General features: G+C 40.4%; 71 protein-coding genes and 4 pseudogenes (1 of these 75 only partly in view). 38 read left to right on the forward strand and 37 right to left on the reverse strand.

Features of this window, described 5'->3' with window-relative positions; translation table 11 throughout:
• On the reverse strand, positions 1 to 32 hold the 5' portion of the coding sequence (locus tag RMY00_RS20130) for a methyltransferase domain-containing protein (RefSeq protein ID WP_322649232.1). Its footprint begins 745 nt before the window's first position; the window shows 32 of its 777 coding nt (coding positions 1-32); the start codon lies at positions 30 to 32; the stop codon falls past the left edge of the window.
• 134 nt (positions 33 to 166) lie between these two features.
• Between RMY00_RS20130 and RMY00_RS20135 the strand changes: the two genes are divergently transcribed.
• Positions 167 to 1,054 (forward strand): LysR family transcriptional regulator, encoded by an 888-nt coding sequence (locus RMY00_RS20135; RefSeq protein WP_322649233.1) that lies wholly within the window; start codon positions 167 to 169, stop codon positions 1,052 to 1,054.
• A gap of 80 nt (positions 1,055 to 1,134) precedes the next feature.
• Here the strand turns inward: RMY00_RS20135 and RMY00_RS20140 are convergent, their stop codons facing one another.
• Positions 1,135 to 3,807: a U32 family peptidase gene (locus RMY00_RS20140; protein ID WP_322649234.1), complete on the reverse strand. Its 2,673-nt coding sequence runs from the start codon at positions 3,805 to 3,807 to the stop codon at positions 1,135 to 1,137.
• 210 nt (positions 3,808 to 4,017) lie between these two features.
• Here RMY00_RS20140 and RMY00_RS20145 point away from each other — a divergent pair, with 210 nt between their 5' ends.
• Entirely contained in the window at positions 4,018 to 4,302 is a 285-nt protein-coding gene (locus tag RMY00_RS20145; RefSeq protein ID WP_229496161.1) for a DUF1778 domain-containing protein, read from the forward strand.
• Positions 4,292 to 4,813 carry a GNAT family N-acetyltransferase gene (locus tag RMY00_RS20150; RefSeq protein ID WP_322649235.1) on the forward strand — a complete coding sequence of 174 codons (522 nt, stop codon included), beginning with the start codon at positions 4,292 to 4,294 and terminating at the stop codon, positions 4,811 to 4,813. Before RMY00_RS20145 ends, RMY00_RS20150 begins: the two co-directional genes overlap by 11 nt.
• Positions 4,814 to 4,945: 132 nt before the next feature.
• Here RMY00_RS20150 and RMY00_RS20155 read toward each other — a convergent pair whose 3' ends face one another.
• The 3 genes from RMY00_RS20155 to RMY00_RS20165 all read right to left on the reverse strand — a co-directional run bounded on the left by RMY00_RS20155 (position 4,946) and on the right by RMY00_RS20165 (position 9,050).
• The gene (locus tag RMY00_RS20155; protein ID WP_322649236.1) at positions 4,946 to 6,289 is read right to left on the reverse strand and encodes a deoxyguanosinetriphosphate triphosphohydrolase; all 1,344 of its coding nucleotides are present in this window, start codon (positions 6,287 to 6,289) and stop codon (positions 4,946 to 4,948) included.
• Between the two features lie 172 nt (positions 6,290 to 6,461).
• The gene (locus RMY00_RS20160) at positions 6,462 to 7,079 is read right to left on the reverse strand and encodes a Uma2 family endonuclease (protein ID WP_322649237.1); all 618 of its coding nucleotides are present in this window, start codon (positions 7,077 to 7,079) and stop codon (positions 6,462 to 6,464) included.
• Between the two features lie 165 nt (positions 7,080 to 7,244).
• Positions 7,245 to 9,050 carry an ABC transporter ATP-binding protein gene (locus tag RMY00_RS20165; protein ID WP_322649300.1) on the reverse strand — a complete coding sequence of 602 codons (1,806 nt, stop codon included), beginning with the start codon at positions 9,048 to 9,050 and terminating at the stop codon, positions 7,245 to 7,247.
• 386 nt (positions 9,051 to 9,436) lie between these two features.
• Here RMY00_RS20165 and RMY00_RS20170 point away from each other — a divergent pair, with 386 nt between their 5' ends.
• A complete protein-coding gene (locus RMY00_RS20170; protein ID WP_322649238.1) occupies positions 9,437 to 10,168 on the forward strand; it encodes a DUF1995 family protein in 732 nt (243 codons plus the stop codon).
• A gap of 59 nt (positions 10,169 to 10,227) precedes the next feature.
• Here RMY00_RS20170 and RMY00_RS36215 read toward each other — a convergent pair whose 3' ends face one another.
• Genes RMY00_RS36215 through RMY00_RS20180 form a run of 3 tightly spaced genes read right to left on the reverse strand, consistent with a single transcriptional unit; the run spans position 10,228 to position 13,497 of the window.
• Positions 10,228 to 10,317, reverse strand: a complete 90-nt coding sequence (locus RMY00_RS36215) for an element excision factor XisI family protein (RefSeq protein ID WP_416212084.1) — start codon at positions 10,315 to 10,317, stop codon at positions 10,228 to 10,230.
• 32 nt (positions 10,318 to 10,349) lie between these two features.
• Entirely contained in the window at positions 10,350 to 10,511 is a 162-nt protein-coding gene (locus tag RMY00_RS20175; RefSeq protein ID WP_322649239.1) for an element excision factor XisI family protein, read from the reverse strand.
• Positions 10,489 to 13,497 carry a zinc-dependent metalloprotease gene (locus RMY00_RS20180; RefSeq protein WP_322649240.1) on the reverse strand — a complete coding sequence of 1,003 codons (3,009 nt, stop codon included), beginning with the start codon at positions 13,495 to 13,497 and terminating at the stop codon, positions 10,489 to 10,491. The genes RMY00_RS20175 and RMY00_RS20180 overlap by 23 nt, the downstream gene beginning before the upstream one ends.
• Positions 13,498 to 14,033: 536 nt before the next feature.
• Between RMY00_RS20180 and RMY00_RS20185 the strand changes: the two genes are divergently transcribed.
• From RMY00_RS20185 to RMY00_RS20205, 5 genes are all read left to right on the forward strand, one after another.
• A complete protein-coding gene (locus RMY00_RS20185) occupies positions 14,034 to 15,803 on the forward strand; it encodes a pentapeptide repeat-containing protein (RefSeq protein ID WP_322649241.1) in 1,770 nt (589 codons plus the stop codon).
• 211 nt (positions 15,804 to 16,014) lie between these two features.
• Positions 16,015 to 17,085 carry a TIGR00730 family Rossman fold protein gene (locus RMY00_RS20190; protein WP_322649242.1) on the forward strand — a complete coding sequence of 357 codons (1,071 nt, stop codon included), beginning with the start codon at positions 16,015 to 16,017 and terminating at the stop codon, positions 17,083 to 17,085.
• Positions 17,086 to 17,714: 629 nt separating this feature from the next.
• Positions 17,715 to 19,037, forward strand: a complete 1,323-nt coding sequence (locus RMY00_RS20195; RefSeq protein ID WP_322649243.1) for a D-alanyl-D-alanine carboxypeptidase — start codon at positions 17,715 to 17,717, stop codon at positions 19,035 to 19,037.
• 288 nt (positions 19,038 to 19,325) lie between these two features.
• Positions 19,326 to 20,543 (forward strand): HhoA/HhoB/HtrA family serine endopeptidase, encoded by a 1,218-nt coding sequence (locus RMY00_RS20200; RefSeq protein ID WP_322649244.1) that lies wholly within the window; start codon positions 19,326 to 19,328, stop codon positions 20,541 to 20,543.
• 217 nt (positions 20,544 to 20,760) lie between these two features.
• Positions 20,761 to 21,405, forward strand: coding sequence for an HAD-IB family phosphatase (locus RMY00_RS20205; RefSeq protein WP_322649245.1), 645 nt, complete (start codon positions 20,761 to 20,763; stop codon positions 21,403 to 21,405).
• A gap of 49 nt (positions 21,406 to 21,454) precedes the next feature.
• Here RMY00_RS20205 and RMY00_RS20210 read toward each other — a convergent pair whose 3' ends face one another.
• The 5 genes from RMY00_RS20210 to RMY00_RS20230 all read right to left on the reverse strand — a co-directional run bounded on the left by RMY00_RS20210 (position 21,455) and on the right by RMY00_RS20230 (position 26,260).
• Positions 21,455 to 22,357 carry an MBL fold metallo-hydrolase gene (locus tag RMY00_RS20210; RefSeq protein WP_322649246.1) on the reverse strand — a complete coding sequence of 301 codons (903 nt, stop codon included), beginning with the start codon at positions 22,355 to 22,357 and terminating at the stop codon, positions 21,455 to 21,457.
• 11 nt (positions 22,358 to 22,368) lie between these two features.
• The gene (gene panD / locus RMY00_RS20215; RefSeq protein ID WP_322649247.1) at positions 22,369 to 22,752 is read right to left on the reverse strand and encodes an aspartate 1-decarboxylase; all 384 of its coding nucleotides are present in this window, start codon (positions 22,750 to 22,752) and stop codon (positions 22,369 to 22,371) included.
• Positions 22,753 to 23,004: 252 nt separating this feature from the next.
• The gene (locus RMY00_RS20220; RefSeq protein WP_100901064.1) at positions 23,005 to 23,517 is read right to left on the reverse strand and encodes an inorganic diphosphatase; all 513 of its coding nucleotides are present in this window, start codon (positions 23,515 to 23,517) and stop codon (positions 23,005 to 23,007) included.
• Positions 23,518 to 24,141: 624 nt separating this feature from the next.
• Positions 24,142 to 24,327, reverse strand: coding sequence for a hypothetical protein (locus RMY00_RS20225; RefSeq protein WP_322649248.1), 186 nt, complete (start codon positions 24,325 to 24,327; stop codon positions 24,142 to 24,144).
• A gap of 961 nt (positions 24,328 to 25,288) precedes the next feature.
• On the reverse strand, positions 25,289 to 26,260 hold the full coding sequence (locus tag RMY00_RS20230) for a DUF362 domain-containing protein (RefSeq protein WP_322649249.1): 972 nt from the start codon (positions 26,258 to 26,260) through the stop codon (positions 25,289 to 25,291).
• Positions 26,261 to 26,422: 162 nt separating this feature from the next.
• Between RMY00_RS20230 and RMY00_RS36220 the strand changes: the two are divergent.
• Positions 26,423 to 26,559, forward strand: a pseudogene (locus RMY00_RS36220) (cation transporting ATPase C-terminal domain-containing protein); the annotation flags it as partial.
• 184 nt (positions 26,560 to 26,743) lie between these two features.
• Here RMY00_RS36220 and RMY00_RS20235 read toward each other — a convergent pair.
• Positions 26,744 to 28,180 carry an aspartate ammonia-lyase gene (locus tag RMY00_RS20235; protein ID WP_322649250.1) on the reverse strand — a complete coding sequence of 479 codons (1,437 nt, stop codon included), beginning with the start codon at positions 28,178 to 28,180 and terminating at the stop codon, positions 26,744 to 26,746.
• Between the two features lie 144 nt (positions 28,181 to 28,324).
• Between RMY00_RS20235 and pgsA the strand changes: the two genes are divergently transcribed.
• The 3 genes from pgsA to RMY00_RS20250 all read left to right on the forward strand — a co-directional run bounded on the left by pgsA (position 28,325) and on the right by RMY00_RS20250 (position 30,310).
• Entirely contained in the window at positions 28,325 to 28,843 is a 519-nt protein-coding gene (gene pgsA, locus RMY00_RS20240) for a CDP-diacylglycerol--glycerol-3-phosphate 3-phosphatidyltransferase (RefSeq protein WP_322649251.1), read from the forward strand.
• Between the two features lie 179 nt (positions 28,844 to 29,022).
• The gene (locus tag RMY00_RS20245; protein ID WP_322649252.1) at positions 29,023 to 29,259 is read left to right on the forward strand and encodes a type II toxin-antitoxin system HicB family antitoxin; all 237 of its coding nucleotides are present in this window, start codon (positions 29,023 to 29,025) and stop codon (positions 29,257 to 29,259) included.
• Between the two features lie 136 nt (positions 29,260 to 29,395).
• Positions 29,396 to 30,310: an LD-carboxypeptidase gene (locus RMY00_RS20250; protein ID WP_322649253.1), complete on the forward strand. Its 915-nt coding sequence runs from the start codon at positions 29,396 to 29,398 to the stop codon at positions 30,308 to 30,310.
• A 28-nt stretch (positions 30,311 to 30,338) separates the two neighbouring features.
• Here the strand turns inward: RMY00_RS20250 and RMY00_RS20255 are convergent, their stop codons facing one another.
• Both RMY00_RS20255 and RMY00_RS20260 read right to left on the reverse strand, forming a co-directional pair.
• The gene (locus tag RMY00_RS20255) at positions 30,339 to 31,406 is read right to left on the reverse strand and encodes a glycosyltransferase family 4 protein (protein WP_322649254.1); all 1,068 of its coding nucleotides are present in this window, start codon (positions 31,404 to 31,406) and stop codon (positions 30,339 to 30,341) included.
• Positions 31,407 to 31,506: 100 nt separating this feature from the next.
• Positions 31,507 to 32,250, reverse strand: coding sequence for a class I SAM-dependent methyltransferase (locus RMY00_RS20260; RefSeq protein ID WP_322649255.1), 744 nt, complete (start codon positions 32,248 to 32,250; stop codon positions 31,507 to 31,509).
• 252 nt (positions 32,251 to 32,502) lie between these two features.
• Here RMY00_RS20260 and RMY00_RS20265 point away from each other — a divergent pair, with 252 nt between their 5' ends.
• Positions 32,503 to 33,822 carry an ABC transporter substrate-binding protein gene (locus RMY00_RS20265; RefSeq protein WP_322649256.1) on the forward strand — a complete coding sequence of 440 codons (1,320 nt, stop codon included), beginning with the start codon at positions 32,503 to 32,505 and terminating at the stop codon, positions 33,820 to 33,822.
• 40 nt (positions 33,823 to 33,862) lie between these two features.
• Here the strand turns inward: RMY00_RS20265 and RMY00_RS20270 are convergent, their stop codons facing one another.
• Positions 33,863 to 34,609, reverse strand: a complete 747-nt coding sequence (locus tag RMY00_RS20270) for a hypothetical protein (RefSeq protein WP_322649257.1) — start codon at positions 34,607 to 34,609, stop codon at positions 33,863 to 33,865.
• A 249-nt stretch (positions 34,610 to 34,858) separates the two neighbouring features.
• Between RMY00_RS20270 and hemE the strand changes: the two genes are divergently transcribed.
• The 3 genes from hemE to RMY00_RS20285 all read left to right on the forward strand — a co-directional run bounded on the left by hemE (position 34,859) and on the right by RMY00_RS20285 (position 38,884).
• Positions 34,859 to 35,920 carry a uroporphyrinogen decarboxylase gene (gene hemE, locus RMY00_RS20275; protein ID WP_322649258.1) on the forward strand — a complete coding sequence of 354 codons (1,062 nt, stop codon included), beginning with the start codon at positions 34,859 to 34,861 and terminating at the stop codon, positions 35,918 to 35,920.
• Positions 35,921 to 36,093: 173 nt separating this feature from the next.
• Positions 36,094 to 37,050: an NAD(P)-dependent oxidoreductase gene (locus RMY00_RS20280; protein ID WP_322649259.1), complete on the forward strand. Its 957-nt coding sequence runs from the start codon at positions 36,094 to 36,096 to the stop codon at positions 37,048 to 37,050.
• A gap of 235 nt (positions 37,051 to 37,285) precedes the next feature.
• Complete coding sequence (locus RMY00_RS20285; RefSeq protein ID WP_322649260.1) at positions 37,286 to 38,884, forward strand: B12-binding domain-containing radical SAM protein; 1,599 nt, start codon at positions 37,286 to 37,288, stop codon at positions 38,882 to 38,884.
• A gap of 253 nt (positions 38,885 to 39,137) precedes the next feature.
• Here the strand turns inward: RMY00_RS20285 and RMY00_RS20290 are convergent, their stop codons facing one another.
• Complete coding sequence (locus RMY00_RS20290; RefSeq protein ID WP_322649261.1) at positions 39,138 to 40,406, reverse strand: tetratricopeptide repeat protein; 1,269 nt, start codon at positions 40,404 to 40,406, stop codon at positions 39,138 to 39,140.
• A gap of 110 nt (positions 40,407 to 40,516) precedes the next feature.
• Between RMY00_RS20290 and RMY00_RS20295 the strand changes: the two are divergent.
• Positions 40,517 to 40,802 (forward strand): annotated as a pseudogene (locus tag RMY00_RS20295) (DUF711 family protein); the annotation flags it as partial.
• A 2-nt stretch (positions 40,803 to 40,804) separates the two neighbouring features.
• Here RMY00_RS20295 and RMY00_RS20300 read toward each other — a convergent pair.
• Positions 40,805 to 41,473, reverse strand: coding sequence for a 2OG-Fe dioxygenase family protein (locus tag RMY00_RS20300; RefSeq protein WP_322649262.1), 669 nt, complete (start codon positions 41,471 to 41,473; stop codon positions 40,805 to 40,807).
• Positions 41,474 to 41,716: 243 nt separating this feature from the next.
• Between RMY00_RS20300 and sfsA the strand changes: the two genes are divergently transcribed.
• On the forward strand, positions 41,717 to 42,442 hold the full coding sequence (gene sfsA, locus RMY00_RS20305) for a DNA/RNA nuclease SfsA (protein WP_322649263.1): 726 nt from the start codon (positions 41,717 to 41,719) through the stop codon (positions 42,440 to 42,442).
• Positions 42,443 to 42,612: 170 nt separating this feature from the next.
• Here the strand turns inward: sfsA and RMY00_RS20310 are convergent, their stop codons facing one another.
• Both RMY00_RS20310 and RMY00_RS20315 read right to left on the reverse strand, forming a co-directional pair.
• A complete protein-coding gene (locus RMY00_RS20310) occupies positions 42,613 to 43,014 on the reverse strand; it encodes a fasciclin domain-containing protein (protein ID WP_322649264.1) in 402 nt (133 codons plus the stop codon).
• 608 nt (positions 43,015 to 43,622) lie between these two features.
• Positions 43,623 to 43,820, reverse strand: coding sequence for a hypothetical protein (locus RMY00_RS20315; RefSeq protein ID WP_322649265.1), 198 nt, complete (start codon positions 43,818 to 43,820; stop codon positions 43,623 to 43,625).
• On the opposite strand from RMY00_RS20315, the gene modA reads away from it, so the two are divergent.
• The 4 genes from modA (at position 43,819) to RMY00_RS20335 (ending at position 47,028) form a co-directional block, all read left to right on the forward strand.
• A complete protein-coding gene (gene modA, locus RMY00_RS20320; RefSeq protein ID WP_322649266.1) occupies positions 43,819 to 44,625 on the forward strand; it encodes a molybdate ABC transporter substrate-binding protein in 807 nt (268 codons plus the stop codon). The genes RMY00_RS20315 and modA overlap by 2 nt on opposite strands.
• 66 nt (positions 44,626 to 44,691) lie before the next feature.
• Complete coding sequence (locus RMY00_RS20325) at positions 44,692 to 45,444, forward strand: DUF642 domain-containing protein (RefSeq protein ID WP_322649267.1); 753 nt, start codon at positions 44,692 to 44,694, stop codon at positions 45,442 to 45,444.
• Between the two features lie 246 nt (positions 45,445 to 45,690).
• Entirely contained in the window at positions 45,691 to 46,350 is a 660-nt protein-coding gene (locus RMY00_RS20330) for a hypothetical protein (protein WP_322649268.1), read from the forward strand.
• A 267-nt stretch (positions 46,351 to 46,617) separates the two neighbouring features.
• Entirely contained in the window at positions 46,618 to 47,028 is a 411-nt protein-coding gene (locus tag RMY00_RS20335; protein ID WP_322649269.1) for a 2TM domain-containing protein, read from the forward strand.
• A 446-nt stretch (positions 47,029 to 47,474) separates the two neighbouring features.
• On the opposite strand, the pseudogene RMY00_RS20340 reads toward RMY00_RS20335, so the two are convergent.
• Positions 47,475 to 47,678, reverse strand: a pseudogene (locus RMY00_RS20340) (TIGR03792 family protein); the annotation flags it as partial.
• Between the two features lie 163 nt (positions 47,679 to 47,841).
• Here RMY00_RS20340 and RMY00_RS20345 point away from each other — a divergent pair.
• Both RMY00_RS20345 and RMY00_RS20350 read left to right on the forward strand, forming a co-directional pair.
• On the forward strand, positions 47,842 to 48,165 hold the full coding sequence (locus RMY00_RS20345) for a phasin family protein (protein ID WP_322649270.1): 324 nt from the start codon (positions 47,842 to 47,844) through the stop codon (positions 48,163 to 48,165).
• A gap of 78 nt (positions 48,166 to 48,243) precedes the next feature.
• Positions 48,244 to 48,765, forward strand: coding sequence for an FKBP-type peptidyl-prolyl cis-trans isomerase (locus RMY00_RS20350; protein ID WP_322649271.1), 522 nt, complete (start codon positions 48,244 to 48,246; stop codon positions 48,763 to 48,765).
• A gap of 157 nt (positions 48,766 to 48,922) precedes the next feature.
• Here the strand turns inward: RMY00_RS20350 and dnaB are convergent, their stop codons facing one another.
• From dnaB to gloB, 3 genes are all read right to left on the reverse strand, one after another.
• Positions 48,923 to 51,520, reverse strand: coding sequence for a replicative DNA helicase (dnaB, locus tag RMY00_RS20355; protein ID WP_322649272.1), 2,598 nt, complete (start codon positions 51,518 to 51,520; stop codon positions 48,923 to 48,925).
• A gap of 136 nt (positions 51,521 to 51,656) precedes the next feature.
• A complete protein-coding gene (gene rplI / locus RMY00_RS20360; RefSeq protein ID WP_229488332.1) occupies positions 51,657 to 52,115 on the reverse strand; it encodes a 50S ribosomal protein L9 in 459 nt (152 codons plus the stop codon).
• Between the two features lie 287 nt (positions 52,116 to 52,402).
• Positions 52,403 to 53,176, reverse strand: coding sequence for a hydroxyacylglutathione hydrolase (gene gloB / locus RMY00_RS20365; RefSeq protein ID WP_322649273.1), 774 nt, complete (start codon positions 53,174 to 53,176; stop codon positions 52,403 to 52,405).
• A 539-nt stretch (positions 53,177 to 53,715) separates the two neighbouring features.
• Here gloB and RMY00_RS20370 point away from each other — a divergent pair.
• The 9 genes from RMY00_RS20370 (at position 53,716) to RMY00_RS20410 (ending at position 64,375) form a co-directional block, all read left to right on the forward strand.
• Positions 53,716 to 54,639 carry an alpha-1,2-fucosyltransferase gene (locus RMY00_RS20370; protein WP_322649274.1) on the forward strand — a complete coding sequence of 308 codons (924 nt, stop codon included), beginning with the start codon at positions 53,716 to 53,718 and terminating at the stop codon, positions 54,637 to 54,639.
• 45 nt (positions 54,640 to 54,684) lie between these two features.
• A complete protein-coding gene (locus RMY00_RS20375) occupies positions 54,685 to 55,527 on the forward strand; it encodes a hypothetical protein (protein ID WP_322649275.1) in 843 nt (280 codons plus the stop codon).
• A 104-nt stretch (positions 55,528 to 55,631) separates the two neighbouring features.
• Positions 55,632 to 56,783: a glycosyltransferase family 4 protein gene (locus tag RMY00_RS20380; protein WP_322649276.1), complete on the forward strand. Its 1,152-nt coding sequence runs from the start codon at positions 55,632 to 55,634 to the stop codon at positions 56,781 to 56,783.
• Positions 56,784 to 56,877: 94 nt separating this feature from the next.
• Positions 56,878 to 59,199: an ATP-binding cassette domain-containing protein gene (locus RMY00_RS20385; protein WP_322649277.1), complete on the forward strand. Its 2,322-nt coding sequence runs from the start codon at positions 56,878 to 56,880 to the stop codon at positions 59,197 to 59,199.
• A 4-nt stretch (positions 59,200 to 59,203) separates the two neighbouring features.
• Entirely contained in the window at positions 59,204 to 60,439 is a 1,236-nt protein-coding gene (locus tag RMY00_RS20390; RefSeq protein ID WP_322649278.1) for a glycosyltransferase, read from the forward strand.
• A 38-nt stretch (positions 60,440 to 60,477) separates the two neighbouring features.
• Complete coding sequence (locus RMY00_RS20395) at positions 60,478 to 61,437, forward strand: glycosyltransferase family 10 domain-containing protein (protein ID WP_322649279.1); 960 nt, start codon at positions 60,478 to 60,480, stop codon at positions 61,435 to 61,437.
• A 3-nt stretch (positions 61,438 to 61,440) separates the two neighbouring features.
• On the forward strand, positions 61,441 to 62,424 hold the full coding sequence (locus RMY00_RS20400; protein ID WP_322649280.1) for an Npun_R2821/Npun_R2822 family protein: 984 nt from the start codon (positions 61,441 to 61,443) through the stop codon (positions 62,422 to 62,424).
• A gap of 3 nt (positions 62,425 to 62,427) precedes the next feature.
• Entirely contained in the window at positions 62,428 to 63,318 is an 891-nt protein-coding gene (locus RMY00_RS20405) for an Npun_R2821/Npun_R2822 family protein (RefSeq protein WP_322649281.1), read from the forward strand.
• 16 nt (positions 63,319 to 63,334) lie between these two features.
• A complete protein-coding gene (locus RMY00_RS20410) occupies positions 63,335 to 64,375 on the forward strand; it encodes an Npun_R2821/Npun_R2822 family protein (protein ID WP_322649282.1) in 1,041 nt (346 codons plus the stop codon).
• Positions 64,376 to 64,414: 39 nt separating this feature from the next.
• Here RMY00_RS20410 and RMY00_RS20415 read toward each other — a convergent pair whose 3' ends face one another.
• From RMY00_RS20415 to RMY00_RS20430, 4 genes are all read right to left on the reverse strand, one after another.
• Positions 64,415 to 65,296, reverse strand: a complete 882-nt coding sequence (locus RMY00_RS20415) for a hypothetical protein (protein WP_322649283.1) — start codon at positions 65,294 to 65,296, stop codon at positions 64,415 to 64,417.
• Positions 65,297 to 65,577: 281 nt separating this feature from the next.
• Positions 65,578 to 65,952 (reverse strand): hypothetical protein, encoded by a 375-nt coding sequence (locus RMY00_RS20420; protein ID WP_322649284.1) that lies wholly within the window; start codon positions 65,950 to 65,952, stop codon positions 65,578 to 65,580.
• Positions 65,953 to 65,980: 28 nt separating this feature from the next.
• On the reverse strand, positions 65,981 to 67,705 hold the full coding sequence (locus tag RMY00_RS20425) for an AarF/ABC1/UbiB kinase family protein (RefSeq protein ID WP_322649285.1): 1,725 nt from the start codon (positions 67,703 to 67,705) through the stop codon (positions 65,981 to 65,983).
• A 1,003-nt stretch (positions 67,706 to 68,708) separates the two neighbouring features.
• Positions 68,709 to 71,351 carry a M1 family metallopeptidase gene (locus RMY00_RS20430; RefSeq protein WP_322649286.1) on the reverse strand — a complete coding sequence of 881 codons (2,643 nt, stop codon included), beginning with the start codon at positions 71,349 to 71,351 and terminating at the stop codon, positions 68,709 to 68,711.
• A 651-nt stretch (positions 71,352 to 72,002) separates the two neighbouring features.
• On the opposite strand from RMY00_RS20430, the gene RMY00_RS20435 reads away from it, so the two are divergent.
• Positions 72,003 to 73,682, forward strand: coding sequence for a DUF3352 domain-containing protein (locus RMY00_RS20435; RefSeq protein WP_322649287.1), 1,680 nt, complete (start codon positions 72,003 to 72,005; stop codon positions 73,680 to 73,682).
• Between the two features lie 190 nt (positions 73,683 to 73,872).
• On the opposite strand, the gene mscL is transcribed toward RMY00_RS20435, so the two are convergent.
• Positions 73,873 to 74,304, reverse strand: a complete 432-nt coding sequence (gene mscL / locus RMY00_RS20440) for a large conductance mechanosensitive channel protein MscL (protein WP_322649288.1) — start codon at positions 74,302 to 74,304, stop codon at positions 73,873 to 73,875.
• Positions 74,305 to 74,628: 324 nt separating this feature from the next.
• Between mscL and RMY00_RS20445 the strand changes: the two genes are divergently transcribed.
• Genes RMY00_RS20445 through RMY00_RS20455 form a run of 3 tightly spaced genes read left to right on the forward strand, consistent with a single transcriptional unit; the run spans position 74,629 to position 77,124 of the window.
• Positions 74,629 to 75,549: a class I SAM-dependent methyltransferase gene (locus RMY00_RS20445; RefSeq protein WP_322649289.1), complete on the forward strand. Its 921-nt coding sequence runs from the start codon at positions 74,629 to 74,631 to the stop codon at positions 75,547 to 75,549.
• On the forward strand, positions 75,542 to 76,534 hold the full coding sequence (locus RMY00_RS20450; RefSeq protein WP_322649290.1) for a PrsW family intramembrane metalloprotease: 993 nt from the start codon (positions 75,542 to 75,544) through the stop codon (positions 76,532 to 76,534). The genes RMY00_RS20445 and RMY00_RS20450 overlap by 8 nt, the downstream gene beginning before the upstream one ends.
• 32 nt (positions 76,535 to 76,566) lie before the next feature.
• Complete coding sequence (locus tag RMY00_RS20455) at positions 76,567 to 77,124, forward strand: Uma2 family endonuclease (RefSeq protein ID WP_322649291.1); 558 nt, start codon at positions 76,567 to 76,569, stop codon at positions 77,122 to 77,124.
• Positions 77,125 to 77,235: 111 nt separating this feature from the next.
• Here RMY00_RS20455 and RMY00_RS20460 read toward each other — a convergent pair whose 3' ends face one another.
• The 7 genes and pseudogenes from RMY00_RS20460 to RMY00_RS20490 form a co-directional block, all read right to left on the reverse strand.
• A complete protein-coding gene (locus RMY00_RS20460; protein WP_322649292.1) occupies positions 77,236 to 78,108 on the reverse strand; it encodes a 6-carboxytetrahydropterin synthase in 873 nt (290 codons plus the stop codon).
• A gap of 135 nt (positions 78,109 to 78,243) precedes the next feature.
• Positions 78,244 to 78,945, reverse strand: coding sequence for a J domain-containing protein (locus tag RMY00_RS20465; RefSeq protein ID WP_322649293.1), 702 nt, complete (start codon positions 78,943 to 78,945; stop codon positions 78,244 to 78,246).
• A 15-nt stretch (positions 78,946 to 78,960) separates the two neighbouring features.
• Positions 78,961 to 79,923, reverse strand: a complete 963-nt coding sequence (cysK, locus tag RMY00_RS20470; protein WP_322649294.1) for a cysteine synthase A — start codon at positions 79,921 to 79,923, stop codon at positions 78,961 to 78,963.
• Positions 79,924 to 80,460: 537 nt separating this feature from the next.
• Positions 80,461 to 82,191 (reverse strand): iron uptake porin, encoded by a 1,731-nt coding sequence (locus RMY00_RS20475; RefSeq protein WP_322649295.1) that lies wholly within the window; start codon positions 82,189 to 82,191, stop codon positions 80,461 to 80,463.
• A 427-nt stretch (positions 82,192 to 82,618) separates the two neighbouring features.
• Positions 82,619 to 82,762 carry a hypothetical protein gene (locus RMY00_RS20480; RefSeq protein ID WP_322649296.1) on the reverse strand — a complete coding sequence of 48 codons (144 nt, stop codon included), beginning with the start codon at positions 82,760 to 82,762 and terminating at the stop codon, positions 82,619 to 82,621.
• A 69-nt stretch (positions 82,763 to 82,831) separates the two neighbouring features.
• Positions 82,832 to 83,113 (reverse strand): 4a-hydroxytetrahydrobiopterin dehydratase, encoded by a 282-nt coding sequence (locus RMY00_RS20485; protein ID WP_322649297.1) that lies wholly within the window; start codon positions 83,111 to 83,113, stop codon positions 82,832 to 82,834.
• Between the two features lie 704 nt (positions 83,114 to 83,817).
• A pseudogene (locus tag RMY00_RS20490) lies at positions 83,818 to 83,900 on the reverse strand (photosystem II protein D2); the annotation flags it as partial.

Here is an 83,900-nt window from a genome sequence, read left to right on the forward strand (position 1 = left end):
CAAGAATTTTTAGGTATTGAAAGATTATTCATAAGTAGTGAAATTACAGTGTGTTGATTTGTCGATTGATGACCGCCTGATCATCACAATAAAAAAGATTTTTAATTATGTCCAATATATATTTTCACCTTAACTAATATTTTAAAGATATGAGTTTAGGTAACAGATGGAATTACGACACTTGCGCTACTTTATCACTTTGGCCGAAGAATTGCACTTTGGACGGGCGGCGGAACGATTACACATTGCCCAGCCTCCCCTAAGTCAACAAATTCGCCAGCTAGAAGGGGAATTGGGTTTTGAACTCTTTCACCGCACGAAACGAAATGTGCAGCTAACAGAAGCGGGGCAAGTGTTTCTGGATGAGGTTCAGCTAATTATGAGGCAATTACAACAGGCAATCGAAGTCGGACGGAAAACCAGCAGGGGCGAAATTGGACAGTTGGTGGTCGGCTTTGTTAGCTCTGCGGCGTATAATATTTTGCCAACTATTCTGCGAACCTTTCGTAGTTGCGTTCCTGGTGTGAGCATCGAGTTGCATGAACTGACTACAGATCAGCAGTTAGAGTGGTTACGAGAAGGTAGAATGGATGTAGGATTATTGCGTCCACCTGTTGAAGAAAATAGATTTAGCTGCGAAACAATTTTTCAAGAGTCGCTGATGGTGGCACTACCTGAAGCACATTGGCTAGCGAGTAAATCTAATGTATGTTTGACATCCCTTGCCAATGAACCGTTTATTTTATTTCCCAGAATATTAGCACCAGGACTTTACGACTTAATTATTAGTCTTTGTCAGCAAGCAGGGTTTAGTCCCAAGGTTGCCCAAGAAGCTATCCAGATGCAAACCATTGTCAGCCTAGTAGCAGCCGAGATGGGTGTGGCGATCGTTCCAGCATCTTTGCAAAATTTGCAACGGATTGGGGTAGTTTATAAAACTGTACAAGAACCTACTCCAAAAGTAGCCATTGCGATGATTTGGCGAAACAATGAGACATCCCCAACCGTGTTGAGGCTTGTGGAAATAGTTAAACAAGCTGCCCAGCATTGGTGAATAGAGGCAGGGGGAGGGAAAGTCGTAGTGAAGTCCAGAAATTGGATAATTTATTTTTTGGAGTTCCCTCGCAATAATTATTATCGCAATGCAGACACCCCCATAGGGCCACGAGTTACGCCCAATTGATTTTGCAGTTTCAACTCGCGCCAGAGTTGGGAACCTGTAATCTCGCCTTGCAGTAGTTGGCTGTAGCAATGTATTGTTTTACTCACTTGTTCTGGTGTCTCATTGACAAACTCAATGCGAAACTGACGTAATCCCAGTTCTATGAGGCGCTGCACGTACTCGGCTCCGGTTTGGGCAGTGCCGTTAAATACAGTATTACGACAACCTACATCGGCTTTGAGGACATGTTCGCTACCAACGCGATCGCGCAATTTCACTTCCTGCTTTTCACAAGGTCGTCCACAGTTAGTGTAGTCTGTACCTGTCGATAGAAAGGCACAAAATACACAATATTCCATGTGAAACATCGGCATGTGTTGATGGATTGTCACTTCAAACCACTGGGGTGGGCAACTGGTGAGTAGGTCTTGCAGTTGGCTAATATTTAGGTCGTAGGATGCCGTCAGCCTTTCTAAACCAAAGTTTTTCTGAAAGTAGTCTGCTGTTAAAGGATTAGCAACATTGAGTGAGAAATCTCCAATACAACGGTCTTGACCAAAGAATTGCAATTGGTCATAGTTGCGTATTAAATAGCCATCTGCTTCACAGGCACGTACTTGTTGCAAAATCCAATTTTCCCCCGGTTTGGTAATTCGGGGAGGTGCAACCCAAATTGTAGGGAGTGGGGAGTTAGGAGAGACGCGATGAATCGCGTCTGTACAAAAAGGAGTTGGGGGTGAAGAATTGTCTGCTTTATTTTTTTGCTGTTGTTGGCGTACCATTTGCACCGCTTCTCGGTAGGCGCGGGGGTCTTCAAATTCACAGTACAGTGTTTCAATACCAGCTTTCAGGGCAGCTTGGAGTTGCTTTAGGTTTCGTACTAAGACGATGAGTGAGGGAGATATAGCTTTAGCTTCTTGCAGGGAGAGAGATGAGGGAGATGAGGAGGGTAGTAGGTCATGGAAAGAGATATCAGAACGTAATTGCCAACGTTTGGGTTGACTTCGCAATTCTTCTAACTGTGCTACGATTTCCCGCCGCATCCGGTTCAATTCACTGACTGGTAGCATAAAAGTACCACTGAGGTGGTTGGTTAAGGTTCCCAAACGAAAAGGGGTGTTACCGAGACGACCGAATTGTTCTTGTAAACGTTCTGTATCTAAGGGTTTGGTGTGCGCTTCCACCAGGGAAATTGCAGACTCTACTTGGACAATGTTACCAAATTGATCGCGGGCGATCGCAATCAACGCCTGACCCACTTCTCCATAAATCTCCAAGTCAATCGGACGCTGAAATTGAGGATTCTCGCCTGCAAAACTCTGCCGTAGTTGCTTATCGAGTTCTGGATCGCTGGTTTTCCAAATGCGATCGCCTATATGCACTCGGCGCAGGTTCAAGTCATTTCGCCCAAATGTCAGCATGGTTTCTTTACCTTTGGACACCACAGCATAAACCCGACCACCTTCTTCCTTCACCTCTGGATGACCGCAGTCAAATACAATTCCATCTCCAGGTTTTACAGGCGCTTCCAGTTTGACTGTTACCTGTTCGTTGTGAATGCGGCTGACTTCACCCAAATAAACCCCACGTTTTTTACCAAAGCGGGCGTGAACTAGTTCTTGATTATTAATCCCACCAAACCAACCCGTGTAGAGTCCGCGAGAAAATGCCATTTCTAGGTTGTAGTGTTCTTGATCTGTTGCACATTGTTGATTAAGCGGAAGATCCCCCCAACCCTCCTTTTGAAGGGGGGCTATGTTCTCACCTTTTGAAGGGGGTTTAGAGGGGATCTCATCCATCACCCGATCTAAAGCTTGCCGATAAACACGGGTGACATTGGCAACATACTCTGGGGCTTTCAAACGACCTTCAATCTTGAGACAAGTTACTCCTGATTTGACCAAATCTGGCAGAACATCTAACCCTGCTAAGTCTTGAGGACTAAGTAAATATTTGCGTTCTTTTAAATTCACAACTTCGCCATCAGCAATTAAATCGTAGGGCATCCGACAAGCTTGGGCACATTCGCCTCGGTTAGCAGAACGTCCGCCTAAAGCTTCGCTAGTCAAACACTGACCGGAATATGCCACGCACAAAGCACCGTGAACAAAAACTTCCAAGGGCAGCGAAGTATCTTGTAGGGCAATCTGCTGCTGAATTTTATTGATTTCCTGAAGAGAACATTCACGCGCCAACACCACCAATTGACAGCCGAGGGATTTGGCAAATTCCACCCCAGCCGCACTAGTGATGGTCATTTGGGTGGAAGCGTGGATCGGAAAATCGGGCGACAGGTGACGGATGAGACGGCATATACCCACATCCTGGACAATCACCGCATCCACACCTGCGGCAATAATTGTGCGGAGATATTGCTGTGCTTCTGCTAGTTCTTTGGGAAATATTAATGTATTGACAGTGACATAACCTTTTACACCACGACGGTGCAGAAATGTCATTAATTGGGGTAAGTCTGCCTCAGTAAAATTTTCTGCCCGCATTCTGGCGTTGAAGCGATCCAAACCGAAGTAAATTGCATCTGCCCCATTTTCTACAGCAGCTTTAGCACATTCCCAGTTACCTGCTGGCGCGAGTAGTTCAGGGCGTTGAAGAGAAGAAGGTGGAGAGAGACGATCGCTTTTCATCAGATTTAGGGAAGGTTAACTAGCACCATAGTGATTTTATCGAAGTTATTGGGGGATGGTGGGGAAGGGGCGATCGCTATCTCCACGCTAATGTTTTAATTCATCTGGAGGTGATGAAAAAATAATCCTGTTTCCAAACATTGTGTGTACATTGTCCACTAATATTAGTTATGCTGTAAATAGAGACTCAGCTAAAGGTGGAAATTAGCCATGTCAGAAACATCATCTGCAAAAGATTGTCGCATCGATTTACGAGTTACCCAAGAGCAAAAAGAACTATTAGAAAGGGCTGCGAGTCTCAAAGGAATTTCTTTGAGTGCTTATACACTTTTTCATGTTTTGCCAGTCGCCAAGCAAGATATAGATGCAAATGAAAGGCTGGTACTGTCTAATCTTGATAGAGATTTGTTTATGTCAGTAATGGAAAATCCACCAGAACTGAAGGGAAAACTTAAATCTGCTATTCACAAATATAGACAGAAGTATGACAAGTGATAGCGAGGCAAGATGGAATTTTGTACCAATTGATAAAAAGCATCAAAGAGATTCTTTTGATTGCGGTTATGCAATTTTGAATGATTATCTCAAGAAATATGCACGCCAAAATCATAAAAAAGGAATTGCTAAAACATTTGTAGCAATTCCGGCATCAGGAAGCTTGAAGATTGATGGCTATTATACTGTCAGTGCTAGCGTTATTGAGTATGAATCGTTACCGGAATCTTATCATCGTGGAATGCCTGCTTATCCGATTCCAGCAATGCTAATTGGGAGATTAGCTGTAGATAACTCGATTAAAGGGCAAGGTTTGGGAGGTGAATTGTTAGCTGATGCTCTCTATCGTGCTGTTCGTGCTTCTCAAGAAATTGGTATGTACGCCGTGAGAGTTGATGCTATCGATTTGCAAGCAAAGGAATTTTATCTTAAGTATGAGTTTATTCCTTTTCAAGACAATGAACTCTCACTATTTCTGCCGATGGCAACGATAGTTAGAGAATTTGGTTAATTTAATTAGGGAAATATCAAAAGGGACAAAAACGAGGGTGATCGCTTTTCATCAAATTTAGGGTTAAGTAGCACCATAGTGATTTTATCGAAGTTGGTGGGGGATGGTGGGGAGAGGGCGATCACTGTCACTTTATCCCAAAGAAATACCGCTAAATTGTTGAAATAAACTGGTAGCGTAAGAATCAGTCATACCGGAGATATAGTCTGTAACTCTAAGAATTTTATTATAGGTATCTTCGTCTGAATTCGGATTGTTATATTCTTTGGGAAGCATATGATAAACCAAATTGCCTTTCTTGCTATTGTGCAGGACGGCATTAACAAATTCAGCAAATAGTTTCCCTAAAACTTCATACCCGGCAATCTGGATACTAACAACATCAGAATGTTGGAAAACAGCCGCGCGAGTTTCCTTTCCAATTTCTTCTAGGTGGTTTACATAAGTGCTTAGAGATAACAAGTCTTTATCAAACTCTCCAAAAAGTATATCTTCTTCATGTTTTAGGAAAATATCACTTGCCTCATTTATGAGTTTATTGATAGCTAAAGCCCGCAATCGCTTAACTATTTCTGTATTGCTTTCACCATGTCCTTGAATATCTTTATTTGCAATATTTGCAACTACATTCAGTAATTCCTTAGTTTTGTCAAATGGGATGTAACCCATACGATGGCCATCTTCTACATCAACAATTGAGTAACAAATGTCATCAGCTGCTTCAACAAGAAAAGCAAGCGGATGTCGAGACCACCATGCTGCATTATCATGACGGCGAATTAGACCAACCGTTTCTGCTACTTCAGCAAATAAATCTTTTTCTCCCTGGAAGAAACCATATTTTTTAACACTTTTACCTGAGTAACCGTTAAAAATAGATTTTGGTAGAGAAGATTCTCTAGGGTACTTTGTGAAAGCAGCTAAAGTTGGGCAGGTTAGTTGCATTCCGCCTTTTCTAGGGGGCATTTCAAGCTTGGTTAGAATACGAAAGCCTTGTGCATTACCCTCAAATGAATCAAAGTCAGCTTTTTGAGACTTGCTGAGAAGTTCTTCTCCTACATGGTTAACAGTGTTGTACCACGATTCAAATCCTGTACGAATAGCGTCCTCTCCAGAATGACCAAAGGGTGGATTTCCAATATCATGAGCTAGACAAGCAGCAGATACGATATCACCAAAGTCTGAAGCACGTAACCCATCCTGATTAAACTCATATTTTTTTACAATTGCCTCACCCACTATTCTGCCAAGGGAACGACCGACGCAAGACACTTCAAGGCTATGAATGAGACGAGTACGAATGTAATCATTTGTGGACAAAGAAAAAACCTGAGTTTTATCTTTGAGACGACGAAAAGGTGAGGAAAACACTAGGCGATCATAGTCTCTCTGAAAGGGAGTACGATCAAACTGAAGATTTTCTACCTCAGTTTTGCCAAGTCTTTTTGGTGTCAGGAGTTTCTTCCAATCCATCATTGCTGTGTTATGTCAAAGTAGGTTATACAATGCCTATTAGCTAGAAGCAATCGGCAATGCCACACTGTAACCCTACTTATTCAAAAGTAAAATTTATTATATATTATTAAATTAATTTAAGTAATAACCACATTTCTCATTACTCTAATCAAATCAAATCAAGCGATCGCACTTACCCCAATTCCTCAATATCAGCACTTTCCCCTTCGGACTCAACAGGCTCAAACTTAACTTTGTTATATAAATCCTGTAGTGAAATCTCAAAGGGTACGGTTACAAGTGCGATCGCTTCATCTTCTTCATCATATTCACGAAGCGTCCATTGCTTTTTCCCAATTTTGGAAAATTGATCTACATGAATCCGAGTTTGATCAATTAATAGATATTCTTGGAAAGTAGAAATAGTTCGGTAAGCCTGAAATTTATCTTCGCGATCATAGTTTTTAGTAGATTTAGACAAAACCTCAACAATAACTTGGGGATTTGTAATAATATCTGTACGGTTGTTGAAAAATTCTGGTTCACCGATTATTACTGTCACATCTGGATACGTGTAGATACGCTTTTGGTGTATCCAAAGACGCATATCGCTGTTAAACACTTCGTATTCTTCTTGTCTGAAGGCAAAGTTTAACACAGCATAGAAATTACCAGCTATCCGATTATGATTTACTGTTCCACCCGCCATAGGAATTATTTGCCCATCAATATATTCACTTTTGTAGTCAGCAGCTTCTTCTAACTCTAAATATTCCTCTGGGGTATAGTATCGCTGTTTTGTTATTTGCATAGTTTTATCAGGTAGCAATGTTTAACGATACGGAGCGTCTAGTGACCCATATTTACTGAACAGTTTAACGTGGTTAGATAGAGATGTTATGTACTTTGTACAAAGTGAGCGTAGGCGTAGCCCAACCTAGACATCGCTATCTCACTTCACAAAATAGCTCACATACTATTGATAACCGGCTGCTTGTAACAGAAACAACTTGGCATAACGTCCTCTTAGCTGTAACAATTCTTCGTGAGTTCCTTGTTCTATAACTTCGCCGTTTTCTATTACTAGAATTTTGTCAGCCATTCGTACTGTTGAGAAGCGATGGGAAATCAAAAGTACCATCTGATTTTTAGTAATAGCGCGAAAATGATTGAAAATCTCAAACTCAGCTTGGGCATCTATTGCTGATGTTGGTTCATCTAACACTAAGATATCTGCTTGCGATCGCATAAAAGCACGAGACAAAGCAATTTTCTGCCACTGTCCCCCAGAAAGTTCCTGTCCTCCCTTAAACCAACGACCAAGTTGAGTCTGAAAGCTTTGGGGTAATTGGTCAATAAAAGATTGCGCCATGCCTTTTTCAGCAGCAGTTTGCCAACGGTTTTTGTTTTCGAGATGTTCTACATCACCGATGCCAATATTCTCGCCCACAGTAAACTGGTAGCGGACAAAGTTCTGAAAAATCACACCAATCCGACGCCGCAGCACATCCACATCCCATTCTTGCAAATCCAAGCCATCTAAGAAAATTCGCCCAGAGTCAGGGGTGTAGAGTCGGGTAAGTAGTTTGATTAAGGTAGTTTTACCGGAACCGTTTTCACCTACAATTGCTAGCTTCTCTCTGGGTTTGAGATGCAGCGAAATGTTTCTCAATGCTGGCTTAGAACTTCCCGGATAAGTAAATGATACGTTTTCAAAACGGATACCATCTTGAGGATTTAAACCAATAGTTGCCTTACCCCAAGATTTTGGTACTTCTTCTTCCAGAAAATCATAGAGATTTGATAGATATAGGTTGTCTTCATACATCCCTCCAATAGAAGTGAGGGCATTGGAAAAAGTAGACTGTCCTTGGCGAAACACAGTGAGATACATTGTCATATCTCCCAAGGAAATCTTACTTTGCACTGTTTCCAGTACAATCCAAGCATAAGCTAGGTAAAAAGCACCAGTACTGACTAAACTTAGGAGATACCCCCAAAATCCTCGCCGGAGAGTTAAATCGCGGTCTTCGCCATAGAGTTGATCGAACAGGTTGCGGTAACGCCCTAGCAACATCTCTCCCAGTTGGTAAAGTTTGACTTCTGTGACAAAATCTTCTCTTGCTAGCAGATTTTCTAAGTAGTGCTGTTGACGAGTTTCTGCCGCACGCCAACTAAACAAGCGAAAGCCTTCTCCAGCAAACTTTGTTTCGGAAATAAATACAGGCATAGCTGCCAAAATTAGCACCACTACCGCCCAACCTGAGAAATTTACTAATAAAATACCGTAAGTGAAAAGGGAAAGAGCATTTTGCACTAACCCAAAGGTGCGGTTTACTAAAGAAAGGGGACGAACTGATGCTTCTCGTCGCGCATTGGTCAATTTGTCATAAAATTCTGAGTCTTCAAACTGCCTAAGATCGAGTGTCAGCGCCTTTTCTAAGATGAGTACATTCACTCGCTGACCCATTAGCGCCCGCAATAATGACTGACAAATGGTGATTCCCCGTTGACTACCTGCTAGTAAAATTACAGCGATCGCTTCTAATCCTACATAAGATAGGGAAGGATAAATATTGACAAAACCATTGTGTGAGTTAGATTGAGATGCAACTACCACTCCATCCACAATTAACTTACTGATGTATGATATCGCCGCCGGTAAAAGACCAGCAACTATTGTTAAACTTGCCAGAAGAATAGTAAGCGATCGGCTAGTAGTCCATACTAAACTTACAGCCCGTCCACTGTACCGGAAAACTGTCAGCGATTGGGGCAGGATATTTCTTTTTTTTTAATCTTCATCTTTATTGCCGCGAGATACCCTAGCTTGGGCGGATCTTCCTGACTCTATTAAATCTTTATTAATTTTACATTTTTCTAAGAATGTTCGCTGAAAACTCCAAAGTTAAAACCTAAAAACTTGTTGGGGTCTTGATTTGGGATAGTCATACCATTTCACCAAAGGATTGATACAAATCACTTTTCTTACCTTCTCCTCAACCCCAAGATGGTTTCATACAAAGAAAGAAAAAACTTTATCGAGTTGGTTCGAGAGGGCACGTTGTGCTTGAGGGATATATCCTAGAGTTGATTGTCATCGTCTGCCTACTCAATAAGAGCTAATACTGGAACAATGGGAGTAATGCTAAACCCACATAATAAACCATGAGTGAACTTCCCAATACTCTTGAAGATGCGATCGCTCAATCTCGTGTAGCTGTCCAAGCTGCGCTTGCAGATGGTTGTACTCGCATACAAGTTGAGTTCCTGTTCCCAGAACTCAAGTTTATGCCGGTAGCGGAACAATTTCTGCCACTGTTTACAGAATATGGTTCCCGTTTGAAGATTTTCTTTGCTGACGCTGGTGCTGCGGCTTTAGCCCGACGCGATTGGGGTGATGCACCATTTCAAATTTTGGATATTGGTACGGGAAGGACTGCTTCTTTGCAAACAAAAATTCAGCCAGAGGATGAAATTTTCTTATTCATCGCGCCCACTTCTGTAGAAGTACCGCAGTTGGAAAAGTTATGTGAAGTCATAGGCGATCGCCCTTTAGTCTTGTTAAATCCCCGCTTAGAAGATGCTGGAACTGTAGGTATTGGTTATACAGCAAGAAAAATCCGCGATCGTTTTCTCAGTACTATTGAATCTGCCTATTACCTTCGCCCTGTAGACGATGAAACCGCCGTGTATCGCTCCTACCCAGGACAATGGGAAGTTTGGCTAGAAACCGACGGCGAATATAAAAGAATTGCCGAATTACCCAAAAGGCCATCGGGTGATGAGTTGGATCTTATCCTTTTAAAGGGACAACCGCAAACAACAGATGGGACACCTGCGAGAAAGCCTAATGTGTTTAAAAGTTTGCAACGGTTTTTAAAAGCGTTGAGTAGTTAGGATAATGCAGAGGTAGCAGGAGAAAAGTTTCTCTTCTGCTGCCTCATTTTGAGTGGTCATTAACTTACAGCATAATCCGTATACTGCTGGATGTAAGGTGGGTGAAATCCAACTACAATATCGTGTTTGGTACTCCCATAGCCACTAATTGCTTACCGATATCCTCTTCTGTACCATTCCACTAAATCCAAATCTTGCCGTTTTTGATATCAAAACGCATTACAGGGCCAAAAACCCTCTGTCTATTTTGCCAGCCAATGTATATTAATTGGTAATGATCTTGCCAAAGAGACGCGATTAATGGCGTCTCTACAACTTTTTTAATTCGCTTGCAACGGCGCATTTAAGACTTTCTCAATGCGATCGCGCGTTTCTAGTAAGTGCGCTTTGGTATATTCATCATCTGAATTAACTCCTTTGAGTTTCTCATCTAGTTGTTTAAGTTTATACCACGCCAAAGTCCGGGCGTCTTCTGGGACATATTCTTTTCGCAATACCATACCCGTCAAAATATCTAGGTATTGCCGTTGCAAGCCTCGCCGCAAACTAGCAATCTTCATTGGTTTACCTTTTGGTTTGATTACTTCTGTCCAGATATCTGATTGCAAAGTGTCAAATAGTTCAGGCAAAGTTAGTGCATTTTCTGGCTTTGTTTTCAGTTCAATATCCTTGAGGCGAGAGAGGCGATCGCCTGAGAGTAAATCTCGCAACACAGAACCTTGCATGAACAACACTAAGTCATGAATTGGAAAATCCAAACGACCAACTTGCGGAGTACTACCCCAATGCCGCCAACGGGAAGGTGCTAATTTATTCAGTAGTTCTGGTGAAAAGCTGAGGGCATCTTCTGCAAATACATACTTTTGCAGTGTTTCTAAAGCCTGTCGTTGTTTTTCAACTGGTACTGGTTCAAATGGTAATCGATGTTGGCTTACTCCAGAGGGTATTTCGCTGGGGTGGATGCGATAGAAAGACTGTCCGCCAATGTATTTTGTAGTGTAATATATCTGCTGAAAATAGTTACCCAATACTGTACTAAAACGTTCGCTCACATCGCTGTAACTATCACCAGCCATAGGGTAACGTTTATCAAGGCGTTCCCACATCACCCGCGAATTATTCAATTGCCACTGCGAATAAAGCAGGACATTGCCACTGTTATCCCAAGCATCAACTGTTGGGTCAAGGTCATACATATCTTCATCTGTAGAATAACTCAACTCTGGCTTATAGGATTGTGCAGCAATTTCTGACAAAATTGGCTTTTCTGCTATGGGAGTTGATGTTTGAATTGGGATGTAGCCATACTTAATCGCCCATTCATCATAAGGCCCCACCATACTGGGAAAATAATCTCCCTGTTTTGTACCTTGAGGGGCAATATTGGGCGGAATATAATCCATCACCGAAGTTGTCAAACCTTTAGTTTTGGTAATTTCCGTATTATTCATCTCGTCGGGTGGTAACATTGTACTACCACGGAAGTTATGACGTAAACCAAGAGTATGTCCAACTTCGTGAGCGATAATCAAACGTAAATATTGATTGATATATTCTTTCACATGGTCTGGAGTGGCCATGGTATCTGGCAGCAGTGACATTGCCAGTGAACCATAGGCAAACTGGTTAGCAGCTTCCATCCCGTAGCATAAATCGTACTCGCCTGCCATTTTCGATAAACGATTTAACAACCCCTGTTGTGTTTGCGTCTGCTGGGGCTTACCATTATCTTTCGCATCTAAACCATTGCTACAAAGTAGACGATTTTGCATCAAAGCTGATAAAGTAGTGCGATTTTCAGTTTGGCTAGGTTGGACGATTTTGTGATACTCACTCTTAAGTTCCCGCACAAAGCTGGCATCTACGAGAATATCCGCATCCAGAATTTCCCCAGTTAATGGGTTAACGCGAGATGGGCCTAATGCAAAATAACCATCGACTGTGTTGATCCAGCGAATGGTGTTGTAGCGAATATCTGCTGGATCCCATGTGGCATCATCTGGCATTTGGCGGACTTCAATTGCATCCTTAAATCCAGCATTGAGAAAGGCTTTGTTCCACATTAAAACGCCTTCTTTGATAGCATCGCGGTACTCTAAGGGAACAGCGTTATCAATCCAAAAGACAATCGGTTTTTTGGGTGGAGAAATTGCTGCTTTCGGGTCTTGTTTTTCCAAATTCCAGCGATTGATGTAGCGGACAAAAGAATCGCCGCGATCGTCTTTGGATAAATCTTGGTAGGCGGTGATGAAATAACCGATGCGATCGTCAGCAAGGCGCGGGCGATAATCTTTATCAGGTAGTTGCGAAAGACTATAGTGAACGCGCAAGGTATAACCACGGTTGTCAGCTAACGATGCAAAGCTTGCTACTTCACTGTCATGATCGCTGCTACCGGAGAAATTTAAAACTGACTCAATTTCTAAGTTTTGGGGAAAAGCTTTAGCAGTACCAAAATAAGATTGATCTGTTGTTGCTGGAACTCCTAAACTTGCAGATAATCCACCTAAATCTGTCAGTAGCAAATCTCCCAAGTCGATAAGAAGAGTTTTGCGTTGTGGATGAATACTTTTAAGGGAAATGCTGTAGAGAACAGAATCACTAAAAGACCGGGTTAGCGATCGCACTTGGGGATCTCCCTCACGAGTGCGAAAATTAACATTGCGGATCACAAAGTTTAATTTATCATCTACCCGTTGGAAATAAAACAAAAAATCTTGTAGAGGCATACCACTGTAAATACCCCGTTCGCCAATACCTGATTCCAGGGTTGCTGTAGCTAGGTAATTTTTATTGAGTTGCTCTGGCTTAATTTCTAAATAAATTTTATTCTTTTCTTTATTACGATATAAAGTAAACAATCCCCCTGACTTTTGAGTGTCTTTGATGACTTCATCAAATGGCTCTAAATCATCCTTTGCTGTTGGGGTTTTGCTAGGTTTAGGCTTTTCTGCGGGTTTTGCAACTTGCAATAATGGTTGCTGTCCTGCTTTTTTAAGGTCTTTCACCACCCAAATAAATGGTTGAGGCTGTGCATGTTTATTTTGATTAACTACCCAAACTTGCCCTGACGGTAGCCTCTTTTCCTGAGCAATATTGATGTTATTTAGCGATAATGCTGAGGTTTTAGTTGAAGGAGTCTCTATTGTTAAGTGACTATTAGATTTCTCTCCACTTCTGGTTGTAACTAAGGTTTCTACAACCCGCACAGCTTTATGATTGCCTGACAATGTATCAATCTTAACAGACGGTGACTTAGCACTAGCCGTTGCTATTCCTAAAAACAAACTATGTAACAAAATAATATAAAAAGTTAAGCTGTTCTTCATCCCCTGTATCCCCGATAGTTATTTCGTAGTTAATTTTTAACTTTTGCAAAGCTATGTAGCCTGCTTTTTGTCGATTCTCTTAGATGCTTTAGATTAAGCTGTTAAGTTAGACTTCAATTTTAGTTGCTCTTTTTACGCAATGTTCATGCTGTTGTACAGTAGAATTTTTCCTAACAATTGCAACTCTCACAAACAGTAAGTATTATTTTTACATCAGACTTGTAAATATTGTGGGAAAAAAGCATAGCAAATTAGCCAAAGGTAGAAAATTACTTGATTTTTGAAATAATTTTTCTGATGATACTTTATTTCATCAGGAGAAGAGGCTTGAGATTACTACGTGTTACTGAGAAGCCGCCTTCCAGGAACACCACGAAGTTGGTGTAAACCATTAGAGAAATTGCCAACCTATAAGATTTTTCGTGTAGTATTTATTGATACTATTAATTTTTGACAATGGCAAGGAAACTAGCATAGATAAATTTTTAATTCAGAATTATCAAAACAGTAATTTAAATGTAACAACGGACACAGAAATGTCAACATATTTATCTCAAGTTTGGCAACTGCTGAGAAATTATGTGAGGGATATAAGGTTAGAAGAGATGCCAAAGACTACATCTGTAAAAACCGAAGCAGTTTTACCTCAAGGAAAAAGTATTAAAGAACCTTATAAAAACGTTAAATTTGCTCAAGATAATTTACAGGAAGATTTATGGTTTCAAAGACTGCAAGAAAGCTTAGAAAAATGGGCAATAACAAAGAGCGGTTTGACTTATAAAATCGGCGATGGGGCATTAGACACATTATCTTCTGGGTTCTGCTTTAGAGTGTGCGATCGCCAGATGCATGAAGAGATTTATGATTTACTGGGCAATGGAGCTTTAAAACCAGAAAGAGTCAACCAACTAATGGAATCGGCTGTTAATGGTCAAAAAATTCGCCCAGAACTGCTTTTTTGGCGGCTAGAAGATTTTTATCATCGCTGGTGTCAGGGAAAATTCATCGATGAGACACCAGATGATAACCTACCTCAGAAAACAATGTTAAAGTTAGCGGCGCAAAATATTGCGATCGGGCTGAGACAGGTTGACATCTATGCAGGGCTAAACGTACTAATTTTACTGTTAGAGTTACACCGCTACGCCCAAGAGCGAGATGAACTCAAACAAAAAATTACTTTCTATGCATCTGCTCAACCAGACACAGACAATTTTTTCACATCCCAGCTGCTACGGATCATCAACTATAGCGATGCCTTGGAAATCGGCAATTTTAGCAGTATAGTCGGGCAATTTCTCAGAGGCGGCAACTTTAAAAGTGCTTATCTAGGCGATGCCAACCTAACTGGTGCAGACTTTAGAGGCGCTGACCTCAGCCTTGCTTATCTTGGCGATGCCAACTTAACTGGCGTAAACTTCAGTGGTGCCAATCTTAGCGGCGCTAACCTCGGCGATGCCAACCTGAGTGGTGCAAACCTAAGCGGTGCAAACCTCACTGGTGCCGACCTCAGCAGCACTAACCTGAGTGGTGCAAACCTTAGTTGTGCCAACCTGAGCCGCGCCGACCTCAACCGCGCCGACCTTAGCAGCACCAACCTCAACCGCGCCGACCTCAACCGCGCCGACCTCAACCGCGCCGACCTCAGCAGCACTAACTTTAGCCATGCCGACTTAAGTAACGCTATCCTTTTCGGTGCAAATCTGAGTGAAGCCAACCTCCGCAGTACTAACCTTAACCATGCTGACCTCTGTCGTGCCGACCTCAGTGGTGCTGATTTGAGTCACGCCATCCTTAACGGTACTAACCTTAGCGACACAATTCTTTTCAGTACCAACCTTAGTGATGCTATCCTCATCGCTGCTGACCTCAGCTATGCCAAACTTAACGGTGCCAAGCTTAACGACGCTAGACTCAACGGTGCAATGTTCTTAGGAGCAGACCTTAGTGGTGTAGACCTGAGTCGGGTAATCCTCAACGAAGCCGATCTTAGTGGGGTGATTCTTAGCGAAGCCGACCTCAGTGGTGCTGACCTCACCGACGCTATCCTGTTCGGTACAGACTTCAGCTATGCCAACCTTAACAATGCTAACCTCAGTGGCAGTAACCTCAGTGGTGCTATCCTCAATGGTGCGGATCTTAGCCACAGTAATCTAAGTTATGCCATTCTCGGTGGGGCTGACCTCAGCGATGCCAACATGGAAAAAATGACCTGGGGTAAAAAGCAGCAGTGGGAAGGTGTGCGGGGATTAGAGACAGCAGTTAATGTGCCGGAGGCGTTGAAGGAAGAACTGGGATTGAATTGAGATGAGAGAGATGAGGGAGAAAGTAAAACCCAAGCTTGAAAACGAACTTCCGAGTTCTAATGTGAAAAGATGGGCATCTCAGCTTGAGTAATGACCAATACTACATCAAAATCAGTTCTAAGTATGCTAAATGTACATCAGAAGCCTATTCCCGCTTGCTAGAGTGTGAGTAGTTCACGTAAAATATAGTGCCATTGTTGCAGCAGTTCTCATGACCTCATCTGCGTCTTTTGACACATTAGAGTCTTTACAGGCGGATATCGCTGAATTGATCGTTCGCTTACCGACATTAAAAAACCGGCAATTTATTCAGCAAGCACTTGCTACTATTGTTCGTCTAGCTGATACCGAAATTGAACGTCTCGATTGGAAAATCTTGTCGGCTGCCTTAGCAGATATGGAACGCGGTTTTCAGCTTTTCTATGATTACCGACACGTTCGCAAAGTCACTATCTTTGGTTCCGCGCGTCTAGCGCCAGATACACCAGAATACGAAATGGCCGTTGAATTTGGTCGTGCTGTTTCTCAATTAGGATTTATGGTGATGACCGGCGGTGGCGGTGGAATCATGCAGGCGGGTCATGAAGGGGCTGGGCGAGAAAATTCTTTTGGATTAAATATTCAGTTACCCTTTGAACAGGAAGCGAACCCTTTTATAGAAGGTGATCCTAAGCTAGTTCACTTCAAATATTTCTTTACCCGCAAGCTGTTTCTCCTTAAAGAAAGTGATGCTGTAGCCTTGTTTCCGGGAGGCTTTGGCACTCAAGATGAAGCTTTTGAATGCATGACATTAAGCCAGACTGGCAAATTTGGCCCTGTACCTCTAGTTTTAATTGATCGCCCTGGTGGTGATTACTGGCGGTCTTGGAGCGAATATGTTGATAAGCAACTAGTGCAAAATGGTCTTGTCAGTCCTGAAGACCCCAGTCTTTACACGGTGACAGATAACGTGGATGTGGCTTGTGATGCCGTTACACGTTTTTACCAGGTTTATCACTCTTCTCGATATGTTGGTGGAAAGTTAGTCATCCGCTTGAAGACAGATATATCAGATGCTCAGGTAGAGCAACTCAATGCTAATTTCAGCGACATTATTATTCAAGGACGGATTGAAAAAAGTCAGGCATTACCTCAAGAAGCACAAGATGAAACTGTTGAACTACCTCGACTCATTTTGTACTTCAATCAACGTGACTTGGGGCGCTTGTATCAGATGATTGCCACAATTAACCGGATGGGTACTCCTTCACCAGAGGATGCAGCACATCCAGAAAGAAAGTAAATATTAATTAATTCGTAATTCGTAATTCGTAATTCGTAATTATATTTGCGGACTTATTCTCTCCAAAACGCTAAGAGCGAACGTTCTGCGCTAACGTAATTTTCGGATTTGAGTCCCGTACTAAATTCTAAAATCGTTGGTCTATAATTAGTCGGGGTATGAATCCTTAACTAATTCAATTACGGGCGTTACTGAATTCAGATATGAAAATGATTTTGGATGATTTCAAAACTTTTGTAGAGACTAGCAATTGCAACCTCTATACACCCAGATTCATACATTTAATCAGCAATGCCCAATTACGAATTACGTTATCGAGTATTCCAGCGTCATTACGAATTACGAATTATTTTTATGAGATGCGATCGCTTTATACCTATCCATAAAATTTTCTTATAACTAAACTAATTCATATCATTGCCTCAGCTAGAGATTTTTTATTTACATGCGGCTATCTTTATGAGGAATGGGCATTTTGGCATTGTTAAAGGAGCCGCGAAAACAATACGATTCACCCCACTTACAGATGAGAGAAACAGCAGTTATTATGACTCAATACTGATTCTTGCAAAAAAGCTTGTATATTAGCACAGTAAACACTGTGTCACATCTTAACAGAGGAATAAAATATGCTGGAATTATTGGGTTCAGGTTTGGTGTCGCTCTGGCTAGAGATGGCCGGGGTACAAATCAAACCTCTAGATGCCTTAGACGCTTTGACTTGGCAAAGTAGCCCTGGCTTAGTTCTTGCCCCCGATCCTAATCCAACTGGGGCTACTACGGTGCAGGAATATCTGAAACAGCTAATAACATCGAAACTGATAGCGCAAAATCTGGCCCAAAGTCAGGGAATTTGGATGCAGTCGGGGCCGATGCTGATGGCAAATCACCAAGGTACAACACCTCTGCCAGCTGCCTCTTTAACCAAAATTGCTACTTCATTAGTTGCTTTGAAAACCTGGGGGCCAGATTACCAATTTGATACCTTAATCAGTGCCACTGGCCCAGTGGTAAATGGGGTTGTGCAAGGCGATTTGGTGATTACTGGTGGTGGCGATCCGATGTTTGTTTGGGAAGAAGCGATCGCTCTTGGTAATACTCTCAATAAAATGGGCATCAAGCAGGTAAAAGGAAATTTGATTATTAATGGCAGGTTTGCCATGAATTTCCAACGTCAGCCGATGTTAGCAGGTTTGATGCTCAAGCAAACACTAAATCGTGCGACTTGGGGCCGCCCCGCTATCTATATACACTCAATCATGCCCAAGGGAACGCCCAAGCCTCAAGTTGTTATTGCTGGTGCGGTGAAGGTTGAGGCGCAACCAAACCCCCGACAGATTTTGTTACTGCGTCATCGTTCATTGCCTTTGAAGCAACTGCTCAAGGAAATGAATATTTACAGTAACAACGATATGGCAGAGATGCTGGCAGACTCAGTAGGAGGAGCAGCTGTAGTACAGTCAACTGCTGCTAACCTTGCTAGAGTGCCACAAGTGGAAATTCAGTTAATCAATGGTTCTGGACTAGGGCCGGAAAATCGCATTTCCCCTAGAGCTGTTTGTGCCATGCTAATGGCTATTCAAGTTGAGGCATCGGCTCATCAATTGAATCTCGCTGACTTATTTCCTATGTCTGGATTTGATCATCGGGGGACAGTACACTCCAGACACATTCCTCTTGCTACTGTGATCAAAACTGGTACTCTCCGGGATGTGAGCGCCTTAGCGGGAGTGATGCCTACACGCGATCGCGGTTTGGTTTGGTTTGCTATTATCAACCGGGGGACAAATGTCTGGGGTTTGCGGACTGGACAAGATCAACTGTTGCAAAGTGTTGTAAAACAATTACAACTACCTCTAACCGTTCCTGTTGCCCTTACTCCTCATTCAGCCATCAACTCTTTACCCCAGCTAGGCGCAGATAGTCGCAATGAAATTTTATTCAAAAGTTAGTTCATCTATACTTTACCGTTAAAACAGAGAGTAAGCCTGTCTGATTCGCAATCCAAAAGTTTTATTGATGGGTAAAAACCGAACTTGTAAAGGGTAAATGTCCATAATAGCTTTTGGGTTAAATTTTCTATTAAGTTGAGTACAGGTAGTTCGCAAAATGCCCTAACCCCATTATTGGGGAGAGCAGGCGAAACCTGAAGTAAAAGCCAACGTCAATTTTGTAAAAATAACTGTAAATAGATTTGTCACGACTAAGCAACAATTAAGCTTATAAATCAGGTTGTGATTATGCGATTTCTCAAATTACCCAGGTCTTTACGCCAACTCAGTACTCATGTTTTAGCGATCGCGCTAGGAGTTCTGCTAACCGTTAGCACATTGCAAGTGTTGCCTTCCCAAGCCGAACCAGCACCTATAGTAACTACTGGAGATACTTCACAACTGATTGCCCAACGGCAATCACCAGCCACTGGTGTGATCGGTAGCAGTAGCTTTGTCACAGCAGCAGTGAATCGTGTAGGTTCAGCAGTTGTTCGGATTGATACTGAGCGGACAATTACTCGTCGGGTTGATCCATTTATGGAAGACCCTTTTTTCCGTCGTTTTTTTGGTGACGGTTTCTCCCAACAGGTTCCTTCTGAGCAGTTACGCGGATTAGGTTCAGGTTTCATTATTGACAAGAGCGGGTTAGTTATGACTAATGCTCATGTGGTCGATAAGGCTGATAAAGTAACAGTCCGACTCAAAGATGGTCGCACTTTTGAAGGGAAAGTTCAAGGTATTGATGAAGTCACAGATTTGGCAGTAGTCAAAATTAATGCTGGTAGCGATTTACCAGTCGCGCCCTTGGGTTCTTCTAATAATGTCCAAGTAGGAGACTGGGCGATCGCAGTTGGTAATCCTTTGGGATTTGATAATACCGTTACTTTAGGAATTGTCAGTACTCTGAAACGTTCCAGCGCCCAAGTTGGCATTAGTGACAAACGCTTAGATTTCATTCAGACAGACGCTGCCATTAACCCTGGTAACTCTGGTGGGCCGTTATTGAATGGCCAAGGTGAAGTGATTGGCATTAACACAGCCATTCGCCCTGATGCGATGGGTATTGGGTTTGCGATTCCTATTGATAAAGCTAAAGCGATCGCAGGACAATTGCAACGTGATGGGAAAGTTGCTCACCCCTATCTGGGCGTGCAAATGCTAACTTTGACACCTGATATTGCCAAGCAAAATAACACCGATCCCAATTCTCCTATTCAAATACCAGAAATTAATGGTGTTTTTGTAATGCGAGTTGTCCCCAATTCTCCAGCTGCATCTGCGGGTATCCGGCGCGGGGATGTAATTCTTCAAGTTGATGGTAAAGCTATTACCAGTGCTGAACAATTGCAGAATGTTGTGGAAGACAGTCGTCTTGGTCAAGTATTACAGGTGAAAGTGCAACGAGGTAATCAGACACAGCAACTTTCAGTCCGCACAGCCGAGTTGCAAAATGCTTCTTCTTAGAAGGGCAATATAGCCGATTTTAATAGTGTGGAATAGTAGGGGCACAGCAATGCTGTGCCCAAAGCGCGTGTAGTCTATAAAGGTTTTTAACCCACGGAGGTGGGTAAAGTCTCGTGTAGCCGCAAATTCCAGTAGCCAAGGCGAGTAACAATTTAGACTTTTCAAACATCCTCTTTGAATAGAAACCTGGCAGAGAAGCAATTATTGAGGATTCTGAGTGAAGCGAATTGTTTTCTGTGATTTTGATGGCACGATTACGGTCGAAGAAACGTTCGTCGCAATGCTGAAGCAGTTTACACCAGAAGTTGCTGCTCAGGTACTGCCAGAAATTTATGCAAGACGAGTGACGCTTCGTCATGGAGTACGTCAGATGCTTGAATCAGTCCCATCCTCTAGCTATCCAGCGATCATCGAATTTACACGCTCACAGCCCATTCGCTCCGGATTTTCAGAATTTTTAGATTTTTTGGCTACCGAGCAAATCCCGCTTGTTGTCGTTTCTGGGGGATTGCAAGGTATGGTTGAAGCAGTTCTTGAACCTTTTGGTACTCGAATCAGCGCCATTCATGCTATCGATGTCAAGACAGCAGGTTCCTTTTTATCTGTGAATTCACGTTATGAAGGTGGATCGGAAATGGTTGCTAAAGCCCAAATTATGGCAACTTATGATGTAGATGAGTCAATTGCGATCGGCGACTCCATCACAGATTGGAGTCTTGCCCTTGCAGCATCACTCGTCTTTGCTCGTCCACCGCTCACACAGTATTTAGAAGAACATCAGAAGTTTTATCTGGTTTGGGATGATTTCGTTGATGTACGTAACCAACTTGCAGAATGGTTGATAAACAAGAGAAAAGGCTAAATTTTGAACAGAATCAGGAGCGTGGCGATAGCGCTACAACTACTCTAAATCACTTACCAACAGCTAATACTAGACCTTCACGAGCTAGTATTCCTTGAGGAAAAGCAGATTTAACATCGACTTGAACCTGATCAAGAAAATCATCATGATCATCTGGGTGATGATGAGAAATGGCTAGCCGTTTAACGCCAGCATTCAGAGCTGCATTCACCGCAGTTTGCCAAAGCAAATCAGCAGAGTCATGGTTGTCAGATGTAGGCGGAGTGTAAGTAGCATTGGCAATTAGCAAATCAACGCCTTGAATGAACTGTAAAATCCGCTTTCGCTCGACTTGATCGGCATTCTGGTGCAAATCTGTGACATAGGCAACGCTATACTCTTGCCAAGTGACTCGGTAGCCAACTGACCTCTGAGTTTGATTAATTAATGCAGTTGTAATAGTGACATCATCTAGCTTCACGTCAATGTCTGGAGTGAGATTGTAAAACTGCAATTCCGACTGCATTACCTGTAAAGGATAAGGAAAGTGTGGCTGGAGCATCTGATCATACAGACATTGTTTAATTGAGGCTCCATTTGATGCAGCTGTGCCGTAAATATGGAAACAATTTTCCCCAATAAATGCTGGAGCAAAAAAGGGAAACCCTTGAATTCTATTTGATTGGCAATTGGTAAAAAATAAATGGGCTTCTAATGGCTGTTGCATTTCTTGCCAAGTTTTACCCAGTATGCGTAAGCCAGTACCGCCATCAAAAATCAAGCGTTTCCTGGCTACATGCATTTCTACACAAGCGGTATTACCACCATAACGACTGGTATTGCTACTTGGAGTGGGAATCAAACCTCTTACACCCCAAAATTGCACGATAAATTCACCTGCTGGGCTACTCGGCAGGGTTGATGACTTTTCAGGTGCGTAGCTCTGGGAATCCGACAACTCAAAATTTGACATTTTCCTTGAAATTAGACCTTACTGAGCAGATCATCGTAGTGCCGCACTTCTAACAGCCTGTTTTTTTCGTCCACAATCACTACCTTAGGAGAGTAACTTTTTAACTCTTCTGGAGTAAACTGCCCGTAAGTCATTATAATCAAGCGATCGCCAATAATGCCTAGACGTGCCGCACCCCCATTTAGCTCAATTATTCCTGAATGGGCTGGAGCCGGGATTGCATAAGTGATAAAGCGCTGACCATTGGCATTATTAACTATTTGCACCTGCTCATAGGGTAAGATGCCAGCTTTTTCCAAAAGCATTTCATCAATGCTGATACTACCCACATAGTTGATATTTGCTCCCGTGAGGGTGCAGTTATGAATTTTTGCCAAAAGGAGAGTGCGCTGCATTTGGGTTTGAGTTAGTGACAGATTTTACAATCCGTAACAAGTGAAAGTTCTTAAAGTGAGGAGTGATAAGTTAGGAGTGAGGAGTGAGAAATAAAAATTCATAACTCTTAACTTTTAACGAACTTTGGGAGTTTAAGTTCCCTGCCTAATGACGGCAGCCCGTTTTGGTTCGGGGTCTAAATCTCCGTTGCAAAACGTAATTGCAAATTGCGAATTGTTTTAACTCTTAACTCTTAACTCCTAACTCCTCTATTATCCTCTATAAGCTTTGACGGACTTTTCTACTAAAGCTGCAACTTTGTCCACATCTTGCCAACCGAGAATTTCAGTCACCTTTTTTTCCAAATTTTTATAACTACGGAAAAATTCGGCAATTTCATCTAAGCGGTGTGGCGCTAAGTCATTCAGGGATTTGACCTGAGTGTAGCGCGGATCTTTGTCAGGAACACAAAGGATTTTTTCATCGCGATCGCCACCGTCAATCATTTCCAAAAAGCCAATGGGCCGTGCGGCAATCACACAGCCTGGAAAGGTTGGTTCATCAATTATGACCATACCATCAAGGGGATCGCCATCATCAGCCAAAGTATTGGGTACAAAGCCATAGTCATAGGGATATTGTACTGAGGAATAAAGTACTCGGTCTAGAGCAAAAGCTTCTAATTCCTTGTCGTATTCGTATTTATTTTTACTTTTGCCAGTAATTTCAATCAGAACGTTGATTAGACCTGGTTTCGGTTGGGCAGGAATACGAGATAAGTCCACAAAAAACTCCTCTGATAACAATAAATCACGGGGACACTCAGTCAGTTTCTCTCCCCGTGTAGAATTTTAGGGCAATATGGATCTCTTCCCAACGTATTCATTTCACGAGATTGGGCATTGGAAAGAGGGAGAGGGGCGGGGAGTAGGAAGCAGGGGAGGCAGGGGAGCCAAGAGGTATATGTTCTTCAGCCATTCTTATCTCCTCCTGACGGTTCAGATAAGCTTTTTTCTTCCCCCCCTGCTCCCCCTGCTTGCCTCAACGGATAAATTTCTTAACCCAAGCGTATTGCCCCCTGCAACCCTATCCTGCCTCAACCAAGAAATTCTTTAACCGAACAGTATTGCCTTATCTCTGCCATTCCTAATTGAAATGGAAAAAGCGTTGTGAAGTTTCTTCACAACGCTTTTTCCAAGAGGGTATTATTCTGTTACATCTTTAAAATTGCTGTTGGAGGGATTTATTTCTGCCCGTACTCTGTCAAGACAACTAAAATCCGAAGTCACACAATAAAGATTTCAGCTTATTCTTGATGAACTACATTTAAATCTAGAGAGATTGTCTCAAAATTAGTTTTCTCCTTTTTTGTAGCTTTTTTGCTGGTGAAATGCTACTGAAAAGCTTTATCAATCTTGATTTCCTTTAAAATCTTGAACCAGTGGCTGCTGGTTATTTTGAACATCAGTTGAAGAATAGTGGGCGATGACAAATACGGGTAGAATGAGAGTTAATAGAGCGATCGCAGTTCCCACAATGTCTGCCAAACGTTGGGAATATGTGTCGGTATTGGCAGACTGGCTATTTGAATTCATACAAAATTGAAGTTGTTCGTAACACTGTATAGGTCTACTCTCTGATTGAGAGTCTTAATTGCTATGTTAGCTATTTTTAAACTGTAGAATGTGTAGCATCTTACAATCTAAACCAGTTCTATAACTGTCATAATAGTCTTTTTATACATGGAGTTCTTAATACAAAATTAAAATTAAACAAATCATGTTTTATTTTGCAATTAATATTTTTAGATGTTTCCCTGTATGGTGTAATGGTTCGCATTCGCAAAGCCAACGTTGACAGCATCATAAATTACATTTTTTCGCTGTTTGAAGATTAATTAGCAAAACATATTTGTCCGATACTTCATCATTATAACATCTTAAAATGCCTTTGATAAGGTCATTGTACTGGAATTGCTAATTTGTGATACAGGACACAAAACAGCAATTGCACTGAGAAATATTCAATGCTTTTGATTGTTATACAGTAGTTATACACAAAAAATTTGATGCTAGACAAGAAATAGATAGGAGTAATTTTCGTAACCAAGAATAGTTACCGAATAAATACAGATGCATCAATTGCGTGTGCAGAATGGATTCAGTGATACTACTAAACAGATATTTTATAATTTCAATTTTTGAATAAATAATATTACAGCAATTTTGTCAATCTATATATAGATAGATATAAAAATATTTTAGAAGGTGGCGTAGAGGTCTAGGAGTTATCGGCAAACTTTGCTCATGTCTGAACAAAATACCTAATCCCAATTTACAAATTATAAATCCGTATAAGTTTTTGAATAACAAATTAATCAACTAAAAAAACCGCCACTAAATATCATAGGGCGGTCTGGTTAAGCAATCGGAGGGTAATTACAGATTACTCTGCTAATAAATCAAATTGCTGTAACGAAGTTTGCATTAAATTGGGGATTGGGCATTGGGGATTGGACAATAATTAATAGTTCTTCTCCCTCTGCTCCCCCACTCCCTACTCCCTTCCATAAACACTCATTGGTTCCTTGATAAATCGAGTGTAAAGATGCTTAAACGTAGATTTAATTACGCGGGGCATACCAAAATCGATGGGCATTAACTTCTCTGGTAGCCGCCAATCTTCTATTTTTAATAAGTCAGGATTTAAATATGGAAACTCTATATCAGCTAGTTTTGGACAAACTCCTAGCCTTTGGGAAGCTGCAACTGTGGGCACTTGTTCAGGAGGAACATTAAGGATTTCTATCATTGCCCGATCTAAGGCAAATATATCTGATGCGGCTGCTAAAATTCCCAGTTGGCGAGGTTCACCATTACTGGGGCCATTTCCTTCATGACCGATAATGCCATCTAATATGGTTAAGTTAGGGTTAATTGCTCTGGCAGTTTCTACTAACATTTCACCAAATCTATTCGCATCTTTTCCAGCTTCCATGTGCCACCAAGCTTTCATTTTGCCGGGGACGCAACCAAATAAATTTTTTACACCCAGTGTTAATGTCAATTGCATGTGTGATTTTACTTTAGGTAAGTTAATCACTACATCTGCTTCCATTGCTTCTTTAGACAGCCGCAGATGATTAAAATTGTCACTAACAGTTTGGTAACGCTGACCATGAAAATCGATGATGGGAAGATTGAGTTCTTCTAAAATAGGCAGATAGCCATTTGCTACTGCGACGCCTTTGGCACTGCCAAAAGCAGGGCTATCGCCCAAAAATGGCTTACCGCCAACTTCAATTACCATCTGGGCAACTTCGTAAACTAGTTCGGCACGGGTGATACACTCTTTACCAGGACGCGATCCTGTAAGTAGATTCGGTTTGAGTAAAACGCGATCGCTTTTTTTCACAAATGTTGCCATTCCTCCAAAAGGTTCCAGCAGTGTAACTAAAGATTCTCGTAAAGCTTCTCGTTCATAAGATGTAGCCCGAATGAGACTGACAGATGATTTTTGAGTCTGCATGGATAATAAATTACCAGTAATGAAGATATTCTTTTATCTTCCTATTTATACCAATTCTCTAAAATCTCGCGTACTAGTACAGCATTTTATATCTTGCACCAGGCCACTAGAAGTCGCGGCTACACAGACAAAACCTGCCTCCGCAGGTTGAAAAGCCTTGGTTTTGCTCATGTGCCATTAATTAATGAAGTTTTTGAAACAGCACCATTAACTTGCAACAGTGGTTATTTTGTTTAGCAGTTGGTTCACCAATGATTTTGTGGGCTACAGTAGTAAATCGTTTTGATCCGCCAAATTAAATCCAGCCAAAAATGAACCGCAGAGAACGCAGAGTCATGAAAGGCTTTTTGCTCAGTTTTTTCTCTCTGTGTACTCTGCGCCTCTGTGGTAGCCTGCGGCAAGCCGTTGACGCTCCTTCTCTGCGAGACGCTACGCGAACGTCGCTACCGCTTCGCTAATGCGTCTACGTTAAAAGAATCGACACTAATCGATCTGCTTTGATTCTCGACTCAGAGGTAAGATAGCACTCATCTGTTCTAGATTTAGCACTGTGGCTAATTCTGCCTCATTCATCAATCCGCGTTCTAAGACAATCTGCCGTAAAGATTTACCAGTTTCTAAAGATTCTTTGGCGACAGATGCGGCGTTTAAATAACCGATGTGGGTATTTAGTGCGGTTACTAAGGCTAAACTACCTTCGGCATAAGCTAAACAACGTTCTTGGTTTGCTGTGATTCCCTCAATACAGCGTTCAGTGAGTGCAGCGATGGTATTACCCAGAATTTCGATGCTGTGAATCAAGTTATAAGCAATCAACGGCATCATCACATTCAATTCTAATTGTCCGGCTTGTGCGGCTAATGCGATCGCACTATCGTAACCCATCACCTGAAAGCACACCATTGATGTCATCTCTGCCATGACTGGGTTATATTTCCCTGGCATAATTGAGGAACCGGGTTGCACTGGGGGGAGTTGAATTTCTTTCAAACCAGTTTTTGGCCCCGAATCCATCAGTCGCAAATCATGAGATATTTTGACTAAATCCTGTGCTAAGTTGCGTAAAGCACCGGAAACATTTACAAATGGGGCCATACTTTGCATGGCTGCCATAAGATGGGGCGCAGGTTCTAAAGGAGTATCAATCAATTCTGAAAGAACTTCTACCACACGGGCGCGATACAAAGGATGAGTATTTAACCCTGTTCCGGCTGCACTACCTCCCAAACCCAGCACCATCAAATCACCAGAGGCGGTGTAAATCCGGTTTTGATGTTCTGTAAGAATTTGCGCCCAAGCCCGAAAATTTTCGCCCAAACGCACGGGTACTGCGTCTTGTAAGTGGGTTCTGCCAGATTTGACGATATCTTGAAATTCTACAGCTTTGTTTTCTAAGGCAGCGATCGCACCATCTATTGCTGGGTGTAATGTCTTGGATAATGCCAATAATCCACCAATGCGAATTGCGGTAGGAATCACATCATTGGTAGACTGCCCATAATTAACGTGATCATTGGGACTAACACGTTTATAATTACCCTTTTCTTCACCCAGAATTTCTAAGGCGCGATTTGCTAAAACTTCGTTGACATTCATGTGGTGGGATGTTCCAGCACCCGCCTGATAAACATCCACGACAAATTGATCCCGGAATTTCCCAGCCAGGATTTCATCAGTTGCTTGGATAATTGCCTGACTAATATCTTGGGGAATGCAATTTAGTTCCCCATTTACAATCGCTGTAGCTTTTTTAATAATTAATCCAGCATCTACGTAAGTAGGTAAAGGCTTGATGCCGCTAATAGGAAAGTTTTCGATAGCCCGCAGTGTTTGAATGCCGTAATAAAGGCTACTAGCGATTTGGCGATCGCCCATCGAATCGCGTTCGATGCGGAATTGAGAGTCTGTGTGTTCAGTCATAGTATTGTTTTAAAAGAGCTACAGAAAACAGATTTTCCCACGCAGCTACACCCAGATACACTAATCTGCATAGATTTTGCATATTTGCTTGGCTGCTTGTTGCTTTACAATAGTTAATTTTGAAGTTTGATTTTTAAATTCCCTATGACCATACCCAACTGGATTACCTTCTCTCGTCTATTAGGGATACCATTTCTGCTTTACGGTTTATATAATCCCACACCTCAAGCTCAGTGGATATGTTTGGCGATTTTTCTTATTGCTGCATTGACTGATTGGCTAGACGGCTATTTGGCGCGAAAACTCAACCAAATTAGTGAGTTGGGTAAGTTTCTTGATCCTTTAGTGGATAAACTTCTGGTACTTGCGCCGTTGCTGGTTTTTATTGAATTAGGAAAAGTACCAGCTTGGGGAGTGTTTTTGATTTTAGCGCGAGAATTAGCGATCGCTGGTTGGCGGGTGAATCAAACGACAATTACCGGAGCGAATATTTGGGGTAAACTCAAAACTGTTAGTCAAATAGTTGCGATTGCACTTTTGATTGCGCCTCTGGGTGAAGTGTGGCAAACTCCCTCTGTAATTGCCTTTTGGATTTCTGTCGCCCTGACTTTAATATCTGGGGGTATTTATCTTGTACCGCAAAAAGCTAGCACTGCTAATTGAAAATATCTACTATATCGTCCCCGTATATCTAAGATTATTCCAGATAATCATGACAAAATATTTGTAGCTACGTCAGAAGGCAAAGACGGAGCAGATGCAGATCGTTACCAGGAAAAAGATGTTAGAAATGCGCTCAGAGAAATAAAACAAATGGAGGAAGAAGATAAAGGAGAACAGGAATGAAACCACAATATAGTATTCTAATTCAGTGGTCGATGGAAGATAAAAAGTACATTGTCAGCTTACCTGAGTTCGGCCCCTATGCACACACTCATGGAAATACCTACGCGGATGCTCTTAATAATGGTGAGGAAGTATTGGAACTTTTGATTGAAGATTACCAAGCACAAGGAAAACCGCTACCAGAGCCTTTGACTGCAAACGTTTCCTTTCGGTTTGTACAATCCTCACACTAATTATAGAAGTACCCGGTAATTTCAAAAATGATTCAAAAAATTTTATAAGAGTTATGAGGTATAGTCTTAACTTCAAACTCTTAACCCCATGTACAGAGGCGATTTATCGCGTCTCTCCTCACCCCTAACTTTTTTCATGCCATCCAAAATCTTACCACCGCCCCTAAAACCTGGAGACTTACTACGAGTAATTACCCCTAGTGGTGCTTTGCGAGAATTTGAGGCATTAGAACGAAGTGTAGAAATTTGGCGATCGCGTGGTTATCGAGTAGAAATCAGCCCTCAGATAGATGACAAATGGGGTTATCTTGCAGGCACAGACGAAACCCGCCGTCACCAATTAGCAGCAGCATGGCAAGATCCTGATTGTCGTGGTATCCTTTGCGCCAGAGGCGGTTTTGGCAGCACCCGTATCTTAGAAGATTGGAATTGGCCAAACTTAGCGGTTCCCAAGTGGTTGATTGGCTTTTCTGATGTCACAGCTTTATTATGGAGCCTTTATACAGCAGGCATTTCCGGTGTTCACGGCCCCGTGCTGACGACTTTGGTAGATGAGCCAGATTGGTCAATTGAGAGATTATTTGATTCGGTAGAAGGTCGTCCTCTCGCCCCTCTTAAAGGTTGCGGCTGGGGTCATGGTGTGGTTACTGGCACTTTACTACCTGGTAATCTTACGGTAGCTACTCATATTTTGGGTACACCAATCTTGCCACATCTGAATGGTGTAATTCTAGCGTTGGAGGATGTTACGGAAGCACCTTATCGCATTGATAGGATGCTGACGCAGTGGCGTTTGAGTGGTGCTTTGTCTCAAGTTTGCGGTATTGCTTTGGGGGGTTTTACTCGCTGTGAAGCGCCGCCAACTATATCTAGCTTTAGGGTAGAAGAAGTATTGCGCGATCGCTTGGGTGATTTGGGGATTCCGATTGTTTCTGATTTACCTTTTGGTCATGATAGCCCCAATGCAGCATTACCAGTGGGTGTAGAGGTAATTTTAGATGGGGATGCGGGAATATTAACAATGCCTACGGCGGCAAGCTACGCGCCATAGTTGGGCGCAAATGTTGATTAGTACTATATCAGTTTCTCAGAATTTTTTGAAACCACTCTTCGGTGCGATCGCCCATAGCTTCTAAAGAGTATAAAGTCTCTGCTTGCTGGCGACAAGCTTGGCGGTCAATTTCATCCAAATGCTTAATCGCTTCTACTAAACCTTGAACACTATCAGGTTCCACCAAAAAGCCAGTTTTGCCTTCTTGGACAATTTCTGTTAAACCACCCCGACGATAAGCAATTAAAGGTACTCCACAAGCAAGTGCCTCTATTGCTACATTTCCAAATGCTTCTATCCAACGAGGAGTTACTAAAAGAGATCGACATTTACCTAACTCTTTTTGTAGCTCAACTGTTGGTAAAAACCCTACATATTCTATGGGAGCATTAGGGTATTCTTGGCAAACTTTTTCCCAGTAAGATATGTCCTGTTTAAACCCAAATATTTTTAGCGTAATACCAGTAATTTCTGCTGCTGCTACTGCATCTTCTAGCCCTTTCTCAGGTGCTATTCTACCTACCCACGCCAAGCTCTGAGTTGGTTTTGGGCAAAATTGATAAATAGATAAATCCAACCCGTTTAACAGACAAATACATCGTTCTGGAAATGTGAAAGTAGCCGCTTGTGTTTGACTGTGAACACCGATAGTATTCGGAAAATTAATTGCTACTTGTTCAATAATTTGATCCATAACATCTGTTAAAGAACCCATGCTGATCAGATGTGCGATCGGACGGTTAAAAAATGGTGTTAAATACAGTGGCAGCCAATCATAAGCAAAATTCACAATTAAATCATAATCTGCTTGCACTTGACGAGCATAATCCCACATATTCGCCAGAACTGAATTTGTATGGAGCAAAATCGGATCACTACGACTCTGATTTTGCGCGGGTATCTGTATTAGTTCTCCAGGAATTTCTTTAATAGGTAAGGAATTGCTGATAGAGCCAAGGGGTGCAACAATTTCTAATTTATGTCCTCGCCGGAGCATCTCTGTAGCAATATTAGATAGGGTTAACTCTACTCCACCTCCCAATCCTGAACCTATAGCACCCATTGGGGTAGACATAAATAATAATTTATGGTACATTTGCAATCGTTAATATATTTTTATAAACATAATTTTTTCACTTAAATAACGTACTTATTGGATTTCGCAATGGCTCCACCCAAAAAGCATTAAGTCGAATTCAACTCTGCTTCTGATAGCAACGGGTTGTAATCAGGTAAGGGTGAAAAACCTCTAAAAAGTGACTCTGGAGTGTATGGAAAAATGCTTCTACTACTTTAGGATCATCTAAATGAAAAGGGTATTCTTGATTAAAACCTTTAAAGAAATACCAATTTACTATCATTTTACCATCAGAGTTCAAAGCTTGATAAAATTGCAATAACTGCTGGCTAGGATCTAACAAATGCTCTAAAACATCAAAGCATAAAATCGTATCAAATTTCTCTTTTTCAGGCATTTCAAGAGCAAAAACTATTTTTTTGCCCAGTCCCATTTTCTCACATCGATACTTAACAAAATCACGATTTATCGGATTAATATCATAATAAATTACTTGCTCAACTTGTGGACAAAGAGCAGCACCAAGAGCATGAGTTCCTATTCCACCACCAAAATCTAAGACTCGACCTTGGGCAGAATCTGCAATCAACCGCAACATATCTCCAATATACTCATGACTTGACAGATGCCAAGCCCCCAATTCAAATAAGTAAAGTTCTCCTACTTTGTCACGATAGAAAGCACTTGCTTCTTGCCAATTAAAATCTTTATGCCCTAAGTTTTTTATTTCTTCTTTTTCTGCTGCTAACTTTGTTTTTACGGTTTCTGAATCTAAATTTAAAAAATCTTGTAGATGATCTTTGAAGTTGAATGAATTTTCTAAAAAGCTACTTAAAAAATAAGGCGTAGTAGAGCTTACCATAAAATTTGTGCTGCCGTAGAATAGACGTATTATAGTCTACAATAGATATTTAAAATTTTATTTAACTTAATTAGCATTCGTGAAGATTGAGATAAAATGTAGTATTTTATATCAAAGCTTTTCTAAAATAGAGATAAAAGAGATTTTTGAACGTTTGAGAATAGAGCAACTTAATCTTCAAAAAAATGACTACACGGCGGTGGGGTTTAAGAAGGGTGAAATGATAGATACCCAAAAAATCTAAAAATTAATATGAAAGTTATCCTTTTGCAATACCAAATTCAAAAAATTTCCCCCAAGTTTACCAATTCTGCTTGGCGGCTTTCGCTGATGGGAATTATTCTGAGTATATTTTTCATATTCTTATATGGTTGTCAAGGGACAGTGCAGAAGAATGACGGAGTGATTCATCTGAGTCTATGGCAATCAATTAATCCCCCTGTTAATCGGGATGTGTTTAATAAACTAGTAGATAAATTTAATCAGACTCATACTGATGTGAAGGTGAAATCTATCTTTATAGGTGAACCACAATTGCCAAAAATATTAACAGCAGTTGTGGGCAATGCGTCTCCAGATATTCTGTCATTCGATCCTCAATTGACCGGTCAGTTTATGGAACTAGGGGCAATTCGTCCTTTAGATAACTGGCTAGACAAATTTCCATTGAAGTCGGAAATTAGCCCCAACTTATGGGAGGAATTAAAATTAGATAGTCATCTTTGGTCAATCCCACTTTCTACAAGCAATGTAGGTATTTTTTACCGACCTAAACTTTTCCAAATTGCGGGAATTACGCAAATTCCTAAGACTTGGGAAGAGTTGAGGGAAGTTGCCAAAAAATTGACCATAGATAAGAATGGTGATCATCGACCTGAACAATACGGAATGCTATTGCCTTTAGGAAAGGGAGAATGGACTGTTTTTAGTTGGTTTCCCTTTTTATTGAGCGCTGGCGGAGAAATTGTAACAAATAACCATCCAAATTTGACTAATCCAGGTGCGATCGCAGCGTTACAATTTTGGCAAGACCTATTAAAAGATGGTTCAGCAATCCTTTCTTCGCCAGAACGAGGTTATGAAGAAGATGCTTTTATGGCGGGTCGCGTTGCAATGCAGATCACAGGGCCTTGGAGTTATATCATGAAGTCTAATGTTGACTTTAAAGTATTTCCCATACCTGCAAATGTGAAACCTGCTACAGTGACAGCCACTGGAAATATGTATTTAATGAAGACTACACCAGAAAGAGAGCAAGCAGCACTCAAATTTTTAGAGTATGTTTTAAGCGAAGAATTTCAAACAGAATGGAGTATAGGAACGGGTTTTTTACCAGTTAACATTAAATCTGCCCAAAGTCAGGCTTATCAAAAATTTCTCCAGCAAAAACCTGTTTTGAAAGTTTTTATTGACCAAATGCCTGTGTCAGGTTCTCGACCAATCATTCCTGGCTATAGTCGTTTGTCTGACAGTTTAGGTCGAGCCATTGAAGCCACCATGTTAGGGGCATCTCCAGAAACAGCACTCAAACAAGCTCAAGTAAACCTCGATTCAATTTGGGATTCCCTATAATTTAGATGGAATCTAAAATCCATAAATAGCTTAATTTTAATTAACCAGAAATTCCATTCCGGCGATGTGAATTTCTTTTCAAGGTACATAAGCCAATTGCTGGTACAATTCCCAAAATTAGTGCTGTAAATCCTTGTCCACTCCAATACAGTATAAAATTACGGTTGGCTTCTGGAATCAAATTTTGTACAACAAAAATCAACCAAATCAAAATAGTGATCAAGAAAAAAGAGATTGAGGGTAAAAAGTTCCACCACCAAATGCCTGTTGTGTATCGCCTCAATACCAGCCACTGACAAAGCCCTAGCCAAACACCAGAAATAATATATGCGATCGCAGACAGAAATCCAAAAATAAAAGTCTGCTCAGGAGATATTTCATTTAACGATATGGCAATACTTGAAAGATAGTTAATCCAGGCTGTAGAAACGCCGTTAGCAATCAACCAACCTACACTAGTAGCAAATAGCCACTGCCAACCTGATAAATATCGGTAAAGAACAAGGCTCTGATCGGCAGCAAAAATCAAAGCAAATATAACATTGCTGAGACTTCTGACCAAAATACCCCATATTTGTGGTTGGATTGCAGTGCTAGGTGAGGTTTGGAGAATAATTTTCTCTAAGGCGATACTGGCAACGCCACCCACAACCCATCCAATCAGGGTCATTAAGGTAAACTGAATAAAGAACCTCTGTCGCTGCGATCGCGGAATCAAAAACTTTCCTGGGTTAGGCTCATTATTAGCAGATGCAACATCATCGGAACTGTTAGAGTCAGTTTGCATAGGGAGTTAGGGGAGTGGGGAGTGGCGAGTGGGGATGAGGGAGTAGAGGAAGAACTATTGATTATTAACCAATGCCCCATGTTCAATTCCCAATCCTCAGTTCAATATTGATTCTTGTTTTATCCTATTTCTCACTCCTTAGTCCCCACTCCCCATTCCCCTTTTACTCCAAACCTGCTGAAAAAGCGTAATCCCTGAATGATAAGCTAAACAGTGGCATAAAATTTGTGACTTAGGATGAAGTGATAAATGGGTGTTTATTCAACGACTCCTCATCTCTTACGGGCTGCTCGTGGTGAAGTAGTAGATCGTCCCCCTGTATGGATGATGCGACAAGCGGGACGATATATGAAAGCATATCGAGACCTAAGAGAGAAGTATCCTTCGTTTCGCGATCGCTCCGAAATTCCAGAAGTAGCAATTGAAGTTTCCTTGCAACCCTGGAGAGCTTTCCAACCAGACGGAGTAATTTTATTTTCTGATATTGTCACCCCATTACCTGCTTTGGGTATTGACATGGATATTGCCGAAGGTAAAGGGCCAATCATTCACTCGCCCCTCCGCACTCAAGAACAAATCAATGCTCTGCATCCTTTAGAACCAGAAGCAGCTCTACCATTTATCAAAACAATTTTGCAGGCTTTGCGTTCGGAAGTAGGCGATAAATCAACGGTGTTGGGCTTTGTGGGTGCGCCGTGGACATTAGCAGCTTATGCAGTTGAAGGAAAAGGTTCTAAAACCTATTCCATCATCAAAAACATGGCATTTTCAGATCCAACGATATTGCATCAACTGTTAGCTAAATTAGCAGATGCGATCGCCATTTATGCCCGCTACCAAATTGACTCTGGCGCTCAAGTTGTACAAATGTTCGATTCTTGGGCGGGTCAATTGAGTCCTCAAGATTATGACACTTTTGCTCTCCCCTATCAGAAGCGAGTTTTCCAGCAAGTCAAGCAAACCCACCCCGATACACCTTTGATTTTACTAGTTAGCGGTAGTGCAGGTGTGTTGGAAAGAATGGGACAATCTGGCGCTGATATTGTCACTGTAGATTGGGCAGTAGATATGGCAGACGCACGAGCCAGATTGGGTAAGCATGTCAAAGTTCAAGGAAATCTTGACCCAGGCGTGTTATTCGGCTCTAAAGAATTTATCCGCGATCGCATTTTTGATACCGTTCGCAAAGCTGGTAATTGGGGTCACATTCTCAATCTCGGTCATGGTGTCTTACCAGAAACTCCCGAAGAAAATGTTGCTTTCTTCTTTGAAACAGCAAAGGAACTTAATCTTGCAGGAGTTAAGGGTTAAGAGCCATTCAATTTTAGATTTTAGATTTTAGATTTTAGATTTTTCTTTTAATCCAAAATCCAAAATTCAAAATCTAAAATTTTCAGAGTAATAAGTTATCAGTTGGGATTCGGAACTTTTAACTTTATTCTTAACTCTTTAGTTTTAACTCCTAAATTTTGATAAATTCTTTTATGAGCCAGAAACGGATTTTAGTGACTGGTGCAAGTGGTTGTGTAGGTCATTATTTAACAGAAGCCTTAATTAAGGAAACAGATCACGAACTGTATCTGCTAGTTAGGAACCCAAGCAAACTGCAAGTTGATATTAAGGCACGTTCGGGTATCAATGTTTTGCAAGGTGATATGCAAAATATTCGCCAATTTGCCGATTTGCTATCCACAATTGATACGGCGGTACTCACAGCCACAGCTTGGGGTGGTGATGCGACATTTGATATTAACGTCGTTAAGACTATAGAGTTGCTGGAACTGCTAGATCCAGAACGTTGCCAGCAAGTAATTTATTTTTCGACAGCTAGCGTTTTAGATCGGCACAATCAACCATTAAAAGAAGCCGGGGAAATTGGTACAGATTACATCCGTTCCAAATATGACTGCTTACAGAAAAAAGAAAAATTAGCGATCGCACCCAAAATTACCACAGTATTTCCGACTGTAGTATTGGGCGGTGATGCGAATAAACCTTATTCTGCTGTCACATCTGGTATTACAGAAGTGACGAAATATATTAATGTGATTCGTTTTTTGGAAGCAGATGGCAGTTTTCACTTTATCCACGCACAAGATATTGCCACTGTGGTGCTATATTTAATCGATCATCCTGTCGAAAACGATCAACCACGTCGGCTGGTTTTAGGTCAAGCACCTTTAACTGCTAATCAAGCAGTGAAACAAGTTTGTGCTTATCTGGGCAAAAAGATTTACTTTCGCATTCCCATATCTATAGCATTGGCTAATTTGATTATTATTCTGTTCCGCATTCGGATGGCTGCTTGGGATCGGTTTTGCATGAACTATCGGCATTTTACTTATGAAAAATTTATCAATCCCGATAGTTTCGGCTTGCCAAATTATTGTGCAACCATGAGTGATGTTTTAAAAATTAGTGGCGTTAAAGGTGTTAAGTAGGTATTTGACACTCTTAACATTGAGTTAAAAACATCTCATACCAAATCAATAATATTTAAGAAATTAGCAAAATCTTGCGTAACTATAGCATGTCAGTAGAAAAAATCAGGCAATATTTCTATGAGCATGTATAAATTAACCAGAATGTTAAGATAGAACAACTTTAATAAAAAGTCAATAGGTCTTTATTTTCGTTAGAGTGGGATAACAATCAAAGTGTGAGGATTGATACTACATGCGAATCTTGTTAGTGTATCCAATATTTCCCAAAACCTTTTGGTCTTATGAAAAAATCTTGGAGTTAGTCGATCGCAAAGTTTTATTACCACCTCTGGGTTTAGTAACAGTAGCGGCGATTTTACCCCAAGAATGGGAATTCAAGCTGGTTGATCGCAACATCCGCGCCGCAACAGAAGCAGAATGGGCATGGGCAGATATAGTAATTTTCTCTGCGATGATTGTCCAGAAACAAGATTTACTTGACCAAATCCAGGAAGCAAAAAAACGTGGCAAGCTAGTCGCAGTTGGCGGCCCCTACCCCACCTCTGTACCTCACGAAGTTGAAAATGTTGGTGCAGATTTTCTGATTCTGGATGAAGGCGAAATCACGTTGCCCATGTTTATTGAGGCAGTCAAACGGGGAGACACATCTGGCACTTTCCGCGCCACCGAGAAGCCAGATGTGACAAGCACACCAATACCCCGCTTTGATTTATTAGAATTGGATGCTTATGACATGATGTCGGTGCAGTTTTCGCGTGGATGTCCTTTCCAATGCGAATTTTGCGACATTATTGTTCTCTACGGACGCAAACCGCGTACCAAAACCCCAGCCCAACTTTTAGCAGAGTTAGATTACCTCTATGAATTGGGTTGGCGGCGGGGTGTGTTCATGGTAGATGACAACTTTATTGGCAACAAACGAAATGTGAAATTGTTGCTCAAAGAGTTAAAAGTCTGGATGGCAGAACACAAGTATCCCTTCCGATTTGACACTGAAGCTTCAATTGACTTGGCACAAGATGCAGAAATGTTGGAGTTAATGGTTGAGTCCGGTTTCTCGGCGGTGTTTTTGGGAATCGAAACGCCGGATGAGGATAGTTTGCAAATGACTAAGAAGTTTCAAAATACTCGCAGTTCTCTAACCGAGGCAGTGGAAACCATCATCAAAGCCGGATTGCGCCCAATGGCTGGGTTTATTATCGGGTTTGATGGCGAAAAACCAGGCGCAGGCGATCGCATTGTCCGCTTTGCAGAACAAGCAGCGATTCCCTCTACTACCTTTGCTATGTTACAAGCGTTACCTAACACCGCGCTTTGGCATCGCCTGAAAAAAGAAGGACGGCTCCGGGAAAACCAGGATGGCAACATCAACCAAACAACATTGATGAACTTCCTGCCCACCCGCCCCCTAGAAGAACTGGCACGAGAATATATTGAAGCGTTTTGTACTTTATACGACCCAGTAAAGTATTTGGATCGTACCTATCGCTGTTTCTTGATGATGGGTTTGCCAAGTTGGAAAGCGCCAGCGAAAATGCCAGAGTGGGTAGTTATTAAAGCGCTACTAATTGTAATTTGGCGACAAGGAATTAAACGAGAAACCCGTTGGAAGTTCTGGCATCATTTGTTCAGTATTCTCAAGCGTAACCCTGGAGTTATTGAGCATTACATCGCCGCTTGCGCCCACAACGAGCATTTTCTAGAGTATCGCCAAATTGTGCGCGATCAAATTGAAAGTCAGCTAGCTGAATATCTTGCACAAGGTGCAGAAACGCCTTATGTGCTAGTGAAGGAAAAAGCGGAGGAAAAAGCTAAAGCAGTAGTCAGTTAGTTTCATTGGAAAATAACAAGTGATATCATATCCGCTTGATTACTTTTAGCTTTTCCTAATCAAATGAGATACATCATACTCCCCTCCTCGCTTGCGGGGAGGGGGTGAAGTTCTTTTCTTATGGGTAATTTGGCGGACATGATATTATCTACCGCAATACTGCTCGCTTTGTGCATTTTTAACTCGGAATTGGGTTTTGGGAAAAGGTTAAAGGTTTTTTCTTTCCCCTTTTCCCCTTAACCGACAAGTATTGTTATCTACCGTGATCGCGTTCTAAGTCATCAATCACTTTTTGCAAATACCAGTCGTCTGACATCCCAGGATGATAATATTGCTTCTGCTGAATTAATCTTTCGGCAATTTCCCAATATCCGCCAACCATTCGCAAAAGTCGCTGACGTAGTAAGTTATATTTTTGCTTTTTTGACTCTGGACTAAATTTTTGAATTTTTTCTAAACTACTTAAGACTTGTTGATAATTTCCCCAGTCTTCTTGTTCACAAAAAATACTCGCCGCCCGTTGATAATCTTCCAGGGCATTTTGCATTTCTTCTGTGCAAGTATAGGCAATGCCGCGATTATAGTAAGCTTGAGCATCATTAGGATTTATTTTTAGTGCATAGCTGTAATCTTGAATTGCACCAAGATAATTACCCATTGCTCGATAAGCATTTGCTCTGGCAATATAGACTAAAGGATCTTCGGGTTGCATCTGGAGTGCTTGATTCAGATCCGCGATCGCACCTTGATGATCGCCCAATATAGAACGCGCTTTACCTCGGTTGCGATAGACAATGGCATCTTGAAAATCTAATCGCAATGCTTGATTAAAATCTGCGATCGCTTCTCGATAATTCCCCATTTTGCAACGCACAACCCCACGACAGCAGTAAGCTTGGGCATCTTGGGGATCAGCTTTTAATACCCAGTTTAAATCGGCGAATGCCTCTTGGGTATCTCCCTTTTCAGCTTTTTCTAATAATTGCCTGAAATATTCATTTGTGGATAAAATGGGCGCATTTTGAGAACGTGATTGTTGTACAACAGGTAATTCTTGGGGTTGTAGCTGTTTAATTTGTTCCAGACACAGACGACAATTGTCTTTATCCTGTTGTTCTAGATATAATTGTGCAGCTTTTTTAAAGCTAGCGATCGCATCTTGAATATTACCCTGTTTGCGCCGCACTATCCCCCGTAGATTATAAGCATAAGCATAATTGAAATTGAGACGGATAGCGCGTTCAACATCATCTAGCGCCCCCGGTAAATTTTTCAGCGCCACCCTAGCCAATCCACGACAATAATATGCCTCTACACTCTCAGGATTCAACTTTAGGGCTTCGGTATAATCTGAAACAGCCTTAAGGATTGCTCCTGAGTCATAATATGCCAAACCCCGTTGCAAGTAAGCTTCGGCAAAGTAAGGAGTCAGTTGTAAAGCATGATTAAATTCCTCAATTGCTCCAGCGTAGTCTTTTCGCCTAGCCTTTTCCAATCCTCTATTGTAGAATTCGTCATTCATGGCATTTATTTGGTTGATTCAGTTAGTTGAATTCCAGCACGCTTGTTTTGTAGCCTCACCTATACACTCACCTTTAATATTTTAAGTATTCAGCGTGTCTTTATTATTGTGTATTAAAAAATGTATCAATAAGAATCTATGGTTACTCTGGATTTATGCTTCCAGTTTGTAAAGATGTTGGATTAGCTAACAGGCAAACATAATATTACAAATTCATTATTATATTCAGTATTTTGTAGATGTGAACTGGATACAGTACCGATTACAAACGATATAAATATAGAAAAAATTGCAATTAGTTACAATTATTTCTAATTATAAATAAAAAAAACTGGGGAAATGACTACATTCAATTCCCCATATCTCGTAGATTATAAAATATTTACAGTTAACTAGAATTATTCTGAAAGTAAGCTAGGAGAACTCAGCACAAAAACATCTCTACTTCCCTGAGCATCAATCTGTGGTTTTATAGGAGTGGTAAAGTGGAAAAAATCATGATCATTTACTAATAAAAGTTCTCCTGGATTTAGAACTTTGCTAAATACAGGCTTTTCTTTTTTTGCACTATACAAATGTGTTTCTCCTCCTTGAATATTCTCTCTATCAACTGAGAATATGCCAATAAAATCACTACCATCTTGATGGATACCTTCAGGCGCTGGATTACCCAAATTATCTGGTGAGCAAATAGTCCTAATTTGATGAACTCCGATTTCAGCCTCAGGATGAAGTTTACAAGAATCACTAAATGCTAAGACAAGATTTCTAAAAATATCAAGTTTTATGAGTGTATCATCTAATTCTGCAAACTCTCTTTTTATGTCACCTACTAATGGATTGTAATTTTTACTTTGGAAGAGGTAGCCATGAGGTAATTTGGTTAACTCATTTCCCGAAACTGTGAACCGAGATAATCTCCTTGAACGATAGTTGCCTTTTATATAAGGGTCAAGAGGCATATTACTAAAAAATGGCTTGAAACCTTCTGGATTTATCGAATTTATTTTTCTTAGAGTAAAGAGAAAAGCATATTCTAATTCCCTTGATACTTGCACTTCTTGCATAGGATTTACCTCCTTGCACGTTGTAATTTTCCCGGATTTTTCTTTATGGGAGGCTTATAACATCTAGTATATGCTACTTTATATTAACATGTTGTTAATTTGACTACAAAAATTGACATTTTATGATATATACAGTTACTCAATTTCTGTTATAAAGCAAAGTAGCTGCTGAAAAAATTTACTGTTGACAGGTAGGTGGGTAAGGAATCGACGTATATTTACTAGCAGCAACAAGGTTTTATAATGATAGATTGGCTTTACCGTTACCCACCTTTATATCCCGGTATTTTACTTAAGCGTTACAAGCGGTTTTTTGCTGACGTTCAACTTACTTCTGGCGAAATAGTGACAGCACATTGTCCCAATACAGGGCCAATGACTGGAGTATCAACTCCCCACAGTGCGGTACAGCTTTCCAAAAGTGATAATCTGAACCGCAAATTGGCTTACACTTTAGAACTAATTCAGGTACATGACAACGAGCCGACTTGGGTAGGCATAAATACTTTTTTGCCCAATCGGGTGGTAAAGCTAGCTTTGGCGAAATATCTTTTCCCAGAATTGGGCGACTATAGCCAAATCAAGGGTGAGGTGGTTTATGGGCTTGATAAAAAAAGTCGAGTGGATTTTTTCTTAACGGGGAGTGATGAGGAACGCCCGATTTATTTAGAAGTGAAAAATACAACTTTGTCTGAGGGGAGACTAGCTTTATTTCCTGACACGGAAACTACAAGAGGACAAAAGCATTTGCGAGAACTAATGGCTCTACTACCTATAACTCGTGCAGTGATGCTTTACTTTATCAATCGCGGTGATTGTACTGAGTTTTCGCCTGGCGATCGCACAGATCCTATATATGGTAAATTATTACGCGATGCGATCGCTCTCGGTTTAGAAGTCTTACCTTGCCGTTTTGATATTTCCCCCGAAGGTATCCGTTATTTGGGTTTGGCAAAACTAAAAATTTGATTACACCTAATTAAATTTAAACGCATGAAACAACAAATCCATCTAGATACTGTCTAGATGGATTTATTGGTAGTTGGTGTTTACTAAAAAACATTCAACCAGACTGTCATAGAGAAATGACTACAGGTAGCCGTCGCCCTAGAAATAGCATTAGCTATTGTGACGTTTGCTTATGCAGGAATCAAAACTGTGTCAATTACGTGGATAACACCGTTATCAGCATCAACATCTGCTGCTGCAACAGTTGCATCATTGATTTTAACGCCATTAGAAGCGTCGATTTTTACATCTGAACCTTCAACTGTTGTAGCTGTCTTTAGCTTAACTACATCAGCAGCTAGTACCTTGCCTGAGACTACATGATAGGTCAAGATTTTGGTGAGCTTAGGAATATCTTGAAGTAATGCGTCTACTGTACCTGCTGGAAGTTTATTAAACGCTTCATCAGTAGGTGCGAAGACGGTAAATGGGCCAGGGCCTTTCAGTGTATCTACTAAACCAGCTGCTTGGATTGCTGCAACTAGTGTGTTGAAAGAACCATTATTAGCGGCGGTGTCAACTATATTGGCCATGTGCTTTACCTAGTTCTGTGTAACTTGTTACAAATCTAAACTATTTATTTAATAAAATCTATCTATCGTTAGAGGTATACCGAATAAAAATTTTTATCGATATCATAAATAATTGTCTATATTTTTATAAATAGACATATACATTGTCTGGGCGGATGAGTTACTAGCACTTCTAGGATGCGTAGTTTACCACCGTAGGCATAGCTCCTTTTTTTTACAGAGGCAGGAGCGATCGCTGTTTACTAGTATCAACACAGCACTTGCTTTACCAAAAAAGTTAGTTAAATAGATACTCAAAAGTATTTAGTTGGTATAAATAGGGTTTTAGCTATTCTAAGAGCTATATGGGATTTTCTAGTAAAACCTTTACTGTATATGTAATTTCGAGCTTTTTAATAACTTTGATGCGCCTGCCATAGCTATTTGTCATGATTTATTAACCAAAAATGTTGGTATTGTGCATATTTAACTGATATTATTTCATCACTAAATACATTTCACTTGCTGTTTGTATTAACTCTAGTTGGAAATAATAAATGGTCTATCACACTAATCCTTGTAGTAATTGTGATTGGCTGTTTATTTGCAGAATTTATTATGCGTAGGACTTACGTATAAACCTTCTCTAACTCCCATCTATCCATATCCTCTACCTCTGCATCTATGTAGGTAGTTGGTTTTTTGGTTGCCTGTGCGTAAGCCAGGTATGTCAACAATGAGACTTTTAGGTAATAATTTCCCCAAACTATGACTTTCATCAACAGAAGAAGACTTATTGCTTGGATGGCTACAGCAGTTACCAGCATGATGCTAGTAATAGGCTGGCAGTTTGTCAATTTTTCACCAGCACAATCTGTAACCACACTTAATGTGTATGCGGCTGTCAGCTTAACAAACGCGCTAAATGCTATTAAGACTCAGTACCAAAATGCTAACCCAAGCGTCAATATTGTTTATACGTTTGGTGCTTCTGGTACCTTGTTAAGCCAAATACAAGCAGGAGCACCAGCAGATATTTTCATTTCTGCCGCTACCGACCAAATAAATGTCTTGCAGAATTCAAGCCCAAGTAGATTGGTAGCAGGTAGCCGTAAAAACGTTGTTAAAAACAGTTTAGTTTTAATTAAACCTACGACATCTCCTGTTAGTGCTGGTAGTGCTGGTCTCACTAGTATCAATGGTTTGACCAACGCCAACATTACTGGCATTGCTATAGGTGACTACACAGGTACTCCTCCAGTTGTGCCAGCAGGTAATTATGCCAAACAAGTTCTCACTACGCGAGGTATTTTCACTGCTACAAGTCCCAAATTATACCGTGGTAGCAATGTGCGTACCGTCTTAACTGCTGTTGAAAATAAAACTCTTCAAGTCAACGGTGTAAATAAAACTATTGATGCAGGTTTTGTTTATAAAACTGATGCTCTGATTTCTAACAAGGTAAAAATCGTAGAAACCGCTTTACCATCAGAGAGCAATCCGATTGTCTACCCACTAGCTATCCTCACCAGAACTACAGTTCTCTCGGCGGCACAGAGTTTTTCTAGCTACTTAAGTGGTACTACAGCCCAGGCTATCTTCAAAAATAATTATGGCTTTGCCCTGCCTTAATCACCACAAAGTAAATCAATTCAGTACTCGTTGTCGTGAATTTTGAACTATTTGGAGTAATGTTTCGTGAAGTTCACTAAAAAACTCTCAATTATTGTTTGTAGTTTGACCACCGCCTTCCTTCAGACTGCTGTGATTACCAATACTTATAAATCGGCAGCACAAGCCCAAGGACAAGAGCTAATTATCAATGGGGGATTTGAAAACGATTCTCTCGTAGATCCCAATGATCCCAACACTCCAAATCCTAATATTATTGGATGGACTAAATCTGGTGAACCGCTCGATACATCAGGTATTAGAATTAGTAATTTTCCTAATACTGGTAATCAAGGTTTATCACTTGGTGCATTTTCAAAGATTAGCTACATATCACAGACTATCCATACAGTTCCTGGAAAACACTACCAACTTACTTACTATTTAGCATCAACAGAGGAAGCACCTGACCTGAAGAATAAATTTAAGGTTTTTATAGGTGGAAAGAATGTTGATGTTAAAACTAATACTTCTTTTCAGCCCTACACAAAATACACGTTAGGTTTTAAAGCAAAAGGAAGATCCACAGAGATAAAGTTTGGTTCCAAAGCCAAGTATGCGTTTTTATATTTGGATGATGTGAGTGTGAGAGCTACACCTAAAAATCAAGGAGAAAATTATGGAGATTCAGGGGTAAAGGATTCCCAAAAAATAAATTATCCATCTTGTGGGGTGGGCATCTTGTCCGCCCTCAATCTGGGACATGTAGGGACACTCATCCCACAAGAAAGTTTGGGATGTTTTTTTATTCAGAAGTTCTTAGATGATGGTGATGAATAAATCACGGGTAGTAGTCTGTCAAGTTTAAATTGATAGTTAAGCAAGTTCGTAGTAAGAACTAAAATTCTTGTTTGATAAGCACTTTAGTGCTTACTACAAACTCTCCAAACTAGCTGGACAAAGTAGTAAAAACCCAAACAATGTCTGTCTCAGTAAGTTCTATTGACAAGTACTTAGAGCCAGCATGGATGTAACTATCAACTTGTTTTAATAGTCAGAATTTGGAATTATTTGGAGTCAAGTTTCATGAAGTTAACTAAAAAACTCTCAATTATTGTTTTTAGTGTTACCACTACTTTAATTAGCACTGCTGTAATTACCAATACTTATAATGCAGCAGCACAAGCGGCAGAACTTGTTAAAAACGGAAGCTTTGAACTTGACCCCCTCGTAGATCCTAATAATCCCAACACTCGAAATCCTAATATTACAGACTGGATTAAATCTGGTGATCCGATGGATACATCAGGGATTAGAATTGACAATTTTCCTCAGCATGATAATGGTAATCAAGGTTTATCGATAGGTTCATTTATAAATCCTGCTTACATATCCCAGAATTTGGCTACAACTATCGGTAGTACCTATAATCTCAGTTTCTTTTTAGGAACAGACGAAGGTGGCAGTGACGTTAATAACATATTTCATACATTTGTCGATGGAAATAAAGTTTTCGAGAAAATAAATACTATCAATACTGCTGGAGTTCCCTTCACACAGTATGACTTTAATTTTGTCGCCACAAAATCATCTACAGAGTTAAAGTTGGGTGGTAAAGCTCGCTATGGTTTTTTATACTTAGATGCTGTGAGTGTAACACCTGTGCCTGAGCCATCAAGTATTGGAGAAATAACAATTGCTGGGTTAGTGGGAATATGGCTGAAAAAAAAGAAGGCAATTAGCTAGAAATAGATGAACTAGAATTCAACTTTCACATAATTTTTGGTTTAATGCCGTAATAGCGATCGCTGTTACGGCATTTTTATAAAGCAATATAGAGGTATTGACAAATACAGTAGCTCTAAATCAACTATGAGAAAATAATAATTGTGTAAATTTAACTAAGTATTGGGTGCAAAATGTGGAGAAATTCACTAACTTAATTGAACAAAACTATCGAAAAATTAGTGAAATCAAAGGTGCATTTACACACCAACTTATAAGGTAATTAAAATGACTTACGATTCAGAAGATGTCCAAAAAATCCTTCAAATAGCACTAGCTCGTAGACAGGAAGGTGGATTTTCAAGAGAACAGCTTATAGAAATGGCATCTGACTTAGGTATTTCTTCTGATATTTTGAAAGTAACTGAAAACAAGTGGTTAGCTCAAGAAGAAGAGGAACGTTTGCAACGCACATTTAATACTTTCCGACGCAGAGCCTTTAGGGCACATTTGGTTAGCTTCATAGTGGTGAATTTATTCCTTATTATTTTGAATTTAATAACTAGCCCTAGTTACTTTTGGGCTATCTTCCCAGTATTAGGATGGGGGTTAGGACTGTTTTTTCATTGGTGGGGTGTTTATCAGAGTAAATCAGAAGACTACGAGATAGCCTTTCAGAGTTGGCGTACAAAAATCTAAGCTTCTCCCTACTTTGAAAAATGGAGATTTCAAGAAGATGCTTTAAGTCTTAAAAGCAATTGAGTTTATCTAAACTCTAACTTATTTTATGATACTAGAATTCGATTTAATTTCTGAAAAGCCAAGCTGACTGAAAGCTTGTCAAATTAAGTTTTGTTTCTGAGTATATTTCGCAAAACTCAAATATAATCGGTAGGAATTTCATACCTTCAAGAAGGGGAATTACCGCCGATTTATTTATTAGCCATAATGACTAATGACGAAATTGGATTCCTATAATTTTTTGAGGCGATCGCTTCACTAATCATGATGGTGGAAGTTTGCTTCTTTTTAAGCCTCTTCTCTATAAGTTAAGAGTAATCTTTCACCTAGAAATGGGGAAATTTCCGTACTTGATACTTTGCTGATTTCGCTATTGGATAAGATTCTCTGAGTGATTAGATGAATTAATCCTTAATAGTCTGCAAATCTGCTTGGGGTATAGCTTTCCACTGCTCCAGCGTTACCAAACAAATGATCGGGATAACTGCTGTGTGGTTATTCAGGCTCATCCAAACCTCTTTAGCGAGAAATCTAAGATATTCAGCCAGCCCTATTGTCCAAATTTGTACATCTTTCTGAATAAAATTTTCCCTTAAATTTGGGGCAACCTTAAACTTGAGTCATTCTCTAAGCACATTCTGTGATCTCTGTGTTTGCTAATTTGCCAAAATAGAGATGTAGGCTAGAATAACCACGCTTTTAGCATAGCTTGATTGCTTACACTCAGGAGCAATGATCGGCTGGTTTGAAATAATTTAAGAGGAAGGGAGTATGGACAGCAACAACTGGTTGCAACAGCTTATGATGGTGGGTCTTGGCACAACATCTTTAGTAGCAGAAAAATTACGCCAAGTCAGCGATGATTTAGTTAAAGACGGTAAGCTCAATCCAGAGCAAGCCAAAGCAGTTATAGATGATATTGCCCAGCAGTTAAAGTCGGAGCAGGGAAACTTAGATGTTCAAATGCAACGGCAAATGCGAAATATGATGCAAGATTTGGGGGTAGCTCGCCAGTCTGAAGTAGACGAACTGCGCGGTAGAATTGACCGTTTAGAGCGTCAATTGCGCGATTTAGAAAATAAGCTTTGGCGTTAGGATGTCCTTTCTGATTTAAACTAATTGTGTCCTGTTGGTAATGTTTTTGCCAGGATACCTAAGTAAGGAGAACTGATTTTGAAACCAATTTTCCTCAGCGTGGCGTTCATGCTGGTGTGTGTTGTACTTTTGACTGTAGGGCAAGTAGGCAGTAAACAGAATACTGCCATTGCTGCCGAGTTAACCCAAACGCCGCCAGCGCCACCAACTGTAACTGAAAATAATACTCTAATTGCGAGCAATACTATGTCTGATGCTAATACCGTAACCACCCCCTCTGGATTAAAGTATGTCGAGTTAAAAGAGGGGACTGGGGCGACTCCTAAATCTGGACAAACGGTTGAAGTTCACTATGTCGGCACTTTAGAAGATGGTACTAAGTTTGATAGTTCACGCGATCGCGGCCAACCCTTCAGCTTTAAAATCGGTGCTGGACAGGTAATCAAAGGTTGGGATGAAGGACTTAGCACTATGAAGGTAGGCGGTAAGCGTAAGTTAATCATCCCATCTGAATTAGGTTATGGCGCTCGTGGTGCAGGTGGTGTGATTCCACCCAACGCCACTCTCATTTTTGAAGTGGAATTGCTCGGAGTTAAGTAGAAACTAGGGCATTAGGAATTGGGGAGCCACTGCGGTCTTGAGGTCTCCCCAAGTGGAGGAGGCAGTGCGGTCTTGAGGTTTCCCCAAGTGGAGCAACTGCCGTCAAGTGGCGTCATTGGGCATTTGTTTCTCCCAATCCCAGTCCCCAATTCAATAGCTAAATTTTTAAATTTTGAAACTTTGTAAACTGTGGATTGAACAAAAGTTTTGCCGTACCAGTAGGCCCGTTGCGATGTTTAGCTATAATTACTTCTGCAATGCCGCGATCGGGAGTATCGGGAGAGTAATATTCATCACGGTATAACATTATTACTAAATCCGCATCCTGTTCAATTGAGCCACTTTCGCGTAAATCCGACAACATCGGACGCTTATTGGTACGTGCTTCCACCCCTCGGCTCAACTGAGATAAAGCAATAACTGGTACAGATAATTCCCGCGCTAAACCTTTGAGTTGACGCGTAATTTTTGATAATTCTTGTACGCGATTATCGCCGGCTCCTTCCATCAATTGCAAGTAATCTATTACAATTAATCCTAATTCAGTTCCAACTTCAGCTTGCAGTCTTCTTGACTGACTACGCATTTGTGTAACTGTAATATTTGGCGTGTCATCAATATAAATTGGCATTTCAGAAAGAATACCAATAGCACGGCTTAAAGGTTCCCACTGTGTTTGGCTTAGGCGACCAGTTCGCAAATAACTACTTTCAATTTGCGCTTCACTAGCTAATAAACGTTGCGTCAATTGCTCTTTTGACATTTCCAAGCTGAAGAAAGCAACTGGCAATTTATAAGAAGCGGCGATATTATGAGCTAGATTCAGACAGAACGCGGTATTGTGAACACAGATATCATTGGCGACAAAATTGTGTGTTTCTGGGATTGTTAAGTCATAAACTTGTTTGCATCCCATCGATTCAATCGAAACTATTTCATCCCAGTACACATCACTCGCTGCTAACTGTTGAAGTGGCGAATCTTCTAAAGTACTTGCTAATATCCAAAGCCTTTCTCGTGTTAAAGTACGTTTCCCAACATGGATATTTGAATACCCTTGAATTCCGGCACGTTGAGCTAAAAGAGTCCAAGGTTCATTACCTTTAGCTGTTGTTATCTGTTCCCAAATTTCTATTGGAATGAGGTCACGATTTGTTTGATATCTCTTTTTAGCTATTGCATCTGCGACCTTAGTTAATGCCTCTTCTTTGCCAAAAATACCAATTTCTGAGATAAAATTTTTGATACTCTGAGCATCAGTAATATCTAATTGCCAAGCTTGTCTACGAGTGTCTTTATATTTCATAGAGCGTTTTTTCAGACTGGCAATAATTCCAAATCGCAATAACAAATGTTGTATTTGTCTAGCTAATTTTTCGCTGACAGTACAGTAGCCTAACTGCGATTGACCGCTTGTAAGTACTGTAGCCCATCCATCGGTTGCAAATAAACGATTGAGGAATAAGGAAACTTGCGATCGCTCCAATTTAAAAATAGCTTGCGGAATGATTTTGGCATCAGCTTTTTTGCCCCATAATCCTATGTTTTCCAACCATGTTGTTAAAAGATTCTTTTGCCCTTGAGACATAGCTGCATAGAGTATTGGGGTGCGTTCACTCCTAATTTCTATCCTAACTTTCAACTTGGGTGAAAAGCTGGTAACAGCGTATGTGAAATCATTTTGGATGCGAGAGTTAACATTAGTAAATTCTGGTGTTGAATCTGTTAAGCAACCATCACCTATGAAATATGCCAATAATTTAACTTCACACTCGCGGATAGTTTCTGTACCAAATACATTAAGTTTACGAGCTACAGCAATTTTATCCCCTACTCTTAATTCTGAAAGTTGTCGCCATCCATTGATGGTTAAATAAGGATGGGTGATAGTACTTTCAATATATCGTCCTAAGCGAGTAGTAACACTAAAAACTGGTTTAATACCGTCATTAACAAAGGCTGAAGCTTGAGTTAAATGAAACTTCCAATCATTTCCTAAAGTTATTAACTCAGCTTGCCGACGATGGTATATTTCTTTAATAGTTGAGATACTCCCGTCACTCAAAAGTATTTCCACATTTTCATGCAAACATTTCCCCATTGATGGGCGGCCCGCGACAATAATCAAATCAGAACGTTGAAAGCCGCTAGTCATCGCATCTAAATCGTAAAATCCGCAGGGAATACCAGGTAAGGCGATGCCTTGATTTCGATCTTCAATATCCTGGAAATTATTAATTAAAGTATCAGAAATGTGAATTAAACCTGATTGGGGACGTTCTTGAGTAACGCTAAAAACTTTCTGTTCTGCTTGATCTAAAACCTGTGGTAATTCGGTTTCTGTCTCGTAACCAAGATGTACAATTTCATTGCCAGCTTTAATTAACTGTCGCCGCAGGTATTTGTCCATCACCAACCCTGCTAGGGCATCGATGTTGACGGCTGACACTGTGCGGTCTACCAGAGTTGCTAATTTATTTCTACCACCAATGCGAGTAAGCATTTCATGGTCAGTCAGCCAACTTGTGACTGAAAGTAAGTCTGTGGGTTTACCTTGAGTATGGAGCCTCACAGCTGCTTGATAAATATCTTTGTGAGCGCTAATGTAAAAAGCTTCACTGAGGAGGCGATCGCTAACTCGACTAATCGCTTCTGGATCTAGTAAAATACCCCCCAAAATCGCTTCTTCCGCCTCAATGTTTTGTGGTGGGAGGCGATCGCTACCATCGCCTTGAAAACTAAGTGCTTCAGCCATAAACGATTTTAGTTTTGAGATGAAAGCTATTTGAGAGTAGGGAGTAGGGAGGGGTAAGTGGGGGTTAGGAGTTATCAGTCAGCCTTACTTCCCTTGCTCTTATCTTCCTTATCCCCTTCCTCTCCTCCCGCGTAACTTAGCTAGCGACTACTTGAATATCGACTTGTGCCGCTACTTCAGAATACAACTTGATTTCAGCTTGATAAGTACCAAGGTGGTTAATATCGGGAATGGTAATTCCACGCCGATCGATTTCTTGACCGGTTGCTGCCTTAATTGCATCTGCAACATCTTGAGTGGTGATAGTACCGAAAATTGCTTCGTTTTCACCAACTTGTTTAGCAATTGTCAAGCTGCCAACTTTTTCTAAAGATTCTTTTTGCTCAAGAGCTTGTTGTCTGAGTTCTAATTGCCGTTGACGCTCTTGCTCACGACGGCGTTCTACTTGCTTGAGAATACCAGGAGTGGCGTTGGTTGCCAATTTTTGGGGAATCAGATAATTACGAGCGTAGCCAGGAGCTACTTCCACTAAATCGCCAGATTTTCCCAGCTTACTGATATCTTGATTTAAAACTAACTGCACGCGCTTCGCCATCGTTTTTCGTTTTTCCTGTAAAATCTGATTAATTTGGGTTTGGGCTGCATAGCTCACAATGTCAGTGTTGTATTCCAAGCTTGTGTGCCTATACCCTAAAGCTTACAGATCCTAGCGAAAGGAAGGGTGCGATCGCAACTATTAGAGAAAATTGAATGAATTGGGGAGTGGGGAGATAAAGGAGCAGAGGAGGCAGGGGGAGCAGGGGAGCAGAGGGGACAAGGGGACAAAAGTTTAGAACTTCCAACAAGTCTTTCTCCTTGTCCCCAAGTCCTCTTTCCCATGCCCTAAAAATTATTTCTCATTTCCCGTATCCGCGCAAAGGTTTGCACTGCATCGCTACTCTTAACAGTTGATTGTAATGATTGCTGATCCCAACGTAAAAAGGGATTGGTGCGCTTCTCCACTCCCAGCAGCGAGGGGATGGTAGCTTCTCCTCGGCTACGGTAAGCTTTTACTTCATTGAAGCGTCTTTGTAAGTCGGCATTGCCGCCATCCAAAGTTAGGGCAAATTGCAGATTTTTTAAAGTGTATTCGTGGGCACACCAGATGCGTGTATCATCGGGCAGAGAGCGCAGTTTACTTAAAGAGTCCACCATTTGGCTCGGTGTGCCTTCAAACAAGCGACCGCAACCGCCAGAAAACAAGGTATCGCCGCAAAATAAGTCGCCTGTCTCACCAGCTTTTTCTGGGGGAAAGTAGTAAACGATGTGAGCGCGAGTATGTCCGGGAACAAAGATAACTTCAGCTATGCGGTCTGCAAACTTGACGCGATCGCCTTCTTGCAAAAACACCTGCTGTCCGGGAATTCTACCACGATCCTCCGCTCCTCCATAAACTATAAGTTGCGGGAATTGTTCTATTAGTTGCTTATTACCACCCACATGATCGTTATGGTGGTGCGTGTTAAAAATTGCTACTAATTCAGCTTTTAATTCTGCCAGTTTCTCTAATACTGGTAGAGACTCCGCCGGGTCAACAACGGCGGCAATATTTTGTTTATGGTCGTGTAGCAAGAATATGTAGTTGTCTGAGAGTGCTTCCAAACGGATTACGTGCATTACCTTTGCCTCCCTTACAACATAGATGTTTGGTATTGAGTAAGCTTTTGTGCTTACAAGTTGCACAATTAAATTTTTGGTGAAAAACTTCAAACCCTCACCCCTGCTCCTCTGCTCCTCTGCCCCCTTGCAGTCTCAACAAGCAAATTAAGTGATTATTAGCCTAGCAATCCTAAGTCTAAGCAAGTAACTAAGCTAATTGCATAAATTGTTTCAAGCATTTATACGCAAGTTAGCACAAATGTAATACGTTATTAACAGTTATGATAATATACAACCGTAGTTATACCGTCAACATACCACAAAAAAGCAAAATTCATCTGGATTTATCAGTGAATTTTCTCTGGAAATACCTGCAAATACAAAGTTAGATTTATTTAATTATTTCCTGTTTTAAGGATACCAAAAATCCATTCAATCGTAGTGGATATTTCCTTTCAATTATCAGGTTTAATAAATTGAAATTCTAATATGTATATACATTGGTATGTTAAAGCTTAAGCAAATATTAGTAATATTGGTCTTGAAAGTTTTTATACATGTTAGTAATCTCTGCAAAATCTGGACAACTAGGTAACAGATTATTATTATCTGCTCATTTTATGGCATTTGCAATTGAAAAGAATTTTACAGTTTTAAACCCAGCATTTGAAGAGTACGCTGATTTTTTTGAGTCAACATCTCAAGATTTTTTATGCCGCTATCCTTCTAACCAATTTTCAATTTCAGGAAACAAACTGCTACGCAAATATTACTATAAAGTAAATCGTTATTTAGCTGAAAGTGGGCTTTTTAACACAATTGATATTAAGCGTAATCAGCCCTTTAACTGGAGTAATTCAAACATTACAAAAGAGTTAAAAGCAGAGAGTATAAACTTTTTTCAAGGATGGATCTTTCGTGATGGATGGTTTATAAATGATATCTCAAATTTACAAAAACATGGTCAAAAAATTCGTGCTTACTTTCAACCTTTAAAGAATTATCAGTTAAATGTAGCAAAACTCATATCCAATATTCGTAGCCAGACTGATGTACTCATTGGAGTCCATATCCGTCATGGAGATTATCAACAACATCAAAATGGCAGATATTTTTATTTAGTTGAAGATTATTTAAAAGTTATGGAATCAGCACAAATGCTATTTCCTAATAAAAAAGTAACATTTTTGATTTGCTCAAATCAAAAGCAAAATGACAAATATTTTCAACATTTATCTTATGCCTATGCCAATAATCATATAATTGAAGACATGTATTCTTTAGCTAAATGTGATTATATTATTGGCCCTCCTAGTAGTTATACTATGTGGGCATCATTTTACGGTGAGCGACCTCTCTACATGATTAGGGATGTAAATAAAACGTTAAAAATTGAAGATTTTGTTCACTTCTACCAATGGCAAGGAGTTTTTTATTATAACGAAGACTGGAGTAAAAATTTTTGGGAATGGACACATTAAATTAAATTGACAAATGAGGATGAAAAATAATTATTTAACTGAGTTATGAAACAAGAAACTAGAGGATTTATTACAATTTTAACTGGACTTTACCCTTTTCAAGATTGCATTCACTTTTTAGCAGCAGTTAGAAAGTTTCACCAAGAACCAATAATCATTTTAATTGATCAAGTTCCGAAAATTCTCTATCCTTTTTTAAAGGCTTTCAAAAATGTAATTTTAAAGCCTGCGCCTGCAAATGAAAATACTGTTTTAGCATCACGGCAAGCAAAACTGGCTCTATATGCAGCTTCTGAATTTGATAAAACTATTTACTTAGATTCTGATATTTGCTTACTTTCCGATCTCAACGATGTATTTGAGTATTTGGATGAATATGATTTGCTATTAACCGAAGATGTTCAACCTTCTATTATTAAAGCTACAAATTTGCTCCGGGGCAAGCAAGAAGACATTTTGCCGAATGTTTTGCAAATTCTGCAATCTACCGGATTACCTTTGCAAGCAGATAGTGTGCAATATAATAGTGGTTTGATAGCTTTTAGGAAAACAGAAGTCAACAAGGTATTTTTTGATAAATTTCAAAGTTATTTTGAAATTGTCAAAAATAATCAAGATAAATTACTTTTAAAAGACCAAGGGGCTTTTGCTTCTGCGATCGCATCTGTAAGCCCTAACATGAAAATACTACCACCTACCTATAATTATCTCAGTAAATGGGAGGAGGCTTATAATATTCAGGATAGTATTAAAGTTCTTCACTGTACCTATCCTTATCGACCTCAATACGCTAAAAATATTACCCGTTCTTTGTACACAAGGGTATTTGACAGATTTGCTAAAGTATTTTTACCTAATCAAGTTACAAATCCCTGGCGCAAGAAGTGACATCTTTTTATGAATATATGCACAAGCCTTTTTCCTGTATTAAAGAATAATTCTAAATATTTATCAATATTTAAACTGCGAATTTCCAGGAGGAAACATCAAAATTGAAAGTTTCATTAATTGTTGGTGATTTATCTGGAGGCGGTAGTATTCGAGCCTTTTTACTAGCTCAAGTCCTGCAAAGCCTCAATTATCAAGTAGAGATTGTTGGTTTTATTTATGGTAAAGAACTGTATGCTATTCCCCCATCTGGCATTTCAGTTGTTTCTCTCCCAGGTACAAATTATCCAGAATTTCTGATATCTGCTCGTCAACTATTGCAAAAAATAGATGGAGATATTATTTATGCTGTAAAACCTAAGTTTACAAGTTTTGGCTTATCACTACTAAAAAAATTTATTGGTCGTCGTCCTTTAATTTTAGATATGGATGACTGGGAACTCAGTTGGCACGGAGGTGATGAGTGGAAATATCGTCCTAGTCTTAAGCAATTCTATCGTGACATTTTCAAGAAAAATGGCGCATTAAAATTTCCAGATCATCCACTGTATCTCAAGTGGATGGAAAACTTAGTAGCAAAGGCAGATGCAGTAACGATAGATACTGACTTTCTGCAAAAACGCTTTGGTGGTGTTTACGTACCTAATGGTAAAGATACCGCAATGTTTGACCCCCAGAAGTATGATTCTGAGACTAGCAGAACGGATTACGGTCTTTCTGAGTATCGAATTCTCATGTTTCCTGGGGCACCACGACCTCACAAGGGGGTTGAAGACATTCTAATGGCACTCGATTTGCTAGATGAGCCAGATTTGAGATTAGTGATTGTGGGTGGTAGCCCTTACGATGATTATGACGATAAATTGATTCAAAAGTGGGGACGTTGGATTATTAAATTACCCAGGTGCTCCGTAGAATTAATGCCTAAAATTGTAGCATCCGCCCACATTGTAGTTGTTCCCCAGCGAGATACTTTGACTGCTCGCGCTCAGTTTCCCCTAAAGTTGACAGATGGAATGGCAATGGCTAAACCTGTATTATCTACACACGTTGGAGATATTCCCAAAATTTTAGGTAATACTGGTTATTTAGTCGAGCCTGCTTGTCCCGAACAGCTTGCGAAACAAATACAATTGATTTTTCAGGATTTCGAGTCAGCAGAGCAGAAAGGTATCAAGGCAAGAGAAAGATGTGTGGAACTCTATAGTATAGAGACTATGGCTTCTGTGCTCAAGTCGGTAATTTCTCGATTGTAAATCTTGATGGAGGTTTAATTTATTTGATGATTAGTAAATTTGGCAAGTATAGTGTGAATAATATTAATAAATTAAAGTTGCATAAAAATAGCCAATGTCTACCAGAAAACTACTACTAAGATTTGCTAAACCCTATCCAGGTTTGATTCTGCTGACAATATTGTTAGGATTTTCTGGAGCCTTATTTAATGGAATTAGCACAGCTTTAATTGTGCCAGTAATTTTAAAAATTGTCGGACAAGAAGTAGATTTAAGTTCTGCTCCTCCCATCCTTAAAAGGTTGATATCTCCCTTTGATAATGCTCCAGAATCTTACCGGATAGTAATAATGGCCGGAACGATTCTCTTGACAATTTTTTTAAAAAACTTAGCTACTTATGCCAGCTCATTAGCATCGAGTTCTTTAACTCGAAAGCTAACATCAGATATGCGCGAAACTGGGTTAAAACTATTATTAGAAGTTGATATAGATTATTATGCAAAAACAAAGGTTGGTGATTTAATCAACCGTCTGGGTGGAGAAATTGGTCGGGCTGCAAGTGCGATAGGTAGTACAGTCAAGATAGTTATCCTGGGAATAACAATTTTAGTTTTTGTCGGTTTATTACTGTCAATATCTTGGCAGTTGACAATTGCTTCTACGCTTTTGCTGTTATTGGTGACGTTAATAAATCAGTATGCCATCTCTCAGTCGAGAACTTTTGGTAAGCAGTTGAGTGAAATGTCTAGAGCATATTCAATCTCTGTGCTGGAGACTTTAAACGGAATCCGACTGGTAAAAGCAACGGGAAATGAAGAAAAAGAATATCAACGGATTCAAAAATTAATTCGCGATCGCGAGTTAGCAGATTTCCAATCTCAGGTTAATTCGGAAGCGATTACACCTTTGAGTGAGGTGATGGGTATTACAGCTTTACTGCTAATTGTACTTTTGAGCAAAACCTTCTTTGCTGGTCAGGTTTCCTCTCTTTCCACCGTACTTTTAACATATCTATTAGTGCTGCTGCGAGTGCTGCCATTAATTTCTCAGTTAAATACTATTCGCAGTAACTTTGCCAGTACCGCCGCCAGTGTAGATGTGGCAAATGAATTTTTAAGCCTTCATGATAAGCCGTTCATGGATAAGGGTAAGCTTCCCTATACAAAATTAGAAAAGGGCATATCTTTTAATTCTCTTCGCTTTGCCTATCCTGGTCATGAAAAAATGGTACTCAAAGATGTAAGTTTATTTTTACCACATGGCACGACCTTAGCATTAGTAGGCAGTTCTGGTGCTGGTAAATCCACTTTAGCAGACCTTTTACCTAGATTCTATGACCCAATAGCTGGCAGTATTACCATTGACGGTACTGATTTGCGGGAGTTCGATGTTGTATCCCTGCGAAAGCGAATGGGGATTGTTAGTCAAGATACTTTTCTTTTTAATGACTCGGTGCGAAACAATATTGCTTATGGGCGAGAAGAGGCTACAGACGATGAAATTCTGACAGCAGCCAAGCGAGCAAATGCTTATGAGTTTATTAGCAAATTGCCTCAAGGATTTGACACCTTAATTGGCGATCGCGGCGTGATGTTATCTGGTGGACAAAGGCAAAGATTAGCAATCGCCCGCGCCTTGCTCCAAAATCCAGAAATTCTGATTTTAGATGAAGCCACCAGCGCTTTAGATACCGTTTCCGAGCGTTTAGTACAATCTGCACTAGATGAATTGAGTCGCGATCGCACAACCCTTGTAATTGCTCACCGCCTTTCCACAGTCCAAAAAGCCGATCAAATTGCCGTATTAGATCAAGGAAAGGTGGTAGAAGTAGGAACCCATGATGAACTGTTACCAAAAGGTGGTTACTACTCACGTTTGTACTCAATGCAATTTAGCGAGCAGCCTAAGAAAGACTTAATTCAGACAAAAATTTTTAAGGCAATGCGCCTAAACTCAAAGAAATTTGTTGAACATCCTGAAGCCGCTATTAAACATAAACAAAGCTTGCTCCGCATTTCTCACGAAATTCGGACACAGTTGAACTCAATGATTGGGTTTCTGCACTTGTTACTTGACGAGCTAGTAGACAATTCCCAAGAACAGCAGCAATTAATTGAAGATTCTTACAAATCAGCTTGGAGAATTCTCAACACCATAGATGTTTTTGAAGATGTTATCAACTTGCAAATAAAGGGAGAATTTATCTCAATTTCTGAAGAAAATCAAGATATTATACGCACCTATTGTCAGACATTTAATTATCTCTCCAGTGAGTTTCGGACTACTATCAATCTTATACTTGGCTCTCTCCGTTCTCTAACTGATAATTTGATATATACCCCAGAAGAACAAAAGGGATTAATTACTGAAAGTTATGAATCTGCTATATCTTTGCTCGACAATTTAGAAAAATTTGAAAATAGTATTAATATCTAAATTTATGAAAAATTCTGCTTTACAAAAACACTATATTTTTTTCATTGGTGAAGAGTTGCCGCAGCCAGAGGCTCACCTAGTGCAGTCTACAAATGCAGCTAACGGCGCTGCAAACTTGGGATACTCAACAGTTTTGGTATATCTTGAAAAAGGAGCAAAAGCTATTAATCCAGCTAATTTAGCTCGTCCTTTTCAACCCAGAGAAACACCAACAGAACTGATCAAATATTACAACCTCCATGACAAGTTAAAAGTTGCTCCTTTACCTATGCCTTGGCCAATTGACCATTTTCGGAGCAAATTTACTGACTCTAACACGATTGCCAGCAAGTATTATTTACCATTTCACATACTTCCAACTACTAAACTTGTCCACAGTCGCAACTGGAATTTTGTCAAAGCTGCCATCAAAAATGGCGTTCCGGCAATTTATGAACACCACCACCACGAAGACAAACCATTTGAGCCAGAAATTGTTAAAAATCCGCTATTGCAAATTGCTGTCACCGTTATAGACACCATCCGCGAAAGCATGATTAAAAATGGTATGCCACCAGAAAAAGTGATTACAATGCACAATGGTTTTAATCGCTTATTTATGGATAGACAACCAGAAAAAGCAACCGAATGGCGTCAAAAACTATTGCAAGATGAAAGTCAAAAATTGGTAGTTTATGCGGGAGCTTTACAGCAATTTAAGGGTATCGATGTATTAATTGATGTAGCTCAAGAAATGCCTAATGTGCAATTTGCTTGTGCTGGTGGTAAGCCAAAAGATGTCGAATATTATCAGCAATTGGTAAAAGAAAAACAAGTTCATAATATTAAATTTTTGGGCTATATATTACATAATGATTTAGCATCTTTGCTACAAGCAGCTGATGTTTTAGCTCACCCTCATTGTTCAGGAAAAGCGGCAACTTTCACATCTCCATTAAAGCTCTTTGACTACTTCGCCTCAGGGACTCCCATTGTAGCAACAAAAATTCCATCATTAGTTGAATTTCAAAATACTCAAGCGTTCACCGGAGGTGTTGGCGAAGCCATCGCTGCTTGGTGTGAGCCAGATAACCCTAGTCAATTTGCTGAATGCCTAAAGCGGGTTTTAGAAACTCATCCCAGAAAAATAGAAGGTTATCCAGATAGTATCAATTTTGTTAAGCAGTTCTCTTGGGAAAATAGAGCGGCAAAGATTCTGAGTTATGTTGATGAATCTCTGTTACCCCAACTTGTTGTATAAGGAAAATAACTAATGATAATAACTAACTAATAAATAAAATGAATATCAAAACTGTAGGCATGATTAGCAGCTATCGAGGTTTAGAAACTAGAGCCGATTGGCTGTGGCAACAAACTCCAAATCAATTTGGAGCTTGGGGCAATATCCAAATGCAAGCACTGGCAGCAAAACCAGATTTTCTGCTGATGTATCAATTTGATTTTCCTCAAGCAGCGCCAAAAACATCTTGGTTCGATAGTTTTCGTAAACGGCAGCAAAAATCAATAATAAGTGTTGATTCTTTACTGCGTGATGTTAGTAAAGAACGGATTATTTATTTACTAAGAGAACCGCCTTTAGATGAAATTGTAGAAATCACTAATCATAATTACCAAGAAGCCAAAAAGTATTGCGGTTACATTTCTGGCCCAGATGATTTTGCCCCCACTCCTGACTACATGCCTGCTATTTGGTATCATTCAAATTCATTTCAAGATTTAAATGAAATGCTACCTCCTGAAAAGGTTGCTCTATGTAGTTGGATTACTTCAGGAATTAGCCGCACTGTCAACCATCGCCAGCGTTTAGACTTTTTGCAGTCTCTACAATCTAGTGGTATTAAATTTGATTTGTATGGACGCAACTTACCACAATGGGCGAAAAAGTCAGGAGAACTGGGTAATAAGTGGTATGGGATGGCACCATATTATTACAATCTAGCAATCGAAAATTATGCTGATAATAATTGGTATGTGAGTGAGAAACTTTGGGATAGTTTACTTGCTTGGTGTCTACCAATTTACTATGGCGGCCCGGCTGCTGATAAATTATTGCCACCTGGTAGTTTCTTGCGATTACCCAGTTTAGATGAAAAAGGCATTGCCTACATCCAAGAAGTGACAGCTACACCTGATGCTTGGTATGCTGCCAAAGATGTGATCGCAGAAGCACGTCAAATCATTTTACACAAATTAAATCTGCTTAACTGGTTGTCAAACTTTGTTGATCAACACTCATAAATTATGAATGGTATTTGTACTCTTGGCAATGATTATGTTTTCGATCAATTGGTGGCTCTGCTTAACAGTATTGATGCGATCTTGGGCCCAGAAACGCCTGTTTGTATCTATCCTTTCGATGATCAGACACAGCGAATTGCTGATGAAATAGCTAAACGACCTAATGTATTTCTTTACGATAATCAAGAATCAATTAATCGCTGGGATGAATTTATGCTTTCAGCAGCGCCAGAACGATTGAATCGTAGTAAATTCCGCTTATATGGCGCTCACCGTCGTTTTTGTGCTTTTGATGGGCCATTTGATAAGTTTATCTATTTAGATGCAGACACCTTAGTAATGAACTCTCTGGCGGCGGTGTTTGAAAAATTAGATAGTTATGATTTTGTTGTCTATGATTTTCAATTTAAAGATGTCACTAAAGTATACAATGTTAATTCGCCTAAATTACTAAAAGTTTTCGAGCAAAAACGCATTGATTCCGAAATATTTTGCTCAGGCTTCTATGGTTCAAAACAGGGCATATTTAATACAGAGCAAAGAGATTTTTTAATATCCCATCTACAAAAAAATGGGGAAGCGGAAATTTTGTATGAAGGTGCTGGTGAACAACCACTGATCAACTACATGGTTATGAGGTCTAATCTTTCTCTTTATAACTTTGCTCAACAATTACCAGATAATCAAAAAACTGGATGTTCTGCCACATCTAAGCACTTTGAAGAACGAGAACATATTCTCTATGACAAAGACAATCGACTAACTTATATTCATTATATTGGTGTTCCTCCTAATATTAATCAAGCAGTATGTGCTGGAGAAAATATTGAGTTTCCTTATCGAGATTTATTTCTCTATTATCGTTATTTACACGAGCCAGAAAAGCGTCCAGTCTTTACAGATCCTCCTAAAAATTATGATGACGCTCCAATACCAAATTTACTTACAAGAGCTTTGCGAAAACTTAGGTTGATTAACCAAGGATAATTTATGACTAGGGGCATTTATATTGTTGCCAATGACCGGGTTATTGATAATGCGATCGCTTTACTTAATAGCATTCGTTACTATGACCCAGAAGTTACCGTTTATCTCATACCTTTTAATGAAAATTATCATAAGGTAGCAGAGCAGCTTACTACCTTACATAAAGTAGAAATTTTTCCAGATTTAGAACTTATTGATAAATTTACCAAACGCATCGGAGAAATTTTTGATCGAGATTTCCTGGCTTTACCCAACAAGATGCGTAAACTAGTGGCGTGGTTTGGCCCTTTAGATGAGTTTATTTATATTGATACTGATATTGTCGTTTTTGAAAAAATCGTTGACAATTTAGACAAACTTTCAGAAGTTGATTTTTTCTGTTGCGATTACCATCATGCTAATGACAAGCTGCGAAATATATTTTCCCCATTTGTGAAAGAGCAGCAAATTTTTTCAGATGCCCAACTTGAAGACGTTTTCAATAGCGGTTTTTGGGCTTCTAGAAAAGGAACTATTACCGAACAACAAATGGACGAAGCTTTGCGCGAATGTGCTGCACATCGAGAATATTTCGATTTTTCTGAAGGAGTTACAGACCAACCTATTTTAAATTATCTTGTTCTTAAACTAATTGCCAAACGTGGTAATCTCGTCAAAATTCCAGGAGGCGGGCCTGGTAGTTGGGCCGGTTCGCAAAATTTCCAACAGCAAGACTACGCCCTCTATGACCGAGGACAACGACTAAAATATCTCCATTGGGCTGGTACACGGATGAAAGTTGGTAGTCCCTATTGGCAATTGTGGGAACATTATCGCTATCTCCATGAAGGTAAATTCGCCTTCATCCCTAAACTGACTCGCCGTTTATTTCCCTTTGTTACTGCCCGTACTTAATATTAGGAGTATCCCAATGACTGATGGCATTTATATCCTAGCCAATGATGTCGTCTATGACCAATTAGTTGCATTGCTCAATAGTATAGAAGCTAATGCCGGCAGGAAAATTCCTATTTGTATACTTCCATATAATGAGCAGTTAGACAAAGTAAAGGCAGAAATTGCCTCTAGAGATAATGTCAGCTTATTTGAAGATTATGATTCCATAGCTTACTGGGATGACTTTGCTACTCAGATATGGAAAAATTATCCTAGAGCACAGAAAACTTGGCGAGGGTGGGGCTTTCCAGAACTCTATCGGCTACCAATGCACCGCAAATTGTGTGCTGTGGACGGCCCCTTTGATAGATTTATTTATTTTGATGCAGATACTTTGTTAATGGGGCCTGTAGATTATGTATATGAAAAATTAGATGCCTATGATTGGGTAGTCAATGATTTTCAATATAAGTCTGATTTAAAATTTGTTTTTGATGGTTTACCAGAGCAAATGCAGCAAGTTTTTAATTTAGATAACTTGCAATCTAAGATATTTTGTGCTGGTTGGTTTGCCACTAAGAAAAACATTTTTTCTCCAGCTATAAGAGCCGACTTTCTCGACAAATTAATAGCAGGCGAAGCCGAAGTCATGTGTTGTTTAGGCCCTGACCAATCTTTATTTAACTATATGGTATTGAAAAGCGGAATTCCATATTATAACTTTGCTTTTCATGACTGCAAACAGTCAACAGGTAATCACTGGAGTTCTCGATTTGATGTAGTTGATAACGTCCTTTACGACCAAGGGCGGCAGCTGACATATCTGCACTATATGAGTATAAGTTCATCAAACTTTACTCAACTTTGCGCTGGTGAAGATATTAATATTCCATATCGAGATGTGTTTTTGTATTATAGATATTTAAAGTCGCCAGAACAAAAACCCACAAGCTTGAAGCGTCAGAGTCCACTACTACGTTTGCAAAAGACTAGTACAAGTTTTTTCAATCAAAAAATCAACAATATCAAGCTAAACTATCGTAATTTCAAGGATAGAATTACTAATCAAACTTGACTTAAAGGTTGTGTAGTTTTTAGCTTATCTATTGCTTAATTATCGGTAATAAAAATCAAAGTCTTTCAAAGTTAAAATTCTTAAACGCAGTAAATTATATAAATACTTAATAATTTTATTGCTTTTAACTATAATTTTCTGTCCAATGAAGCGTTCGGGGTATTCTAACTTTGTTTGTTGCTCAAAATATATTGCCATATCCTCCATTTTCGATTCTCCCTTTTTGATTCTGACAAATTCGATTCTATTCTTAAAGAAAGAGATACCCTCCATTGCACTCCATCTAACTGGTAAACCTGCTTTAGCGGCTGCTAAACCTATTGCATTTCCTTCGCAATCATACAGTCCATTTAACTCACAATAAGATGCTAGAATTTCCCATTGTTTAAGAAATTCCATTTCCTTTCCAGAGTCTTTTGTAACTGTAAATAAATATTCATAAACAAAGTTAATATTTTCATTTTCTAGTTCTAAATTTAACTTTGAAGCGGCCTTTTTAGCCACTTTAAACTCTTTCAGAAGTCTGGGGTCGGGATTGCCAGTTAGAACTCTAGCATACTTTTTTGTCATGTTTTCACAACCTCTTGCCGTTATTCCTGGCATTGAAATGCATTTCAGATTTTGTGGAACTGGCGCTAATATTCGCATATCTGCATCAATGAATATGCATGAATTAAATAGAGATAAACTCTTGGCTATTGCAAATCTTTTGTCATGATAAAACTTAACGCTTTGTTGTCTATGCTTAAATGCCAAAACGTTAGGTTGTTGGCTAAAGTCGCTAGGAAAATCAGTTAAAATAACAAAAGATGTGTTAGGCGAATATTTTTCGATATCTTTTGCTAATAACAATGCAAGATTGCGATAGTTCTTGCCACATGCTAAAGTACAAAAACAAAATGCCTTTTTGTCTTGATTCATAGCTTTTTACGCTCCTTCTAATTAAATAAAAATCTGCAACGCCAAAATTCTAAACAAAGTCGAGTATACTTTGAGTCATACTTGTTATCTTTTTAACAGAGACACTGCGGATGCAAATTTCAGTATTTGTACGTAATCTTAACGCAATGAAATCTTATATTTATAAAATTTTAATACAAAATAGGTATTCACCACTAGCTAATGATCTCATTTGTAGCGAAATATCATTGCTGGCGGTGATAATTTAGGGTAATTTGGATGTTAATGAAGCGTTATACTATCTAAGAAAAAGAATCTAAATCTAAAGATTGCATACCTTCGCGTTCTATAAAGGTCATCATACTTCCCAGTTGTAACCAAACTAATAAACAAGTAAACAGACTAATTGGTAAACCGACTCCTAAAGCCAAGGAAGTAGGAAAACCAAATATTGCTAACCCTGAAGACAGAAATAGACTAGTACCGCCAGTTATACCGATAAATGGCACAAATAATTGTTTGAGTGAGGAACGCGGTTTAGTATTTTCTGTTCGTTCGCTTGGCCATTTTTGTACAATTACTTTCAAAGTGCCAGATAATGCTAAACCAGATGTTAATGCTGTTAGAAAGCCAACAAGTAACAGAAAATAAGGCGGTTGTAGAGGAAAATAGTACATCAAAACTCCTGATTATATTAAAGATTTTTTAGTTTTTGTTTGTTGACTGATTCCCAGCAAAAAGCGCAAGGGATGTAGCCTTTGGTAGGATAGCAGCTGCGCCTTCTCTGGATAAGTCTGTTAAAATTCCGATCGCTACATTTAATAAACGATCTGGTTTTATGTCATCTTTAACCAGGTTCCACAGGCGTTGGACATCTTCGGTGTGGAGGCGGTCATCTTCAGTAAGAGCAAGCACTAGCTGCCGCCGCAGAAATTTCCCTTCTTCTGAAATTAAAAATTGGAACCCCATCTGGGCTGTGGGTAACACATCAAAGTTATTATCAGTCCGAGCGATCGCAATCAAATTCTCTAATCGCTGCCACTGAAATTTACCATCTTTGAACAACACATTCAATAATCGCCGCCGTAATTCTGGCGATTCCCCTGTCAGCAAGCGCCGTGCTATATAGGGATAACCCACCTCAACAATTTTGAAATTCGGGTTGAGGCTAAGGGCAATACCTTCTTGAGTCACCAAAGAACGAATAATCAAAGCAAACTTCGCCGGGACTCGGAAAGGATATTCATACATCAGTTCCGAGAATTCATCGGTAATAGTTTTGAAGTTAAAATCCTTGACATTTTTGCCAATTGCATTTCCTAGCACCGCTTCCAAGGCTGGCACAATCGGGCAAATATTCGTGTCTGGAGTCAAAAATCCTAATTTTACAAAATCTTCAGCTAAGTCGGTGTAGTCTTTATTCACCAAATGCACTAGCGCATCCACTAGTGTTTCTTTGGTGCTTTCCTCCAACTGATCCATCATGCCGAAGTCAATATAAGCCATCCGACCATCGAGCACAGCAAACAAATTGCCAGGATGAGGGTCAGCGTGAAAGAAGCCGTGTTCTAAAAGCTGTTGCAACCCTGATGTAACGCCAATTTGGATAATCGCTTCTGGATCTAAACCTGCTTCCTTGATGCGTTTAGTATCTGTCAACTTAAAGCCGTCAATCCATTCCAGGGTTAAAACGTGGGTATTTGTATAACGCCAGTAAATGCCTGGAACTTTTACTTGCGGGTCGTTGCGGAAGTTGCTAGCAAATTTTTCGGCGTTGCGGCCTTCATTTATGTAGTCGATTTCTTCAAATAACTTCGTGCCGAACTCGTCCACGATTAAAGTTAGGTCGTGACCGAGATTAAGGGGCAACCAGGGAGCTACCCAACTCGCCCCCCACCGCAATAAATAGAGGTCACGCGTGAGAATCGGGCGTAAGTTGGGGCGTTGCACCTTCACTGCGACTTCTTCGCCACTGATCAGACGACCACGATATACTTGACCCAAGCTAGCAGCAGCTACTGGGCTAGGCGACAGTTCGCTAAAGCTTTCGTGAATGGGACGTTCTAGTTCACTTTCGATAATTTTGTAAGCGATCGCATTATCGAAAGGTGGTAACTGATCTTGTAACTTGATCAGTTCTTCTAAAAAGTCCTTACGGATTAGGTCAGGCCGGGTAGAGAGGGCTTGACCAACTTTGATAAAAGTTGGGCCAAGGCGGGTGAGCAGTTCTCGCAACTGGATAGCTCGTTTACCCTTGTTCTGCTCAACTTTATCTTGCCATTCGTCCCACTTGAGACTGAGTATAAATCCCGCAAAAGAGAAGATAATTCTCAGGAGTCGCCCCCATGCTAACCAGGGACGGTAACTATAGTAGCGAGCGATCGCCTCTGGATTATAGAGTTTTAGCAGAGCAGGTTGATACTGACCCACGCCTTTATTTGCCTCTTCAACTGAAAAATTTACAATGATTGTTTTTCTCCTAACCCACAAATTACTTGCAAGTTCAGGATAGCGGTAGTCTTTTATCTAAAACAACTAGAACTCTACCCCTTTGGGATACGGTTCGCCGTGATTTTAGCTTGTGTTACTGCCTAAGATTTGTTTATCTTTTTCTTAATTATACTTTATAAAACTACAACTACTTATCCCACTTTTAGATGATTTTATTTTTTCTTAACCATTATTTATAAAAATATAAATATCTACCTGTGTCTGATTATGCAAATTTAAATCAACTGCGATCGTAAGTAACTTTATTTACTAACATTTATATGAAGTAGTAGTACTATTACTGTCTTGGATTTAATCTTTGTTACCATTCTCGCCTCGGAATAAATTCCAAGGTTAATAGCTTACATTCCTCTCAGGAGGATTAAACCAATTCGCAATAGGCAACTCTTGGAGACCCTAAAAGCGAACGCCCCGCTACGAAGAGAGCAATTACGTTTTGTAACAGGGATTTAGATTTAGGCGTTCAATTCGCGCTGCTTGATAGAAGCAGGAGACTTAAACCCCTGAACCTCGTTAAATACAAAATTTTCAGCCATGTAGAAGGCTATCTTATAGCGCTCTGAGTTAAGTAGGTATAGAACCCAGAGCAAGCTCCTGGCTTCCTCTGATGTACCTCATTTAATTAGGAAAAGCTTGGAAAATTTCAGTCCACTTGAGTGGACTTTAGCTATGAACCGCAGAACTTAAGTTCTGGGCGGGATATCGGATGAGCGCGACACTTTAACTATTATAAGAATATGGATAATGATAATAGTATTTACATCGTGCTGTACTAGCCCTAGAATTGTATAGTTTAGGTAGAAGAATCAACCCCAAACTTATAACAGAATTATTATTTATAAGTATTATAAATTTGGTAATTGGTAGTGATTTAGCCACACTTACCAATTACCAATTAGCTACTTTTAACCATCGTGCAATGCTATTTAGATTTAGCCTCCAAGTTTTCTAAACGGCTTCTCAATTCCTGATTTTGCTGTTTGAGTTGGTCAAAATCCTCACGCAATTGACGCAGGGTTTTTTCTGAACCAATATTCTTTTGCACCTTAGAAATTTCTTCTTCAGCGTAGCGACGCACACGCCCATCAGCTGTTTGTTCAGCTAGCGATCGCAAAATCCCCACTGCTTTAGGTGTTTCCATTTGTCCTAATGCTGCTGCTACCGCAACTTGCGTTAAAAAGAAGGTTTCTTTCGCTAGTTCTGTTAATTTTTCTAAAATCCGTTCTAAATTAACCGGACTTTGACCTACAGAAATCTTTCCTAAAGCGCGAATTGTGGCTAAACGTAGCGGTTGTGGTACACCGAGTTTGGTATATTCGATTAGCAAATTTAAAGCTGCTTCCGAGGTTTTGAATTCAGCTAAACCGGTAACTGCACCACTCCGAATCACTTCATTCCAACCCGCCTTTTCTTCTAAAACGGATTTTAGCAGCTTTAATACCTTGTCTTCCTTGGGTTTATCTTCCAAGTTTGCAGATGCAATCGCCCCGATCACACGAGAAGCTGCTGCTTCCACGTAGTAGCTAGGATCGCCCTTTTGCACTAACCCTCTGACTGCTTTATAGCTTTCAGCAGTTTTGATTTGAGCAAGTGCTTCCACTACAGCTCGTCGTACGTAAGCATTTTTATCTTTTAACCCAAGAACTAAACCATCAAAGGCTTGGTCTAAATTGATTTGCGCTAGTTGTTTCGCCGCCTCCACACGCACACCCCACAATGGGTCATTTTTTAGCGATGTAGATAGTGCAATAATAGCTTCTAATCCACCTTTTTTTGCCAAAGCTGCTGCTGCGTAAATACGTGAAATGGGGTCGTGATCAAATTCTAACTGTGCTTTTAACTCTGATATTGGATACTCTAACGCTACTGTTTTCAGATAATTATTCTCAACATCAAAGCTGATAAATTGGGGCTTATTTTCTAGGGGAAAGTAAAAGCTTTGTTCACGTTCATTTACTCGCACTACAAAAGTTTTTAGTTGTGAGTTAGGAGTTTGGAGTTTGGAATTATTTTTAACTCCTAACTCCTCACTCCTAACTTCTCCTTGTTGGGTATAGCCAAAACCAATAGGTATTTTTAAATCAAACAAATCCTTACTACCATTTTGACCTTCAGCAGCTTGGGTTTGAGTTACCGTGATTTTTGCTAATTTAGCATCCCCATCCCAAGAGTAAGCTACTTTAAAATCAGGATGACCACCACGAAAAACATATTGGTCAAAGAGGAATAAAAGATTATGTCCGGTAGCCTTTTCAATCGACCTGAGTAAGTCTACTGTTTCTACGGTTTTGTGGGCATTATCTTGAACAAATGTTTGGATAGCCTGCCAAAACAACTCATCTCCTAATTGGGCCCGAATCATGTGATAAACACAAGACCCTTTTTCGTAAATGTGGCGATCGTAAAGCTCAATAGCTTCCCGGTATACATGTGTTACCATCGGGCGACGATAGCGACTGCTATCTTCACTTAAGTAACGACGAGCTTCTAATAAACGATAGTAAGCTGCTTCTTCTAAACTATATTCCTGTTCTGTCCACATCACCTCAGAATAAGAAGCCATCCCTTCCTTAATCCAAGCATGAGACCAATGCTTAATCACCACCAAATCACCAAACCACTGGTGCGCGAGTTCATGGACGACTAAACTTTCAGTATTACGGTTATCTAAAGCGGCGCGTTCATCCAGCAAGCATCTATCCGTTAATAGTGTTGTGGAGGTGTTTTCCATCCCGCCAAAGATGAAATCATCGACGCAAACCTGGGCGTATTTCGGGAAAGCATAAGGATAGCCATACTTTTGGCTCAGAAATTCGATCATGCGGGGAGTTTTGCCCATGCTGCGTTTAGCATCTTCCTCCCGTCCCTTTTCTACATAGTAGGTAACTGGTTTCCCATTCCACTCATCTTGAATTTCGGCAAAGTCACCTACTGCTAAAGTCATCAAGTAGGTAGGATGAACTTGTTGCTGTGACCAATGATAGATTTTGTAATCACCATCTTCTGTGGTGTTAATCAATTCGCCGTTAGAAATTGCTACGAGAGGGTTGGGGACACGAACGCGAATTTCGGAAGTGGACAGTTGTCCTGGATAATCAAAGCAGGGGAACCAAAAGCGAGAGTCTTCGTCTTCTCCTTGAGTCCAAACTTGAGTTGGCTTGTTTGGGTAGTGCTTGTCTGGTTGAATAAAGTAAAGACCGCGTTGCGGTTTTGTTACTGAATAGGCGATCGCAATTAGCAAGCGTTTACCACTTTGAGTCGCCTCAGCAAGTTGGATAGAAAGCTGTTCCCCGTCGTAGTCAAAATTTTGTGGCACTTTGTCCACCTGTACAGACTCGATATTCAGGTTGACAGCATCCAAAGTCAAACGATCAATGCCATTACGGATTGGTAAGAGGCGAATGCTACAATTGCCCTGGTAGCTTTGCTTGGGTATATCCAAGCTGAGATCCAGAAAAATATGCTCTACCTGTCCGGGGCGATCGGGGCTGTAGTGTGGTCTTGCTCCCGGTAACTCAAAAGGTTTGTGTACGTTATTATCTGTATCAAAATAAAACTTCGACATTGATCCTTACTGACCTTGTAATCCTGAAAAGTCTGGCTTGGCTGGATGTTGTTAAGTAAAATAGCGGTGTCTAAATATATTTCCCAAATTAATAGGGCATTATGGAGGTGAGAATTCCCTTTTGGGGGGGATTAAAATTAATCTCACCGGAATTTCCGAAGATTAGCTGGCGATCCTTGGACTTTTTTCCATATCCCTCCCGCATTTACTACTGATGTTTTGCACTTTTTTGGCATCAAGTCAAGAGTCTCTTGCACCTCGATAACTTTTAATTAAGTACAAACACTCCTAATTATTCTTATATAGGACTCCGATTCGATTTTTGAAAACATACTGAGACTGAAAAGCTCGTTTATCAGGGTTTTATCTGAAATTTTCCTTACAAATCAGACAGGAGTCCTATAACTTAGGATAGCTTGCCACTGTTGAGCAGGCTATTTTGTTTGAAATGAACAGCATATCATTTGCCGATTCGCTCCCCATCTCGTGAAAGTATTTTTTAGAGTAATTATTTTAGACTGCTAACTTACAGGACTACTAATTTTATCAGTAAATACCGATCAATGAGCGGAAATTATTAATAAATCCGAAAACTCTACAGTGACACTTGTATAAATCTCGGTGACAATCTGAGCAAAAGAGGATAACAAAATGCCTGAAAGTAAATCTAAGTTTCTCATTCCTGCTGTTGGTGCTGCTGTACTTGTCGCAGGAGGTATAGCAGCTTATACGTATTTTAAAGCCCCATCAGGAGCTAGCTCAGACGCTCTAGGCAGCGCTAAACTCGTACCTTCAACAGCATTGATGGCAACTTATATTACTACTGACTCTCAAGCCTGGGCAAAGTTACAGCAGTTTGGCACTCCAGAAGCACAAAAATTAGTGGCAAAAGGTCTGGAAAATTTCAATCAGCAAGTGTTCAGTGACAGTAACGTTTCTTATGAAAAAGATATAAAGCCTTGGGCTGGTGGTGTCATGATTGCTGTATTGCCACCTAATCCTGTTAAATCGGCGCAGTTGAAAGCATCTTTTCAAACACCTAATGCGCCAATCAATGTACAGCAGGAATCAAATATCTTGATCGTAGTGGGAATCAAGGACAAACTCAACGCCTTGAATTTTGCTAACAAATTAAAGTCACAAAAAGGAGTTAAATTTCAAGAATCTGACTATAAAGGTCAAAAAATTATAGAAACTACAGAAAATAGCAAGCCAACATATAGCGTAGTTTTAAATAATAGTCACTTAGTATTAGCACCCGAAAAGCAAGCTGTAGAAAAAGCAATTGACACCTTTAAAGGAGAGTCTTCTTTTGCCAGTAAAGAAGATGCAAGCAGCATCCTTAATAAAAGAGTGGATGTCAAAAACAGCCTCGCCCAAATTTATATACCAGATTATGCAGGCATGGTACAGCAATTAGCAGCCGGAAGCCGGCAGGCAAAGCAGTTACCTCCACAAGCGCTGACGCAACTTAAGCAGATAAAATCTGTGGTGGCGGGTGTTGGTGTTGATGATGCGGGAGTGCGGGTAAAAGCGATCGCTAATTTAGATCCGCAACTAAATAAATTTCAGTATCAATCAAGTCCGGGAAATATAGTCGGGCAATTTCCCACTGGTACTTTTGCTCTGATTAGTGGAAATGGTATCAGCCGTGGCTGGGAAACGCTAGTAGAAGAGTCAAAAAATTATCCAGAAATGAAACAAGGTCTTGAACAGGTGCGAGGACAATTGAAATTTGTCAATATTGACCTGGATAAAGATATTTTTGGCTGGATGAATGGGGAATTTGCCTTTGGTGCGATTCCATCCAATCAAGGCGTGTTAGCAAATGTTGGTTTTGGAGGTGCTTTAGTATTTGATACTAGCGATCGCAAAACTGCCGAAGCCACCTTCACGAAATTGGATACCCTTGCCAAAACCCAACAAATCAACGTTGCCAACAGAAATATTGGTGGGAAAGACGTAACTGAATGGCAAATCCCCAGACAGGGAGCTTTATTGTCACATGGTTGGCTAGATCAAGATACTGTATTTGTAGCTCTTGGTGGCCCAGTTGCTGAAGCAATCGGCGATCGCAAAAATCCATCTCTTGACAATAGCGATACCTTCAAAGCCGTTACGGGTTCTTTGCAAAAGCCCAACGGCGGCTATTTCTACCTAGATATGGACAAAACTCAAACTGTGCCTTTGATCAAGAGTTTAATCTCATCTGACGCTAATGCTATCACCATCTTGAGTTCCATTCGTGGTCTTGGTTTTACCGCTAATAGCCCTGATAAATCTACCAGTGAATTGGAGATGTTGTTAGCTCTTAAGCCTAGTACAAAGTAGGGCATGGGACAAAACAGTTATTTAGCGGATAGCTAGGGTTTAGCCTGTCTTGAGTTCCGTGTAAATAAGTGAGATTCTTAACTCAGCACTGGCTCAAGTCCGACTACTACTAACAGCGCTATTGAGGGGGATTGGTGATTAATTATGCTCCTCTGCCGCCTCATCCTCTCACTCCTAATCCCTTTACTACTCACAAAACTTGATTATTCCGAGTTTCCAAGGTTTGGTTGAGTCTATCCAAAGCGCCAGTCAATCTTTCTTGGGCTACAAGATTAGGATCTGGCAAGGGTTCATCGGCTACTTCTTCTTGTCTCTTGAATTTTTGTAAGGCTCGAATTGCCACAAATAAAACTAAGGCAATAATTACAAAGTCAACTATTGCGCCAAGAAAGTGACCAATCTTGATTCCCGGGCCAATGGCGATTGTTCTCCAGTCTTTGCCAGCAAAACTAACCAGGGGATTAATCAATGGCATGATCACATCTTCAACAAAGGAAGTGACAATTTTGCCAAAAGCACCACCAATGATCACAGCGATCGCCAAGTCAACTACATTGCCTTTTAGGGCAAATTCTTGAAAATCTTTTAAAAAGCCAGTTGCTCTTCTTCTTGCTCTGCCCATATTTGACTCCAATCAGCTGAACTTACTGTACTTTTCTTTATAAATGACACTCAGTTTTTTGCCATTCTTGTTGAGAGAAATGTTGCTAAGTATCAAAATTTTACCAGTCTTGAATAAAATTCTCTGATAAATACAAAATGTAAACCAGTATGATTTAAATCTTCTCAGAAGTTTGCTGCTCTGCAAATGTCAACTTTCTATAATATTTGTTGCTTGGGGCAAGTCAAAGGAGACAGACTGCCGTTATACAATTCAATTCATTTCTAGACTGCTGTCTAGCAAGTATGTCATAAGTAAAAAAGGCTGTTGAACGCAAATTAATTTATGACCACTACTGTAAACACTAATCCTGGTTTAGCTTCCCGTTTGGTAAATGGCGTACTGGCAATCAAACCTTTAGCCAACCTAGCCAAACACCAAGCTAGACAAATGATGATTAAACGTGCCGAAAGAATTGGCGTGCCTTGGACACAAGAAGTCAAAACTCTACAGGCGCGTGATTGGAAGGCTGATCTAGCTCAAGTAGAAAATCCTCAGCTTTCCTACCCAGAATACTATTTGCGGTCATTCCATGCCTATGAAGGTGGAAACCTAAGTTGGAAAGCCGCTTGTGAGCTAGAAGTCGCTGCCCGTACTGTCCATGCTGGAATTTGGCAAGATGCTGGAGCGGAAGGAGATGCTAAACTGCGCCAAAGTTACCACGATATCCTCAAAGTGCAAATCCCCAATCAACCCCAAGACATCCTCGATGTAGCTTGTGGTGTGGGTTTGAGTACATTTACCATGCAAGAAATTTATCCCCATGCCAAAATCACAGGCTTAGATTTATCTCCCTACTTCTTAGCCGTTGCTAATTACCGCGCTGGGCAACGTCAAGCTAAAATAAACTGGCTTCATGCCCAAGCGGAATCTACCGGGCTACCTAATGCCTCTTTTGATTTAGTTTCCATTTTCCTGATGTGCCACGAATTACCCCAATCGCCAACTCGACAGATTTTAGCTGAAATGCGGCGCTTGCTGCGTCCGGGTGGCTACTTGGCAATCATGGACATGAATCCAAAATCTGAAGTTTACCAAAAAATGCCAGCCTATATTTTGACTTTGCTCAAAAGTACAGAACCGTATTTAGATGAATATTTCGGTTTAGATATTGAGCAAGCTATTGTTGAGGCAGGTTTCCAAACTCCCACTATCACTAACAATACCCACCGTCACCGCACAGTACTTGCTCAGGTGAGTGGTTGATTTTTCTTTACTGCTCTGGGCAGCAATACCACCTTTGCTGCTGCTAGGCTACTACTACTGTAGAGTGCCATTTGCCCCACCTTTTTTAAAGTTGCTGATGTTTTTTATCATCGGCGCAATATCTGGTATCTTAGCCCTTAGCCTCGAATGGATTTTTGAAATTGTAGTCAACAGGGTTGTAGACTGGCATCAGATCAAGCTATGTCTGCCGACAAGTCGCTGCGCTACACTTTCTGGAATAGCCTTGCGGCAGCTTGTGGAAGTAGGCCCAATTGAAGAAGGTTGCAAGTTTGTAGCGGTTGTTGTCCCAATCTACTATTTGCAACGCAAGTATCGATTATTTGCATCTACCGTTTTCCTCTTCACCATAGCCGTTGCCCTTGGATTCACTGCCGAAGAAAATTGGATTTACCTTTTCCACGATACAGCCTCAATTCTAGACCGTATAATCGGTATGCCAGTCCACGCCATGTTCTCTGCACCTTGGGGATATGCTTTAGGAATCTATATTTCCTCGAACATTCGGTTAAATCAAGACAAAACGTTCATTTTTAGGGCTTGGCTAAATTCTGTAATCTGTCATGCCCTAGTTAATGTTTTATCAAGTGCTTGGCGTTACTCACTGCCTTTAGGTTTCCTGAGTTATGGTTTATTCCCATTTCTCTTGTGGATGTTTTGGCGACTAGAACAATTACTGCGAAAAGTGCAAGGCAAACCCGCCATTACCCTGATTTCAGGCCATACACCCCAACACCGTTACTGGCAGAGGAGTTTAGTGCTGTTTGCCCTCATAATGGGTGGAAATGCTGTTTTTGGGCTGTTTCTTTTAGTCAGGATTCTTAGTCCCTTGAGTCCGTCAAAGCTTTTTGATGTTGATATTTTGTGGTTTATAATTAGTCGCTTTTCACTAAATCTCTTTTTCGGAGTTTTAGCTTGGGGCATTTATCGGTATTTGCGACATTCCGCTCGTCGTCGGTATTTTTAAAATATGATTTAGAAAAATGCTAGGGGGTTTCTATGCAAACAACTCCAGTGCGTTGGACGACTGCTGATCTAGAACTATTTGCTGGCGATCGCAGAAATCGCTATGAGATTATTGATGGAGAACTATTTGTGACCAAATCACCTAGTTGGGATCATCAATCAAGTTGTGGTAATATTGTTACAGTTCTTAACAATTGGTCAGATCAAACTAGTTTAGGTAAAGCTGCGATCGCACCTGGAATTATTTTCTCAGATTCTGACAATGTGATCCCTGATGTGGTGTGGGCAAGTCATGAACGCTTAAAAAACTTACTAGATGAAGCTGGACATCTCACAGGCGCACCGGAGTTAGTTGTAGAGATTTTATCCCCCGGTGAAAAAAACCAAAAACGCGACAAAGAAACAAAGCTAAAGCTGTATTCAGTCCAAGGTGTTCAAGAATATTGGATTTGTGATTCTATACAAAAGAAAGTTGAGGTTTATCGCCGTGAACAGGCTGCATTAAAGTTGGCAGCTACTTTATTCGGTCAAGATGAGTTAACAAGTCCTTTGCTACCTGGTTTCAACTGTTTAGTAAGTAAACTTTTTTAGGTGGGCATTGGGGAGCCAGTGCGTTGGGCGGCTCTGCCGACTTGAAGCAACTGGCGTCATTGGGATGATATCAGTTCCCTATGTCCTATGCCTAACTAAATTTTCAATTACCTAAACGCTTGCTAATACTGGCTGATTCGCAGTTGCGCTGACTGAATTTGATTCAGATTCAGTACAGTAGATTTCACAGGAGTTATTGGGACTTTCAATCAGTTTCACTTTGTAAAGTTTAGCTCCTAATTCTTGAATAGGCGATCGCAGTAAATTACTAATGTAAAGAGCGATATTCTCAGCAGTGGGAACAACTTCAGCAAAGTAGGGAATGTCTTTGTTTAAAAAGGTGTGATCGAATGGCTCAACCACATAATCTTCTATTACTTGGTTCAAAGCACCTAAGTCAACAATCATCCCTGTCCGTGGGTCAATTTCCCCTTTCACAGTGACTTCTAAATGATAATTGTGTCCGTGACCGTGGGGACGAGCGCACTTACCATAAATCTCAGTGTTTTCTTCGTTACTGAGGTTAGGATGAGCTAGCCGATGGGCGGCGCTAAAGTGAGTACTGATATTGAGGTAGGCTTCCATTGCGTTTCCCGTATAATCTGCCCAAAGTTCAGGATGTTCAAATAACTGCACACGGACTAAAGGCAAGTGTGGTGCTAGTCGTTGCCAAATAATCCGTGCAATATTCTCAGTGGTGGGCAGAGTTTCTTGAAATTCTGCCCACGCATCGTTGAGATAAGAGAAGTCCAATTGACTCGTAACTTCCCGTTTAATTACGTGTTTCACATCAGACAAGTTCAGCACCATGCCATATTCATCCAATTCCCCAGCTAAGGAGATGAATAAGACATAATTATGTCCGTGTCCCGGAAATCTAGAGCAAGCACCAAATTTCTCAATATTCTCAGCTTCACTCAGTTCTGGTAGCCAATAACGATGACTTGCCGAAAACTGGGCGCGGCGGTTAACAATACATTGCATGAGTACACTATGAGCAGAATTTAAAATTTCTTAATCTTTCTCTGTTTCCAGCATAAACTAATTCTTAAGTTATGTGTTACTAGTCATTAGTCCTTTGGCATCCAGCGAAATTTACCCATGCCCAATTCCTAATGACTATGTAACAGATGCTTGTGCCTCGCAGTGTAATCTTGTAGCTATACGGAATAGTTCATGACCTGTGTGTAAATAACGCTCATCGTAGTTCAAAGGAAAGTAACCTAATTCATCGAGTCCATCTCCTACTTGATCGAGGCTGTAGTAAAGGTGAGCGGCTGTTCTTGCTAAACTAGGCGGATTCGGTAGGGAGCGAAAAGTAGTTTGTGCCTGCTTGAGGTCATCTCGACAGGTTTTTAAGTATTCCTGAAATTCATCTAACAACTCATCATCAAAAGGATCAGCAGCTAATTGCTCCATTTGTTCTTCTAAGGAATAAAGAATGGTACAAAGCAAGCGATTTACTGGTTGGTAAACTTGGCGCAGCCATTCCTCAACTTGCTCGTCAACATCGCGTCCAGTTTTTCGTGTTGTCTGGTAATGCTTTTGCGCTGATGCTGTACGCTGTTGGCGATCGCTATTTAATTTTTGAGAGTCATCTTGCAGTTGTTGGTCATAATCGCGGCGATTTTGGTTGTCGCCTAAGACTTCATAAGCTGCATTGATGCGAATTATCTGCTCTCGATCGGCACTTTCCTGATTGCTGTCAGGATGAAATAACTTAACCAAGCGGCGATAGGCTTGCTTAATCTCCGCAAGGCTTGCACTTGGACTAACTTTGAGAGTTTCGTAATGGTTAGAAACGTGCTTAGAATTGACCATTAATTCAATTTATCGTTAGCTGATGCTAGCGGCTAACCTTGTTTCCAGGTCTTGGAACAACGGTGTACTCAAATACCTCTCACCAAAACTAGGCTGAATCATCACAATTAAACGTCCCTTATTTTCTTGGCGTTGGGCGACGCGAATTGCTGCACATAAAGCTGCTCCACTGGAAATACCAGATAGTAGCCCTTCTTCTTTTGCCAAACGCCGACTATAAGCGATCGCTTCTTCATCGGTGACAGTAATCACTTCATCAATCAATTTTATCTTAAGAACTTGGGGAATAAACCCAGCCCCAATCCCTTGAATTTTATGTGGCCCTGGTCGTCCCCCAGATAAAACTGGGCTATTGGATGGTTCAACTGCGATCGCCTTAAAACTAGGCTTGCGTGCTTTAATCACTTCTGCTACACCAGTGATCGTACCACCTGTGCCCACCCCTGCTACGATCATATCTACTTGTCCATCGGTATCTTCCCAAATTTCTTCTGCTGTAGTTTCCCGATGCACTTTTGCATTGGCTGGATTGCGAAACTGCTGCAACATATAAGTATCAGGCATCGTATTAACCATTTGTTGCGCCCGCCCAATTGCCCCACTCATGCCTTCCATCCCTGGCGTTAGTTCCAGTTCTGCTCCATAAGCCCGCAACATTGCCCGTCGCTCCGCACTCATTGTTTCTGGCATCGTCAAAATTAACCGATAACCCTTAGCTGCGGCTGCCATTGCTAGAGCAATTCCTGTGTTTCCAGAAGTAGGTTCTACTAATATTGTTTTCCCAGGAGTAATCAGCCCCTCTTCTTCGGCGGCGTTAATCATACTCACCCCAATCCGATCTTTGACTGATGCCGATGGGTTCATACTTTCCAATTTCACTACAATTTCGGCAACACATCCTTCTGTTTGGGGAATGCGGTTCAATTGCACTAGGGGTGTACGACCAACCAGTTCTGTAATGTTACGAGCAATTCGCATAATCTAGCCCTTAGTTATTAGTCAAAAGTCATTTATTATTAATCCTGTTCGGTTTTATCGTTCCCGTTAGATGTTTTATTTAATCCCTTCGGGAGACGTTCGTACCTTGCTCTAAGCGTTCGTGTAGCGTCTTGTAGAGAAGCCATGCCGTTGGCAAAGCCTCTCTAAGAGTTGGCTTTACGTTGCCCTAATAGCAGTCGCTCATAGGGAAAAACCCCAGACGCTCGATAACTTGCTAACGCTGCGCTATCGCCCTTGGCGTCTCCCCTTGAGAGAAGACCGCGCTGCTTTACCAAAATTCAAAATTCCTCTTGAAAAGTTCTGTTCACTAAAAAGCGACGCTTAGACTTTTCCCAAAATTAAAACTGCCAGAGTTAGAAATTTTTAATTCTTAACTTAGAACTTTTAACTCACCACTCCTAACTTTTATAGTATACTCCGGTTAACTACTGGGGTTTCTTGCTACTACTAACAACAAAAAGCCCCGCCTAATGGCGGGGAACAATAAAGTTAAATTATTGCCAGATTGTCAATACTCTAGAAGGTGAAAGTTGTTCTAAGCGTACCGATAATTGCATCATCGTTATCACTGTTTTGACCAGGAGAAGTCAAGTAAATTACACCAGGAGTAATTGAGACGTTATCTGACACGCGATACTTATAAAAGCCTTCAAAGTGATAGGGTATATCATTGTTACCACCAAAACCTGGCCGGTTAAACGAATAAGGTTCTGCACCAGCAAAAAGACCTAAGACGTTACCCTTTTTACCAAAATCAGGTAATGCTACCCCTAAACCGTAGCTCCAAGCTTGATAATCATCATTTGCACCAAAGCCGGTGACATCGTGGTAAGAGACAAAGCCACTAACTGACAGCTTGTCACTAGGTCTAAACGCAGCCTCCACACCATAGGAATTGCTCACACCTGCGTTTTGTAGAGTGTTAGCTTGATTAGTACCTACTGCAACAGAAGATCCAAAAGCGTTGTTTACGTTTGATGAAGTACCGGAGTTAAACAAGAAATTGCCTGCGGTATTATATCCGTGGACGTAGGTAGCCGCTAAAGCCAAGCGATTACCAACACTAAAGTTCAACTGTCCAAGAGCTGCGTAATCGCCGTTGGTTAGACCTGAACTCAGACCAGGATTATTAGCATTAGATGCCAAGTAACCCGCAGTGATTGAGCTATTTCCTAGAATACCCTGACCTTTACCAAGGGGTAGATTCAGCGCTATACCTGCACCACCACCAATCCGATAGATGGGGCTTTCAGAAGCCAAGGTAGATAAAGCGCCGTTACCACCATCAGTTTGATCGAAAAAGTAAGGATTATTGACGGATGCATAATGGCTGTGTCGTCCGCCAGCAGCTGCTAAGTAAACGTTGGCTGGACCTATAGGAACTTCATAAGTCAAACGATCTATATTGACACTGTTGTTACCATTGTTATTGCCAACTTGAAACGTTTGTGTACCTTCAGCAGTCCTGATCTGATTCCCACCGTTATCAAGTTGTGTAAAAGCTGTTGCATTACCTGCTGCCAGACGTGTATGTAAAATGTCTCTACCAGTGAAGCTGGTTTGCAAGTCTAAACGTACCCGATCTTGGAAGACAGTGTTGTTATTGTCGCCACTGTTACCTCCAAACACATCACTAACGCCAAAAATTGCTTCACCAACTAGTTTAGTGGTAGTGGAGAACTGATTAGCTTCCAATTCAGCAGTCCGCGCTTCTAAGGAATCTACACGACCACGTAGGGTTGCTAATTCTGCCGAAAATTCTTCTTGCAACCGTTGTAAAGTAGCTAAATCTTGTTTGGTAACTAGGTCAGCTGTTGCTGTGGCAATCAATTCGTTAACCCGATCCAAACAGGCGTTCAAACCTGCGGCAAATTCATAACGGGTCAAAGCACGATTACCGCGATAAGTAGCATTTGGGTAACCTGCAATACAACCATACCGCTCAACCAAGGACTGCAATGCTTGGAATGCCCAGTCAGTGGGTTGTACATCAGAAAATTGAGAAACCGATGTTACTTGAGACTGAGAATTATTTTGGTTGCCTTCGTTGCTGTAGCGATTAACTTCATCAATGGTTGTTTGAGCCAATGTTTCTGGCTGTTGGGTAACTTCAGTTACACCTGGTTGTGCAGCTGGTGATACTTCAGTGGTCTTGTTTGGAGCCGCCATTGCGGTTGCCGAAACTAACAATGTTGCTCCCAAAACTGCTGGGCTAACCACTAAGGATTTCCACAATATACTAGACATCTTTTCTTAACTCCTCACACCTTGTTTAGATAATTGGTTTCGTTACACCTAATTCTCAAAAATGCGACATCTGATTGAAACCTGTGGATGAGGCATAGTTGCCACTACTACAATTTTAGTTTTTGCAAAGCTAAATAAACGATTAACTTAGGGTTAAAAACTTATCTGATTAACTTATGCAAAAACATATCTTTATATCATAACATTATAAAACATCGGATCTAGATGACAAGATTAGAGTGATCGCCTTAAGAACTGTCACATATAATTATCTAAATATCTCAACAGAGAGTAGGCTTTAGGGCATTCACTGGCTACGCAGGCTAAATTGGCCAAAGCTTAGACACTTAGCAGATTGTGAGTAAACATTCCTTCTTGCACTTAGACCTACTGAAATTTGCATAGAAATAAAAACATACTGACTCAGCTATACAAATTTAGGCAAAGTCTTTATGCGAGGTAGTTTATCTGCTATTGCGATCGCAAACACCAGCAGCTTATGAATCAAAAGTTTTGAAACCAGCGCACTCCAAACCAAAACCTGTACTTCTAATCTTAAAGCTTCATACATTCTGCGTCTGCCGTCGCTGTGACTTCCAGTTAAGTATTTAAAGATGTCAGAATAATCAGAATAAATTACTTAGTTAATTTGGGAAATCGCCTGTGCTAAATCAAAGTCAGCCTGCGTCAGCCCACCTGCATCATGTGTTGTGAGTGCAATCTTCACTTTGTTGTAGGAAATTTCTAAATCTGGATGATGTCCTACCGACTCCGCAGGCTCCACCAGCTTATTAACAAACTCAATTGCTTGGATAAAATCCTTGAATGTGCGGGTAATCTCTAAGTTGGAGCCTTTAACAGTCCAACCGGACAGAACCTTTGCACTTTCTTGAATTTCTGCCTCAGTTAGTAGTTGTGCCATATCAAAAAAGCCACATTACATCTTTAACGTTAGATAAAATTCCTTTTGTTCTCCATAGAAAAACGATGCGAGGAGCAACTAGAGCATAAGACATGTATCTATATTTAAATTAGACTTAATGAATAGACTCTATTGCTTACATCTAGTTAGAACCCAAGGTTTAATGCAAAATATTTTTATTTTTAATCTAAAGTTAAAAAAGTTACCCACAAAAGACTATCCGCTCTGAGTTAGATCAGATAATCTATCTCAGAGCGGTCTAGCGGGTCTTCAGGTTGCAACCAGACTGCCGGAAGGAACTCCGAGCTTGCCTAGCTAATTGAGCTAACTTAGTATCTCAAAGATAACTAAGGCTAACTTTTAGAGAACAGCCCCGGCACACAGCCGGCTAACTGCAACCTGATGACCCATGCATTTACTACTTTCTATCATGGGCATCACCTCCTTGTTGCCTAAGCGGTCTTAGTCTCAAAAGGGCAGAGCATTTGCTCCGGGTTTATAACCTTCATATAAGATAACACATAAATTTATAGATATTAACGATATATAAAAAATAAAAAAATCCCCCACCAAAAGGCAGGAGATGACTGGAGAATGGGGAATATTGACACTTTATTGGCTTATGCAAAAGAGATTATTTAATCTAGTTAGTGTCAATTTTCGGCAACCACAACCATGACTTGAGTCATGATCAGCTTTCAATATTAGAGAGCGTTACCGCGAGGTAGAACTTCCTCAGGGAATACAAATTGTTCGTGGGGTTGATCTTGAGGAGCCATCCAAGCGC

It is taken from the genome of Nostoc sp. ChiVER01 (genome assembly GCF_034531155.1).
In the GTDB taxonomy this organism is placed as follows: Bacteria; Cyanobacteriota; Cyanobacteriia; order Cyanobacteriales; family Nostocaceae; genus Nostoc.

What these genes read in the sequence shown, in the direction of transcription:
- RMY00_RS20245 (WP_322649252.1), top strand. Translation starts at nt 29,023, where the DNA reads ATGAAACCACAATATAGTATTCTAATTCAGTGGTCGATGGAAGATAAA.
- RMY00_RS20235 (WP_322649250.1), bottom strand. Translation starts at nt 28,180, where the DNA reads ATGACTGAACACACAGACTCTCAATTCCGCATCGAACGCGATTCGATG.
- RMY00_RS20260 (WP_322649255.1), bottom strand. Translation starts at nt 32,250, where the DNA reads ATGGTAAGCTCTACTACGCCTTATTTTTTAAGTAGCTTTTTAGAAAAT.
- RMY00_RS20410 (WP_322649282.1), top strand. Translation starts at nt 63,335, where the DNA reads ATGACTGATGGCATTTATATCCTAGCCAATGATGTCGTCTATGACCAA.
- RMY00_RS20255 (WP_322649254.1), bottom strand. Translation starts at nt 31,406, where the DNA reads ATGTACCATAAATTATTATTTATGTCTACCCCAATGGGTGCTATAGGT.
- RMY00_RS20475 (WP_322649295.1), bottom strand. Translation starts at nt 82,191, where the DNA reads ATGTCTAGTATATTGTGGAAATCCTTAGTGGTTAGCCCAGCAGTTTTG.
- RMY00_RS20330 (WP_322649268.1), top strand. Translation starts at nt 45,691, where the DNA reads ATGAAGTTAACTAAAAAACTCTCAATTATTGTTTTTAGTGTTACCACT.
- pgsA (WP_322649251.1), top strand. Translation starts at nt 28,325, where the DNA reads ATGACCATACCCAACTGGATTACCTTCTCTCGTCTATTAGGGATACCA.
- RMY00_RS20395 (WP_322649279.1), top strand. Translation starts at nt 60,478, where the DNA reads ATGAATATCAAAACTGTAGGCATGATTAGCAGCTATCGAGGTTTAGAA.
- gloB (WP_322649273.1), bottom strand. Translation starts at nt 53,176, where the DNA reads ATGCACGTAATCCGTTTGGAAGCACTCTCAGACAACTACATATTCTTG.
- RMY00_RS20140 (WP_322649234.1), bottom strand. Translation starts at nt 3,807, where the DNA reads ATGAAAAGCGATCGTCTCTCTCCACCTTCTTCTCTTCAACGCCCTGAA.
- RMY00_RS20460 (WP_322649292.1), bottom strand. Translation starts at nt 78,108, where the DNA reads ATGCAATGTATTGTTAACCGCCGCGCCCAGTTTTCGGCAAGTCATCGT.
- RMY00_RS20285 (WP_322649260.1), top strand. Translation starts at nt 37,286, where the DNA reads ATGCGAATCTTGTTAGTGTATCCAATATTTCCCAAAACCTTTTGGTCT.
- RMY00_RS20230 (WP_322649249.1), bottom strand. Translation starts at nt 26,260, where the DNA reads ATGCAGACTCAAAAATCATCTGTCAGTCTCATTCGGGCTACATCTTAT.
- RMY00_RS20185 (WP_322649241.1), top strand. Translation starts at nt 14,034, where the DNA reads ATGTCAACATATTTATCTCAAGTTTGGCAACTGCTGAGAAATTATGTG.
- RMY00_RS20435 (WP_322649287.1), top strand. Translation starts at nt 72,003, where the DNA reads ATGCCTGAAAGTAAATCTAAGTTTCTCATTCCTGCTGTTGGTGCTGCT.
- RMY00_RS20375 (WP_322649275.1), top strand. Translation starts at nt 54,685, where the DNA reads ATGAAACAAGAAACTAGAGGATTTATTACAATTTTAACTGGACTTTAC.
- RMY00_RS20430 (WP_322649286.1), bottom strand. Translation starts at nt 71,351, where the DNA reads ATGTCGAAGTTTTATTTTGATACAGATAATAACGTACACAAACCTTTT.
- RMY00_RS20420 (WP_322649284.1), bottom strand. Translation starts at nt 65,952, where the DNA reads ATGTACTATTTTCCTCTACAACCGCCTTATTTTCTGTTACTTGTTGGC.
- sfsA (WP_322649263.1), top strand. Translation starts at nt 41,717, where the DNA reads ATGATAGATTGGCTTTACCGTTACCCACCTTTATATCCCGGTATTTTA.
- RMY00_RS20155 (WP_322649236.1), bottom strand. Translation starts at nt 6,289, where the DNA reads ATGATGGATTGGAAGAAACTCCTGACACCAAAAAGACTTGGCAAAACT.
- RMY00_RS20405 (WP_322649281.1), top strand. Translation starts at nt 62,428, where the DNA reads ATGACTAGGGGCATTTATATTGTTGCCAATGACCGGGTTATTGATAAT.
- RMY00_RS20200 (WP_322649244.1), top strand. Translation starts at nt 19,326, where the DNA reads ATGCGATTTCTCAAATTACCCAGGTCTTTACGCCAACTCAGTACTCAT.
- panD (WP_322649247.1), bottom strand. Translation starts at nt 22,752, where the DNA reads ATGCAGCGCACTCTCCTTTTGGCAAAAATTCATAACTGCACCCTCACG.
- RMY00_RS20310 (WP_322649264.1), bottom strand. Translation starts at nt 43,014, where the DNA reads ATGGCCAATATAGTTGACACCGCCGCTAATAATGGTTCTTTCAACACA.
- RMY00_RS20415 (WP_322649283.1), bottom strand. Translation starts at nt 65,296, where the DNA reads ATGAATCAAGACAAAAAGGCATTTTGTTTTTGTACTTTAGCATGTGGC.
- RMY00_RS20485 (WP_322649297.1), bottom strand. Translation starts at nt 83,113, where the DNA reads ATGGCACAACTACTAACTGAGGCAGAAATTCAAGAAAGTGCAAAGGTT.
- dnaB (WP_322649272.1), bottom strand. Translation starts at nt 51,520, where the DNA reads ATGGCTGAAGCACTTAGTTTTCAAGGCGATGGTAGCGATCGCCTCCCA.
- RMY00_RS20145 (WP_229496161.1), top strand. Translation starts at nt 4,018, where the DNA reads ATGTCAGAAACATCATCTGCAAAAGATTGTCGCATCGATTTACGAGTT.
- RMY00_RS20280 (WP_322649259.1), top strand. Translation starts at nt 36,094, where the DNA reads ATGAGCCAGAAACGGATTTTAGTGACTGGTGCAAGTGGTTGTGTAGGT.
- mscL (WP_322649288.1), bottom strand. Translation starts at nt 74,304, where the DNA reads ATGGGCAGAGCAAGAAGAAGAGCAACTGGCTTTTTAAAAGATTTTCAA.
- RMY00_RS20390 (WP_322649278.1), top strand. Translation starts at nt 59,204, where the DNA reads ATGAAAAATTCTGCTTTACAAAAACACTATATTTTTTTCATTGGTGAA.
- RMY00_RS20250 (WP_322649253.1), top strand. Translation starts at nt 29,396, where the DNA reads ATGCCATCCAAAATCTTACCACCGCCCCTAAAACCTGGAGACTTACTA.
- RMY00_RS20195 (WP_322649243.1), top strand. Translation starts at nt 17,715, where the DNA reads ATGCTGGAATTATTGGGTTCAGGTTTGGTGTCGCTCTGGCTAGAGATG.
- RMY00_RS20225 (WP_322649248.1), bottom strand. Translation starts at nt 24,327, where the DNA reads ATGAATTCAAATAGCCAGTCTGCCAATACCGACACATATTCCCAACGT.
- RMY00_RS20385 (WP_322649277.1), top strand. Translation starts at nt 56,878, where the DNA reads ATGTCTACCAGAAAACTACTACTAAGATTTGCTAAACCCTATCCAGGT.
- RMY00_RS20135 (WP_322649233.1), top strand. Translation starts at nt 167, where the DNA reads ATGGAATTACGACACTTGCGCTACTTTATCACTTTGGCCGAAGAATTG.
- RMY00_RS20170 (WP_322649238.1), top strand. Translation starts at nt 9,437, where the DNA reads ATGAGTGAACTTCCCAATACTCTTGAAGATGCGATCGCTCAATCTCGT.
- RMY00_RS20175 (WP_322649239.1), bottom strand. Translation starts at nt 10,511, where the DNA reads ATGCGCCGTTGCAAGCGAATTAAAAAAGTTGTAGAGACGCCATTAATC.
- modA (WP_322649266.1), top strand. Translation starts at nt 43,819, where the DNA reads ATGATGCTAGTAATAGGCTGGCAGTTTGTCAATTTTTCACCAGCACAA.
- RMY00_RS20160 (WP_322649237.1), bottom strand. Translation starts at nt 7,079, where the DNA reads ATGCAAATAACAAAACAGCGATACTATACCCCAGAGGAATATTTAGAG.
- hemE (WP_322649258.1), top strand. Translation starts at nt 34,859, where the DNA reads ATGGGTGTTTATTCAACGACTCCTCATCTCTTACGGGCTGCTCGTGGT.
- RMY00_RS20180 (WP_322649240.1), bottom strand. Translation starts at nt 13,497, where the DNA reads ATGAAGAACAGCTTAACTTTTTATATTATTTTGTTACATAGTTTGTTT.
- RMY00_RS20270 (WP_322649257.1), bottom strand. Translation starts at nt 34,609, where the DNA reads ATGCAAACTGACTCTAACAGTTCCGATGATGTTGCATCTGCTAATAAT.
- RMY00_RS20455 (WP_322649291.1), top strand. Translation starts at nt 76,567, where the DNA reads ATGCAAACAACTCCAGTGCGTTGGACGACTGCTGATCTAGAACTATTT.
- RMY00_RS20465 (WP_322649293.1), bottom strand. Translation starts at nt 78,945, where the DNA reads ATGGTCAATTCTAAGCACGTTTCTAACCATTACGAAACTCTCAAAGTT.
- RMY00_RS20345 (WP_322649270.1), top strand. Translation starts at nt 47,842, where the DNA reads ATGGACAGCAACAACTGGTTGCAACAGCTTATGATGGTGGGTCTTGGC.
- RMY00_RS20315 (WP_322649265.1), bottom strand. Translation starts at nt 43,820, where the DNA reads ATGCTGGTAACTGCTGTAGCCATCCAAGCAATAAGTCTTCTTCTGTTG.
- RMY00_RS20265 (WP_322649256.1), top strand. Translation starts at nt 32,503, where the DNA reads ATGAAAGTTATCCTTTTGCAATACCAAATTCAAAAAATTTCCCCCAAG.
- rplI (WP_229488332.1), bottom strand. Translation starts at nt 52,115, where the DNA reads ATGGCGAAGCGCGTGCAGTTAGTTTTAAATCAAGATATCAGTAAGCTG.
- RMY00_RS20445 (WP_322649289.1), top strand. Translation starts at nt 74,629, where the DNA reads ATGACCACTACTGTAAACACTAATCCTGGTTTAGCTTCCCGTTTGGTA.
- RMY00_RS20190 (WP_322649242.1), top strand. Translation starts at nt 16,015, where the DNA reads ATGACCTCATCTGCGTCTTTTGACACATTAGAGTCTTTACAGGCGGAT.
- RMY00_RS20400 (WP_322649280.1), top strand. Translation starts at nt 61,441, where the DNA reads ATGAATGGTATTTGTACTCTTGGCAATGATTATGTTTTCGATCAATTG.
- RMY00_RS20290 (WP_322649261.1), bottom strand. Translation starts at nt 40,406, where the DNA reads ATGAATGACGAATTCTACAATAGAGGATTGGAAAAGGCTAGGCGAAAA.
- RMY00_RS20480 (WP_322649296.1), bottom strand. Translation starts at nt 82,762, where the DNA reads ATGTATGAAGCTTTAAGATTAGAAGTACAGGTTTTGGTTTGGAGTGCG.
- cysK (WP_322649294.1), bottom strand. Translation starts at nt 79,923, where the DNA reads ATGCGAATTGCTCGTAACATTACAGAACTGGTTGGTCGTACACCCCTA.
- RMY00_RS20335 (WP_322649269.1), top strand. Translation starts at nt 46,618, where the DNA reads ATGACTTACGATTCAGAAGATGTCCAAAAAATCCTTCAAATAGCACTA.
- RMY00_RS20300 (WP_322649262.1), bottom strand. Translation starts at nt 41,473, where the DNA reads ATGCAAGAAGTGCAAGTATCAAGGGAATTAGAATATGCTTTTCTCTTT.
- RMY00_RS20370 (WP_322649274.1), top strand. Translation starts at nt 53,716, where the DNA reads ATGTTAGTAATCTCTGCAAAATCTGGACAACTAGGTAACAGATTATTA.
- RMY00_RS20150 (WP_322649235.1), top strand. Translation starts at nt 4,292, where the DNA reads ATGACAAGTGATAGCGAGGCAAGATGGAATTTTGTACCAATTGATAAA.
- RMY00_RS20210 (WP_322649246.1), bottom strand. Translation starts at nt 22,357, where the DNA reads ATGTCAAATTTTGAGTTGTCGGATTCCCAGAGCTACGCACCTGAAAAG.